This window comes from Streptomyces scopuliridis RB72 (genome assembly GCF_000718095.1).
Lineage (GTDB): Bacteria > Actinomycetota > Actinomycetes > Streptomycetales > Streptomycetaceae > Streptomyces > Streptomyces scopuliridis.
Genome location: NZ_JOEI01000008.1, coordinates 1 through 113281 on the forward strand (window position 1 = coordinate 1; position 113281 = coordinate 113281).

A 113281-nucleotide genomic window follows, 5' to 3' on the forward strand; every position below is an offset into this window, starting at 1 on the left:
CCCGGTCGCCTCGTCGGCGGGCACGCTCAGACCGACGATCGCCGCCACGACCAGCGAGACGACGCCGACCATCGCGGCGTACTCGGCCCCGCTCTGCCCCCGGTCGCGATGCCTTCGGTCGACCAGCCCATGGCTATGCGTATGCCATCTGCGCAACCTGTCGGCGCCCGTCATCAGTTCTCCTCGCCCACGCCGTCCCCGATCCCCCGAGCGAGAGCAGCGTAAGGATGGGGCCGGGCCCAAACGCAGGGTCCCCGGGCCCAGTTGAGGGGCCCACTCTCAGACCGGCGCACCCCCTCCTACCTGCGGAAAGTGGCGCCTGACGCATGGTTGGATGAACTCTGCGGGGCCGTCCTCCGTCTTCCATCCCGTAACCGTCAACGCGCTCCCGGCCGTTAGGGTCGGGAGCATGACCACAGCGAAGCGCGTTGTTGTTGTCGGGGCGCGGGTGAGCCGGTGAGCGAGCTGCCGAAGAAGCCGTTCCTGTACGTCATCGTGTGCGCGTCCGGCATCGCGGGCGACGTCGGCAAGCTGATCACCGCGGCGCGGGAGCGGCGCTGGGACGTGGGCGTCATCGCCACCCCGCTGGGCCTCGGCTTCATCGACGCCGAAGCGGTGCAGGCACAGACCGGCTACCCGATCCTTCCCCAAGCTCTCAACTCCGTTCGAGCAGGGGAGACCCCATCGCCTGGCGCAGCCCCGGCGACCCACGTCCGCTACCGCCCCCGGACGCCATCGCGGTCGCGCCGGCCACTTTCAACACGATCAACAAGTGGGCCGCCGGGATCTCCGACACCCTCGCCCTGGGGATCCTGTGCGAGGCGTACGGACTGGGCGTCCCGACGGCGGCCCTCCCGTACGTGAACGCGGCCATGGCCGCCCACCCCGCGTACTCCCGGAGCCTGGAGCAGCTGCGCGAGATGGGCGTCCTGATCGGTTCGTACCGGCCCCACCCCCCGAAGGCAGAGGGAGGCGCGGACCAATTCCTTTGGGAGGAGGCCCTGGACCTACTCGCTCCGGCGATCTCGCCCCAGCACTGATCACCTCCGCCGCGGCGCTCGCAGCACTCGGCCGCGCTCAGAAGGCCGACCGACCAGCTCGGCGATCAGCTCGGCGGCCAGCAGGCTTTCCGACCCATGTCAGCGGCCGGCCGACAGTCAGTGCGGTCGGCGTAGTCCCGCGATGAGGAGCTCGACGAGTCGACGCGCGTCGTAGCGAGGATCGCTGTCCGCGCCGATGCAGAGGTTCCCGACGCCGCGCATGAGTTCGTAGGCCTCCAGGCCGGGTCCGATCTCGCCGGAGGCGGTCGCGGCGTCGAGCAGTTGGGTGCACACGGGCACGAGGCGGTCGAGGAAGTAGGCGTGCAGCGTCTCGAAGCCGGCGTTGTCGGACTGCAGCACGGCGGCGAGTCCGTGCTTGGTGACCAGGAAATCAACGAAGAGGTCGATCCATTGCCCCAGCGCGGCGTGCGGGGTCGGGCTGGTCGCCAGGAGGGCCGGACCGGCCTCGGCGCAGGCGTCGACCTGGTGCCGGTAGACGGCGATGATGAGATCCGCTCGCGTCGGGAAGTGGCGGTAGATCGTGCCCAGTCCGACGCCGGCCTTGGCCGCGATGTCGCGTACCGGCGCCTCCACGCCTGACGTCACGAAGACCGCGGCGGCCGCGTCGAGCAGAGTCTCCTTGTTACGCCGGGCGTCAGCCCGCTTGGACTGGGCGGCGTGCCCCGCGCCCTCGTCGCTGTCGTTCACCACGCTGCTCCCTCCGCTGTCGAGCTTGCCAAACGGAACAGTGTTCCGTATCTTTCCGGAACAAGGTTCCGTTTGCTCATGATGTCAGAGCAGGGGCCCGACAACCAATCGCCACCACGCTTCACCCGCAATGGAGGAACACGGTCATGCAGTACCGCACCTTGGGCCGCACCGGCGTGCAGGTCAGCTCCCTCGCGCTCGGCGCGATGAACTTCGGCAAGATCGGGCGCACCACCCAGGACGAGGCCACCGCCATCGTCGATGCCGCTCTTGAGGGCGGGATCAACATCATCGACACCGCCGACATGTACAGCGGCGGCGAGTCGGAAGAGATGGTCGGCAAGGCCATCGCCGGCCGCCGCGACGACATCGTGCTGGCCACGAAGGCGAGCATGCCCATGGGCGACGAGCGCAACCATCGGGGCAGCTCGCGCCGGTGGCTGGTAACCGAGCTGGACAACAGCCTGCGCCGGCTCGGTGTCGACCACGTCGATCTCTACCAGATCCACCGGTGGGACCCGAGCACCAGCGACGAGGAGACCCTGTCAGCGCTGACCGACCTGCAACGCGCAGGGAAGATCCGTTACTTCGGCTCCTCGACCTTCCCCGCATACCGCCTCGTACAGGCCCAGTGGGCCGCCCGCGAGTATCACCTGAGCCGGTACGTCACCGAACAGCCCAGCTACTCGATCCTCCAGCGCGGGATCGAGACCCACGTGCTGCCTGTAACCGAGCAGTACGGGCTCGGTGTGCTGGTGTGGAGCCCGCTGGCTTCGGGCTGGCTGTCGGGCGCGATCCGCGAGGGCCAGGAAATCACCACCAGCCGCTCGGCGTTCATGCCGGAACGCTTCGACACCGCCATCCCCTCCAACCGGGCCAGGCTCGACGCCGTCGAGCGGCTGGCCAAGGTCGCCGACGAGGCCGGCCTGACCATGATCCAGCTCGCGCTCGGATTCGTGACCGCGCATCCCGCCGTGACCAGCGCGCTCATCGGCCCCCGCACGCCGGACCACCTGCACGCGCAACTCGCCGCCGCTGACACCGTGCTCTCCGCCGACGTACTCGACGCGATCGACACGATCGTCGCCCCTGGCACCGACCTGGCCGCGCACGAGAAGCACGACACTCCGCCGGCGCTGCTCGACCCGTCACTGCGGCGCCGCTGATCGTCCGAGGGCGGTCTCCAGTCGGAGAACAACTGAGCTCGACAGCCCGCACCCCGGCCGACGTCCTCGCTGCCTCCCGGAGAGCCGACAGCCTCCGCAAGCGGCAGCGAACCCTGGATGTCGTCCAGAGCATGCTCGCCGACGGCGAGCACATCATAGGCCGTCGCCCGGTCACTCAGAGGAGGGCGCCGCCGGAGACCTCGATGCGCTGGGCGGTGACCCAGCGCAGGCCCTCGGAGGCCAGCGTGGCGATGGCGTCGCCGATCTCCTCAGGTTCGCCGACGCGGCCGAGCGCGGTCTGTCCGGCCAGAACCTGGCGCATCTCGGCGTCGTCCCGCATCGCTCCACCGTTGAAATCGGTGGCGGTCGGTCCCGGGGCGATGGAGTTGACCCGGATTCCGCGCGGGCCGAGTTCTGCGGCGAGGGTACGGCTCAAGGCTTCGACGGCGGCCTTCGAGGCGGAGTAGACCGAGGTGGCGGGGCTGGTGTGGCGGGTCAGTGACGTCGAGACGTTGATGACGCGGCCGCCTCGGGTCAGCAGCGGCACAAGTGACTGGATGAGGAAGAACGTGCCCCGGACGTTGGTGCCCATCACCGTGTCGAAGTCGTCGATCGTGACGTCCTCCAGCGGTCCGAAGATCCCCACTCCCGCGTTGTTGACCAAGATGTCGAGCCGCGAAGTACCCCAGCGCTCCAGCTGCTCGCTCAGTTCGGAGGTGAAGGACGCGAAAGAGGAGACGTCGCTGATGTCGAGCCGGAGAACAGCGGCAGTCCCACCCACCGCCTGAACCTGTTCCACCGTCTTCTCAGCCCCCGCCGCATCACCGCGGTGGGTGACCAAGACCCGCACCCCGCGTGTGGCCAGAGCGATGGCCGCGCCACGTCCGAGGCCGCGATTCGCACCGGTCACCAAAGCGATCTTATCGATCGTCATGAACTGTTCCTCCACCGCGCGGCTACCGGAATTCACCCGGCGCCACAGATAGGATGCGAGTCACTCGACTCGCCTTGCTCTCGTACCGTAAGCAGGACTACCGAGGCGAGTCAAGTGACTCGCCTCGGGTCTGCGGCATACTGTCCGCATGGCAGCAGAACTCTCCGCACACCACCGCAGACTCGCTCAGCAGAAACGCGAGGCGATCACCACCGCAGCCACAGAACTGTTTTTGGATCGCGGCTACGACGGCACCTCACTGGCCCGGATCGCCGAAGCGGCCGGGGTCTCGAAGTCCACCCTGTTCAAGCGGTTCCCCACCAAGGCGGCCCTCTTCGAGGCCATCGTCACCGAGTCCTGGCAGCGTGACGCCGGCGACGCTGCCGCGCGGCCACAGACCGGAGATCTGCGCTCCGGACTGACAACCGTCGGCCACCGCTATGCCGACCTGGTCGGCCGGCCCGGCATGACAGCCCTGTTCCGGATCGTCATCGCCGAACTGCCTCGTTTCCCCGAACTGGGGCGGATGCAGTTCCAGCTCGGCAAACTGCCCTACTTCGCCTCCGTCCAGCACTACTTGGAATCCGAGCACGAGGCGGGCAACGCTGATGTCCCGGACGCGGCGAGCGCCGCGAACCAGTTCCTCGGCATGATCGCCAACTACGTCCTGTGGCCCCGCATGCTGCTGACCGACTGGAACCCCGCAGCCTCCGACATCCACGACGCCGTCGAAGAGGCCGTCCAGACCATGCTCGCCAGATACACCCCGACCCGCCAGGCTGACCCGAAGCCGGAACGTTGACACTGGCGGACACTGGCGCGCAATGCTCAACATCCGCGACGCCTCCACTCAGCGGCGCATGTCGGTAAACGATCGTTTGACGACAGGCGAGCGACGTGTCCAATGAACCCGTGCAATCCCGGGGTTCGCGGCGGCGCGATTCCCATCAGATCCGATGGTGATTGCTGACAGGGTTTGACGACAGATGGGGTCCGATCCTCCGTACGGAAGGGGCCCTCGATGGCGAACCTGGTCTACAAGCGGGTCTCGACCGACCAGCAGTCCACCGCCCGGCAGAACCTCGTCCTGGACGAGGCCGGGATCGAGGACCTGGTCGCCTTCGAGGAGGCCCCGGGCACCTCCAGCCGCCTCCACCCGCTCCAGCGGCCGAAGTTCCGCGAGCTGCTGAACTACGCGCGGCCGGGCGACACCGTGCACATCTCCGAGATGTTCCGCCTCGTACGCGGCACTGGAGTGCAGACCCTCGCGGCCGCCGGCGAACTCCAGCGTGACCTCCAGCGCGAGCTGACCTACGACGGACTGCGCGCCGCCGAGGCCAAGGGCAGCAAGGGCGGGCGCCGCCCCGCCGTATCGGCCGCAAAGACCGCCGACGTGCGCGCCGCGTACCTGGAAGGCCGGACCATCGCCGCCCTCGCCCGCGACCATGGCGTCAGCCGCGGCGCGATCCGTACTGCCGTCGCCGACCTCCTGCCCGACCACGCCGCCATCAACGAGGACTCCCCAGCGCCGGAGCTGCCGGTCACCCTCGACATGCCGGGCAAGGTCGCCGACTTCCTCCGCGCCCGCGAACTGGACCCCGCCGAGCAGGAGGCGCTCGACCAGGGGGTGACCGTACGGCGTGGCCAGGGCTACACCCTGCGCGTCAGCGCCGTCCCCGCCGTGCACCTCGGACTCCTCGCCCGCTGCCAGCCGCTCGACGGCGGCCACGGCTGATCGTGCCGTCCAGGACGTTGCGCAGCGTGCGTGTCCGGAAGTCCGACGACACCGATGTGTAGAGGGCCGTGGTGGACGCGTAGGAGTGCCCGACCTGCTGCTGACGAACAGAGCAGGCTCGACGAGCTACACGTAGCCGCACACCGGGGGCCCGGGCTTCTCCACCACGTCAACCCGCGAGTCGGCCTGTGCGAGGACGACTTCCACAGGCTTGCCGAGTTCGCCCGGTCACTGGACGCCTCACAAGCCGCCAGTTGAGCTCGTCACGTATCCACCGGACTCCGCACACGTCCCCATGATCATTGCGGGACAGCCGTGAGGAACGCAAAGCTGAGCTTGTCGTTCGACGGCACCGCCGCACGCACGCCGGACCTTGGCGACGGTGAGGGCGCGGGTCCCTTTGCGCGAGGGTGGTCATTCTTCTGCATCGCGGACCAGGAGTGCGATCTGCACCCGGTTCTCGACCGCCAGCTTGGCGAACAGGCTGCCTGTGTGTGCTTTGACGGTCGCGACGCGGATGTGCAGCCGCTGGGCGATCTCCGGGTTGCCCAGGCCGTCCGCGATGGCCCGAGCGGTTTCGAGTTCTCGTTCGGTCAGTACGGAAAGCCGTTGCCGGGCGGCTGCGCGGGTGGAGTCGCGAGTGTGAGAGGACTGCGGGCCGGTGGCCGCGGCGATCACCCGTTCCATGGCCGTTGGCGACAGCGCGGGGCTGCCGTTCGCGACGTTTCGCACAGCGGCGAGAATCTGCGCCGGATGGGTGTCTTTGAGGACGAACCCGAGCGCTCCGACGCGCAGTGCGCTGAGCACCAGATCGTCGGAGTCGAATGTTGTCAGCATGAGCACCCGCGGCGGCACCGGTCGGGCGAGAAGTTCCCGGGTCGCGCTGAGACCGTCACGACCGGGCATCCGCACGTCCATCAGCACGACGTCCGGCCGCTGCTCGTCCACCACGGTGATCGCGGCGTCCCCGTCGGCCGCCTCCCCGACGACGGTCAGGTCCGGTTCGCTGCCGATGACGAGCCGCAGCGCCATGCGCACCAGCTGTTCGTCGTCGACGATGACGACACGTACCGGCTCCCGATCGCTGCCCACTTATGTTCTCTTTTCGTAGGTTCGGTCAGGGTAGTTGTGCGGTGAGGAGGTATCCGTTGTCGGGTGTGGGGTGATGGTTGATCTTCCCGCCGGCGAGGTCAACTCGTTCGGTGAGGCCAAGGAGGCCGAATCCTGATGCCGGTGGTGGTGCGGTTCTTGTGGTGGCCGCGGAGTTGCGGACGCTGACGTTGATTCTGTCGCCCGCTGTTCCCTCAAGGGTGATGTGTATGTGTGCGCCTGGGGCGTGTTTGGCGGCGTTGGTCAGTCCTTCTTGGACGACTCGGTAGCAGGTTCGTCCGACGATGTCGGACGGTGTTCCCGTCACAGTGGTGTCGAGCGTGACGTCCAGTCCGGAGGTGCGGGCGTCGGCCACCAGGTCGGGGATTCGCTCAAGAGAGGGTGGTGGCGCTTCCGGTTGGCCCGGGTCGGACCGGAGCACACCGAGGACATCCCGTAGTTCCTCCAGGGCCTGGTGGGAACCCTCGGCGATGCCGCGTACCAGCACGCGGCTCTCCTCGGCTCTGAGGTCGCTGCGGTGATCCAGCACTCCGGCCTGCATGGCGACCAGGGAGATCCGGTGCGCGAGCACGTCGTGCATCTCGCGGGCGATCCGGTTGCGTTCCAGGGCCCGTGCCTGCGCCGCTCGTGCGGTCTGTTCCTGTTCCGCGCTCTCCGCCCGCTCCCGCAAGGACCGCACTTCGACACGCCGCGCGCCGATGGCGATGCCGACGGCCACCGCGATGCCCGCGGTCAGCGCCGGCGCCGTGATCTGGAACCACAACGTGCCAGGCGAACTCTGGACCGGGTAGAGCCCGACAGTGAACTGTGACGCGGTCACGTACGTCAGCACGACGACCCCGATCTCCACCGGACGACGACGCGTGGAGATCGAGCACAGCGCTACAAGCACGGCGCCGGTGGCGAGTGCCGACGCGGTCGCGGCGATCGCGAGCGTCATGGCGACGGCGAGCGGGAACCGCCGCCGCCACAGAAGCGCCGTCAGGCAGCCGAGAGCCACCAGCGGATCACCGAAGAGGAACCAGGAGCCCGTTTCGTGCGCCTGCCAATGCAGCAGGACACCGGTGGACAGCCAGGCCGGTATGCCCACTGCCACGGCTGCGGCAAGCCGCCAGGTCTGCTGCCACCACCCGAGCCGTCGCGCGACGTCCATGTTCACCTGGTCATTATCGCGAAACCGTGAGGCCGGTGAGTCAGACCGAGGGCTGATGCCTCCTAGACCAGAGTCGAATCACCGCCTCGACTGCGGTCGAAGCCGTTTCGAGCCGCCGGGCTGATGTGGCCGGCCGCGGCGCGCGGACAGACTCGGTCGCGTGCCGAGACCACCGGATACGAGACGGAGAGACGCGATGGGCAAGGGTGGCTTCGCAGCCCTTGAGGCGGTCGGGATGGTGATCACGGCCCTGGCCGTCCAAACGGTGATCCGCGGTCCGCTCGACCAAGACTCCGAGCTGCTGTGGGGGATCTTCAACTGGGTCCCCGGCGGACTCGGGGGCCAGGTGATCCTCCTCGGATTCATCGCGCTCGTCGCGATGATGTCCGGTGGCTGGGCAGACATCCGCCGGGAAACCGGACAGCGAACGAGCCAGTGGTTCAGGGGGATTCCGCAGCCAAGAGACGGCCTGACGCCGTCCGGGACGACGCACTCGCTCCTACGACACCACCTGAAGAATACCGAGACACAGTCACGGGCGGAACGGATGGGCCCTGTCGCACGGTCTGGGACTGGTCCCCATGGTGGGACGCGGCCAGGCGATGGTGATGCCCTGTTCAACCACGGCACACAGCCGGGCCGTGTCTGACAGATCCCTCCTGGCGCGTGACGCCCGGCACGCACGCTCGCCGCGTTGTCGGAGTCGCCCGAGTACGCCCGGTACGAGGGCGGTCCTCCGCCGTGCCATCGCACGCACCGGGGCCGCGAGCCCCGCCCTGCGGGTGGGTGGACGGCGCTATGTGTCAGACACGGCCTGGCGACGGGCGTTCCGAGCCCACGTTCCGGCGCTCCCGTGCGCCCCTACAGAAGGACATCAGATGCGCAGAACCCTGTCCCTCGCCCTCGCCGCCACCGCGGTGGTGACGGCCGCCGCGATTCCTGGAGTGTCGGTGGCGGAGACGCCGGACACCGTGCGGTGGGGCCCGTGCCCTGAGGAGGCTGCCTCGCCCCGCCTTGAGTGCTCGACGCTCGAAGTCCCGCTGGACTACCGGGATCCGGACGGCCGGCAGATCGAGATCGCGATCTCCCGGCTGGCGAGCGAGAAACCGTCGCAGCGCCGCGGCGTGCTGCTGACCAACCCGGGCGGCCCCGGCGCCGGGGGGCTCACATACCCGGCCCTTCTCGCCGCCTACGGGCTGCCGCAGGAGGTGCTGGACTCCTACGACGTGATCGGCTTCGACCCGCGCGGCGTCGGCCGCAGCACCCAGGTGACCTGCGATCTGACACCGGAGCAGCAGGCACGCCGTAACTTCCCGCCGTACGCGCACACCGCGGCCGATGTCGCCCGGGAGGCGGGGAACGCGCGGACAATCGCCAAGCAGTGCGCCACCTCGCGGACGGCGTCGATGCTGCCGCACACCACCACCGCGAACACCGCACGCGACATGGACCGGATCCGGGCGGCGCTGGGCGAGCGGAAGCTCTCGTACCTCGGTTCCTCCTACGGCACCTACCTCGGTGCGGTGTACACGACGAAGTTCCCCAAGCGCAGCGACCGGATCGTGCTCGACAGCAACCTGGGCCCCGGCGGCTATGACGTCACGGCCATGCGGATGTTCGCCCGCGGACTGGAGGAAGTGTTCCCGCAATTCGCGGCGTTCGCCGCCGCGCACCCCGAGTACGGTTTGGGCACCACACCGCAGCAGGTGACCGCGAAGTTCTTCGAGCTCGCGAAACGGCTGGAGGCGAAACCCGTACAGGGCATCGACGGGACATTGTTCCGCGGCATCACGTTCGACAGTCTCTACAGCGATGCGCTCATGCCCACGCTGGCCAAGACCTGGCAAGCACTCGATACGGACCGGCCACTGCCGCCCAACCCGCCGCCGGCGAACGTAGAGAACTTGATGTCCTCACGCTTCGCGGTTATATGCGGTGATACGCGCTGGCCGGGGAAGGTCCGGGACTATCAGCGCAATGCTGCGGTCGACCGGCTGAAATACCCCATGCTGGGCGGATCCACGGCAAGCATCGGACCGTGCGCGTTCTGGCCGGACAAGCGGGTCGAGCCGCCGGTGCACATCGGTGACCGGGGCCCGTCGAACGTACTTATGGCGCAGAACGAGCGTGACCCGGGGACACCGCTGGCCGGCGCCCAGGAGCTGCGGCGGGCCTTTGGGAAACGGGCCACGATGGTGACGGCCGACCAGAGCGGGCACGGTGTCTATCCGTTCGGCCGCAACACGTGCGCGAACGACGCGGTGACGGCATTCCTGACCACCGGGCAGCGCCCGGCGGAAGACCTCGCCTGCGCGGCCGAGCCGAACGAGTAACGACAGTGGAGGGGCCTTGACCTCGGAGCACTCTGCGGAACGGGGCCCCGGCGGCGGGAGCGAGCCAGGGCGTGTCCGCGAAGTGCCGCCCGGCCGGGCGGCACTTCGCGGACACTGCCTGGAGCTGGTCGAGATCCACGGCGCAGACTTGGACGCCGCGGCGCTGTGGGCGGCGATCGAGGAGGTCGCGCCGCGGGAGGCGGTGATGGGCGCGGCCCGTCCGGGCCTGACCGGATAGAAGACAGGGCCTCGTTCAGCGCGGAGCGATACCCGTGTCCGTGGAACGGAACGCCTTGTCGAGGAGGCCCGCACCAGCGGCCCGCCAGCCGGCGGTCGAAGCGCAGCAGGAAGGGGGACTCGGCGCGCAACGCGTCGAGGTTCGCGTTTCCCGCCAGGCCGCCGTCGTCGGCGAGCGCTGACAACTTTCCAAGGACCTCGTCGTGTGCCGGCAGCGTCGTCGGCAGACGGCTGTAGCCGATCGGTCGGCCGGCGGCCCGGGTCAGATGCTCGGCCAGGGCCTTGCCGGTGAGAGCGTCACCGGCGATCTCCACGGTGCGGCTGGCGTAGCGATCGGGTGAGCCGAAGACCGTGGCGACGATCCGGCCGATATCGCGTACCGCGATGAACTGCATGGCCTGGTCGGGGCCTATCAGCATTGCCGTGTACCGGTCGACGAGGTGCGGGTTTCTCAGGGCGGTGGTGACTTCCATGCGTAGTCGTTCCAGGTAGGCCGTCTGGTGGGTGGTTGGTGCGTGGACGGGCAGGTCCTCTCGCAGGACGTCGTGGCGGCGCAGGTCGTCGGCGAGCCAGGACAGCAGCTGGGCGCCGGTGGTGGTCTGGATGCCGAAGGTGAGGTGGAGGGAGTGCTCGCCTTGGGAGGCGGCCACCGAGTGCCACCAGCCGCGGGGGAGGTAGAGCAGGTCACCTGGGCGCAGGACCAGCTCCGTGATCGGCTGTTCCGGCGGTGGCTCGGGCTCGTCGGTGTCCTTGTACATCGGGGCGGTGCGGGTGGGGCCGTACAGCTTCCAGCGTTTGGCTCCGTCGATCTGGAAGACGATCACATCGTGGTCGTCCCAGTGCACGCCGAAGCCCTCGCGGGCGGTCAATGAGGCGTACAGGTTGGTCTGCACTCCGGTGCGCAGCCAGTGCTCCAGCTCCATCGCGGCGCGGCCGACGGGCGGGTGGATCCACGTCAACCGGCAGGTGCGCCCGGTGGGGACGAAAGCTGTCTTCGCCCTGGCCGCTGTCGGCGTGATCCCTCCGCGCGAGCGCGGGGCCAAGTACCTCCAGGCGGCGCCCGAGGACGGCATGCACGCGCTGCGGCACGCGTACGCGTCGGTCCTGTCGGACGCGGGGGAGAGCATCAAGGCCCTTTCGGAGTACCTCGGGCACTCCGATCCCGGCTTCACCCTGCGTACGTATACGCATCTGCTGCCGTCGAGCAAGACCCGGGCCCGCTCCGCGATCGACGCCGCGTTCGCCGACGAGCCGGAAGCGCAGGGCACAACCGGCCGCGAGTCCCTGCCCACGCGCCCTCAATGTGCCCTGGCCGCCTGACGGCCCCTCCACGGGCATGAAGAAGGCGGAGCCCGAGAGCCCCGCCCAGCCCCAAGAACCCTCAGGTCAGGGCCACACCAGGCAGTACGGCTGATGCCCCGCCTCATGCAGCCGATGGCTGAAGTCCTGCCATTCGTGCAGCAGTTGGTAGACGTTGTACGCGTCCCTCGGGCCGCCCCTGTCCGGGACCGTCGACCAGATGAAGGCCGCCGCGCCCACGGATTCCTCGCCGATGCCGCGCAGCGGGTCCACCACCGTCATCGGGAGTTTGACCACCGCGTAATCGGGATGCAGCACGACCAGTTCGAGCGGCGGCACTTTGTACAGGGGCATGCCCTGAATGCCCGTGAGGACCATCGCCGCTATCGTCTCGGGCTTGATCTTCGTGAACATGCCGTTCATGCCGAGCTCATCGCCGCCCAGCTCCTCCGGGCGCATGGAAATGGGCACACGAGCGGCCGTGGCTCCGTCGGGCGCGCCGAAGTATTTGTAGGTCACCCCCACCCGGCCACCACTCCTGCTTTCCGGCGTTCCTGGAGGTTGCTCCCGCGCCTCACGTTCGCGCCGTCGATGCTTTCCACGCCGGGCAGGCTCGGGACCGAGGTCGTCGGTTCCCTCGCCCAGTCCGCCACCGCGATGCATATCTCCACCCGACCACTCGCAGCCATGGCCGCGCAACCCGATCATCGTGACAGTGACCTCCCCCACGAACGTCCGGTGAAACACCTGTCCGCAAGAACGTCCGAGCCTCTGACACCATGGATTCCGTGAGCTTCCCCTATGACGCCCCAGTTTCGCAGACGCTTTTCGACCGCGCGGCCCTCGTGACGCCCGGCGGCGTGAACTCTCCCGTCCGTGCCTTCCGCGCGGTGGGCGGTACGCCCCGGTTCATGGTGTCCGGTAACGGTCCATACCTCATCGATGCGGACGGCCGTGAATATGTCGACCTCGTATGTTCTTGGGGGCCGATGATTCTCGGACATTCCCATCCGGAGGTCATCGAAGCGGTCCAGGCCGCCGTCGCCCGCGGTACGTCCTTCGGTACGCCCGGTGAGGGCGAGGTGGCGCTCGCCGAGGAGATCGTGGCCCGGGTCGGGCCCGTCGAGCAGGTACGGCTCGTGTCGTCCGGGACCGAGGCGACCATGTCCGCCATCCGGCTCGCCCGCGGATTCACCGGGCGCGCCAAGGTCGTGAAATTCGCCGGGTGCTACCACGGGCATGTCGACGCGCTGCTCGCCGCGGCGGGCTCCGGGGTCGCGACCCTCGGGCTGCCCGACACCCCCGGGGTGACCGGCGCGCAGGCCGGGGACACCATCGTCCTGCCGTACAACGATCTTGACGCCGTGCGCCGGGCGTTCGCCGCGCACCCCGGCGAGATCGCCTGTGTGATCACCGAGGCGTCGCCCGGCAACATGGGCGTCGTACCGCCCCGGGACGGGTTCAACGCCGGGCTCAAGGAGCTCTGCGCCGCCGATGGCGCGCTGTACATCTCGGACGAGGTGATGACCGGGTTCCGTACGTCGAAGGCCGGCTGGTACGGCGTCGACGGTGTCGCGCCCGACCTGATGACCTTCGGCAAGGTCATGGGCGGCGGCTTCCCGGCCGCCGCGTTCGGCGGGCGCGCCGATGTCATGGGACGGCTCGCCCCGGCGGGCCCCGTCTACCAGGCGGGCACGCTCTCCGGGAACCCGGTCGCCACCGCCGCGGGCCTCGCGCAGCTGCGGCTGCTCGACGACGCGGCGTACGCGAAGATCGACGCCGTCTCGCGGCAGATCCAGGGGCTGGTGACGGAGGCGCTCGGCAAGGAGGGCGTCGCCCACCGCGTGCAGACGGCGAGCAATATGTTCTCCGTCTTCTTCACGGCCGACGAGGTCCACGACTACGAGGGCGCCAAGAAGCAGGAGTCGTTCCGCTTCACCCCCTTCTTCCACTCGCTGCTGGCCGACGGTGTCTATCTGCCGCCGTCCTCCTTCGAGTCCTGGTTCGTCTCCACCGCCCACGACGATCGAGCGATCGAGCGGATCGCCGCCGCACTGCCGGCCGCCGCCCGCGCCGCCGCAGAAGCGACCGCCCCCGAGCCCGACCGGCTCAAGCCCACCGCCCCCGAACCCACCGACCCGGAGAGCGCCGCATGAGCACGAGCGAAGAGATCACCGTCGTCCATCTCATGCGCCACGGCGAAGTGCACAACCCGGACGGTGTCCTGTACGGCCGACGCCCCGGCTACCACCTCTCCGAGCTGGGCAGGCAGATGGCCGACCGGGTCGCCGAGCACCTCGCGGACCGTGACATCACTCACGTCGTCGCCTCCCCCCTGGAGCGCGCCCAGGAGACCGCGGCCCCCGTCGCCAAGAGCCACGGCCTGACCCTCGACACCGACGACCGGCTGATCGAGGCCGCGAACGTCTTCGAGGGCAAGACCTTCGGGGTCGGTGACGGCGCGCTGCGCAAGCCCGCCAACTGGAGACACCTCACCAACCCGTTCCGGCCCTCCTGGGGCGAGCCGTATATCGACCAGGTCGTACGGATGATGGGCGCCCTGAACGCCGCGCGCGACGCGGCCCGCGGGCACGAGGCGGTCTGCGTCAGCCATCAGCTGCCGATCTGGATCGTGCGGAGCTTCGTCGAGCGGCGCCGGCTGTGGCACGACCCGCGTCGGCGGCAGTGCACGCTCGCGTCCCTGACCAGCTTCACCTATCAGGGCGACAAGATCGTCTCTGTCGGCTACTCCGAGCCGGCCCGTGATCTCGTACCGGCCCATCTGCTCCCCGGCGCCCGGCCGGTCAAGGGCGGCGCCAAGGCCTTCGGGGCCTGAACGCCGCAGACCCGCTGATCACTTCTGTCATATCTGCCGCTACATCAGCAAAGATCAGTAAAGATATGACAAGTACGGGAACCTCCGCGTTCGTCACCTCATCTCTCGTGTTGCCGCTTGTAAGACTTTTATAGGCGGCATACGTACAGACGAGCGCGGATGGGAACTGTATGCGCGACATCAGCCGAAGGAGTCTGCTCGGAGCGGGTATTGGAGCCGCCGCCGCGATCGGGATCGCGGGCTGCTCCACCGGCGGGAGCGGCACGGTCCGGCACACGGAGGTGGGCAAGGGCGGTGGTGAGAGCGGAGGCGCGACGGGCAGTGCCAGCCCCCTCGGTAAGGAGGTCCGGCTCATAGGGGACGGTTCCACTTCCGACACGGGAAAGCAGCCGCGCCAGCCGCCCGCCCCGGTCCCCCTGGAGCCCGGCCAGACCCCGCCGCAGTTCGTGATCTTCTCCTGGGACGGGGCCGGCGAGGTCGGCAACGGGCTCTTCCCGCGCTTTCTGGAACTCGCCAGGAACCACGACGCGGCGATGACCTTCTTCCTCTCCGGTCTCTATCTGCTCCCGGAGTCGAAGAAGACGCTCTACCGCCCGCCGAACAACCCCGTCGGCGCCTCCGACATCGGCTATCTCACCGACGCCCATATCAAGGACACGCTCAAGAACGTCCGCCAGGCGTGGCTGGACGGTCATGAGATCGGTACGCACTTCAACGGGCACTTCTGCGCCGGCTCCGGCACCGTCGGCGACTGGACCCCGCAGCAGTGGCGCAGCGAGATCGACCAGGCTGTGTCCTTCGTCACCGAGTGGCGTACGAACAGCGGCTGGACGGATCTCGATCCGCTGCCCTTCGACTACCGCAAGGAACTGATCGGCGGCCGTACGCCCTGTCTGCTCGGCCAGGAGAATCTGCTGCCGACGGCGAAGAAGCTGGGCTGGCGTTACGACGCGAGTTCGCCCGGCGGTACGCAGCGATGGCCGGACAAGAAGCTCGGTATCTGGGATTTCCCGCTCCAGCAAGTGCCGTTCCCAGGGCACGGCTTTGAGGTCCTTTCCATGGACTACAACATCCTCGCCAATCAGTCGAAGAATTCGACGAACGGCATGACCTCGCGTTACGCGGAGTGGCGCACGCAGGCCACCGACGCGTATCTCGGCGGTTTCCGGCGGGCGTACGAGTCGAATCGCGCGCCGTTCTTCATCGGCAACCACTTCGAGCAGTGGAACGGCGGGATCTATATGGACGCCGTCGAGGAGGCGCTGAAGGGGATGGCGGGCAAGAAGGACGTACGGCTCGTCTCGTTCCGGCAGTTCACCGACTGGCTCGACGTGCAGGACCCCGCCGTACTCGACAAGCTCCGCACCCTGGAGGTCGGCCAGACCCCCGCCGGCGGCTGGAACACATTCTTCAAAGCCTGAGAAGGTCTGAGAAGGCATGGGAAGGGTTTGAGAAGGCATGGCAAGGGTTTGAGGAGGCCCCCGGCTGCCGCCCGGCCCGTGCACGGCTCTTTACAACGGGCTTTACGGGCAGCCAGGGGGGTGCGCAAGATCCCTGAAACGCCCATGCGAAACTTTTCACATGAACTCAGGCCGCGCTCCCCGACGCCGCTCCGAGCGACGATTCCGCGCCCTCCCACCGGTTGTCGTCGGCGTGGCGGCACTGACGCTCTCGGCCTGCGGGGGCGGCGGCAAGTCCGGCGGCGGCGGTGACACCAACTTCGTCACGAACACCGGTGGCATCTCCTCCGTCGCGCCGGCCGACCGCAAGCCCGCCAACCAGCTCTCCGGCGAGACCCTGGACGGCGAGCAGCTCGACGTCGCCGATCTCAAGGGCAAGATCGTCGTGATGAACGTCTGGGGATCGTGGTGCCCGCCCTGCCGCGCCGAGGCCCCGCACTTCGCGAAGGTCGCCAAGGAGACCGAGTCGAAGGGCGTGGCGTTCGTCGGGATCAACACCCGGGACCCCAACAAGGGCCCGGCGCTCGCGTTCGAGAAGGACTACGGCGTCCCGTACCCGAGTCTCTACGACCCGGCGGGCAAGCTCATCGTCAACGGCTTCCCCAAGGGAAGTCTCAACCCGCAGTCCATCCCCTCCACGATCGTGCTCGACCGGGACGGGAAGATCGCGGCCCGCGCGCTGCTGGCGCTCGACGCGGAGAAGCTGCGCAAGATGATCGACCCGCTGATCGCGGAGAAGTGATCCCGTGCAGGTTCTCGCCGCGACCCCCGGCATGAATGAGACGGTCTACAGCGGAGCGCTGCTGCTCGCGCTGCCGATCGCCCTGCTGGGCGGGCTCGTCTCCTTCTTCTCGCCGTGCGTGCTGCCGCTCGTACCGGGCTATCTCTCGTATGTCACCGGAGTCAGCGGCACGGATCTGGCGGACGCCAGACGGGGCCGGATGGTCGTCGGCGCCTCGCTCTTCGTCGTCGGCTTCACCGCGGTCTTCGTCTCGGGCGGGGCGCTCTTCGGCTTCGTCGGCGGGACGCTCCAGGACCACCGCGCCGTGCTCTCCAAGGTGCTCGGCGTCCTGATGGTCCTCATGGGCGTGTTCTTCATGGGGATGATGCCCTGGCTCACCCAGCGCGAATTCCGCTTCCACAAGCGCCCGGTGACCGGCCTCGCGGGCGCGCCGGTGCTCGGCGCGCTCTTCGGGATCGGCTGGACGCCCTGTCTCGGGCCGACCATCTCCGCGGTGAACACCCTCGCCTTCGAGCAGGCGAGCGCGGGCCGGGGGGCCATACTGACCGTCGCGTACTGCCTCGGTCTCGGTCTGCCGTTCGTGCTCGCGGCGGTGGCGTTCCGCAAGGCGCTCGGGGCGTTCGGCTGGATCAAGCGCCATTACGTATGGGTGATGCGCATCGGCGGCGCGATGATGATCCTGACCGGTCTGGCGCTGCTGACCGGCGCGTGGGACAGCATCGTGCAGGACATGCAGACCTGGTCCGACGGTTTCACGGTGGGGATCTAGTTCCATGAGCAAGGCGTCCATGAACGACACCGGGACCGGGAAAGTCTCCGCGACCGAGAACGACACCGGCACCGCGACCGAGAACGACACCGCCGAGCGGGCCCGCGACGCGCGCGAACTCGGCGACGCCGGGTCCACCCTCTCCACCGCCCCCCGCGAGGAGCGCGAGGACACCACCATCGGCGGCCCCACGCTCGGGATCGTCGGCTGGTTCCGCTGGATCTGGCGCCAGCTCACCTCCATGCGCGTCGCGCTGATCCTCCTCTTCCTGCTCTCCCTCGGCTCCATCCCCGGCTCGCTGATCCCGCAGGCCAGCGTGGACGAGCTGAAGGTGCAGGACTTCAAGGAGCGGCACGAGACCCTCGCGCCGATCTACGACAGCCTTCAGCTCTTCCACGTCTACAGCTCGGTGTGGTTCTCCGCGATCTACATCCTGCTGTTCATCTCCCTCATCGGCTGTATCGTCCCGCGCACCTGGCAGTTCGTCGGCCAGCTGCGCAGCCGGCCGCCGGGCGCGCCCAAGCGACTCGACCGGATGCCGGCGTACGCGACCTGGCGCACCACCGCCGAGCCCGGGGCCGCCCGTGAGGCCGCGCTCGCGATCCTCAAGAAGCGCCGCTTCCGGGCCCACACGGTTGGTGACGCGGTCGCCGCCGAGAAGGGCTATCTGCGCGAGGCCGGCAATCTCGCCTTCCACATCGCGCTGATCGTGATGCTGGTGGCCTTCGCGAGCGGACAGCTCTTCAAGTCCGAGGGCGGCAAGCTGATCGTCGAGGGCGACGGCTTCTCCAACACCCTCACCCAGTACGACGACTTCAAGTCCGGCTCCCTCTTCAACACGGACGAGCTCGCGCCGTTCAGCTTCACCCTGGACGAATTCACGGGTACGTACGAGCGCAGCGGGCCGCAACTGGGCACCCCCCGGACCTACAAGGCCGACGTCCGCTACACCACCGACGCGACCGGTCCGGAGAAGAAGGCGGTCATCGAGGTCAACAAGCCCCTCGATGTCGACGGCTCGAAGGTCTATCTCATCGCCCACGGATACGCCCCCGTCGTCTCCGTCAAGGACGGCCGCGGCAAGGAGGTCTTCCGGGGCGCGGTCCCGCTGCTGCCGATCGACAACAACGTCTCGTCCACGGGCGCCATCAAGGTCATGGACGGCTACCGCGACAAGAACGGCAAGAAGGACCAGCTGGGCTTCGCCGCGTTCTTCGTACCGACGTACGGCGGAAAGGGCTCCGGGCAGATGTTCTCCCGGTTCCCCGCGCTCGACTTCCCGGTGCTCAACGTCGGCGCGTACCACGGCAGTCTCGGGGTCGACTCCGGGCTCCCGCAGAACGTGTACCAGCTGAACACCGACAAGATGAAGGCCTTCAAGGACGCCAAGGGCAATGTCCTGAAGAAGACCCTGCTGCCGGGCGACTCGCTCACCCTGCCCGACGGCGCCGGCTCCATCACCTTCGAGAAGGAGGTCAAGGAGTGGGCGAGCTTCCAGATCACGCACCAGCCCGGTGACGCCTGGGCCCTCGCCGGTGCGATCGCCGCCATCGCGGGGCTGGCCGGCTCGCTCTTCATCCAGCGGCGCCGGGTCTGGGTCCGGGCCGTACGGGGCGCCGACGGCGTCACCGTCGTCGAGATGGCGGGACTCGGCCGCAGCGAGTCCGCCAAGCTCCCCGAGGAACTGGCCGAGCTGGCCGGCACCCTCCATTCAGAGGCGCCCAGCGCGCCTGATCCCGCAGAAAAGACTGTTGAAGGGGCTGAGAAGTGAATCTCGCCGCCACAGCAACCAATGAGAGCCTGGCACAGACCAGCAATGTGCTGATCTATTCGGCCATGGCCGTCTACCTGCTGGCCTTCTTCGCCTACATGGCCGAGTGGCTGTTCGGCAGCCGCAGCAAGGTCGCCAGGACTGCTGCCGCGCTGACCGGCGGCGACCGGAAGTCCGCGGCGGCGCCGGTGAAGGTACGGTCCGCGCGGGAGGGCGGTTCCACGGCCGTCCTGGAGCGGCCGGAGGTCATCACCCGCTCCGCGAGCGGCACCCGCGATCTGCCCGACGGCCCCGGCGCGGCCGGCGGTGACGCGCAGGGCGATCTGTACGGCCGGATCGCCATCTCCCTCACGGTCCTCGCCTGGGGCATCGAGGCAGCCGGGGTGGTCACCCGCGCGCTGTCCGTGCAGCGGGCGCCGTGGGGCAACATGTACGAGTTCAACATCACCTTCACCACCGTGGCCGTCGGGGTCTATCTCGCGCTGCTGGCGCTGAAGAAGAACGTCCGCTGGATCGGACTGCCGCTCGTCACCACGGTCCTGCTCGATCTCGGGCTGGCCGTTACGGTCCTGTACACCGCCAGCGACCAGTTGGTCCCGGCGCTGCACTCGTACTGGCTCTGGATCCATGTCTCCACCGCGATCTTCTGCGGCGCGGTCTTCTATGTCGGCGCGGTGGCCACGCTGCTCTATCTCTTCCGTGAGCGCTACGAGTCGAAGCTCGCCGCCGGTCTCAAGCCCGGCTCCTTCGCCACCTCCGTGATGGAGCGGCTGCCGGCCTCGGCGACGCTCGACAAGTTCGCGTACCGCGTCAACGCGGCGGTCTTCCCGCTCTGGACGTTCACGATCATCGCGGGCGCGATCTGGGCCGGCGACGCCTGGGGCCGCTACTGGGGCTGGGACCCCAAGGAGGTCTGGTCCTTCATCACCTGGGTCGCGTACGCCTGTTATCTGCACGCCCGCGCCACCGCCGGCTGGAAGGGCCGCAAGGCCGCCTATCTGGCGCTGATCGCGTTCGGCTGCTGGCTCTTCAACTACTACGGCGTGAACATCTTCGTCACGGGCAAGCACTCGTACGCGGGCGTGTAACTCGCGGGCACCGGCGCACCCCCAGGCACCGGACGCAACTCCCGTACGCCGGGATGCATCCCGCGTACACCGGATACATCAAGAGGCGCCCTCCGCGGTATTGACTCCGCGCGGGGCGCCCCTGTATATGCGTATGTCCGTCCGAAATGAACGGCCTTCAGGGCTTCGGCGGGGTGTCGTCCGCGCCGCCGCCCTTCTCACGCCGCTCGATCTCCTCCTCGCGGCGCCTCAGATCCGCTTCCCACTGCGCGAGATGAGAAGAGTCCTCATCGCTCGGCTTACCGCCTGAGCTCCCCTTGCCGCTCCCCGTGTCGTCCTTGAGGGAGTTGAGGAACTCCGGGTTGTCGTCGGGCGCGACCCAGCCGCCACGGCGCGCCGTCGTCGTCCGCTCCCGGCCCACGATCAGCCACGAGATGGAGCCGACCAGCGGGAAGAGCAGCACCAGAATCGCCCAGATGGGCTTGGGGAGGTACCGGATCTCCTTCTCATCGGTGGTAATGCAGTCGATGAAGGCATAGATGCTGAGAGCCAACGGCACCAGAATCATCAGCACCCGAAGCATGGAGTCCCCTTTTTGGTGGAGATCGAGACCGGGTGAGCGGCCCCCTGACAGAACCAGGGTAGCGAGTAACCGATCAGACCCGGTCCCGGTCGGTCAACGCGCACGCGGGCGGTAAGCCCCCGGCGGACCGCGCCCGGAGGGATGACACACTGGAGCGCATGGCTTACGACGATCTCCGCTCGCTGCTCCGGGCGCTGGAGCGCGAGGGCGACCTCAAGCGCATCAAGGCCGAAGTCGACCCGTACCTGGAGGTCGGGGAGATCGTCGACCGGGTGAACAAGGCGGGCGGGCCCGCGCTGCTCTTCGAGAACGTGCGCGGCTCGGCGATGCCTCTCGCCATGAACGTGTACGGCACGGACCGTCGGCTGCTGAAGGCGCTGGGGCTCACGTCGTACAGCGAAATCAGCGACAAGATCGGCGGACTGCTCAAGCCTGAGCTGCCGCAGGGCTTCATCGGGGTGCGCGAGGCGTTCGGAAAGCTCAGTTCCGTGGCGCACGTACCGCCGAAGAAGATCAAGGACGCGCCCGTCCAGGAATCCGTCCTGACCGGCGACGACGTCGATCTCGACCAGCTGCCCGCGCTGTTCACCTGGCCCGAGGACGGCGGCTCCTTCTTCAACCTCGGTCTCACCCACACCAAGCACCCCGAGACCGGCGTCCGCAATCTCGGGCTCTACCGGCTCCAGCGCCATGACCGGCGCACCATCGGGATGCACTGGCAGATCCACAAGGACAGCCGCAACCACTACCAGGTGGCCGCCAAGCGCGGTGAACGGCTGCCCGTCGCGATCGCGTTCGGCTGTCCGCCCGCCGTGACGTACGCCTCGACCGCCCCGCTGCCCGGTGACATCGACGAGTACCTCTTCGCGGGCTTCGTCCAGGGCCGGCGCATCGAGATGGTCGACTGCAAGACCGTGCCGCTCCAGGTGCCCGCCAACGCCGAGGTCGTCATCGAGGGTTGGCTCGAACCGGGCAAGATGCTGCCCGAGGGCCCGTTCGGCGACCACACCGGCTTCTACACCCCGCAGGAGCCGTTCCCGGCGCTCACCATCGACTGTGTGACGATGCGGAAGCGCCCGCTGCTCCAGTCGATCGTGGTCGGCCGGCCGCCGACGGAGGACGGGCCGCTGGGGCGTGCGACGGAACGGTTCTTCCTGCCGCTGCTGAAGATCATCGTGCCGGACATCGTGGACTACCACCTGCCCGAGTCGGGCGGCTTCCACAACTGCGCGATCGTCTCGATCGACAAGAAGTACCCCAAGCACGCGCAGAAGGTGATGCACGCGATCTGGGGCGCGCACATGATGTCGCTGACCAAACTGATCGTGGTCGTCGACGCGGACTGCGATGTGCACGATCTGCACGAGGTGTCCTGGCGGGCGCTGGGCAACACCGATTACGCGCGCGACCTCACCGTCGTCGAGGGCCCGGTCGACCATCTCGACCACTCCTCCTACCAGCAGTTCTGGGGCGGCAAGGCGGGGATCGACGCGACGAGGAAGCTCCCCGAGGAGGGGTACACCCGGGACGACGGCTGGCCGGAGATGGTCGAGTCCGACCCGGAGACGGCGGCGAAAGTCGACCGCCGGTGGAGGGAGTACGGGCTGTGACGAGCGCAGCGGCGGCGGTACCGCAGCCGGGCAGGACCAGGGCGTTTCTGCGGCTGGTGATGATCGAGCACTCGGTCTTCGCGCTGCCGTTCGCCTATATCGCCGCCCTGACCGCGATGTTCCGGCTGGACGGGAACGTCCACTGGGGCCGGCTGCTGCTGGTCACCATCGCGATGGTCGGGCTCCGTACGTTCGCGATGGCCTGCAACCGGATCATCGACCGCGAGATCGACGCCCGCAATCCGCGCACGGCGGGGCGTGAACTGGTGACGGGCGCGGTCTCGGTGCGCTCCGCGTGGACGGGCGCGGCCGTGGCCGTCGTCATCTTCCTCGGGGCCGCGGCGGCGCTCAATCCGCTCTGTCTCGCCCTCGCGCCCATCGCCGTGATCCCGATGGTGGTCTATCCGTACGGGAAGAGGTTCACCAACTTCCCGCACGCCATCCTCGGTGTCGCCCAGGCCATGGGCCCGGTCGGCGCCTGGCTCGCGGTCACCGGCAGCTGGTCGTGGGACGCGGTGATCCTCGGGCTGGCGGTCGGCATCTGGATCGGCGGTTTCGACCTGATCTTCGCCTGCCAGGACGTCCAGGCGGACCGCGCGCACGGCGTGCTGTCCGTACCGGCCCGGTTCGGTATCCCGGCGGCGCTGTACGGGGCGCGCGCCTGCCATGTCGTGACCGTGGCGCTGCTGGTCTGGTACGCGCTGGCCACGGACGCCGGGGTGTTCTTCTGGACCGGACTGGCCGTCGTCACCGGCGCGTTCCTGTACGAGCACACGATCGTGAAGCCGGGCGATCTCTCGCGGCTGAACCGCGCGTTCTTCAGCGTCAACGGCTTCATCGGGATAATCCTCTTCGTCGCCGCGCTGCTGGATCTCCTCGTGCGGGGCCTGACGCTGTAGAGCCTGTCCGGACCCGGCCCGGACTCAGCTCGAACTCAGCCCCGGGCCGTTATATTCGCTCGTTCAGCGGGGGCGGCCTGCGGAACATGAACGCGGCCATCACCCCGCCGATCAGCCCGAAGAGGTGGCCCTGCCAGCTGACGGCCGAGTTGGTCGGCAGGACGCCCCACAGGGCCGAGCCGTAGAACACGAGGACCAGCAGACCGGTCACGATGTCCACCGCGTTGCGGTCGACGAAGCCGCGCACCAGCAGATAGCCGAGCAGCCCGAAGACGACACCCGAGGCGCCCGCCGTGACCGTGTGGTCGGCGGCGGTGAGCCAGACGCCCAGGCCGCCGACGACCATGATCGTGAACACGACGGCGGCGAACCGCCGCAGGCCGGTCAGCGCGGCGAGGAAGCCGAGCACCAGCAGCGGCAGGGAGTTGGACACGAGATGGTCGTAGCCGTGGTGCAGGAAGGCCATCGGGATGACATCGCGCAGCTCGCCGACCTCACGCGGGCTCAGTCCGTACGTACTGAGCGAGCCGGTCGCGCCGTTCACCGCTTCGAGCACCCAGAGCAGCGCGACCCAGCCGATCATGACGGCCGCGGCCGGCTTCATCCGTGAGGTCCGGCTCCGTGCGGTCGTGCCGGCGGACATGCCTGTGGTCGGATACGGCATCAGGACCCCCCTCTGGTCAGTGCTCGTCTGTCCGTCTGTCCGGATGTCTTCCTGTCCGCGTTCCCAGTGTTCCCACGGTCCGTGTTCCCGTGGTTCTGTCCCTGTGAACGTCCGGGGTACGGTCATCGGTTCCTGCCCAGGGCCGCCGGATAGGCTCGGATCCGTGAAGCCCGGATCGTACGAAGACCAGCGCACCCCGCGACAGCCCCGGCGGCCCTGGGTCGTCGGCGTCTCGGGAGCGTCGGGGACGCCGTACGCCGCGGCCGTGCTGCGGGGGCTGCTGGACGCGGGCGAGAGCGTCGATCTCGTGGTCAGCCGGGCCTCACGGCTGACACTGCTCGACGAGACGGGCATCGCCTTCCGGGACGCGCGCTGGCGGGACGATCTGCGCACCTGGCTGGCGCGCGGCGCGGACGGCAAGCCGGACACCTTCGACGTGAAGCTGAGCCGGGACGCGGACGCGGATGACGTACGGCACTGGCCGGCCGGAGATCTGGCGGCCGGCCCGTCGTCGGGCTCGTACCCCGTGAAGGGGATGATGATCGTCCCCGCGTCGACGGCGAGCGTGGCCGGGGTGGCGCTCGGTCTCTCGAAGGATCTGCTCCAGCGCGCGGCGAGCGTGACCCTGAAGGAGCGGCGGACGCTGGTGGTCGCCGTACGGGAGACGCCGCTCAACGGGCAGACGCTGAAACATCTGGTGACGCTGGACGAGGCGGGCGCCGTGGTGCTGCCCGCCTCTCCGGCGTTCTACGCGGGGGCGACGCACATCCAGGATCTGGTGGATTTCGTCGCCGGGCGGGTCCTGGACGCGGCAGGGGTGCCGCACCGGCTGTACCGCCGTTGGGAGGGGAAGCTCGGCGGCTCTCGGGGTGACGGCGCCTAAGAAAGATCCCGGATCCAAGGATTCATAGGATTTCACCCCTGCATGCCTTAGATTTTATATGTAATCTTGCGAGATCGCTGAATAATGGAAGGCTTCAGGCATATGGACGCCGTGGATAGGCAGCTCATCCAGGCCCTCAGAGAGAACGGCAGAGCTTCGTACGCCGAGCTCGGCAGGCTCGTCGGGCTCTCCGGGCCCAGCGTCACCGACCGTATCAACCGTCTCGAAGCGGCGGGCGTCATCACCGGCTACCGCGCCACGGTCGACTCGGCCTCGCTCGGCCTCGGCGTCACCGCGCTGATCGGGATCTCGCTCTCCGACGCCGCCGACCACGAGGACGTGGCCCGCCGGATGCGCGACCTCGGGGAGATCGAGGACTGCTGGTTCATCGCGGGCGACGACTCGTACATGCTGAAGGTCCGCGCGAGCGATGTGGACGGCCTGGAGAAGACGATCCGCCGGCTGAGCGGCACGAAGGGCGTCTCCCGGACCCGTACCACCATCGTGCTCTCCACCAAGTGGGAGAACCGGGTGGGGGAACTGCCCGAGGAGGTCTGACACCGAGTCGGCCCGACTGTGCCATCCGTCCGATGCCGTCCCGGGGCCCGGGACGGCATCCGGCGGTGCGAGCCTCAGGGCGCGAGGGTTGAGAGAAGGGGAAGCGACTGTGCGCATCGTCCGTCACCACGAGTACGGCCCGTCCCGGGTGCTGCGGACCGAGAAGGCCGCGCCGCCCGCCCACGGCCCCGAGGACGTGCTCGTCCGCGCGGAGGCCATCGGCGTCGACCACGCCGACGTACAGCGCCGCCTCGGTATCTTCCCGCTCGGCGCCCCGCCGCTCCCGTACTGCCCCTCCACGGATGTCGCCGGCACGGTCGTGGAGGTGGGCGGCCACGTGACCGGGATCGAGCCGGGACAGCGGGTCGTCGTATGGAAGGCCCCCGACGCGTATGCGGAGTTCGTCGCCGCCCCGGCCGCGCGCGTGCTGCCGCTGCCGGACGGGCTCGGCTTCGCGGAGGCCACGCTGCTCGGCTCCACCGGCCGGGTCGCGGTGCATCTGCTCCAGACCGCGCGGGTGGCCGCCGGGGAGACAGTGCTCGTGCACGCGGGCGCCGGCGCGATCGGTCATATCGCCGTACAGGCGGCCCGTGCCATGGGTGCGCGGCGGGTCATCGCCACCGCCGGCTCACCGCGTAAGCGGGACTTCGTACGCGCGCTCGGCGCGGACGCGGCCGTCGACTACACCGACCCCGACTGGCCCGCGCGGGTCCGTGACGCCGCCGGACCGGAGGGCGTGGACGTGATCCTCGACGGCGTCGGCGGCCCCCGGCTCCTCGACGACGTCCGGCTGCTCGCGCCGTACGGACGGCTCGTCTTCTACGGCGCGTCCGGGGGCGACAGCGAACAGCCGGCCATCCCGGTCATGGATCTGATGGGCATGCGGCAGGTGACGGGCTTCAGCATGGCCACCATGCTGCGCGACAGCCCGGCGCTCGCGGAGGAGGGCGTACGGCTGCTGGTCCGGCTGGTCGCGGACGGCTCCGTACGGCCGGTGATCCATGAGCGCGTGCCGCTCGACGAGGCCGCCCGCGCGCATGACCTGCTCGAACAGCGCGTCAGCATGGGCCGCGTCGTTCTCGTACCGTGAGGGGCGTAGTCTCGACTGGCACGATTTGGCAGACATAGTGGGAGGCGGCCTGATGACTGCATCTGTTCAGGATGTGGGTCTCAAGCGCGAGCTGGAGGCGAAGATCCGGGCCGGCGAGCGGCTGACCCGTGAGGACGGCATCGCGCTGTACGAGACGGACGATCTGGCCTGGCTCGGCGGTCTCGCCCACGAGGTGCGCACGCGCAAGAACGGTGACGTCGTCCACTTCAACGTCAACCGTCACCTCAACATGACGAACGTGTGCACCGCCTCCTGCGCCTACTGCTCGTTCCAGCGCAAGCCGGGCGAGAAGGACGCGTACACGATGCGCATCGAGGAGGCCGTCCGCCTCGCCAAGGCGATGGAGAACGAGAACCTCACCGAGCTGCACATCGTCAACGGCCTCCACCCGACGCTGCCGTGGCGCTACTACCCGCGCTCGCTCAGCGCGCTGAAGGAAGCCCTCCCGCAGGTCTCCCTCAAGGCGTTCACCGCCACCGAGATCCACCACTTCGAGACGATCTCCGGCCTGTCGGCCTCCGAGATCCTCGACGAGCTGATCGAGGCCGGTCTGGAGTCGCTGACCGGCGGCGGCGCCGAGATCTTCGACTGGGAGGTCCGGCAGCACATCGTCGACCACAACACCCACTGGGAGGACTGGTCGCGCATCCACCGGCTCGCGCACGAGAAGGGGCTCAAGACCCCGGCGACGATGCTGTACGGGCACATCGAGGAGCCCCGGCACCGCGTCGATCATGTGCTGCGGCTGCGTGAACTCCAGGACGAGACCGGCGGTTTCCAGGTCTTCATCCCGCTGCGCTACCAGCACGACTTCGTGGACATGAAGGACGGCAAGATCCGCAACCGCCTCCAGGCCCGTACGACCATGGCCACCGGCGCGGAGGCGCTGAAGACCTTCGCGGTCTCCCGGCTGCTCTTCGACAACGTCCCGCACGTCAAGGTCTTCTGGGTGATGCACGGCGTGCAGACCGCCCAACTCGCCCTCCAGCACGGCGCGGACGACATGGACGGCTCGGTCGTCGAGTACAAGATCACGCACGACGCCGACAACTACGGCACGCCCAACAAGCTCGGCCGCGAGGATCTGCTCGACCTCATCCGCGACGCGGGCTTCCGGCCCGTCGAGCGGAACACCCGGTACGAGATCATCCGCGAGTACCCGGGCCCCGACGCCAGCCGCCGCGAGTCCCCGCAGCCCATGCGGGTCTGAGCGGGCGCACGGAGCTGAGAGGGCACACGCGATGGCGCTCATATTCGAGCTGGATCCGGCGGTGGACCCCGCCCTGCGCGACGGAGTCCTCGCGCTCTGGGCGGACGTCTCCAACGCGGGCGGTGCCGTCGGATTCGTACCGCCGGTCACGGTGGACGACATACGGCCCGAGCTGGTCAAGCACTTCGCGGCGATGGCCGAGGGCCGGGGCCGGCTGCTGGTCGGGTACGACGAGGAGGGCGCCGTCGCCGCGACGGCGTTCCTCACGCTCAACACCCACCGGCTGATGCGGCACTGGCTCTGGCTCTACACCGTGATGGTCCACCCCCGGCACCAGGGCAAGGGGTACGGCCGCGACCTGATGGCCGCCGCCGCGGACGCCGCCCGCGGGATCGAGTCCGTCGAGGCGATCCGGCTCACGTGCCGCGGAGGCATGGGCATCGACAGGTTCTATGCCTCCTGCGGCTACAAGGAGGTCGGGCGGGTGCCGGACGCGATCAGGGTCGCCCCAGGTGACGACCGTGACGACATCACGATGCTGCTCCCGCTGAACCGGTGCTGAACAGGCCGTGCTTGACTGGTAGGACTCGGACATACCGCGACGTCGGACCCACGGCGACGCCAGTACGCGACGCCAGTACGCCAGGAAGAGATAGAGAGGGCCCGCTGTGACCGTTTCGAAGACAAGCGCCACGATCCGGTACACCGCGATGCGTCTGGGCATCTTCGCCGGCTGTTTCGTGGTCGTCGCCGGCCTGGTCCAGTTCGGTGTGCTGCCCAAGGGGCTCGGCGACTCCAACTTCATCTGGGTGCTGCTGCTCGCGATCGTGATCTCGGCGCCGCTCAGCTTCGTCCTGCTGCGCAAGCAGCGCGACGAGATGTCCGCGCAGATCGTCGGCAAGGTCGACGGCGCGAAGTCGCGGCTGGAGGCGAACCGCGCGCAGGAGGACGGCGTCACGCAGTAGGTCACTCAGGGGGCGCTATGTAAGCGCCACGTAAGCTTTCTCACATCGCGACACCCCAGCCCCGGAGCCGTCCCTCCAGGGCTGGGGTGCCGTGTTTCCGGCGGTCTTCTCCGGCTTTGCGGGCGGGCTTTCCGGCGCTTCGTACCCCAAAGAAGTGCTTTGAGCTTCTCAAAGTTCAAGTGTTAACGTGTTCGACATGAAGACAGCAGTGCGTCACCGCCGCCACCTGGGCATCCCGCTCGTGGCACGCCTGCATGTCGATCTCTGCCGCTGTATGTCCGCGGTCTGTTGCCGCGCGGTCTGACCCGGCATCATGCAGCGGCGCCCCTTCTGAGTCCTCCCGAGCCCTTACTCTCCCGAGCCCTTCGAAGCACGAGCGCCGCACCCCTGTCCCGTGTGCCCCCGAAACGTCACGTCTGGAGTGTGTTCGTGTCCGCGAACTCCCCGTCCACCACGTCCGAGAAGCCGGCTGATCCCAGATCCGGCCTCCGTATACCCAAGGTCCCGTTCTGGGCGCAGATCGTCGCCGGTCTCGTCCTCGGTGTGCTGCTCGGCTGGCTCGCCCGCAGCCAGGACATCAGCTGGCTCTACACCACCCTCGACAAGATCGGCAGCATCTTCGTCCAGCTGCTGAAGCTGGCCGTGGCGCCGCTGGTCTTCTTCGCGATACTGGTGTCGATCACCAACCTGCGCAAGGTCAACAACGCTGCCAGGCTGGCCTCCCGTACTCTGCTCTGGTTCATGATCACCTCGCTGATCGCGGTCGCCATCGGCCTGGCGATCGGCCTGCTCACCAACCCGGGCTCGGGCACCGGCCTCACCCCGAAGGACGGCAAGGCACCCGAGGGCTCCGGGTCCTGGATCGACTTCCTGACCGGCATCGTGCCGACCGACGTGATCACGCCGTTCACCGAGCTGAACGTCCTCCAGATCGTCTTCATGGCCGCCGTCGCGGGGATCGCGGCCCTCAAGCTGGGCCCGAAGGCCCAGCCGATCCTCACCCTCAGTGAAGCCGTCCTCGAACTGCTCCAGAAGGCCCTGTGGTGGGTCATCCGGCTCGCCCCGATCGGTACGGTCGGCCTCATCGGCTTCGCCATCGCCGACTACGGCTGGGACCTCATCGGCAAGTACGCGACCTTCACCGCCGACGTCTACATCGGCTGCGCGCTGGTCCTCTTCGGCGTCTACCCGCTGCTGCTGGCCACGGTCGCCAAGGTCAACCCGCTCCAGTTCTACAAGGGCGCCTGGCCCGCGATCCAGCTGGCCTTCGTCTCCCGCTCCTCCGTCGGCACGATGCCGGTCACCCAGAAGGTCACCGAGCGGCTCGGCGTCCCGAAGGAGTACACCTCCTTCGCCGTACCGTTCGGCGCGACGACCAAGATGGACGGCTGCGCCGCGATCTACCCGGCGCTCGCCGCGATCTTCATCGCGCAGATCTTCGACGTACAGCTGGGCATCCAGGACTATCTGCTGATCGCCTTCGTCTCGGTCGTCGGCTCGGCGGCCACGGCGGGCCTCACCGGCGCGACGGTCATGCTGACGCTGACCCTCTCCACGCTGGGGCTCCCGCTGGAGGGCGTGGGCCTGCTGATGGCGATCGACCCGATCCTGGACATGATGCGCACGGCCACGAACGTGGCGGGCCAGGCGCTGGTCCCGGTCGTCGTCGCGGCACGCGAGAAGATCCTCGACCACGACGCGTACAACTCGGCCTCGGCCTCGCCGGTGGACGACTACGACAGCGCCGACGAGACGCGCGGGGCGAAGGTCCCGGTCGCCGCGTAACGCACACGCGCGAAGCGCACCCCGGATCGCCCCCGTCCTCTGCTGAGGCCGGGGGCGACGTGCTGTGGCGGCCGGGTCTCAGCCGGTGGCCGCTCGGCGTCCGCGAGATAGGCGCGCAGCACCTGGACGAAGATGGGTCAGCGGCGGCAGGGCCGGCGGCGTACGCGCCTTCTCCCTCCACCCGGGCAACGGGGGCTGCCGGTCGTATACGTTCCGGTACGGTCCGGCGTCACCAGCGCAGTGAACAAAAGATCGATATCGAATCGCCGGCTGAAGCTCGAAACCGAAGCGGAGACCAAAAGGCAGGAGCCCCGCTGTCCCCCACCCGAGTGGGGAAAAGCAGGGCTCCTTGGTTACTGCGTAAGTCGTGCGCGATCGCCGAGCCGGGCAACTAGGCCGGGGTGACGTTCTCCGCCTGCGGGCCCTTCGGGCCCTGAGTGACGTCGAAGTTCACGACCTGGTTCTCCTCAAGGGAGCGGAAGCCGGTCGCGTTGATCGCGGAGTAGTGGACGAAGACATCCGGGCCGCCGCCGTCCTGGGCGATGAAGCCGAAGCCCTTTTCAGCGTTGAACCACTTGACGGTTCCGGTAGCCATAAGCCCTCCTTGGGCCAAAGGGTTGCCCTGCTCCAGAACCTGCAAAGAAGTCTGAAAACTACAAAAGCCTGCGGGTCACATGCTCCGCAGGCTCTGTACTGCAAGGGAAACCAAACTGCAACTTGCGGCGAGCCTAGCACGCAGCACATGTCCAGCGGTAGAGGGAAAGATCACTTCACCCGGACGTTTGTATAGGGCCCTGACGTGCTGACGAGCCACGCCGCAACCGAGCCCCGGAGCGCTCCCGCGCCCATCACGGGTCTAGCCTCGCGCTGTGGACAGTCCAGCGGAAAACACAGCGGCAGAAACATCACGGGCATCAGGGGCATCCGGCGCGGCAGCACCTCCCGCCGAGGTACCAGATGCCCCAGTGGCCCCTGGGGCCCCCGCGACGGCCGGGGGAGACGACGACCGTCGTAGTCGGCCGCGTGTCGGCCATATTCAGTTCCTGAACTGCCTGCCCCTCTATTGGGGCCTCGCCAGGACCGGCGCCCTTCTCGATCTGGAGCTGACGAAGGACACTCCCGAGAAGCTCAGTGAACAGCTGGTGCGCGGCGAGCTGGATATCGCCCCCGTCACCCTCGTCGAATTCCTCCGCAATGCCGACGATCTTGTCGCCTTCACCGATCTCGCGGTCGGCTGCGACGGACCTGTCATGTCCTGCGTCATCGTCTCGCAGGTACCGCTGGACCAGCTGGACGGTGCCCGGGTGGCCCTCGGCTCCACGTCCCGTACGTCGGTACGCCTGGCCCAGCTGCTGCTGAGCGAGCAGTACAAGGTCAGCCCCGACTACTACACGTGTCCGCCGGATCTCGGTCTGATGATGCAGGAGGCCGAGGCGGCCGTCCTGATCGGTGACGCCGCGCTGCGCGCCTCGCTGTACGAAGCCCCCCGGCTCGGCCTCCAGGTCCATGACCTCGGGCAGATGTGGAAGGACTGGACGGGCCTGCCGTTCGTCTTCGCGGTGTGGGCGGCGCGCAAGGACTATCTGGCGCGGGAGCCGAAGGTCGTACGGAAGGTCCACGAGGCGTTCCTCGCGTCCCGGGATCTCTCCCTGGAGGAGGTCGCGAAGGTCGCCAAGCAGGCGGCACGCTGGGAGACCTTCGACGCGGAGCTGCTGGAGCGGTACTTCACGACGCTCGACTTCCGTTTCGGCCCTGACCAGCTCGCGGGCGTACGGGAGTTCGCGCGCCGGACCGGCCCGACGACCGGGTTCCCGGCCGATGTGCATGTCGAGCTGCTCAGGGCCTGACCGCCGCCGTACCCCCACCGCCGTACCCCCACCCCCTAGTCTGCTGCGTAGAGGTCCGTCGGGACGTAGGGGACGTAGGACAGGACTCACGAGGGGGACGGGGAATGCAGCCGCTGGAGGCCGGCGATCCGGCGACCATCGGTCCGTACCGGCTGCTCGGGCGGCTGGGGTCGGGCGGAATGGGCAGGGTCTACGTCGCCCGCTCACAGGGCGGCCGTACGGTCGCGGTCAAGGTCGTCCATCCGCACTTCGCGATGGACGAGGAGTTCCGGGCCCGCTTCCGTCGCGAGGTGGACGCGGTGCGGCGCGTCGGTACGGGGCCTGATGGCCCCCGCTGGTCGGCGCCGGTGCTGGACGCCGATCCGGAGGCGGCCGTTCCGTGGGTGGTCACGGCGTACGTGGCGGGCCCCTCGCTGACCCAGGCGGTCGGGGCGCACGGGCCGCTGCCCGAACACTCCGTACGCGCGCTGGGCGCCGGTCTCGCGGAGGCGCTGGTGGCCGTGCACGGCCTCGGGCTCGTGCACCGGGACGTCAAGCCGTCGAACGTGCTGCTCGCCCCGGACGGGCCTCGGCTTATCGACTTCGGTATCGCGCGCGCCACGGACGGCACCGCCTCGCTCACCTCGACCGGCGTCTCGGTCGGATCGCCCGGCTACATGTCGCCCGAACAGATCCTCGGCATGGTGGTCACGGGCGCGGCGGACGTCTTCTCGCTGGGTGCGGTGCTGGCGTACGCGGTGACGGGTACGAGCCCCTTCCCGGGCGACTCCTCGGCCGCGCTCCTCTACAAGGTGGTGCACGAAGAGCCCGAACTGGGCTCCCTGCGCGGCGAACTGCGGGAACTGGTCGCGGACTGCCTCGCCAAGGACCCGTCCGCGCGGCCTGCGCCGGCCGAGATCGTGCGTCGCCTCGTCCCTGAAGGGGGTGGTGGCGCGGCGGGGCTGGTGGCGGCGGGCTGGCTGCCGGCTCCGCTGCTGGAGGAGGCCAGCCGGGCGGTGGTCCGGCTGCTGCACCTGGAGGCGGCGGCTCCGCCCGTACAGGCCGCTCCGCCCGTACAGGCGGCTCCGCCCGTACAGACGGGTCCCGTGCCTTTCAGCAGCCCGTCGCTGGGGGTTTTCGGCCCGCCGACGGACCCGCCGATGGACGTACAGGTGGGCGTACAGGCGGTCCCGCCGAGCGATCCGCCCAAGGACGCCTCGGTCCCGGGGGCGCGGCTCTCCGTATCGGTCTCCGCCGACACCAGTACGGGAACGGGAACGGGCCCCGGCACAGGTCCCGGTAACGGCAACGGCACTGGACGTCGCACGCGCAAGGTCAGCTGCACGGTGGCCCTGGCCGTCGCGGGTGCGATGGCCGCCGTGATGGTGGGCAGCGCGTTCCTCTTCGATCTCATGCCCGGCGGCGGCAGCGACAACTCCGCCTCCAGGGATACGGCCGACCCGTCATCGAGCGTCTCCGCCTCGAAGCCCCCGTCCGGCGACGGCTCCTATCCCGGCTCCGGCGACGGCTCCGGCGACGGCTCCGTACCCGCCGAACTCGTCGGTGTCTGGAACGGCGAGGTCACCGCCGCCGGCCTCCCCGCCGGCACGATGAAGGTGACCATACAAACGGGCTCCACCGGCGAGCGCGTCGGGAAGGCCGAACAGACCGACATCCTCGGCAACTTCATCTGCGAGGACGTCCTCACTCTCACCGGGGTCGAGGGCAGCACCCTCGTCGTCGACGCCCGGCGCGGCCCGCGCAGCAAGGACATGTGCACCGAGAGCACGACCGGCCTGCGGCTCGGCCTCGAAAGGGACGGTCTCCGTTACCTCTCCCGGGACGCTCGGGCGGGCAGCCCGACCGGCATCCTGACGAAGCAGAGATGAGCCGCTCCCCTGCACACCCCCGGGCGCCCCCCATGGCGCTCGCGGTCCGCCACCACCCCTGGCGTACGCTGGATCGGTCGTCACAGACCCCTTGGGAAGGACCCGCACCGGTGACCGAGAAGGCCGACCTCACGTCCGTAAAAGTCACTGGCAGCCTCACTGATGTCCTGGACCGCGCCGCCGCCGGCGGCCGCATCACCCCCGAGGAAGCGCTCGACCTCTACCGCTCCGCACCCCTGCACGCGCTCGGCGCCGCGGCCGACGCCGTACGCCGTCGCCGGTACGCGGGGACCGAGCACATCGCGACGTACATCATCGAGCGGAACATCAACTACACCAACGTCTGTGTGACGGCGTGCAAGTTCTGCGCCTTCTACGCCGCGCCCAAGGACACCGCCAAGGGCTGGAGCCGCGACCTCGACGACATCCTGCGCCGCTGCGCGGAGACCGTGGAGCTGGGCGGTACGCAGATCATGTTCCAGGGCGGCCACCACCCGGACTACGGCGTCGAGTACTACGAGAAGCACTTCGCCGCGATCAAGAAGGACTTCCCGCAGCTGGTCATCCACTCCCTCGGCGCCTCCGAGGTCGAGCACATGGCCCGGATCTCCGGTGTCTCCGTCGAGGAGGCGATCCAGCGCATTCACGCCGCCGGTCTCGACTCCTTCGCGGGCGCCGGCGCCGAGCTGCTGCCCGCGCGCCCGCGCAAGGCGATCGCGCCGCTCAAGGAGTCCGGCGAACGCTGGCTGGAGATCATGGAGACCGCGCACGGTCTCGGGGTCGAGTCGACGTCCACGATGCTCATGGGTACGGGCGAGACCAACGCCGAGCGCATCGAGCATCTCCGGATGATCCGCGACGTACAGGACCGGACGGGCGGCTTCCGCGCCTTCATCCCGTACACCTACCAGCCCGAGAACAACCACCTGAAGGGCCAGACGCAGGCCACGCTCTTCGAGTACCTGCGCATGATCGCGATCGCGCGCATCTTCCTCGACAACGTCGCGCACATCCAGGGCTCCTGGCTGACCACGGGCAAGGAGGTCGGCCAGCTGTCGCTGCACTACGGCGCCGACGACCTCGGCTCGATCATGCTGGAGGAGAACGTCGTGTCCTCGGCCGGTGCCAAGCACCGCTCCAACCGGCTGGAGATCATCGACCTGATCCGCAAGGCGGGCCGCGTCCCGGCGCAGCGCGCGACGACGTACGAGCACCTGGTCGTGCACGACGACCCGGCGAACGACCCCGTCGACGACCGGGTCCAGTCGCATATCTCGTCGACCGCGATCGAGGGCGGTACGGCCCACCCCGAGCTGAAGCTCATCGCCACCAACTGAGCTGACAGACCCCTGGAGGCCGCGCGGTGGAGACCCTGCATGTGGCCGACGAGGTCCGCTACACCTGGGACATCGCCGAGCCGATCAAGGGCGGCGGCGTCGTGGTGACAGGCGACCGGATCGGCGCGGTCGGCACGTTCGAGGAGCTGCGGGAGCGGTTCCCGGGCGCGCGGGTGCGCAAGTGGGCCGGGGTGCTCGGCCCCGCCCGGGTCCACGAAGGACCGCTGCCCGACGCCCCGACCCCGCGCGAGCGGATCCACGCCGTACTGAAGCTGGGCGCGGTGGCGGTCCTCGGCGAGTACGCGACGGCCCCGGGGCTGCGCGAGGCCGCCGCGCGGGTGGGCGTCCTCGTACTGCCCGCCGCCCCGCGTACGGCGCTCGCCGAGACGGGACGCGCCGATCTCGCCGTCTTCGACGCGGACGGGCGCTGCGTCGCCACGGTGTGCGCGGGCCGTCTGGTGCACCGCCGCGCATAGCCGCGCGCAGCCGCGTACAGGGAGTCTTACGGGGGAGTGGCCCCGCCCGGCCGATGTCCGCCCTGCCACAATGGAGTGCGTGACCCGAGCCTCCCTGGACAAGCAGCCGCACGAAGTCATCTCGATGTTCGACGACGTGGCGGAGAAGTACGACCTCACGAACGATGTGCTCTCGCTCGGCCAGGCCAGACTGTGGCGCAAGGAGGTCGCCAAGGCCGTGAAGGCCCGCCCGGCGGAGAAGGTCCTCGACCTGGCCGCCGGCACCGCCACCTCCTCGATGTCGCTCGCCGCGACCGGTGCGTACGTCGTGCCCTGCGACTTCTCCCAGGGCATGCTGCGGCAGGGCAAGAAGCGGCACCCGTGGATGCCGTTCACGGCCGGGGACGCGACGAAACTGCCGTTCGCCGACGGGGTGTTCGACGCGGTGACGATCTCCTTCGGCCTGCGCAACGTCCAGGACACGGACCTCGCGCTGCGCGAGCTGTACCGGGTGACGAAGCCCGGCGGGCGGATCGTGATCTGTGAGTTCTCGCACCCGACGTGGGCGCCGTTCCGTACGGTCTACGAGGAGTACCTGATGCGCGCGCTGCCGCCGACCGCGCGCGCCGTGTCCTCCAACCCCGACGCGTACGTCTATCTCGCCGAGTCGATCAGGGCCTGGCCGGACCAGCCCGCCCTCGCGGCGCGGCTGAAGGGGGCGGGCTGGTCCAAGGTGGCGTGGCGGAATCTGACGGGCGGGATCGTGGCGCTGCACCGGGGCGTACGCGCCTGAGCCTCTCCGGTTCAGACGCTCACGGGCTCACCGGCTGACGGGCTCACCGGCTCACGGGCTCACCGGCTCACAACTCCAGCCGGAAGCAGTACGCGGTGTCCCCCGACGAGAGCGGGTACGTCTCCGCCAGCTCCATCCCGAGCCGCCGCGTCACCGCGACCGAGCGCTCGTTACGGGAGTTGACCATCGCCACGACCCGGCCGACCCCCGCCGCGCGTACCCGCTCCAGCGTGGCGCGCGCGGCGGCCGTCGCGTAACCGCGCCCCCAGTGCGCCCGCCCCAGCCGCCAGCCGATCTCGATCTCGCCGACCGGACCGAACGTCTCGTGCGGCCAGGGCTGCGCGCCGGTGAAGCCGATCACCTCATCGTCGTCGTCCGTCATCGTCCAGAAGCAGAAGCCGCGCTCGGCGTCGTGCCTGCGCTGCCGGGCGGTCAACTCCTCGTACACCGACTTCTCCGCCGAGACGCCGCCGTGGAACTCCATCACCTCGGGATCGTCGAAAACCCGGTGCCAGTGGAACGCGTCCTCCTCCGTGGGCACGCGGAGCTGCACCACGGGGAGCGGTTGGGTCATGTTGTTCACGAGGGCAACCCTTCAGTGGAGGTAACGGTGCACCCCCATAGACTGCACATGCCCCGTGCCGCCAGGTACCCAAATTCGAGTCTTCGGGAGAACCCGCTGTGACCGAGCCCCTCTCCGAAAACAGCGCAGATGTGATCGTCGTGGGCGCCGGCCCGGCCGGTTCCACCACCGCGTACTACCTCGCCAAGGCGGGCCTGGACGTCCTGTTGCTGGAGAAGACGGCGTTCCCGCGCGAGAAGGTCTGCGGCGACGGCCTCACCCCGCGCGCCACGAAGCAGCTCGTCTCGATGGGCATCGATATCTCCGAAGAGGCCGGCTGGCTGCGCAACAAGGGGCTCCGGATCATCGGCGGCGGTGTACGGCTCCAGCTGGACTGGCCGGATCTGGCCGCGTATCCGGACTACGGCCTGGTCCGCAAGCGTGACGACTTCGACGAACAGCTCGCCCGGCAGGCGCAGAAGGCCGGCGCGCGGCTGTACGAGCGGTGCAACGTCGGCGCGCCGATCACCGACGACCGCACCGGACGCATCATCGGCGTCAACGCCAAGCTGGGCGAGGAGAAGACCCCGGTCACCTTCCACGCGCCGCTCGTCGTCGCCGCCGACGGCAACTCGACCCGGCTGTCCCTGGGCATGGGCCTGCACCGCCGCGAGGACCGGCCGATGGGCGTCGCGGTCCGTACGTACTTCACCTCCCCCCGCCACGACGACGACTACCTGGAGTCCTGGCTCGAACTGTGGGACCGCCGCGGTCCCGGCGAGGACCGGCTGCTGCCCGGCTACGGCTGGATCTTCGGCATGGGCGACGGTACGTCCAATGTCGGGCTCGGCATCCTCAACTCCTCCTCCGCCTACAAGGAGCTGGACTGGCGCGAGGTGCTCAAGGCGTGGTGCGCCTCGATGCCGGAGGACTGGGGCTACACCCCGGACAACATGACGATGCCGATCCGCGGCGCCGCCCTGCCCATGGCGTTCAACCGCCAGCCGCACTACACCAAGGGCCTGTTGCTGGTCGGTGACGCGGGCGGCATGGTCAACCCGTTCAACGGCGAGGGCATCGCGTACGCCATGGAGTCCGGCCAGATCGCCGCCGACGTCATCGTCCAGGCCCATGCCCGCGCGACCCCCGCCCAGCGCGAGATGGCCCTGCTCCACTACCCGAAGGTCCTCAAGGAGACCTACGGCGGCTACTACACGCTCGGCCGCGCCTTCGTGAAGCTCATCGGCAACCCGAAGATCATGAAGATCGCGACGCAGCGCGGGCTGACGCATCCGCTGCTGATGAAGTTCACCCTGAAGATGCTGGCGAACCTGACGGACCCGACGGGCGGCGACGCGATGGACCGCATCATCAACGGACTGTCGAAGGTGGCCCCCAAGGCGTAGGGCCGCGTAGACGACCGGTCCTGGCTGACGTCCGTCTCATCCCCGGGGCCTCATCCCCGGAGCCTCATCCCCGGGTCCACTTCTTCAGGTCGGCCCGGTCGGCGAAATTCCCCACGTTCGTGTCGACCGGGGTGTCCGTGTACTGGTGGAACTTCCACGCGGCCTTGATCCGGGGCTTCCCGGCGGTCACATAGTCGGCGATCCACAGCGCGTCGCCCGCGTTGCTGGTGGTGTCGCGGTGCAGCCAGTAGTACTGCCCGCAGTACAGCCCCACTCGGTGATTGGACCCGCGCAACCGCTTCACCTCGGCGATGAAGGCGTCCTTCTCGGCGCAGGAAACCCCATCGTCCTCCCAGTCGGCGAACAGCGGGTCGTACTCGATGCTGGCGCACTCCTCGACGAAGTACCGCGCCTGCGCCTTCATGTCACCGGGCCGCAGGAAGTGATAGAAGCCGACCACCAGCCCGGCGGCCCGGCCACGCGCGGCCTGCGCGGTCATCTTGGGGTTGACGTACGACGTGCCCTCGGTGGCCTTGACGAAGACGAAGTCGAGGCCGGCGGTGCTGTAGCTGGAACTCTGATGTGACGAGACGTCGATGCCTTTGGTGGTCATGGGGGGAGGCCTCCTGCGCGGTGGTTCAGGCGTGACAACTCTCCCTTACCCAAGCGTGGTTCGTACGGATCGCGCTGGCGTATCGGCGACAGCCACGACATCTTTACGAGTGAAATCCCCCAGCTGAGGGAACTTGCGCCCGTCGCTGAGACGCGGTGTGGGCCTGGCGTGGGCCCGCGGTGGGTCCGTGGGCCCTTCGAAATGGGTCTTGGTCGTACGTACTGTCCGATATACGTGCCGCGGCTGGACGCCCGGGCCGGAGATCAAAGCAGTTTGCTGGAAGGGTTACCCGTGTCGGACTCACAGGGCCTGGTTTACCAGGTCGGCATACCCACGCATCGCTGGGAGTTGCCGAGATCTCTCGTCGTGACCCGGGTGCTGCTCTATCTGATGTTCGCTCTGACGCTGCTGGGCGGCGTCGGCGTGCTGAACTCGCTGCTGGAGCTGGGCACCCACATCACGCCGATGCTCACGCTGGCTGCGCTGTACGCGCTGGTGCCGGGGATCGCCGCGGTGATTCTGGCGCGGCGTTTGTGGACCGGTGGGAAGGTCGTCTGGTTCGCGTTGGTCGTGCTTCAGGCGTGGCTGCTGGTCGGCAGCGTCGTCAATCTGTATGGGGGTTCGGCGCGGGGGGTCAGTCAACTGCTGCTGCCGGGTGCAGTGCTGGCGCTGGTCAGTGCGGGTGTCAGTCGAGCGTGGTTCGAACTGCCCGCGGATCAGCGGGCTGTGAGGCCGCGTTGGACGCTTGAGCGGCTGCGGCGGGATGCGATCCCTTCGATTTCGCACATGATCGGGTGGCGCCGGAATCGTGGTCAGACGACGGTCGAGTACGTCGGCATGATCGGTCTGGTCGCCCTGATCATCGGCGCGCTTGTTCTCGGTGGTGTGGGTACTCAGATCGCGAACGGTCTCCAGACAGCGGTCTGCAACATCCTCGGCGGCTCGTGCGACAGCGACGCGGTCGCCGGCGGCGGCGAGTCGGGCGGTGGAGACAACGGGGGTACGGTCTCCGGCGGCTCGACCAGTGGGAACAGCGGCGGGAACAGCGGCGGCGCTACGGGCGGCAACTCCGGTGGCAACAGCTCCGGTGGCAACAGCTCCGGTGGTTCCAGTTCGGGCGGCTCCAGTTCCGGCGGCTCGACCGGTGGAAACAGCGGTGGAAGCAGCGGCGGCGCCTCTGGCGGCGACAGTTCTGGTGGGTCCAGTTCGGGCGGTTCAAGCTCCGGCGGTTCAACTGGTGGAGACAGCGGCGGGAGCAGCAGCGGCGGCGACGACAGCGGAGGCATCGACGGGGGAGCGAGCTCCGGTGGATCCGACTCCGGTGGATCGAGCGGCGGCAGCAGTGGCGGGTCATCGGGCGGGTCAAGTTCCGGCGGTTCCAGCGGCGGCAGCAGTGGCGGGCAGTGGCGGGTCATCCGGCGGATCAAGCAGCGGTGGTTCATCGGGCGGATCCAGCTCCGGCGGCAGCAGCGGCGGCGCATCTGGCGGTAACAGTTCCGGCGGCAGCAGCGGTGGTTCGAGCGGTGGCAACTCGAACGGCGGCGGTTCGGATGGTGGTTCGGACAGCGGTGGTTCCGACGGCGGTGGCTCGGACGGTGGTTCGGACAGCGGTGGGTCGAGTGGCGGTGTCGAGTGCAATCCCGTCATGGCCCCCTGGGGCATCATGCAGAGCTGCACGGAAACGGGCACCGGCGGGTCTGACGCCGGCGGAGGTACCAGTGGTGGCTCGGGCGGGAGTAGCGGCGGCAGGAACGACGACAAGGACAAGGACAAGGACGACGACGAGGACAAGGACAAGGACGAGGACAAGGACAAGGACAAGGACAAGGACGACGAGGACAAGAAGAATGACTGCCTGAACGGTTCCAAGATCGCCTTCTCTGGCCGGGTGAGCACCGGCGCAGCCGGCAATGGGCGCTATACGCTCGCCTCGGCTGCGGTTCGTACGCGTGTTGTCGTCAGCGGGGCCACGCTCGCAGCCGACCCGGGAAGCGCTTCCGCGATGGACATGCTGCAGTCGATATCCGGAGCCTCTATCGCTGGTGTCGATACGTACCAAGACGTGGAGAACAGGCTCAGCAACGCTCTTGGACTCACCGATGAGCCGAGGCCGGAGCCCGAGCCCGACGACCCGGAGCCCGAGCCCGAGCCCGAGCCCGAGCCCGAGCCCGAGCCGGGTCCGGATGGGGGAAATTGCCCCGAGCGCCCAGACTCGATGACCGTGCTGGACGATGTCCCGGATTTCCGCCCCGGCGACAAGAAGAACTGGGCGCAGGAGGTCGAGGAGATCGCTCGCAAGAACCCGCTGACAAAGGATTTCACCGCCCAGGACGCGCTCATCATCGCCGACTACACCGGCTCGTGGGCCGAGGACGCGAACAAGTACCTACGTGGTCATCCGATTCCCGGCCGCCGTGGAGAACAGGTCCCGAAGTTCATCGAGCGTATGGACAGTGCTCTGGAGCACCTGCCGCCGGTCGGGGGGACGTTCTACCGGGGTACGTTCATGCCGGACGAGCTGATAGAGAAGTTCGCCAACGGTGAAGAGGTCGAGATGCCCGAGTACCTCAGCACGTCCAGCGACCCGGCAAAGGCCGACCGCGCCGCCGAAAACGCGAAGAGCAACGGTCGGAAGGGCGAGAAGGTCGTACTCGAAGTCACTACGGACGACGGCCGCAACATCGACCCCCTGTCCCGCTACCGGGGCAAGGAGTCGGAAGTCCTCATCCCGCGTGGCGGCAAGTTCGTGAAGACGGGCGAGACGACGAAAATCATCGGTGGCAAGGAGTACAAGGTCATCCAGGTGAAACAGGTGGGTTGAGCCATGCGTACGTACGGCCCTGTGCGGTGACCGCCCGGTCACCGCACAGGGCCGTCGTCATGCCCGGTCCTGAGGGGGAGCGGTACGGGGCGTACGGTCCACTCCGTCCACAGGCCACGATGGCTGAGCGAGAACCCGCACGGCTCGCCCCGGTGCAGCGCCCCGACCGCCGCCGATGCAGCCACCGCCGTCCACCCAACTCAGCGCGCGCCTGCGCTCTCGCGCATGAGGATCTCGCCGTCCTGCTCGGCGAGTTCGAGGCAGTTGCCGCCATCGGCATTCGAGGACCTGGAGGATTTACGCCACTGAATATCCATACCTCCATGCTTGCCGTGGTGTCCCGGCAGCGAAACGGGCTCTTCGCAGTTGAGGGTGTAGTCGGGGGTGTTGGCAGGTAGCCGTCGGGCAACGCCTTGAGCCGGATCAGGCGGTGATCGAGTGCCGGCACCCAGCCGCGTTCACCGATTAGCGGCCAGCACTGCCGCGAGGCCCTCTTGTAGATCTTTGACGAAATACTCGGGAACCTCCAGCGACGGGAAATGTCCCCCGATTTCGGGCGACATCCATTGGACGATCTGTCGGTACCGCTCCTGTGCCCAGGGGCGCGGACACTTCTCGATGTCGCGGGGATACATACTGATTGCTGACGGGACGTCGACCCGAAGTTCGGGGTCCAGCGAGTTGTGGCTTTCGTAGTAAATGCGGGCCGACGATGCGCCGGTCCGTGTCAGCCAATACAGGGTGACGTTGTCAAGAACCCTGTCTCTGGAAATCGTCTCGAACGGGCTGTCTTCGGTGTCTGTCCACTCGGCGAACTTGTCAAGGATCCAGGCAAGAAGCCCGACCGGTGAGTCGACGAGCGAGTAGCCGATGGTCTGCGGTCGGGTCGCCTGCTGCTTCGCGTACGCCGCGTGGTGGCGCCAGAAATCGCGGGTTTCCTCGGTCCATTTGCGCTCGACCGCCGTCAGCCCGTCCGTTGTCAACCCGGGCGGCGCCTCCGCGAACGTTGTGTGGATGCCGAGAACGTGCGCCGGGAACCTGCCGCCGAGAACCGTGGTGATATTACCTCCCCAGTCGCCGCCGTGGGCTGCGAACTTGCTGTAGCCGAGCCTTCCCATCAGTTCCACCCATGCGGCCGCGATCTTTTCGGTTCCCCACCCGGTGGTGGCCGGCTTGTCGCTGTAACCAAAGCCTGGTAGCGACGGGACCACGACGTGGAACGCTGGCGCGTCTGCATCTTTCGGATCTGCCAGCTCGTCTACTACATCGATGAACTCGGCAATGCTGCCTGGCCAGCCGTGCGTCAAGATCAGAGGAGTGGCATCTGCGCGCGCGGATCGGCGGTGCAGGAAGTGGATTCCCAGATCATCAATGGTCGTGCGGAACTGGCCGATACGGTTAAGGCGCTCTTCGAAAGACCGCCAGTTGTACCCGGTGCGCCAGTAGTTCACGACATCGACGAGGTCGGCGAGAGGTACGCCCTGTTCCCATCGGCGAGGGTCGGGCGCGGCGCGATAGACCGTCTCAGCCTCCGGTAGTCGCGCCGCGGCTAGTCGCGCGCGCAGATCGTCGAGGTCAGCGTCAGTTGCGTGGGCTTCAAATGCTGTCACGTCGCTGGTTAGACGGGGCATGAGACCTCCTGGCCGTCGCGGAACCGGCTACGATCCATCGCGAACCGGCTAAGGAGGTTCTAGCAGTTCTCCGAGCCACGCTGCAACCTGCTAAGGTGGTTCCATGCGTGCTGGGTTCCCTGACTTCCGCCTCGGTAACGTGCTGGCGACCAGCTTCACGGGGACTCTGTCGGAGCGTCATGGCAACGCTGTGGAGCGCATTCCCACGCCGCACCGACTCGTCGACTGGCTGGCAGTGAACGGCCTCGCCGTGGCGTCCTGCACCACTGCCCAGCTCGACCTCGCTCGGGAACTGAGGGAGTCGATTCACGCCGCCGCGACAGCGGCCGCGATCCAGGACGCTCTCCCTGCGTCTGCTGTCCAAGTCATCAATGACTGCAGCGCTCAGGGTCGGGCCGCGGCTATCCTGACGCCCGAGGGTAAGCGGCGATGGCTACTTGGCTCGGCTTCCTGTGTGGAAGATGCCCTCAGCGTGATCGCCGCCGACGCGATCAGCATCATCGCAGGCGAACGAGACGGAAAATTGGCCTTGTGTGCATCACCAACATGCCAAGCCGCCTTCTTCGACACCAGCCAAAGTCGCACCCGCAAATGGTGTGACATGAACACGTGCGGGAATCGTCAGAAGAAAGCGCGCTTCAATGCCAACCAGCGCAAAAACCTCAGATCAGCGGAGTGATCGTTACCTCGGTACATCCAAGTGGGCGGCCCCACGTCCGCGACACCTCTGTCGCGTTGGGTGCCCCCCAACGGCACCACTAAGAGCCATCCGTCGCCTTCGATCAACGTCCTCAATCAGTACGTCTACGTTTACTGATCGGCGACGTTCATCGGCTCTTCGCAGTCGAGGGTGTTGGCGGGTAGGCGTGGATCTCGCCGCCGTGCTCGGCGAGTTCCAGACAATCACTGCGTCTCGCCCTGCCCAACACCGCGAGCGCGGACCCTGCTCTGTGGGGTGTTGTGTCGATCGCGTTGAGCGCGATCGTGCTGGCGGTGGGGGTGCTGTACGCGGTGATGCCGACGGCGGACGGTGCCGTGCCACCTGTCCCGCTCGACGCGGAGGAGGGGTACACGTACACCTGCTACTGCTGCCCGGACCCGGTGCGGGTCACGATCCGTGCGCCGCAGGCGCACTTGGTGGGGCGTGCTCCTGCTGGGGCGGCGTGAGGTGAGGACCGAGGGGTGGCCGGGGTGGGCCCCGCCCGCCATCGAACCCACCGGTAACCGCCATCGAACCCACCGGTAACAAGGTGCGGACATCACTGGCGGGACATGCCCCGGCCGTCGGCGACCCTCGGATTCACGTGATCATTCCCGGCCGATCGCGAGATTGCCGTAGCCCTGCCGTGCACCCCACCGCGGACCGGGGCGTGCGACTCGGGCGCAACCTCGTCAGAGTGATACCGGGCCGTCATTGGAAACCGCACCTCGGAGTCTCGCCGGCCCGACCGGAAGACCAGAGGCGAACCTTTGGCGTCCTTCGGCCAGGGGTACTGCATTTTCTCCGCATCGGAGTGGTCTCTCTTCCCGCTCGGTTATCGGCGGCGCTCCACCGTGAACCTGTGAAGTGTCCGAACCGAATGTTTCTTCACAAGGAGAAAACTCATGCGTATTCGTACAGCAGTCGCCGCCGCCGCTCTCGCCGCCGTGGCCGTCCTGGGCAGCGCGGGTGCCGCCTCGGCCACGAGCTGGGAGCACGACGGACGGGGTGAGTTCATCGACATCGACTCCCGGATCAAGAACAGCTTCAACACGGTCGTGATCTTCGGCGACAAGTGACGCCGTTTTCTTACCGGCCCCCCGCGGTTTCACCGCGGGGGGCCGGGGTGCGGTTCGGGCGGGAAAACAGCGCGGTGCGCGGGTCAGCAGCGCAGTGCGCGGGTCAGCAGGCCCGTGATCAGTACCTCCAGCAGCTCGCGGAGCGTCGTGGTGAAGTCCAGCCGCATGGCCGCCAGCGCGGGATCGGCCTCGTAGGCGGCCAGCATCGCGGCCGAGGGCCGCGCGTGGGTCCAGACCGCGCCGGCCGACATGAGGGCGGCGGCGGCGCACCCCATCGCGTCGTGTTCGTCCAGCTCGGGTACGTGTGCGCGGATCAGCCGGATCATGACGGTGACGTTGGCCATGGTGGCGTGCTTGCACTCCGCGGCGATCTGCGGCGAGATGTTCCGTTCCAGAACCGCGGCCTGCGCGCTGATCAGGTCGCAGAGCACCGGACGGGCCGACAGTGTGTCCGCGATCGCGCCGGCGAGCTGGTCGCCGCGTTCGTACGGTCCGCCGGCCGTGTCGACCGCCGTGGCGAGGGTGCCGTCGAGCAGGTCCAGCCACTCCCGCAGCGCGGTGTCCAGCAGTTCGAGCAGGACGGCCTCGCGGGACTCGAAGTAGCGCAGCACGTTCGACTTCGCCAGACCGACGCGTCGGCTCAGCTCGTTGAGGCTCACCTGCGCCACGGGCATCTCGGTCAGCATCGCCGCCGCGGTGTCCAGGATCGCTTGCCGGCGGACGGCGCGCTGCTCCTCGCTGCGGGCGCGCTGGAAGGGCGTGGTCATGGCCCCAGGCTACAGACCCCCGGTCTGTTGTTAGTAGACCGACGGTCTGCTAGCGTCCCTGGCAACAGACCGGCGGTCTACTACGAAGGAGTCGCCATGTATGCCGTCCCCGACCAGAGCGGGAAGCTCGCCGTCGTCACCGGCGCCAACAGCGGGACCGGCAAGGAAGCGGTCCGTCGGCTCGCGGGCGCGGGGGCGCGCGTCGTGATGGCCGTCCGTACGGTCGCCAAGGGCGAGCGGGCCCGCGCCGAGATCCTGGCCCAGCACCCGGACGCCCAAATGGAGGTGCGCCGGATCGATCTGGCCGATCTTGCCTCCGTCCAGGAGTTCGCCGACGGGCTCATCGCCGATGGCACCCCGCTCGATCTGCTGGTCAACAACGCCGGGGTGATGGCCCCGCCCACCCGGCTGACCACGGCCGACGGCTTCGAGCTCCAGATGGGCAGCAACTACCTGGGCCCCTTCGCGCTGACGGTCCGGCTGCTACCGCTGCTGCTCTCCGCCCCCGCGCCGAGGGTGGCCACGATGAGCAGCGGTACGGCCAACTACGGCCGTATCCACTTCGAGGATCTTCAGTGGGAGCGCCGCCGCTACAGCCCCAACCTCTCCTACGCGCAGTCCAAGCTCGCCAACCTCATGATGACCCGGCACCTCGCGGCCCTCGCCGCCGAGCGCGGCTGGCAGCTGCTGAGCACCGGCGCGCACCCTGGCTACACCCGCACGAACCTCCAGACGGCGGGGGCCAGTCTCGGCACCGGCAAGCCGTCGCGCCGGGTCTCCGTGCTCACGTCCCTCAACTTCCTGCCCTCGCAGGACGTCCAACAGGGCACGGAACCACTGCTGTACGCGGCGGCCGACCCCGGAGCCGTCGCGGGCGGCTACTACGGTCCGGGCGGACGGTTCGGACTGGTCGGCCCCACCACCACCGCCCGTACGACCCGTCGTGCCCTCGATCCCGCCGCCAACGCCCGTCTGTGGACCGAGTCCGAGCGCCTCACGGGTGTCGCGCTGCCCGCCCCCACCGCCTGACGAGAGCAGGGCGAAAGGGACGGGAAAGACGAAAACCCGCATCCCCCCGAGCGGGGTGCGGGTATTCGTCGTACTACGGGTGGATCTGTGCGTGGATCAGAGAACGCGGACCGCGCCGCTCGGCGGGTCCCAGTCCAGGGACTTCTTCACTACACCCGAGCTGGGGTTCTGCGCGCCGATGAACTCGCCGCCGCCGGCGTAGATCGCGGTGTGGTACGCGCTGCCCGCGCCGCCCCAGTAGAGGATGTCGCCCGGCTGGAGGTTGCTCAGGGAGACCTGGGTGCCGGCCGTCGACTGGTCCTGCGAGACGCGCGGCAGGTCGACGCCGATCTGGCGGTACGCGGCCTGGACGAGAGCGGAGCAGTCCCAGGCGTTCGGGCCCGTCGAGCCCATGATGTACGCGTCGCCGAGCTGGGCCTGGGCGAAGGCGAGCACGGCGGCCGCGGAGCCGGTCGCCTGCGAGGTGGCCTTCGAGGCCGTGGAGGCGGTCGAGCCGGAGTTCGAGGAGGACGACGCCGACAGCGTCGTGCGCTCCGCGGTGCGGGACGCGCGCTCGGCGGCGGCCTTGGCGCGGGCTTCTTCGGCCCTCTTCGCCTCGGCCTTCTTCTTGGCCTCGGCCTTGCGCTCCGCCTCGGCCTTGGCCTTCTTGGCGGTCTGTGCGGCCGTGGACGCCGCGGCGTCCTGCTGGGCGCGCAGGTCCAGGGAGTTCGCGACGCGCTGCGTGGCCTCGGCGGACCGCGCGAAGTCGCCGGCGAGCCCGGAGGTGAGCGTGGGCATTTCGATGGTCTGGGTGGTCACCGGCTCGGCGTTCGCCGGGCCCGCGGCACCGGCGACCGCGATGGTGCTGAGGACGCCACCGGCAACTCCACTACGGAGGACGACTTTCGACGCGCTGCGGCGGGGCTTCCGGTGGCTGGGTATGTGAGCGGTGTGGGACATGAGACCTACGGCTATCAGGTGGGACCTGGTTCCCGTCAAGCAAGGTGTGTTGCGCCACAGTTACGTTCGGAATCTGTGAATCCGCTTAGCCTCGGGTCTTATTGACGCCGTAACGGGCAAACCGGGCATGCGTGATCATGGCTGTGATCACGGTCTTTCCGATAAAGGTCCGAATTGCCCGCCACTTACCACCCCTTCACACTCATGGCCAAGCCCTCTTGTCTTGACGGTTGAGTGGAGTGGTACAGGTCACAGGATGGTCACCACTCGGCAGTCGGAACGATCACGGAGCCCGCTCGGAACGATCACGGAGTCCGCTCGGGGTGATCGCGGGGTCCTCCGGCGCGCTCGCGCGCCTCTCCGTGGACGTCTCTATGGACGTCCGCCGGGCTGTCCCGGTTGCTCGTGAATGCGTGCACGTGTCCACGTCGGTCCGTACTTTCCCCTCGCGCGGGTGACCGCCGAGCCCTGTATCACGGTATAATGTTTCATTGCAAATTTGCTTGTACGGTGCATCGCTTGATAGAGCAACGCACCCCCGACCAGCGGAAACGGATTCGGTTGTCACATCTGGTGACCGCTCGGCCGCTTCACGTATGAAGATCACCGCTCATCCGACTTCATGATCCTTCGTCGGGTGGTGGAGATCACAAAGCCGTTGCTGTACCCCGTGTCGCAGATCACAGACCACCGGGCATAGGATGCGGGGCAGTCGGGCTTGTGAACTGCCTCACATGTACGCGATCTTCAGGGATCGTGGCGAGGCGGTGAGGCGAACCGCCCGGTGCGATCCAACGGTCAAGGACGACTGGAAGGAGCTGAGGGGCGTGAATTCCTACGCACCCATCCTCGTGCTCGGCGCCCTCGGGGCTGGGTTTGCGATCTTCTCCGTGGTCATGGCCACGCTTATCGGCCCAAAGCGCTATAACCGGGCCAAAATTGAAGCGTACGAGTGTGGCATCGAACCCACGCCGACGCCGGCCGGAGGCGGCCGTTTTCCCATCAAGTACTACCTGACGGCGATGCTCTTCATCATCTTCGATATCGAGGTCGTCTTCCTTTACCCCTGGGCCGTCACCTTCGACTCCCTGGGGATTTTCGGGCTCGTGGAGATGCTGCTCTTCGTGCTCACCGTCTTCGTCGCCTACGCGTATGTGTGGCGGCGCGGCGGTCTGGAATGGGACTAAAGGGGCTGAGGGGCCACCAATGGGACTCGAAGAGAAGCTGCCGAGCGGTTTTCTGCTGACCACCGTCGAACAGGCCTCGGGCTGGGTGCGGAAGTCATCCGTCTTCCCCGCGACCTTCGGCCTCGCCTGCTGCGCCATCGAGATGATGACGACCGGCGCCGGTCGGTACGACCTGGCGCGGTTCGGCATGGAGGTCTTCCGCGGTTCGCCGCGCCAGGCCGATCTGATGATCGTGGCCGGGCGGGTGAGCCAGAAGATGGCGCCGGTTCTGCGGCAGGTCTATGACCAGATGCCCAACCCCAAGTGGGTGATCTCCATGGGGGTTTGCGCATCATCGGGCGGAATGTTCAATAATTACGCGATTGTCCAGGGTGTGGATCACATTGTCCCTGTCGACATCTATTTGCCCGGCTGCCCACCACGCCCCGAGATGCTGATGGACGCCATTCTCAAGCTCCACCAGAAGATCCAGAGCTCCAAGCTCGGGGTCAACGCGGAGGAAGCGGCCCGTGAGGCGGAGGAAGCGGCTCTCAAGGCGCTCCCGACGATCGAGATGAAGGGGTTGCTGCAGTGACCGGCGACCAGGGATCCGGAGGGCGGCCCTCCGGAAACAACGTTCCGTCCGCGCGCGAGGACACCGCCGAGCCCATCCGCGTACAGAAGGGCATGTTCGGCGCCAACAACGGCGGCGACACCTCCGGTTACGGCGGGCTCGTCAGGACCGTGATGCTGCCGGGCGCCTCCGCCCGGCCGTACGGCGGCCCCGGCGGGTCCTTCGACGAGATCGCCGACGAGCTCGAAGGCGCGCTGGAGGAGCAGGGACTCGTCCCGGAGAACGCCATCGAGAAGACGGTCGTCGACCGCGACGAACTCACCTTCCACATCGCCCGCGAGCATCTCGTCCAGGTGGCGCGCACCCTGCGCGACGACCCGGCGCTGCGCTTCGAGCTCTGTACGGGGGTGTCGGGCGTCCACTACCCCGGCGACAAGGGCCGAGAGCTGCACGCCGTGTACCACCTGCGTTCGCTCACTCACAGCCGGTTGATCCGGGTCGAGGTGTCCGCGCCGGACGCCGACCCGCATGTGCCGTCCCTGGTCGAGCTCTATCCGACCAACGACTGGCACGAGCGCGAGACGTACGACTTCTTCGGGCTGATCTTCGACGGCCACCCCGCCCTGACCCGGATCATGATGCCGGACGACTGGCAGGGCTTCCCGCAGCGCAAGGACTATCCGCTCGGCGGCATCGCCATCGAATACAAGGGCGCCCAGATCCCGGCTCCGGACCAGCGGAGGTCGTACTCCTGATGTCTGCATCCCACGCACCCCACGCCACGCCCCGCGCGACCACCGAGGGCACCGTCTACACGGTCACCGGCGGCGACTGGGACGAGGTCGTCCAGACCGCGGCCAAGGCCGACGACGAGCGGATCGTCGTCAACATGGGTCCCCAGCACCCCTCCACCCACGGAGTGCTGCGGCTGATCCTGGAGATCGAGGGCGAGACCGTCACCGAGGCCCGCTGCGGCATCGGCTATCTGCACACCGGCATCGAGAAGAACCTCGAATTCCGCAACTGGACGCAGGGCACCACCTTCGTCACGCGCATGGATTACCTGACGTCGTTCTTCAACGAGACGGCGTACTGCCTGGGCGTGGAGAAGCTGCTCGGCATCGAGGACGCCGTCCCGGACCGGGCCACGCTCATCCGCGTCCTGCTGATGGAGCTGAACCGGCTCTCCTCGCACCTCGTCTGTATCGCCACCGGCGGTATGGAGCTGGGCGCGACGACGATCATGATCTACGGATTCCGTGATCGTGAACTGATTCTCGATGCCTACGAGCTGATCACCGGCCTGCGGATGAACCACGCGTTCATCCGCCCCGGCGGACTCGCCCAGGATCTGCCCCCGGGCGCTGTCGACTACCTGCGCGAGCTGCTGAAGAAGCTGCGGAAGAACCTGCCGGAGTACGACAAGCTCGCCACCGGCAACCCGATCTTCAAGGCCCGTATGCAGGACGTCGGCTACCTCGATCTGACCGGCTCCATGGCCCTGGGCGCCACAGGACCGATCCTGCGCTCCGCCGGGCTCCCGCACGATCTGCGCAGGAGCGACCCGTACTGCGGCTACGAGACCTTCGACTTCGAGGTCCCGACCGCCGACACCTGCGACGCGTACGGCCGCTTCCTCATCCGTCTTGAGGAGATGCGCCAGTCGCTGCGGATCGTCGAACAGTGCCTGGACCGGCTGGAGCCGGGCCCGGTGATGGTCGCCGACAAGAAGATCGCCTGGCCCGCGCAGCTCGCGCTCGGCCCCGACGGTCTGGGCAACTCGCTCGACCACATCAAGAACATCATGGGCACGTCCATGGAGGCTCTGATCCATCACTTCAAGCTGGTGACGGAGGGCTTCCGGGTCCCGCCGGGACAGGCGTACGCCGCCGTGGAGTCGCCCAAGGGCGAGCTGGGCGTGCATGTCGTCTCCGACGGCGGCACGCGCCCGTACCGGGTCCACTTCCGCGATCCGTCCTTCACCAATCTCCAGGCCATGGCGGCGATGTGCGAGGGCGGCCAGGTCGCCGACGTCATCGTCGCCGTCGCGTCCATCGACCCCGTGATGGGAGGCGTCGACCGGTGACCACCACACCGCCCAACGCAGAGGTGAGCCTGGGGATGCCACAGCTCCCCGCTCCCGACTACCCGGCCGATGTACGTGCCAGGCTGGAAGCGGACGCCAAGGAGATCATCGGCCGCTACCCCGGCTCCCGGTCCGCGCTGCTTCCGCTGCTGCACCTCGTGCAGGCCGAGGAGGGGTTCGTCTCCCGTACGGGGATGGCCTTCTGCGCGGAGCTGCTCGAACTGACCACCGCCGAGGTCACGGCCGTCGCGACCTTCTACTCGATGTACCGCCGCAAGCCGAGCGGTGACTACCAGGTCGGGGTCTGCACCAACACGCTCTGCGCGGTGATGGGCGGCGACGCCATCTTCGACGCGCTGAAGGAGCACCTCGGCGTCGGCAACAACGAGACGACCGAGGACGGCAAGGTCACCCTCGAACACATCGAGTGCAACGCGGCCTGCGACTTCGCGCCCGTCGTGATGGTGAACTGGGAGTTCTTCGACAACCAGACGCCGGACAGCGCCAAGCGGCTCGTCGACGACCTGCGTGACGGACATACCGTCCAGCCCACCCGCGGCGCCCCCCTGTGCACGTACAAGGAGACCGCGCGCATCCTCGCCGGCTTCCCCGACGCGCGCCCCGGCGCCGTCGAGGCCACCGGCGGCGCCGGGCCCGCGTCGCTGGCCGGCCTGCGGCTGGCCAAGGGCGAGGCACCCCAGCGGGTGGTACGGCCCCGGGACGGCGCGCATCCGCAGGACGATTCGCAGCCCGGCGCAGCCGAGGAGGGGAAGTGATGACGATGGCCGCCGCGCTCAACGAGAACGGGACCAGCCCCGAGAAGATCCTCGCGCCCGTCCTGTCCGCCTTCTGGGACCAGCCGGAGTCCTGGACGCTGGAGACCTACGAGCGGCACGAAGGGTACGAGGGTCTGAAGAAGGCCCTCGCCATGCCGCCCGACGACGTCATCGCGTACGTCAAGGACTCGGGCCTGCGCGGCCGAGGCGGCGCAGGCTTCCCCACCGGCATGAAGTGGCAGTTCATCCCGCAGGGCGACGGCAAGCCGCACTATCTCGTCGTCAACGCGGACGAGTCGGAGCCGGGCACCTGCAAGGACATCCCGCTCCTCTTCGCCAATCCGCACTCCCTCATCGAGGGGATCGTGATCGCCTGCTACGCGATCCGCTCGCAGCACGCGTTCATCTATCTGCGCGGCGAGGTCGTCCCCGTACTGCGCAGGGTGCACGAGGCGGTGCGCGAGGCCTACGCGGCGGGGTATCTCGGCAAGAACATCCTGGGCAGCGGGCTCGATCTCGATGTGATCGTGCACGCGGGCGCGGGCGCGTACATCTGCGGGGAGGAGACCGCGCTGCTCGACTCCCTGGAGGGCCGTCGCGGACAGCCCCGGCTGCGTCCTCCCTTCCCGGCGGTGGCGGGCCTCTACGCCTGCCCCACTGTGGTGAACAACGTCGAGTCCATCGCGTCCGTTCCCGCGATCCTCAACCGCGGCAAGGACTGGTTCAAGTCGATGGGCAGCGAGAAGTCCCCGGGCTTCACGCTCTACTCGCTCAGCGGCCATGTCACCAGCCCCGGCCAGTACGAGGCCCCGCTCGGCGTCACGCTGCGGCAGCTGCTCGACATGAGCGGCGGCATGCGGGCGGGCCACCGGCTCAAGTTCTGGACACCGGGCGGCTCTTCGACCCCGATGTTCACCGACGAGCACCTCGATGTCCCGCTGGACTACGAGGGAGTGGGCGCGGCCGGCTCCATGCTCGGCACGAAAGCGCTCCAGTGCTTCGACGAGACCACCTGCGTCGTACGGGCCGTCACCCGCTGGACCGAGTTCTACGCCCATGAGTCCTGCGGCAAGTGCACGCCATGCCGTGAAGGCACGTACTGGCTCGTTCAGTTGCTGCGCGACATCGAGGACGGCAAGGGACAGCTGTCCGACCTCGACAAGCTCAACGACATCGCCGACAACATCAACGGCAAGTCCTTCTGCGCGCTCGGTGACGGCGCCGCGTCCCCGATCTTCTCCTCGCTCAAGTACTTCCGCGAGGAGTACGAGCAGCACATCACCGGCAAGGGCTGCCCCTTCGACCCCGCGAAGTCCACCGTCTGGGCAGACCGGAACCCGCACCTGGAGGTGAACGCATGACCGTGACGACAAGCGCTCCCTCCGGCGGCGGCGAGGCGGCGGTCCCGCCCGAGGATCTCGTCTCGCTGACGATCGACGGCATCGAGATCTCCGTCCCCAAGGGGACCCTGGTGATCCGCGCCGCCGAACTGCTCGGCATCGAGATCCCGCGCTTCTGCGACCATCCGCTCCTCGACCCGGCCGGCGCCTGCCGCCAGTGCATCGTCGAGGTGGAGGGCCAGCGCAAGCCGATGGCCTCCTGCACGATCACCTGCACCGACGGCATGGTCGTCAAGTCGCAGCTGACCTCGCCGGTCGCCGAGAAGGCCCAGCGCGGGGTGATGGAGCTGCTGCTCATCAACCACCCGCTGGACTGCCCGGTCTGCGACAAGGGCGGAGAGTGCCCGCTCCAGAACCAGGCCATGCAGGTCGGCGACCCGGACACCCGCTTCGAGGGCAAGAAGCGCACGTTCCAGAAGCCCGTCCCGATCTCCACCCAGGTGCTGCTGGACCGTGAGCGGTGTGTGCTGTGCGCGCGCTGCACGCGGTTCTCCAACCAGATCGCGGGCGACCCGATGATCGAGCTGATCGAGCGGGGCGCGCTCCAGCAGGTCGGCACCGGCGAGGGCGACCCCTTCGAGTCGTACTTCTCCGGGAACACCATTCAGATCTGCCCGGTCGGGGCGCTGACCTCGGCCGCGTACCGCTTCCGCTCCCGCCCGTTCGACCTGGTGTCCTCGCCGAGCGTCTGCGAGCACTGCGCGGGCGGCTGCGCCACCAGGACCGACCACCGGCGCGGCAAGGTCATGCGGCGGCTGGCCGCCAATGACCCCGAGGTCAACGAGGAATGGCTGTGCGACAAGGGGCGGTTCGGCTTCCGCTACGCGCAGAAGCCCGACCGGCTCACCACTCCGCTCGTACGCAACGAGGACGGCGTCCTCGAACCGGCGAGCTGGCCCGAGGCGCTGGAGGCCGCCGCCCGCGGTCTGAGCGCCGCGCGCGGCCGGGCGGGAGTGCTCGCCGGTGGCCGGCTCACCGTTGAGGACGCCTACGCCTACGCCAAGTTCGCCCGGGTCGTCCTCGACACCAACGACATCGACTTCCGCGCGCGCGTGCACAGCACCGAGGAAGCCGACTTCCTGGCCGCCCATATCGCGGGCCACGGCCGCGACCTGGACGGTACGGGGCTCACGTACACCACGCTGGAGAAGGCCCCGGCCGTGCTGCTCGCGGGCTTCGAGTCCGAGGAGGAGGCGCCCGGCGTCTTCCTGCGGCTGCGCAAGGCGCACCGCAACCACGGCCAGCGCACGTTCTCGCTCGCCACGTACGCCACCCGCGGTCTGGAGAAGGCCGGCGGCACGCTGCTGCCGGCCGCGCCCGGCACCGAGACCGAGTGGCTGGACGCGCTGGCGGCCAACCCCGTCAGCGCCGGACTCGAAGGGGACGGCGAACGCGCCTCCCAGGCGCTGCGCGAGCCGGGCGCCGTGATCGTCGTCGGCGAGCGGCTCGCGGCCGTCCCCGGCGGGCTCACCGCCGCCGCGCGGGCCGCCACCGCGACCGGCGCGAAGCTGGTGTGGATCCCCCGGCGGGCCGGCGAGCGCGGCGCGGTGGAGGCGGGCGCGCTCCCGTCACTGCTGCCCGGCGGCCGTCCCGCCACCGACCCGCGGGCCCGTGAGGAGACCGCGGCGGCCTGGGGCGTACGCGAACTGCCGCACCACTACGGCCGCGACACCGGCCAGATCATCGAGGCCGCCGCCACCGGCGAGCTGGCCGCCCTGGTCGTCGCGGGTGTCGAGGTCGCGGATCTGCCCGACCCGGCGGGCGCGCGGGCCGCGCTGGACGCAGTCGGCTTCCTCGTCTCGCTGGAGCTGCGGCCGAGCGAGGTCACCGAGCGGGCCGATGTGGTCTTCCCGGTCGCCGCCGTCGCGGAGAAGTCCGGCACGTTCCTCAACTGGGAGGGCAGGGCACGGCTGTTCGAGGCCGCGCTGAAGCCGGAGCAGATGACCCGGCGCCTGGCCCCGGCCGACGCGCGCGTGCTGCACATGCTGGCCGACACGCTCGCCGCCACCGCGGCCGCCGACGGGATCGGCGACTTCGGACTGCCGGACCTGCGGGCCGTACGCACCGAGCTGGACCGGCTCGGCCGCTGGGAGGGACCGCGCGCCACCGAGCCGCTGGAATCGTCCCGTCCGGTGCCCAGGCCCGGCGACGGCGAGGCGGTCCTCGCGGGCCACCGGCTCCTGCTCGACCTCGGCCGTCTCCAGGAGGGCGACGACGCGCTGGCCGGCACCCGGCACGCGGCGGTCGCCCGGCTCTCCGCCACGACGGCCGCCGAGACGGGCGTCAAGAACGGCGACGAGCTGTCCGTCACCGGCCCGTTGGGCACGGTCACGCTCCCGCTCCAGGTCACGGAGATGCCGGACCGGGTGGTCTGGCTGCCGCTCAACTCGACGGGCGGCGGGGTCCTCGCGGACACCGGCTCCCGCCCCGGCACGCTCGTCCGTATCGGCCCGGCCGAGGCAAGGGACGCGGCCACGGAAGCACCGGAGGTGCGCGCATGACCGCCCTCGCCCAACTCGCGGCGGCCCCGGGGACCGTCCTCGCCGTCGAGGACCTGTCGATGTTCGGCCGCGACCCGTGGTGGCTCGTGGTCGTCAAGGCCGTGTTCTGCTTCGCGTTCCTGCTGCTGACCGTGCTCTTCGCCATCGTGTGGGAGCGCAAGGTCGTCGCCTGGATGCAGCTGCGCATCGGCCCGAACCGGCACGGCCCCTGGGGCATGCTCCAGTCGCTCGCCGACGGCGCCAAGCTGATGTTCAAGGAAGACATCATCGTCAAGCGCGCGGACAAGGTGGTCTACGTCCTCGCGCCGATCATCGCCGCGGTGCCCGCGTTCATGGCGATCGCCGTGATCCCGTTCGGACCGGCCGGCAACGAGGTCTCGATCTTCGGCCACCGCACCACGATGCAGCTGACCGACCTGCCGATCGCGATGCTCTACATCCTCGCGGTCGCCTCGGTCGGGATCTACGGCATCGTCCTCGCGGGCTGGTCCTCGGGATCGACGTATCCGCTGCTCGGCGGGCTTCGCTCGTGCGCGCAGATGATCTCGTACGAGATCGCCATGGGCGCCGCGTTCGCGTCGGTGTTCCTCTACTCGGGGTCGATGTCGACCTCGGCGATCGTCGAGGCCCAGGCCGACCGCTGGTTCATCATCCTGCTGCCGGTCTCCTTCATCATCTACATCGTCACGATGGTGGGCGAGACCAACCGCGCCCCCTTCGACATGCCGGAGTCCGAGGGCGACCTCGTCGGCGGCTTCAACACCGAGTACTCATCGATCAAGTTCGCGATGTTCATGCTCGCCGAGTACATCAACATGGTCACCGTCTCGGCCGTCGCGGCCACGCTCTTCCTCGGCGGCTGGCGCGCTCCGTGGCCGATCTCCACCTTCTGGGAGGGCGCGAACCACGGCTGGTGGCCGCTGCTCTGGTTCGTCGTCAAGGTCCAGCTGCTGCTCTTCTTCTTCATCTGGCTGCGCGGCACGCTGCCGCGCGTGCGCTACGACCAGCTGATGAAGCTCGGCTGGAAGGTCCTGATCCCGGTCTCGGTGGTCTGGCTGATGGTCGTCGCGACCGTACGGGCCCTGCGCAACGAGAACTACGGCTTCCAGTCGATCGTGCTGTACGTCCTCGGGGCGGTCATCGCGATCCTGCTGCTCTCCTTCGTCGTGGACATCTTCCGCGACAGGAAGGAGAAGGCCGCGGCGGCGAGCGCGCCGGAACCCCCGGCCTTCGACCCGATGGCGGGCGGATTCCCCGTACCGCCGCTGCCGGGACAGGAGTTGCCGCCCGTACCGCGCAGGCGGCCACGACGTGACCGCGAGCTGATTGTCAGTGGCGGGGGCAATACTGTGAGTGACGGTACCGAGAGTGACGGAAAGGAGGCTGACAGTGTCTGACTCTTCGCCGGGGGACATCCCGCGTCCCCCCCGGAATCCGGTGGCCGGCTTCGGCGTGACCTTCAAGGCCATGTTCAAGAAGCGGCTGACCGAGCAGTACCCGGAACAGCAGAAGGTGACGGCGCCGCGCTTCCACGGCCGGCATCAGCTGAACCGGCATCCGGACGGGCTGGAGAAGTGCATCGGCTGCGAGCTGTGCGCCTGGGCGTGCCCGGCGGACGCGATCTATGTGGAGGGCGCGGACAACACGGACGAGGAGCGCTACTCCCCGGGGGAGCGCTACGGCCGCGTCTACCAGATCAACTACGCGCGCTGCATCCTGTGCGGTCTGTGCATCGAGGCCTGCCCGACCAGGGCGCTCACGATGACCAATGACTTCGAGCTGGCCGACAGCTCCCGCGAGAACCTGATCTATACGAAGGAGCAGCTTCTCGCGGGCCTTCAGGAAGGCATGGTCGAGACGCCGCACTCGATCTTCCCGGGCACCGACGAACAGGACTACTACCGGGGGCTGGTCACCGAGGCCGCGCCGGGTACGGTCCGGCAGGTCGCGGTGAGCAAGGGCGAGAAGCCGACGGACGAGGAGGCCGGTGCATGAGCCTGCTCGCCGCGTCCTCCCTCGCGTCCGTCACGTCTGTTTCCTCCTTCACCTCCGCTCCTTCCTTCACCTCCGCCGCCACGACGACCTCGACCGGTGAGGCCGTCCAGTTCTGGATCCTCGGCACCGTCGCCGTGGTCGGCGCGCTCTGCACGATCCTGATGAAGAAGGCCGTGCACAGCGCGCTGTGCCTGGCCGCCACGATGATCGTCCTGGCGGTCTTCTATCTCGCCAACGGGGCGTATTTCCTGGGCGTGGTGCAGATCGTCGTCTATACCGGCGCGATCATGATGCTGTTCCTCTTCGTGGTGATGCTGGTCGGTGTCACCGCCGCCGACTCACTCAAGGAGACGCTGAAGGGCCAGCGTTGGTGGGCCGCCGCCTGCGGGCTCGGCTTCGGGGTCCTGCTCATCGGCGGGATCGGCAACGCCTCGCTGACCTCCTTCACCGGACTCGGCCAGGCCAACGCCGGCGGCAATGTCGAGGGACTGGCCGCCCTGATCTTCACCCGGTACGTCTTCGCCTTCGAGATCACCGGCGCGCTGCTGATCACCGCGTCGGTCGGCGCGATGCTGCTCACGCACCGCGAGCGCACCGAACGGGCCAAGACCCAGCGGGAGATGGCCGAGGAGCGCGTACGCAAGGGCACGCAACTGCCCCCGCTGCCCGCCCCCGGTGTCTACGCCCGGCACAACGCGGTGGACATCGCCGGTCTGCTGCCGGACGGCACCCCGTCCGAGCTGACGGTCAACAAGACGCTCAAGGACCGCGGGCAGATCCGCGATGTGTCGAACGAGGCCATCGCGGACCTCAAGGCGCTGGAGCAGCGGTCGTCGGAGCGGCTCGGCCGCGAGGATGAGGAGGCCAAGCGATGAATCCGGTCAACTACCTCTATCTCGCCTCGCTGCTGTTCACCATCGGCGCGGCCGGGGTGCTGATCCGGCGGAACGCGATCGTGGTGTTCATGTGCATCGAGCTGATGCTGAACGCCTGCAATCTCGCGTTCGTCGCCTTCTCCCGGATGCACGGCAATCTCGACGGCCAGATCATCGCCTTCTTCACGATGGTCGTCGCCGCCGCGGAGGTCGTGGTCGGGCTCGCGATCATCGTGTCGCTGTTCCGTTCCCGCCACTCGGCCTCGGTCGACGACGCCAGCCTGATGAAGCTCTGAGGGGTCGCTGAATCGTGGAGAACTTGATTGCGCTGCTCATCGCGGCGCCTCTGCTCGGAGCGGCGGTCCTGCTGTGCGGCGGGCGTCGGCTCGACCGCGTGGGCCACTGGCTCGGCACACTGCTGGCCGCCGCGTCCTTCGTGATCGGTGTCGTGCTCTTCGGCGACATGCTCGGCAAGAGCGGCGAAGGACGCTCGCTGCACCAGCATCTGTTCAGCTGGATCCCCGTGGAGGGGTTCCAGGCGGACGTCGCCTTCCAGCTCGACCAGCTGTCGATGACCTTCGTCCTGCTGATCACCGGCGTGGGCACGCTCATCCATATCTACTCGATCGGGTACATGGAGCACGACGAGCGGCGCCGCCGCTTCTTCGGCTACTTGAACCTGTTCCTGGCGGCGATGCTGCTGCTGGTCCTCGCCGACAACTACCTGCTGCTGTACATGGGCTGGGAGGGCGTCGGTCTCGCCTCGTACCTGCTCATCGGGTTCTGGCAGCACAAGCCCAGCGCGGCCACGGCCGCCAAGAAGGCGTTCCTGGTCAACCGCGTCGGCGACATGGGTCTGTCGATCGCGATCATGCTGATGTTCACCACCTTCGGGACGTTCGCCTTCGGCCCCGTGCTGTCGTCCACGGGCGACGCGACGGAGGGCAAGCTGACGGCGATCGGCCTGATGCTGCTGCTGGCCGCGTGCGGCAAGTCGGCCCAGGTACCGCTGCAGTCCTGGCTCGGTGACGCGATGGAGGGCCCGACCCCGGTCTCGGCCCTGATCCACGCGGCGACGATGGTGACGGCGGGCGTGTATCTGATCACTCGCTCCGGCGCGATCTTCAACGCGGCGCCGGACGCACAGCTGGTGGTCGTGGTGGTCGGCGCGGTGACGCTCCTCTTCGGTGCGATCGTCGGTTGCGCGAAGGACGACATCAAGAAGGCCCTCGCGGGCTCGACGATGTCGCAGATCGGCTACATGATCCTGGCGGCGGGCCTCGGCCCGATCGGCTATGTCTTCGCGATCATGCACCTGGTGACGCACGGCTTCTTCAAGGCCGGGCTCTTCCTCGGCGCCGGTTCGGTCATGCACGGCATGAACGACGAGGTCGACATGCGGAAGTACGGCGGCCTGCGGAAGTACATGCCGGTCACGTTCGTCACGTTCGGCCTCGGCTATCTGGCGATCATCGGCTTCCCCGGGCTGTCCGGCTTCTTCTCCAAGGACAAGATCATCGAGGCCGCCTTCGCCAAGGGCGGTACGGAGGGCTGGATCCTCGGCGCCGTCACGCTGCTGGGCGCCGCGATCACCGCGTTCTACATGACGCGCGTGATGCTGCTGACCTTCTTCGGCGAGAAGCGCTGGCAGCCGGACGACAACGGACACGAGCCGCATCCGCACGAGTCCCCGAAGTCCATGACCATCCCCATGGTCATCCTGGCCTTCGGCTCGGTCTTCGCCGGTGGGTTCTTCTCCATCGGTGACCGCTTCCTACACTGGCTGGAGCCCGTCACCGGACACTCGCACGGGAACCCGCCGGTCAGCGCGACCACCGTCACCACCGCCACCGTGGTCGTGCTGGTCATCGGAGTCGCCATCGCCTGGTTCATGTACGGACGCAAGCCCGTGCCGGTGGCCGCCCCGCGCGGCTCGCTGCTCACCCGCGCCGCCCGCCGTGATCTCCTCCAGGACGACTTCAACCATGTGGTCCTGGTCCGCGGCGGCGAGCACCTCACCCGCTCCCTGGTCTATGTCGACCACACCCTGGTCGACGGAGTGGTCAACGGCACCGCGGCGTCGTTCGGCGGGCTTTCCGGCCGGCTGCGCAAGCTGCAGAACGGCTACGCCCGCACCTATGCGGTCTCGATGTTCGGAGGTACGGCAGTGCTCATCGCCGCGACCCTGCTGATGAGGGCGGTGTAACGGACATGTCGTTCCCGCTCCTGACGGCGACGGCCGTGCTGCCCGCGGTCGGCGCGATCGTCACGGCGGCCGTCCCGGCCGCCCGGCGCACCGCCGCCAAGTGGCTGGCGCTGGTCTTCTCGCTCGCCACGCTCGTACTGGCCGCCCTCGTGGTGGTCCGCTTCGAGCCCGGCGGCGACCGCTATCAGCTCACCGAATCGCACGCCTGGATCCCGGACTTCGGGGTCCGCTACGAACTGGGCGTGGACGGCATCGGGGTGGCGCTGCTCGCGCTGACCGCGCTGCTGATCCCCTTCGTGATCCTGGCCGGCTGGCATGACGCCGACCCGCTGGAAGAGGTGAACCCGAACCGCCGCTGGCGGCCGACCCAGGGCTTCTTCGCGCTGATCCTGATGGTCGAGGCGATGGTGATCCTCTCCTTCGAGGCCACCGACGTCTTCCTCTTCTACATCCTCTTCGAAGCCATGCTCATCCCGATGTACTTCCTCATCGGCGGCTTCGGGGACCGCGCCGCACCTGCTCAATTTGCCGCTACCGCGGCGGGGGGCGGGGACGAGGCGGCGGCCACCCAACGCTCGTACGCGGCCGTCAAGTTCCTCCTCTACAACCTGGTCGGCGGCCTGATCATGCTGGCCGCCGTGATCGGGCTCTATGTCGTCGCGGGCAGCTTCTCGCTCTCCGAGATCGCCGCGGCGCGGGCCAACGGCTCGCTGTCCATCGCGACCGACACCGAGCGGTGGCTCTTCCTCGGCTTCTTCTTCGCCTTCGCGGTGAAGGCGCCGCTGTGGCCGCTGCACACCTGGCTGCCCAACGCCATGGGCGAGGCCACCGCGCCCGTCGCCGTACTGATCACCGCCGTGGTCGACAAGGTCGGCACGTTCGCGATGCTGCGCTTCTGCCTCCAGCTCTTCCCGGAGGCGTCCAAGTGGGCCACCCCGGTGATCCTGGTGCTCGCGCTGATCAGCATCGTCTACGGGGCGCTGCTCGCCGTCGGCCAGCGGGACATGAAGCGGCTGATCGCGTACGCGTCGATCTCCCACTTCGGCTTCATCATCATGGGCATCTTCGCGATGACCAGCCAGGGCCAGTCGGGCGCCACGCTCTACATGGTCAACCACGGGATCTCGACGGCCGCGCTGATGCTGGTGGCCGGCTTCCTGATCACCCGGCGCGGCTCGCGGCTCATCGCGGACTACGGCGGGGTGCAGAAGGTCGCGCCGGTTCTCGCGGGGACGTTCCTGATCGGCGGGCTCGCGACGCTCTCGCTGCCGGGGCTCTCCCCGTTCGTGAGTGAATTCCTGGTCCTGGTCGGCACGTTCAGCCGGTATCCGGTGATCGGCATCATCGCCACCATCGGCATCGTGCTCGCCGCGCTCTATGTCCTCGTGCTCTATCAGCGCACGATGACCGGGCCGGTGAAGGCCGAGGTCAGGACGATGCCGGATCTGCGCGTCCGGGAGCTGGTGGTCGTCACTCCGCTGATCGCGCTGCTCCTCTTCCTGGGCGTCTATCCGAAGCCGCTGACCGAGATCGTCAACCCGGCGGTGGAGCACACCCTCTCCGACGTACAGCAGACCGATCCCAAGCCCGAGGTGGAGGCCGCTCCATGAGTGCGACTGTCGTCCACAGCCTGTGGACAACGACGGCGGCCGACGGGATCACCAAGATCCCGGCCCCGAACATCGAGTACGCGCAGCTGTCACCCGTACTGATCGTGCTGGGCGCGGCGGTCCTGGGCATCCTGGCCGAGGCGTTCGTCCCGCGCCGGGGCAGGTACCACACACAGCTGTTCCTCTCCGTGGTCGCGCTGGCCGCCGGCTTCGCGGCGGTGGTCGGGCTCGCGGCCGGCGGATACGGCACGACCAAGAAGCACATCGCGGCCATGGGCGCCATCGCCGTCGACGGCCCGGCGCTCTTCCTCCAGGGCACGATCCTGCTGGCCTCGATCGTCGCCGTGTTCACCTTCGCCGAGCGCAAGCTCGACCCGGAGGCCCATGGCAACCGCGTCGACTCGTTCGTGGCGCAGGCCGCGGCCGTACCGGGCAGCGACACCGAGAAAGCGGCGGTCAAGGCCGGGTTCACCACCACCGAGGTGTTCCCGCTGGCCCTGTTCGCCGTCGCGGGCATGCTGGTCTTCCCGGCGGCCAACGATCTGCTGACGCTCTTCATCGCGCTGGAAGTCTTCTCGCTCCCGCTCTACCTCCTGTGCGCCCTCGCCCGCCGCAAGCGGCTGATGTCGCAGGAGGCGGCGGTCAAGTACTTCCTGCTGGGCGCCTTCTCGTCGGCGTTCCTGCTCTTCGGGATCGCGCTGCTGTACGGATACGCGGGCTCCGTCTCGTACGCGCAGATCGCGGAGGTCGTCAACGGCACCGTCCAGAACGTCGACCCGGCCCTCGCCGAGACCATGGGCAATGACGCGCTGCTGCTGATCGGCGGCGCGATGGTCCTGATGGGGCTGCTCTTCAAGGTCGGCGCGGTGCCGTTCCACATGTGGACCCCGGACGTCTACCAGGGCGCGCCCACACCCGTCACCGGCTTCATGGCCGCGGCGACCAAGGTGGCCGCCTTCGGCGCGCTGCTGCGGCTGCTGTACGTCGTGCTGCCGGGGCTGCGCTGGGACTGGCGGCCGGTGATGTGGGGCGTCGTCATCGTCACGATGCTGGGCGGTGCGATCGTCGCCATCACCCAGACCGACATCAAGCGCCTCCTGGCGTACTCCTCGATCGCGCACGCGGGCTTCATCCTGGCCGGTGTGATCGCGGGGACGAGCGACGGCATCTCGTCCGTCCTCTTCTATCTGGCGGCGTACTCCTTCGTCACGATCGGCGCGTTCGCGGTCGTCACGCTGGTGCGCGACGCGGGCGGCGAGGCGACGCATCTGTCCAAGTGGGCCGGGCTCGGGCGGCGTTCACCCCTGGTGGCCGCGGTCTTCGCGGTCTTCCTGCTCGCCTTCGCCGGTATCCCGCTGACCTCGGGCTTCTCGGGGAAGTTCGCGGTCTTCAAGGCGGCGGCGGACGGCGGCGCGGGGGTGCTGGTCGTGATCGGTGTGATCGCCTCGGCGATCGCCGCGTTCTTCTATATCCGGGTCATCGTGCTGATGTTCTTCAGCGAGCCGAAGCCGGAGGGCCCGACGGTCGCGGTGCCGTCGGCGCTGACGACGACGGCGATCGCGGTCGGCATCGCGGTCACGCTGGTCCTGGGCGTGGCCCCGCAGTACTTCCTGGACCTGGCGGGCCAGGCGGGCGGGTTCGTGCGGTAGCTGTATTGATCATGAGCGCCGCCTGCTGTTGCGTATCGAGCCGGCTGCCCGGCACCCGTCGCGGGTGCCGGGCAGTCCGGTTCAGGCGGGCACGACGCGGCCCGTGACCTCGCCGAGGCCGACGCGGGTGCCGTCCGGGCCCGGGGCCCAGGCGGTCAGGGTGACCTCGTCGCCGTCCTCCAGGAATGTCCGCTTGCCGGCGGGGAGTTCGAGGGGTTCGGTGCCGTTCCAGGTGAGTTCGAGCAGGGAGCCGCGCTGCTCGCGCTCCGCGCCGCTGACCGTGCCGGACGCGAAGAGGTCGCCCGTACGGAGCGAGGCGCCGTTGACCGTCATATGGGTCAGCTGCTGGGCCGCCGTCCAGTACATGGTGGAGAACGGCGGCTCCGAGATGACCTGGCCATTGAGCGAGACGGAGATCCGCAGGTCGAAGCCGCCCGGCTCCTCGGCGTCCGCGTCGTCCAGATAGGGGAGCAGCTCGGCGGTACGGGCCGGGGGCGCCACCCGGGCCGCGTCCAGGGCCTCCAGCGGGGTCACCCATGCCGAGACGGACGTGGCGAAGGACTTCCCGAGGAACGGGCCGAGCGGTACGTACTCCCACGCCTGGATGTCGCGCGCCGACCAGTCGTTGAGGAGCGACAGCCCGAAGACATGGTCACGGAAAGACGCCTGCTCCACCGGACTGCCCTGCCGCGAGGGCGTCCCGACGACGAAGCCGACCTCCGCCTCGATGTCGAGCTTCACGGAGGGGCCGAAGACCGGCACCGGGTCGGCGGGCGCCTTGCGCTGGCCCGACGGGCGCGTCACGTCCGTACCGGATACGACGATCGTGCCGGCCCTGCCGTGGTAACCGATCGGCAGATGCTTCCAGTTGGCGGGCAGCGCGTCGCCGTCGGGGCGGAAGATCCGGCCCACATTGGTGGCGTGGTGCTCGCTCGCGTAGAAGTCGACATAGTCCGCGATCTCGTACGGCAGATGCAGGGTGACCGAGCCGAGCGGATGGAGCAGGGGCTCTATGTCCGCGCGGTGCGCGGGCACCGTGACCCATGCGGTGAGGGCCCGGCGGACATCGCGCCAGGCCGTACGCCCCGCCGCCATCAGGGGGTTGAGGCTCGGCCTGGCCAGCAGCGCGGCGTACGGGGAGCCCAGGGCGTGCGCCGCCGCTCCCGCGTCGAGCACGTGGTCGCCGATACGGACCCCGAGCCGGCGGCGGTCGGGCTCGTCGGCGGTGGAGAAGACCCCGTACGGGAGGTTGTGCGGGCCGAAGGGGTCTCCCTCGGCCGGTTCGAGCGGGCTCTGCTCGGGCATTGGTGCTGCCTCGCTTTCCGGATCGATGCAGGACACGTTACGTCGCTGTTGCCCAGCCGCGGCAGTGGTGAAAAGTCTGCCTTGGGCCGAAAGGGCGGCCTGTGCCGGGTAGTTCGCGGACCGTACCCGGGGTAGCCCCGCGGGCGCGTCACTCCGGACCCGTGCCGCCCGTCCGCGCCCACCCCGTCCGCGCCCACCCCGTCCGCGCTCATCCCGCCGTGCGCGGAATCCGCTTCTCCCAGGTCCGGTGGAAGACCACCTCGGCGCCGTCGTGGCAGATCACCTCGTTGGACGTGATGAAGTCGTCCACGTCGCAGCTGATCTCGGACCGGGTCTCGACCCGGGCGTCCCAGGCCAGCTCCGGCCGGTGCAGCCGGATCCGCCAGTCCGAGCGGGCGGTGGCCGACAGCGGGTCGCTCTCCTGGATCGTGTACGTCTCCAGCGCGTCCTCGGTGAATTCGAGACCGTCCGGATAGACGCGGGTACCGCCGTAGCGCGGATCGACCTCCAGCCGCCACAGCCCACGCGCCACATCCCGGATCACCAGCCGCTCGGGCCGCTCCTCGTCCAGCGTCACCGGCGAGACCACGCCCATCGGTTCCGCCTGCTCGGCCGGTTCGAACGAGATCGCCCGGTCCACGGCGTCGGTGGCGTCGGTGGCCGTACGGACCGGGAGTTCGAGCGAGCTGCCCACCGGCTCCAGGGTGAAGCCCGCCGACTCCGCGCGCGGCCAGATCCACGGCCAGTACGCGGACGAGACCGCGAGCCGGATGCGGTGTCCCGGCGGGAAGGTGTGCCCGATGCCGTTCAGTTCGAAGGTGACGTCCTCGGTCGCGCCCTCCGGCCAGGGCACGGCCCGGTCCCGGCCCTTCCTGGCCGACAGATTGAGGACACCGCGCGTGACGAGCGTGGACGAGCCGTCGGGCGCGACATCGCAGAGCCGGGCGATCGCCTGTCCCGCCGGGACCTCCAGCCGTAGCCGCAGCCGGACGCGAGGGCGGCCCAGGATCTCGATCAGCCCGCCGGTGACGGGGAATTCGAAGCAGGCCGACTTCGCGTCCTCGTCGCGCTGGTCGGGCGGCAGATCCGCGTCGTTGCCGAACGGGAAGAAGCGGCCCGCGTCCAGACCCGTCTGATGGGGGGAGTCGACGACCACCGGCTCGCCCTGGAAGGCGTACGGGACGACGGTGACGTTCGGCGAGGGCCAGGCCGGTTCGCCCGCCCAGCGGCCCGGCAGCTCGGGATAGACGGTCGCGGGCGGGTGCGAGGCGCTGATCCACGAGCGCAGCAGCGGCTCGGCCATGATCCCCGTGTCCTCGCCCTTCAGCCACTGGTCCCACCAGCGCAGGGTCTCCTGGAGGAAGCCGATCGCCGGTCCCGGCGGCAGGCCACGGTCCGGGTACTGGTGCGACCAGGGCCCGATCAGCCCCCGTACCCGCGCCGGGTCCAGATGCTCGACCAGCCGCAGCACGGTGTCGCGGTACGGGTCGTGCCAGCCGCCGACGGCCAGGACGGCCGCCTTGATCGCGCTGTAGTCCTCGCGGACGCTGCCGTGCCGCCAGTACGCGTCGCGGGTCTGGTGGGCCAGCCAGGTGTGGAGGAAGGGCTCGACGGCTTCGAGACGGTTCAGCCACATCTCGCGCCAGCCCTCCCCGGCGGACACCGGGTCCGGCGGCCGGGCGACGAAGGCCAGCATCGTGGCCGCCCAGGCGTGCATGTCCACGGCGAGCACCGACCCGCCCATGTAGTGGACGTCGTTGTCGTAGCGGTCGTCGGACGAGCAGACGGTGACGATCGCCTTCAGCGGCTCGGGCGCGAGGGCGGCGAGCTGGAGGGAGTTGAAGCCGCCCCAGGAGATCCCGAACATGCCCACGCGGCCGGTGCACCAGGGCTGCGCGGCGAGCCAGTCGATCACCTCGACCCCGTCGGCCAGCTCGGTCGCGTCGTACTCGTCGCCCGGCAGCCCCTCGCTGTTGCCGTGCCCGCGTACATCGACCCGTACGGACGCGTAGCCGTGGCCCGCGTACCAGGGGTGGCGCTGCCAGTCGCGCGGCGCCGTCCAGTCGCTCAGCCGGTACGGCAGATATTCGAGCAGCGCGGGGACGGGCTCGTCGGTGAGCGGGCGCCAGACGCGCGCGTACAGCCGGGTGCCGTCGGGGAGGGGGATGCGTACGTCCGTGTGGGTCGTCTCGTACGGGAAGTCGGTGCGGATGGCGGGGGGCATACCGGTCACCTCACGATCACCTCGGCGGACGGTGCGGGGGAAGGGGCGGGGCTCAATGGACGGGATACATGGTCCGGCGCAGCCAGGGCGCCGCCGCGACCACCGCCAGACCGGCCACGACCGCGATGGCGCCGTTCACGCCGAAGTACGCGGAGTGCGAGACCTGCCCGTACAGCTTCACGGTCTGCGTCTGGATGCCGTTGGCGAGGGCCAGCGACAGGAACCAGAGCGCCAGGGTCTGGCTGGCGAACGCCCTGGGCGCGAGCTTGGTGGAGGCGGAGAGCCCGGAGGTCTCCACCAGGATGTCGCCGAGGCCGAGCAGCAGATACGAGCCGACGATCCACCAGGCGGCCATCCGGTAGTCCGCGCCGCTGTGCCCGGAGGTGGGCAGCACCATCAGCAGGAAGGACAGACCGCCGAGGATCACCCCGATCGCGATCTTGTTGGAGGCGTGCGGCTGGCGGTGGCCCATCCGGATCCAAACGGCGGCGACGACGGGCGCGAGCGCGACCTCGAAGGCGCCGAGGGCGGAGGCGTACCACCCGGTGGGGAAGGTGAAGCCGAGGATCGACGTGTCGGCGTTGGTCGAGGCGAGCAGGATCATCGTCGAGTACGCCTGGAAGAGGATGAAGTTGAAGAAGACGGATGCCAGGAACAGCACCAGATACGGGCGCAGCCGGCCGCGCTCCTCGGCGGTCACCCGCAGGCTGCGGAACATCACCACGAAGTAGACGACGGGCGCGATCACCGAGAGGACGGTGAGGACGTCGGCGAAGCGGCCGATGGTGAGCCGGCCCGCCAGCGACAGGGCCACCGCCAGGACGGCCACCACGAGCGCGCCCACGATCATCAGCCGTACGGCCCGGCGCATCGGCTCCGGCGCGAGCGCGAACTCCGCGGCGTGCTTGCGTCCGGCCAGGTGACGGCGGCCCGCCACGTACTGGACGAGACCGAGGGTCATCCCGACGGCGGCGGCCGAGAACGCGGCGTGCCAGCTCGCGTGCTCGCCGAGCCAGCCGGTGACGAGCGGGCCGAGGAAGGCGCCGATGTTGATCGCCATGTAGTAGAGGGCGAAGCCGGCGTCCCTGCGCTCGTCCTCGGTGCGGTAGAGCTTGCCGACCATGGCGGAGACATTCGGCTTGAGCAGGCCCGTACCGGCGCTGATCAGGCCGAGGCCCGCCCAGGTCATGCCCGCCGTGGGGACGGCCATGGCGTAGTGCCCGATGGCGATGAGGATGCCGCCCCAGAGCACCGCGCGGTACGAGCCGAGGATCCGGTCCGCGAGCCAGCCGCCGGCCACCGAGAGCAGATAGACGAGCGTCCCGTAGGCCGCCGCGATGGAGGCGGCCGTTCCGTCCGCCATGCCCAGGCCGCCGTCCTGGACGGTGGCGACGAAGAAGAGGACGAGGATGGCCTGCATCCCGAGGAATGAGAAGCGTTCCCAGACTTCGAGACCGGACAGGGTCAGCAGGCCGCGGGGGTGGCCGAGGAAGGCGTGATCATCGCCGGATGGTGGCTGCTCCGCGTTCGCTCGGGGTTCGATCGTTGTTCCGGACAAAAGCACTACTCCTGGTCGTATGGCTGATCCCGAACATACCGGCGGGTCCGGGAAGGCGCCCATGGTGATCGAAAGGGGACCGGATACGCTGACTTGAGCGGAGACAGCGACACATCGACAATCCGTGTGATCGTCAGCAGACAGGAGTACCTCTCGTGACCGTCGTCGGGCCGTTCGGGCTGAGCGTGCGGGACCAGGCTCTTGAGGCCGATGTCCAGACCGGGTTGGCGGCTGTCGAGGCGGGGCTGCTCGATGCCACCAAGAGCGACGTGCCGTTCATCACGGAGGCGGCCCAGCACCTGGTACGGGCGGGCGGCAAACGCTTCCGGCCGTTGTTGGTCATGCTCGCGTCACAGTTCGGTGATCCGTACGCGCCCGGTGTCGTTCCCGCCGCGGTGGTCGTCGAGCTGACGCATCTCGCGACGCTGTACCACGACGACGTGATGGACGAGGGGAAGGTCCGCCGGGGCGTGGACAGCGCCAACGCCCGCTGGGGCAACTCGGTCGCCGTCCTCACGGGTGACTTCCTCTTCGCGCGCGCCTCGCACATCCTGGCCGACCTGGGACCCGAGGCGGTACGGATCCAAGCCGAGGCGTTCGAACGGCTGGTGACGGGCCAGATCCTGGAGACCGCGGGACCGCGCGACGGACGCGACCCGGTCGAGCACTACCTCGACGTCCTGGGCGGCAAGACCGGATCGCTGGTCGCCGTCTCCTGCCGCTTCGGCGCGATGACCTCCGGCGCGGACGAGTCGGTCGTCGACATCCTCACCCAGTACGGGGAGCGGCTCGGTGTCGCCTTCCAGCTCGCGGACGATGTCCTCGACATCGCCAGCGACTCGCACGAGTCGGGCAAGATGCCCGGCACGGATCTGCGCGAGGGCATCCCCACACTGCCGGTACTGCTGCTGCGCGCCCAGGCCGAGGCGTACGGCAGACCCGGCGACCTCGCGCTGGTCGAGCTGCTGGACGGCGATCTCGCGGACGACGCGCGGCTCTCGGAGGCGCTGCGGCTGCTGCGCGCGCATCCGGCCCTGGAGCAGGCGCGCAGGGACACGGTGCGGTACGCGCAGGAGGCGCGGGCGACGCTCACACCGCTGGCCGAGGGGTACGCGAAGTCCGCGCTGATCGAGCTGTGCGACGCGGTGGTCCACCGGGCGGGCTGACGCACGACCTGGCCTGACGTGGCGTGAGGACAGTGCGTGAGCTGGCGGAATCCTGTCTTCCCCTAGTGGATACGGGAAGCATCTCATCGGTATGTCATCCCAGAGCAGTACGGGAAGTTGCGCCCCGGGTCTGACGCTTATGGCGGGGCCGTTTGGTCAGATGGTTAACACCACTCCTGACCAATTCGGGTGAGACCGGCGGCGCGGAGTGGACGAGTGCACCAGACCGAAGGCCGCCGACCACGGAGGTAGGGCACACATGGCACCGAACGACAGCGCACGGATCACCGCGGAGGACAGGGAGCCCGGCGAGGGCCGCCGCAAGGCGGCTCGCTACGCGCTCCCCGTCGCGGTGGCGGGGGTGGCTGCGGCGACCATCGGGCTTGTCCCGGCACTCGCCGCGACCGGCGACCCCAAACTGCCGGAGATCAGCGCGCAGCAACTCATCGAGAAGATCGCCGCGTCGGAGACCGAGCAGCTCTCGGGCTCCGTGAAGATCACCACCGATCTGGGGCTGCCGTCACTGGCCGGCCTCGGCGACCTGGCGGGCGGCGCGCTCGCCGGGGGCAAGGGCGGGCCGAGCGGTTCCTCCGACGGCTCCACCGCGGACCCCAACGCCAAGCTGATGGAGCTCAGCTCCGGCACGCACACGCTGCGGGTCGCGGTGGACGGCCCCGACAAGCAGCGGCTGTCGATCCGCGACACCGCCGCCGAGTACAGCCTGATCCACAACGGCGGCGAGGTCTGGGCGTACGACAGCGCCTCCAACGAGGCGTACCACGCCACCGCCCCGAAGGACGCGGCCGAGCGCGGCGCGGCCAAGGGCGGCGAGAAGAACGCCCCGAAGGACGCCCTGAAGGACGTCCCGGCGACGCCCAAGGAGTTCGCCGAGGAGGCTCTGAAGGCCGCCGGCGACACGACGTCCGTGAGCGTCGACGGTACGGCGAAGGTCGCCGGGCGCGATGCGTACCAGCTGCTCATCAAGCCCAAGCAGAGCGGTTCGACGGTCGGCTCGATCAAGGTCGCGGTCGACGCGAAGACCGGTACCCCGCTGAAGTTCACGCTCTCGCCGAGCAGCGGTGGCAAGGCCGTGGTCGATGTCGGCTTCACCGAGGTCGACTTCGCCAAGCCCGCCGCCTCCACGTTCGACTTCACGCCCCCCAAGGGCGCGAAGGTGACGGAAGAGGGCGACAAGAGCGGCGACAAGACCGGGGCCCGGGAGCTGCCCAAGGGCGCCGACGGCGCCGAGGGGCCCAAGGAGCAGGGCGACGTGAAGGTCATCGGCGAGGGCTGGAACGCCGTCTACGAGCTGAAGACCGGCGCAGGTGAGGGCATCGCGGGCGCGGCGGGCGCGGACGCGGCGAAGTCGGGCGATGTCCCGGCCGAGGCGCAGCAGTTCCTGGACGCGCTGGGCGACAAGGTCACCGGGAAGTTCGGCTCGGGCACGGTCTTCAAGACCCGTCTGGTCAACGCCCTGATGACGGATGACGGCACGGTGTACGTCGGCGCGGTGACGCAGGACGCGCTGGTCAAGGCCGCCAACGAGGCGAAGTAACGATCCGGCCGGTCCGGCCTGTTCCGCCCCGTCGTACGCTCCGTACGGCGGGGCGGAACGCTGACCGGGGCCGGTCCGTTCTCGTACTGCCGATATGTCACCGCTGTCAGGAAAAGGGAACGGGGGAGCGAGATGACTGCCGTGCTCGATGTGCTGGGCGTGCGCGATGTGATCGAGACGCGTGGCCTCACCAAGCGGTACCGCGGCGGGCAGCTCGCCGTGGACCGGCTCGACCTCTCCGTCCCCGCCGGCAGCGTCTTCGGCTTCCTCGGACCCAACGGCTCGGGCAAGACGACCACGATCCGGATGCTGATGGGGCTGATCGAGCCGACCGCGGGCTCGGCCTCGCTCCTCGGCCGGCCGATGCCCCGCGCGGCCCGTGCCGTGCTTCCCCAGGTCGGCGCCCTGATCGAGGGACCCGCGCTGTACGGGTACCTGTCGGGCCGCGAGAACCTCGTACGGTACGACTCCGCCGACCCGACGGCCGATCCCCGTACCCGCCGCGCCCGGGTGACCGAGGCCCTGGACCGGGTCGGGCTGACCGCCGCCGCGGGCAAGAAGGCGAAGGCGTACTCACTCGGGATGAAGCAGCGGCTCGGGCTCGCGTCGGCGCTGCTGCGACCGCGCAGGCTGCTGGTGCTCGACGAGCCCACGAACGGTCTGGACCCGCAGGGCATGCGGGAGATCAGGACGCTGATACGGGAGCTGGCGGCTGACGGCACGACCGTCTTCCTCTCCTCGCATCTCCTCGACGAGATCGAGCAGGTGTGTACGCACGCCGCCGTGATGGCCCAGGGGAGGTTGATCACCCAAGGACCGGTCGCCGAGCTGGCGGCCGGGACCCGGGGCCGGCTGGCCGTCACCACCCCCGACCCGGGTGAGGCCGCCCGGGTGCTGAAGGAGCTGGGGGTCACCGATGTGGTCGTGGCGGAGGACCGGGTGAGCGGGGAGCTGCCGACGGGCGGGGCGGAGCCGGTGGACCCCGCCGACCTCAACGCGGCGCTCGTACGGGCGGGGGTACGCGTACGGGCCTTCGGCCAGGAGCGCGCCTCGCTGGAGGACGCCTTTGTCGCGCTGACGGGGGAGGGCTTCGATGTCGCGGGCTGAGGTAGGGGCGGGGGCGACGGCGGCGGGACCCGTTGAGCCCGTCGCGCGGGACCGGGAGCGCCGGCTGTGGTGGACGTTCGGGCTGCTGCGCTCCGAGGTGACCACCACCTTCCGGCGCTGGCGGACGCTCGCGCTGCTCGGCGTGCTCGCCGCCGTACCCGTCCTCATCGGGATCGCCGTGAAGATCGAGACGAGCGACGGCGGGGGAATGGGCCGGGGCGGCGGGGCGAACGGACCCGCGTTCCTGACGCAGATCACCAACAACGGACTCTTCCTGGTCTTCGCAGCGCTCGCCGCGACGCTGCCCGTCTTCCTGCCGATGGCGGTAGGGGTCATCGCGGGCGACGCGATCGCTGGTGAGGCCAACGGCGGGACGCTGCGCTATCTGCTGGTCGCGCCGGCCGGGCGTACGAGACTGCTGCTCGCCAAGTACGCGTCCACGCTTGCCTTCTGTCTGGTCGCGACGCTCGTCGTGGCGGCCTCCGCGCTCGTCGTCGGCGCGCTGCTCTTCCCGCTCGGTGACGTCACTACGATCTCGGGCACCCGCATCTCGTTCGGCGACGGGCTGCTGCGGGCCCTGCTGATCGCGGTGGTCGTCGCCGCCTCGCTCGTGGGGCTGGCGGCGGTCGGGCTGCTCATCTCCACCCTGACCAACAGCGGGATCGCGGCGATGGCGGCGACCGTCGGACTGCTGATCACGGTGCAGATCCTGGACACGATCCCGCAGTTGCACGCGATACAGCCGTATCTCTTCTCGCACTACTGGCTGTCCTTCGCGGACCTGCTGCGCGAGCCGTTCTACTGGGACGACATCGGCAGGAACCTGGGGCTCCAGGCGCTGTACGCCGCGGTGTTCGGCTCGGCGGCCTGGGCGCGCTTCACGACGAAGGACATCAACGCCTGAGCCGCGACGGGACCTGAGCCGCGACAGACCGCTTGCTCCTGTTTGGCACGTACGTGCGGCTGCCCGCGTGCGCACCGATTGCAGCACGCGGGCAGTCGCGGTCATGGAAGGTGCCGCGGGCGGTCCCTGAAGGTTCAGAAGGTGAGGCGCCAGCTGTCGATGTAGCCGGTGTCCTGGGCGGCCACGTCCTGGACCCGGAGCCTCCAGACGCCGTTCGCGGTCTCGCTCGACGCGTTCACCGTGTACGTGGCGATCACGTTGTCCGCCGAATCACTGCCGCTGGAACTCTTCAGCGGGTAGACCGTCCCGCTCGGGCCGATCAGGTCGATGACCACGTCACCCCGCCAGGTGTGCTTGATGTCCACACCCACCTTGAGCGCGGCGGGGGCGTTGCCCGTACGGCCGGAGACGGTCACCGCCGAGGTGACGGCGGGTCCGTTGTCCGGGATGGTGAGATCGTCGACGGTCTCGAAGACCTCGCCCGACGGGCCGGAGGAGTTCGCCGACAGCGTCCAGACCGCGTGGGCGACGGCATCGCTGTTGCGGTCGAGCGCCGTGTCGTTGATGTTCGCCGTGGTGTCGCAGGAGGAGTGGTAGCAGCGGTCGAAGGCCTGCCCCGAGGTGCCGCCCCACTTCTGCGCCTGCGCGGCGGTCTTGATGTAGTCGGCGCCGCTGAAGAGCCCGCCGACCGGGACGCCCACGTTCTTGAACGGGGCGTGGTCCGAGCGGCCGTCGCCCTCGGTCTCGATCTCCGTCGCGACGCCGAGACCCGCGTAGTAGTCCTTGAAGGTCTGCTCGATGGCCGGGTCGTCGTCATAGACGAAGTAACCGGCGTTCGGGCTGCCGATCATGTCGAAGTTGAGATAGCCGCTGATCTTCGCGCGCTCGGCGGTCGGCAGATTGTTCACGTAGTACCGCGAACCGACGAGACCCAGCTCCTCCGCGCCCCACCAGGCGAACCGCAGATGCTTCGCCGGCTGGAGCTGCGCCCGGGAGACGGCGAGCGCGGTCTCCAGGATGGCGGCGGAGCCTGATCCGTTGTCGTTGATCCCGGCGCCCGAGGTGACCGAGTCGAGATGCGAACCGGACATCACGATCTGGTTCGGATCGCCGCCCGGCCAGTCGGCTATCAGGTTGTAGCCGGTGGCACCGCTGGAGGTGAACTGCTGTACGGAGGTGGTGAACCCGGCCGCGTCCAGCTTGCCCTTGACGTAGTTGACGGAGGCCAGATATCCGGCGCGGCCATGGGCGCGGTTGCCGCCGTTGGCGGCGGCGATGGACGAGAACTGGGTGAGATGCGCCTTGACATTGGCGAGCGGTATGTCGGGGGCCGCGAGCGCGGCGGGCGCGGACTGCGCCGGTCTCGTGGAGACCGGAGGCGCGGCGGGCGCCGCCGACACGGCGGGCGCGGCGGCGGCGAGCAGCCCGGCGGCCGCGAGTCCGGCGACCACGGCCGTGGCGCCACGGGGGGATATTCGGTGCGCTCCGGGAACGGAGAGTTTCATGTGGGGGCTCCGGATTCCGTACGGGGACAGGACGGAACGTGCGAGACGCCCCACGGCGACGGTGACGTGGGGCGTTGGAGCTGTGCTGGTGCTGATCGTGGTGCTGGAAGCTGTTGGTGCGCTGTGCGTGCTGAATGCTCGGGGAGAGCTTGACTCGCCGTCAAGAGCGGAAACAGGTCAGTGGTGTTCGCTGACCGGACATCTCCGGTTTCCCTTGACGGTGGTCTTGAGCAGGTTCTTTTGCCTCATATGCCATATTGCGGACATGCTCCCGACGAAAGGCATGGCATGAAGTTCGCAGTCATCGGCGGTACCGGGCTGATCGGGTCGCGGGTCGTCAAGAATCTGAACGCCGCCGGGCATGAGGCGGTACCGCACTCGAAGTCCACCGGAGCCGACGTCATCAGCGGTCAGGGACTGGACGAGGCGGTGGCGGGAGCCGACGTCGTCGTCAACCTGACGAACTCCCCGACCTTCGACGAAGCCTCCCCGGCCTTCTTCCAGACCTCGATGGACAACCTTCTGGCCGCGGCCCGGAAGGGCGGCGTCGGCCACTTCGTCATCCTGTCGATCATCGGCGCGGAACAGGTGCCGGAGCTGGACTACTACCGGGCCAAGGTGCTCCAGGAGAACATCCTCGCGGCCGGGCCGATCCCCTACTCGATCGTCCGGGCGACGCAGTTCATGGATTTCATGGACGCCGTCCTGTCCTGGACCGCCGACGGCGACACCGTCCGGCTGCCCGCCACGCCCATCCAGCCGATCGCCGCCAAGGACGTGGCCGACGCGGTGGCGGAGGTCGCCGCCGGTGCCCCGCTGAATGGCATTCGCAATATCGCCGGCCCCGAGATCTTCTCCCTGGACGAGCTGGGCCGGATCACCCTGTCCCGCAAGGGCGACGGCCGTACGGTCGTCACCGACCCCACCGCCGGCATGTTCGCCGTCGTCAAGGGTGATGTCCTCACCGACAAGGACGCCCACCTCGCACCCACCCACTACACCGACTGGCTCTCCTGACTCGCACCGCGGTACTGGGTCCTGTCCGGTCGGACAGGACCTGGGCCACGCGGAACTCGTCCTCCTCGTACGGCTCGTCCGGATGGCGGACGGCGGCCGGATTCCGCCAGGCCGGTTACCGGGGGTCCGGCTCGCGAGGACGGGAGGGCGCCGGTTCCGTAACCGGGAGCGGCGCTTCCGCCTGTGCCAAGCCCGAGCCCGAGCCCGAGGCCGTCGTCGTCGCTGCCGCCTCCGCCGCCTCCGCCGTCAGGCGTAGCGCCTCCGACCGCGTGCGGCGCGCGTTCCGCAGCGCGTCCCACGTCAGGATCACGAGGGCCAGCCAGACCAGAGAGAAGCCCGCCCACCGCTCCGGCGGCATCGCCTCGTGGAAGTACGTGATCCCCAGCACGAACTGGAAGACCGGGGCCAGATACTGGAGCAGGCCCAGCGTCGACAGCGGCACCCGGATCGCCGCCGCGCCGAAGCAGATCAGCGGCAGCGCGGTGACCACACCCGTCGCGGCGAGCAGAGCCATCTGGCCCGTACCCTCCGAGCCGAAGGTGGCCGAGCCGGACGCGCCCAGCCACACCAGATAGCCGAGCGCGGGCAGGAACAGGACCGCGGTCTCGGCGGCCAGCGACTCCAGACCACCGATGTTGATCTTCTTCTTGACCAGGCCGTAGGTCGCGAACGAGAAGGCCAGTACGAGCGAGATCCAGGGCGGCTGCCCGTACCCGATGGCGAGGACGAGCACGGCGGCCAGGGCGATGAAGACCGCCGTCCACTGGGCGGGCCGCAGCCGTTCCTTGAGCAGCAGCACGCCCATGGCGATCGTCACCAGCGGGTTGATGAAGTAGCCCAGCGAGGCCTCGACGACATGGCCGGTGTTGACCGCCCAGATGTAGAAACCCCAGTTGAGGGAGATCGTGACGGCGGCCACCGCGATGAGACCCAGCTTGCGGGGCTGCCGTATCAGCTCCGGTATCCAGCGCCGGCGGCGCAGCACCAGCAGCCCGATGGCGACGAACGCCAGCGACCAGACCATCCGGTGGGCCAGGATCTCCATCGCCCCGGCCGGTTCGAGCAGGGGCCAGTAGAGCGGGACCAGCCCCCACATCCCGTAGGCACCGATCCCGTACAGCAGTCCTGCCCGCTGATCCAGCAGTCCTGCCCGCTGGTCGCCGTCCGCCTTCACTGGCCCTCCCCGCCGCGCTCGCGCGCCGTCCCGACACGGCGCCCCCATGAAGGTAGCGCCGCGCGGGCCGCGATGTCATGTCCGTATCGTCATACGGTCATGACGCGTCAGCGCGTGCGTGTCAGCCCTTGAGCGCCTCGGCGATCGTGTCGGCGAGCGGCGTGGTGGGGCGGCCGGCCAGCCGGGCCAGATCGCCCGACGTACCGGCCAGCCGCCCGCGCTCGATCGCGTGGTCCACGTCCACCAGGATCGCGGCCATCGGCTCGGGCACCCCCGCGCCGGTGAGGATCCCGAGAAGCGTCTCGGCCGGCACGTTGTTGTACGCGATGGTCCTGCCGGTCTGCCGCGACAGCTCCGCCGCGTACTCGCTCAGCGACCACGCCGTGTCGCCGCTCAGCTCGTACGCCTTGTTCAGATGTCCCTCGCCGGTCAGTACGGCCGCCGCGGCGGCGGCGTAGTCCGCGCGGGTGGCGGAGGCGACCCGGCCCTCGCCCGCGGCGGCGACGACGGCGTCGTGCTCCAGTACGGGCGCGAGGTTGCCGGTGTAGTTCTCGGTGTACCAGCCGTTGCGCAGGAACGTGTACGGCAGCCCGGAATCGAGGATCAGCTGCTCGGTCGCCTTGTGCTCGGCGGCCAGCTGGAAGTCGGCGTCGGGTCCGCCCAGGACGCCGGTGTACGCGAGCTGGGCCACGCCGGCCGCCCGCGCGGCGTCGATGACGGCGCTGTGCTGCGCCACCCGCTGCCCGACCTCGCTGCCGGAGATCAGCAGTACGCGGTCACCGGCCCGGAACGCGTCCGTCAGCGTCTCGGGGCGGCTGTAGTCGGCGACCCGCGGCTCGACACCGCGCGCCACCAGCCCCGCGGCCTTCTCCTTGTTCCGTACGACGACGGCGATCCCGTCGGCCGGGACGCCGTCGGCCAGCAGGGACTCGACGACCAGCCGGCCGAGGTGTCCGGTGGCTCCGGTGACAACGATGCTCATGGGGGGCTCCAGTTCGGGTGGATATGCGCGGATCGGTGCTCTCTGTCACTCACCCTAGAGGGAGCACTAACCAAGCGAAAGTACCCACCTTGAAGTAAGGTACTGGCATGGCCGTAAGCGAGAAGGCGCAAATGCCGGCGAAGACAGCGAAGCCGGACGTCAACCGGTCCATGTGCCCCTCCCGGCTGGTCCTTGAGCACGTCACCAGCCGCTGGGGCGTACTGGTGCTCGCCGCCCTGCTGGAGCGCTCCTACCGCTTCAGCGAACTGCGGCGCGAGGTCGGCGGGGTCAGCGAGAAGATGCTCGCCCAGACACTCCAGACCCTGGAACGCGACGGCTTCGTCCACCGCGACGCCAAGCCCGTGATCCCGCCGAGGGTGGACTACACCCTGACCGAACTGGGACGGGAGGCCGCCGAGCAGGTGTGGGGGCTGGCGCGCTGGACGGAACGGCGGCTGGACGAGGTGTTCAAGGCCCGCCAGGCATACGACGAGGCCCGTGCCTTCGCACACGACGAGGCCCGGACCTCGTAAGAGATCCGGGCCCCGGAGAACCGAGACGTTCCAGGACGGGACAGGCCCTAGCCCACGACGGTCCAGGTGTCGCCACCGGCGAGCATCGCGGCCAGATCGCCCTTGCCCTGCCGCTCGACGGCCGCGTCCAGCTGGTCCGCCATCAGGGTGTCGTAGACGGGCCGCTCGACGCTGCGCAGCACCCCGATGGGGGTGTGGTGCAGCGTGTCCGGGTCCGCGAGCCGGGACAGCGCGAACGCGGTGGTCGGGCTGGTCGCGTGCGCGTCATGGACGAGGATCCGCGACTCGTTCTCGGGCGTGACGGCCACGACCTCCAGGTCGCCGGTGGCCGGGTCGCGGACCACGCCCTTCTTGCCCTCCACGCCGAAGCGGATCGGCTGCCCGTGCTCCAGCCGGATCACGGCTTCCTCGGCCTTCTCCTTGTCCTTGAGGACCTCGAAGGCGCCGTCGTTGAAGATATTGCAGTTCTGGTAGATCTCCACCAGCGCGGTGCCGGGGTGGTCGGCGGCCTGGCGCAGCACTTCGGTGAGGTGCTTGCGGTCGGAGTCGACCGTACGGGCCACGAACGACGCCTCCGCGCCGATCGCCAGCGACACCGGGTTGAAGGGCGCGTCCAGCGAACCCATCGGGGTCGACTTGGTGATCTTCCCGAGCTCGGAGGTGGGGGAGTACTGGCCTTTCGTCAGCCCGTAGATCCGGTTGTTGAACAGCAGGATCTTGAGGTTGACGTTCCGCCGCAGCGCGTGGATCAGATGGTTGCCGCCGATGGAGAGCGCGTCGCCGTCGCCGGTGACCACCCAGACCGACAGATCGCGGCGCGAGGTCGCGAGACCGGTGGCGATGGCGGGGGCGCGGCCATGGATGGAGTGCATCCCGTACGTGTTCATGTAGTACGGGAAGCGCGAGGAGCAGCCGATGCCGGAGACGAAGACGATGTTCTCCTTGGCGAGGCCCAGCTCGGGCATGAAGCCCTGGACCGCGGCCAGCACCGCGTAGTCACCGCAGCCGGGGCACCAGCGGACCTCCTGGTCCGACTTGAAGTCCTTCATGGACTGCTTGGCCTCGGCCTTGGGGACCAGCGTCAGCAACTCGTTCGCATCAGACATCGATGGCCTCCTTGAGGGCCGTGGCCAGCTGCTCGGCCTTGAACGGCATGCCGTTGACCTGGTTGTACGAATGGGCGTCGACGAGATACTTCGCCCGCAGCAGCGTGGCGAGCTGGCCGAGGTTCATCTCCGGCACGACGACCTTGTCATAACGGCCAAGGACCTCCCCGAGGTTGCGCGGGAAGGGGTTGATATGACGCAGATGCGCCTGGGCGATGGGCGTGCCCGCCTTGCGCAGCCGGCGGACCGCGGCGGTGATCGGCCCGTATGTGGAGCCCCAGCCCAGGACCAGCGTGCGGGCGCCGTCCGGGTCGTCGACGGTCAGATCGGGGACCTGGATTCCGTCGATCTTGGCCTGGCGGGTGCGCACCATGAAGTCGTGGTTGGCCGGGTCGTACGAGATATTGCCCGTGCCGTCCTGCTTCTCGATGCCGCCGATACGGTGCTCCAGACCCGGCGTGCCGGGCACCGCCCACGGGCGGGCCAGGGTCCGCGGGTCGCGCTTGTACGGCCAGAACACCTCGGTGCCGTCGGCCAGCTCGTGGTTGGGCCCGGTCGCGAACCGCACCCGCAGATCGGGCAGTTCGTCCGTCTCCGGGATCCGCCAGGGCTCGGAGCCATTGGCGAGATAGCCGTCGGAGAGCAGGAAGACCGGGGTGCGGTAGGTCAGCGCGATCCGCGCGGCCTCCAGAGCGGCGTCGAAGCAGTCCGCCGGGGTCCGCGGCGCGACCACCGGCACGGGGGCCTCGCCGTTGCGCCCGTACATCGCCTGGAGCAGATCGGCCTGCTCGGTCTTGGTCGGCAGCCCGGTGGAGGGACCGCCGCGCTGGATGGCGACGACCAGCAGCGGCAGCTCCAGCGAGACCGCCAGACCGATGGTCTCCGACTTGAGCGCCACACCCGGGCCCGAGGTGGTGGTGACGGCGAGGGACCCGCCGAACGCCGCGCCCAGCGCCGCGCCGATGGCCGCGATCTCGTCCTCGGCCTGGAAGGTCCGTACGCCGAAGTTCTTGTGCCGGGACAGCTCGTGCAGGATGTCCGAGGCCGGGGTGATCGGGTACGAGCCGAGGTAGAGCGGCAGGTCCGCCTGGTGTCCGGCGGCGATCAGGCCGTACGACAGCGCCAGGTTCCCGGAGATATTGCGGTACGTGCCGGCCGGGAACGCGGCACCGGCCGGGGCGACCTCGTAGGAGACCGCGAAGTCCTCGGTGGTCTCCCCGAAGTTCCACCCCGCCCGGAACGCGGCGACATTGGCCTCCGCGATCTGGGGCTTCTTGGCGAACTTGGCCCGCAGGAACTTCTCGGTGCCCTCCGTCGGACGGTGGTACATCCAGGAGAGCAGCCCGAGCGCGAACATGTTCTTGGAGCGCTCGGCCTCCTTGCGGGAGAGTCCGAACTCCTTGAGCGCCTCGATCGTCAGCGTCGTCAGCGGCACCGGGTGCACCTGGTAGCCGTCGAGCGAGCCGTCCTCCAGCGGTGAGGTCAGATAACCGACCTTGGCCATCGGGCGCTTGGTGAACTCATCGGTGTTCACGATGATTTCGGCGCCGCGCGGCACATCGCCGATATTCGCCTTCAGCGCGGCCGGGTTCATCGCCACGAGCACATTGGGTGCGTCGCCCGGGGTGAGGATGTCGTGGTCGGCGAAGTGCAGCTGGAACGAGGAGACGCCCGGCAGCGTTCCGGCGGGAGCCCGGATCTCGGCCGGGAAGTTCGGCAGCGTCGACAGGTCGTTCCCGAAGGACGCCGTCTCCGAGGTGAACCGGTCACCCGTCAGCTGCATCCCGTCACCCGAGTCACCCGCGAATCGGATGATGACCCGGTCCAGACGACGGACTTCCTTCTCGCCTGCGCCCTCCTGTCCGGACGCGGGGGCACGCTGGTCACCGACGGCGCGATCGCTCTCACTCGCGTCGTCGGCCCCATCGGCCTGCTCGGCTGGGCTACTGACCTGGCTGGTCACTGAACTGGACCTCCCTCGGGCGGCGGCTCGGGACCGGCCGGCCGCCCGGCAGTCCCGATGGCCACCCTACGTCGGTAAGGGTCGCCTTCCCTTGACCGATCGAATGGTGGACGCCAGTTTGAGACGCCTTCGCGTGCCAATTTGTCATATTTTGCCCACCCCCGATGGGATCCGTGAAGGTCGTTCCGCTCTCATCCTTTGGTTCTAGGGCTTTCGTCCCACCCCGCACCCCGCATGTGCGGCTGACGGGGCGACAGCCAGGGTGTACCCCGGTCAGGACCTTAGATAGGTCAGCACGGCCAGCACCCGGCGGTGATCCCCATCACTAGGGGAAAGCCCAAGCTTCAGAAAGATATTGCTGACGTGTTTCTCGACCGCGCCGTCGCTCACGACCAGCTGCCTGGCGACCGCCGAGTTCGTCCGCCCCTCGGCCATCAGCCCGAGGACCTCACGCTCGCGGGGCGTCAGCCCCGCCAGCACGTCCTGCTTCCGGCTCCGGCCCAGCAACTGGGCGACCACCTCGGGGTCCAGCGCGGTCCCGCCCCTGGCCACCCGTACCACGGCGTCCACGAACTCCCGGACCTCGGCCACCCGGTCCTTGAGCAGATACCCCACGCCCCGGCTGCTGCCGGCCAGCAGCTCGGTGGCGTACTGCTCCTCGACGTACTGCGAGAGCACCAGCACCCCGATCCCCGGATGGTCCCGGCGCAGCCGCACGGCGGCCCGTACCCCCTCGTCGGTGTGGGTCGGCGGCATCCGTACGTCCGCGACCACCACGTCCGGCAGCGCGCCCTGGTCCGCCAGATCGCCCACGGTCTTGATGAGCGCTTCCCCGTCACCGACACCGGCGACGACATCGTGCCCGCGGTCGGTCAGCAGCCGGGTCAGGCCCTCCCGAAGCAGCACTGAGTCCTCGGCGATGACGACCCGCACTCTGTCCTCCACGATGCCGTAGCCCCCATTGGTGAGATCTGTCGCCTGTGCCCTCCAGCATCCCAGTATTCGGATCGCTCCGCGCCCACCCGCCAGGAAATGGGCCCACCGCCCGGCGACAGCCTTCCGGGTGGGGGCACCCGGGAGACATCCCCACGACGTCACCCCATGACGTCACTCCAGGAGCGTCAGCCCCGCCAGGGCAGCTCCGCGGTCACCGTCGTCGGACCGCCGGCCGGGGAGTCGATGACCAGGATCCCGTCCACCGCGTCCAGCCGCTCCGCCAGCCCGGCCAGACCGCTGCCCGCCGTCGCGTCCGCCCCGCCCCTGCCGTCATCCGTGACCTGGAGCAGCAGCCGGTCCTGCGTCTGCCACACCTCCACCATCGCCCGGCTCGCCCTGGCGTGCTTGCTCACGTTCTGGAGCAGCTCGGAGACCGTGAAGTAGGCGATCCCCTCGATCGCGGCGGCCGGCCGGCAGGGAAGATCGACCTCCACCGTCACCGGGACCGTGCAGCGGGAGGCGATGGCGGAGAGCGCCGCGTCCAGCCCGCGGTCGGTGAGGACGGCCGGGTGGATGCCGCGCGCCAGATCGCGCACGTCGTGCAGATCGCGTTCGATCCGGCGCAGATCGGCGGCGGCCGTGTCGACCACCACCCCCCGGTCCGACTCCAGCTCCGAGACCCGCGTGGCCAGCCGGGACGGGCCGAGCAGCCCCATCACCAGCAGCCGGTCCACGGTCGCCAGGCCGCGTATCAGCCAGGGGCAGAAGAGCACCAGCACCAGCCCCACCACGGCGGTGGCGGCTATCTCGAACGGGGTGTCCAGGAAGAAGCCGTCCCCCGTGCCGTCGCTGTAGATCGCGATACCCGACTGGTCGAGATGGCTGGGGAACACCCAATGCCACAGCGGATACGAGAACAGCGCCCAGCCCACGGCCGAGAACGACAGGGACACCACGAACGCGAACACCGCCCACGGGAAATGCAGGATCGCGTAGAGCAGATGGCGCCAGGACACCCCGCTCTTCAGCACCGCGCCGACCCAGGACATCAGCCCGCTCTTCGCGCCACGGGCCGGCGCCGGATCCGGCACATCGAGCCCCAGCAGCCCCCGCGCCCGTGCCCGCTCCAGCATCCCGAAGCCGCGGCAGCCGGCCAGCCCCACCGCCAGCACGGGCACCCCGAGGAAGGTGACGAGCAGCCCCGCCCCGAGCGCGATGGTCGCCATCGCGTAGCCGAACAGCACCGCGCTGATCGGCAGGCTGAGCAGCAGATAGCCGAACTCCCGCCAGGTGCGCCCCTCGAACGGGGCGCGCAGGGCCGGCGGAAGGAAGTGGGGCCGCGGCTGCGATCCGTCATCCAAGGCCATGGGTGTGGTCCGTTCTGCGAGCGGGCTGAGGGAGAGCGGGGTGCGTGCTTCCATGTCCTCCATGCTCCCGGGGCCGGAGCGTCCGCACCATGAGGCCGGTCTCCGTCTTCACCCTGGGGTTTTCCCCACCCCCGAGGTGTGGTCGCGCCCGCGCGGGGCCGCGCCCAGCCCTTCCCGCGCCGCCGGGCCCAGCCCTTGCCGCGCCGCCGGGCTCAGCCCTTGCCGCGCCGCCGGGCTCAGCCCTTGCCGCGCCGCCGGGCTCAGCCCTTGCCGCGCCGCCGGGCTCAGCCCTTGCCGCGCCGCCGCCACGGCAGCTCCGCCGTGACGATCGTCGGCCCGCCGGCCGGGGATTCGAGGACGAACAGGCCGTCGACCGCGCCGAGCCGCTCGGACAGCCCGGCCATGCCCGTACCGCCGTCCAGCCGCGCGCCGCCGCGCCCGTCGTCCTGCACCTGGATCAGCAGCCGGTCGTCCCGCCGCCACACATCCACCGACGCCATCCGCGCCGCGCTGTGCTTGCTGACGTTCTGGAGCAGCTCGGAGACCGTGAAATACGCGATGCCCTCGATCGCCTCGGCGGGCCGCTCGTCCAGATCCACGGTCACCTTCACCGGGACCGTGCAGCGGGAGGCGATGGCGGAGAGCGCCGCGTCCAGCCCGCGGTCGGTGAGGACGGCCGGGTGGATGCCGCGCGCCAGATCGCGCAATGGCCAGGGCCACCAGCCGGGCCTGTGCGCCGTCGTGCAGATCGCGTTCGATCCGGCGCAGATCGGCGGCGGCCGTGTCGACCACCACCCCCCGGTCCGACTCCAGCTCCGCGATCCGCCGCTCCAGCTCGTCGGAGGGCGAGAGCAGCCCCCGCACCATCGCCCGGTCGACATTGGTGAGCCCGCGCGCCACATAGGGGAGGACCGGCCAGAACACGAAGAGACCGGTCAGCGTGACGGCGAACGTCAGCACACCCCAGGGCAGCCGGATGAACTCGTACAGCACGGTCCGCCACGCCACCGGATCCTTCAGCCCGGCCCATATCCGGCCGAGCAGTCCGTCGGGGCGCCGGCCCGGGCCGTGCAGCGGGCTCGGCTCGTCGATCCGTACCCCGAGCAGCGCGCGCGCCCGCGCCCGCTCCGCCCGGCCGAGCAGCCGCGCCCCCGCGAGACCGCACACCAGCCACGGCAGCCCGATCACCGTCACCGAAAGCCCCGCGCCGGTGGAGACCGTGACCACCACATAGACAAAGCCGACCAGGGCAGCCGGAAGGTTCACCAGGAGATGCGCGATCTCCTTCCAGGTGTGCCGGTCGAACGCGAACCGCGCGGGTGGCGGTCGGTCATCGTCGGGGAGGCTGCTGCTCACGGTCATAAGGACCAAGCCTGCACGTCGCGGATGGCGGGCGCCATGGGGTAGCTGGGCCAGGTGAAGTAGGGATAACCCCACTATGCGGGACGCGGCTGCTTACCGAGTCTTTAACAGGGCCTAGACTCCCGTCCGTACAGATCGTCGAAGAAACCGCTACGAGGTCAGGGAGCGAGGGGCGGACGTGTCGCAACCGACCGTTCTCGCGTCGGACTACTTCCAGAGCTATTCGGTGGTCGGACTGCTCGCGGTCGTCGGCGTGCTGTTCGTCGCCGTCGCCTTCGGTGCGGGCCGGCTGCTGCGGCCGGTGGTGCCGACGCCGGAGAAACTGCTCACCTACGAATGCGGTGTGGACCCCGTGGGCGAGGGCTGGGCGCACACCCAGGTCCGCTACTACGTCTACGCGTTCCTCTATGTGGTCTTCGCCGTCGACTCGATCTTCCTGTTCCCCTGGGCGACCGTCTTCGCGGCCCCCGGATACGGCGCCACGACGCTCGTCGAGATGTTCATCTTCCTCGGCTTCCTGGCCGTAGGACTGCTCTACGCATGGAAGAAGGGCGTCCTGGAATGGACGTGACCCCCACTCCCGCCCCGGAACTCCTGCCGACCGTGGCCGCCGACGGCCCCGCCGGAACCGGAACCGGCGACGCGACCGGCGCCGACAGCGGAACCGCAGCCGGAGACGCGGCCGGAGGCGGAAAGCGGCTCGGTGTGCTCTCCCGGCTGGCCCCGCAGCCCATGAAGGTGGTCCTCAACTGGGGCCGCCGCTACAGCCTCTGGGTCTTCAACTTCGGACTCGCCTGCTGCGCGATCGAGTTCATCGCCGCCTCCATGGCCCGGCATGACTTCATCCGGCTCGGAGTGATCCCCTTCGCCCCGGGACCGCGCCAGGCCGACCTGATGATCGTCTCCGGCACCGTCACGGACAAGATGGCGCCCGCCGTGAAGCGGCTGTACGAGCAGATGCCCGAGCCCAAGTACGTGATCTCCTTCGGCGCCTGCTCCAACTGCGGCGGCCCGTACTGGGACTCCTACTCCGTGACGAAGGGCGTCGACCAGATCATCCCGGTCGATGTCTACGTACCGGGCTGCCCGCCCCGCCCCGAGGCGCTGCTCCAGGGCATCCTGAAGCTCCAGGAGAAGATCGCCCGCGAATCGCTCGGCGAGCGGTACGCCTCGGCCGGCCGGCCCTCGGCCGCCGCGCTGCGCAGCGGACTGGTCACCCCGCCACCGCCGCCGGCACCGACGCCGGGGGAGAGCGCTTCGTGAACGCATACGACCGGCTGCCGGACGCCGCCGCCGAGATCTTCGGCGAGGGGGCCACGGCCGAGCGGGCGTACGACCTGCTGACGGTCGACGTCCCCGCCGAGTCCTGGATCCCCGCCCTCGAAACCGCCCGCGACCAGCTGGGCTGCACCTACTTCGACTGGCTGAGCGCGGTCGACGAGCCGGGCACCGGCGGTTTCCGCGTCTGCGCCCATGTCGTCGCCCTGGAGGGCGGTACGGTCCGCCGGCTGCTGGTCCGTACGACCGTCCCGCACGACGCGGCCGTCCTGCCCACGGCCGTCGGCGTCTACGCGGGCGCGGGCTGGCACGAGCGCGAGACGCACGAGATGTTCGGCGTCTCCTTCTCCGGCCATCCTCACCTCGTTCCCCTCCTTCTGCCCGAGGAGTTCGAGGGGTATCCGCTGCGCAAGGACTTCGTCCTGGCGGCCCGGGTCGTCAAGGCGTGGCCGGGTGCGAAGGAGCCGGGGGAGTCCGAGCACGGTGGCCCCAAGCGGCGCCAGATGCTTCCGCCCGGCGTTCCCGACCCGAACGAATGGGGTCCCCTCAAGGGCCAGTTGCCCCCGGCCCCGGCCCGACCCGCTCGCGGAGCACGTGCCACGGGCGCGGGTGCCGGCGGCGCGGGGGCCGGCGGTGCGGCGGGAGACCGCCCGGTCCGCCGCGCGCGCAGCGTCACGCAGGGCTCGGCGAGCCAGCAGCCGGAGGGCACGACTCCTGACGCGCCGTGGCGCAAACCCCCTCCGGCGACGGAGGACAACACAAGCGCCACCGAAAGCCCCGAGAGCAAACGCCCCAAGAGCGAGGGCCCCCCGAGCGAGGGCCCCGAGAGCGAGGGCCCCGCGAGCGACCGCCGCCCCGAAGGAGACGCGTGAACGACGTACTCGACGTCGCCCTGCGGCTGGCCGTCGTCTTCGCCGTGTTCCTGGTCGTCCCGCTCGTCGTTGGTCAGACCGAGCACAAGGTGATGGCCCATATGCAGGGCCGTCTCGGCCCCATGCACGCGGGCGGCTTCCACGGCTGGGCCCAGCTCGTCGCGGACGGGGTGAAGTTCGCGCAGAAGGAGGATGTGGTCCCGGCCAACGCCGACCGCCGTATCTTCCAACTCGCCCCCGCCGTCGCCCTTCTCCCGTACCTCCTCGTGCTGGTCGCGATCCCCATCGGTCCGAGCGAGGGCGCGGTCGGCCAGGTCGTCGACGCGGGCATCTTCTTCGTGCTCGCCGTGATGGGCATCGGGGTGCTCGGCTCGCTCATGGCGGGCTGGGCCTCGGCCAACAAGTTCTCCCTCCTCGGCGGCCTGCGTACCGCCGCACAACTGCTCGCGTACGAACTGCCGATGCTGCTCGCCGCCGCCTCTGTCGCGATGGCGGCCGGCACCGTCTCCCTGCCCGGCATCCTCAACGCCTTCGAGTGGTGGTGGCTGCCCTGGCAGATCGTCGGCGCCCTGGTCTTCTTCGTCGCCGGTCTCGCGGAACTCCAGCGCCCGCCCTTCGACATGCCGGTCGCCGACTCCGAGATCATCTTCGGCGCCTACACCGAATACACGGGCCTGCGCTTCGCGCTCTTCCTGCTCGCCGAGTACGCGGGCATCGTCGTCCTCTGCGGACTGACCACCGTCCTCTTCCTCGGCGGCTGGCACGGCCCGCTCGGGGACGACGGACTCGGCTGGGTCTGGACGCTCCTCAAGACGGCCGTCCTCGCGTTCGTCATCATCTGGCTGCGGGTGAGCTACCCGCGGCTGCGCGAGGACCAGTTGCAGAAGCTCGCCTGGACCGTTCTCATCCCCCTCGCTCTCGCGCAGATCGCGCTCACCGGCATCGTGAAGGTGGCGATCAACTAGTGGCCCCCTCGTTTCCCGGCTCCGGTCTGGCCAAGGGCCTGGCCGTCACCCTGCGGACGATGACCAGGAAGACCGTCACCCAGCAGTACCCGGAAGCGCAGCCCGAACTCCCGCCCCGCACCCGCGGGGTGATCGGACTGTTCGAGGAGAACTGCACGGTCTGCATGCTCTGCGCCCGTGAGTGCCCCGACTGGTGCATCTATATCGACTCCCACAAGGAGACGGTCCCCGCCGCCGTCCCCGGGGGGCGCGAGCGCAGCCGTAATGTCCTCGACCGGTTCGCCATCGACTTCGCGCTCTGTATGTACTGCGGTATCTGCGTCGAGGTCTGCCCTTTCGACGCTCTCTTCTGGTCACCGGAGTTCGAGTACTCGGAGACGGACATCCGTGATCTCACCCACGAGCGGGACAGGCTCCGCGAGTGGATGTGGACGGTGCCCGCGCCGCCCGCTCTCGACCCGGCCGCCGAGGAGCCGAAGGAGCTGGGCGCTGCCCGCAAGACCGTCGAGAAGCTCGCGACGGCGGCGCAGCGTGAGCGGGAACAGGGGGCGGGCGAGTGAGCCTCGCAGCGCACGGCTTCCTGTCGCCCAGCGGTGTCGAGATCGCCTTCCTCCTCGTCGGTCTGGTCACCTTCGGCGCGGCCCTCGTCACCGTCACGACCAAACAGCTGGTGCACGCCGCCCTCTGGCTGGTCGTCACGCTCGGCGGACTGGCCGTCGAATATCTGCTGCTCACGGCGGAGTTCATCGCCTGGGTGCAGGTCCTGATCTATCTCGGTTCCGTGGTGGTCCTCCTTCTCTTCGGGCTGATGCTCACCAAGGCGCCCGTCGGCCGCTCCCCGGACGCCGATTCGGGCAACCGCCCGGTCGCCCTCGCGGTCGCCGTCGCCGCGGCCGTGTCCCTGGTCTGGGTGGTCGTCGACGCGTTCCGTACGACCTGGATCGACCTGGACGGGCCGGCCCAGGGCTCCACCGAAGTGACCGGCCACTTCCTGTTCCGCAACTGGGTGCTGCCCTTCGAGGCGCTCTCCGTGCTCCTGCTGGCCGCACTCGTCGGCGCGATCGTGCTCTCCCGTAAACGCGCGACCGCCACCAGGAACAGCCGCAGCGGTAAGGAGCAGCGCTGATGCATCTCGCCTATCCCGCCGTGCTCGCGGCCCTCCTGTTCTGCACCGGGCTGTACGGAGTGCTCGCGCGGCGCAACGCGATCCTCGTCCTGATGTCCGTCGAGCTGATGCTCAACGCCGTCAATCTCAATCTGGTCGCCTTCGACGTCTGGCTCCGCGACACCCTGCACGCCGGCCAGGCACTCACCCTCTTCGTCATCGCCATCGCCGCCGCGGAGATCGGCATCGGCCTGGCGATCGTCCTGATGGTCTACCGCAACCGCGGCACCTCGGACATCGACCGACTCCGCGACACCGCCGAAGGCGCCGACACCCCCGGGGGCGCCGGGCCGGACGCGACCGGCGCCGCCCCGGCGCAGAAGGCTGAGGCCACCGCGTGACCACCACGACCCTCGCCGTTCTCGTTCCCCTCCTGCCCTTCCTGGGCGCCGTCGCCGGACTGTTGCTCGGCCGTGTCGCACCCGGGTTCGTACGCCCGCTGGCCGTCCTGCCGACCCTGGCCGCGGCGGCGTTCGCCATCGCCGTGGCCGTACGCCAGGGCGGCGGCGACGGCAACGGGAAGGCACCGCTGGAGGCCGCGACCCAGCTCACTCCCACCGGCTCGGTCCCCATCGACCTCGCCCTGTACATCGACGGCTTCGCGGCTCTGGTCGCCGTCCTCGTCGGCGTCGTCGCGTCGTGCGTGCAGATCTACTCGACGGGCTATCTGCGCGGCGACGCGCGCTACCCCTCGTACGCGGCTCTGGTCTCGCTCTTCACCTCCGCCATGCTGCTCGTCGTCTACTCCGGCGATCTGATGGTGCTGCTGGTCGGCTGGGAGATCATGGGCATCTGCTCGTACTTCCTCGTCGGCCACTACTGGGAGACGTCCGAGGCCCGCGCGGCCTCCCTCAAGGCCTTCCTCGTCACCAAGCTCGGTGATGTCCCCTTCCTGATCGGGCTGTTCGCGCTCGCCTCCGACGCCGGGACGTTCCGTATCACCGGCGTGCTGAAGACCGTCGCCGACGGCGGCCTCGACCACCCCACCCTGATCGCGCTGCTGCTGCTCGCGGGGGTGGCCGGCAAGTCCGCGCAGTTCCCGCTGCACACCTGGCTGCCCGACGCGATGGCGGGCCCCACACCCGTCTCCGCGCTGATCCACGCCGCGACGATGGTCGCCGCCGGTATCTATTTCGTGGCCCGGCTCCTCCCCGTCTTCGCCGCCTCGGCCGCCGCCCTGGTGGTGCTCGCCGTGATGGCCGCGATCACGATGGTCGGCTCGGCGCTCGCCGCTCTCGCACAGGACGACATCAAGCGCGTCCTCGCCTACTCGACCATCGGCCAACTCGGCTATATGTCGGGCGCCCTGGCCGTGGGCGACCGTGGCGCCGCCGTCTTCCATCTCATCGCGCACGGTGCGTTCAAGGCACTCCTCTTCCTCGGCGCCGGCGTGATCATCCACGCCGCTGGCACCAACTCACTGGCCGCCATGTCCCGGATGCGCGGCCTCTCCCAGCGCATCCCGGACGCCTATTGGACGGTGACCGTCGCCCTGCTCGCGCTCGCCGCGATCCCTCCCTTCGCCGGCTTCTTCTCCAAGGAGTCCGTCCTCGTCGCCGCCGAGCACACGGCCCTCGGCGAATCCGGCGGCGCCGCCCCGGGAGCGGCGGGCTGGACCGTACTGATCGCCGGACTGCTCACCGCCCTTCTCACCGCCGCCTACGCGGCCCGTCTCTGGCTGCTGACCTTCCGCGGCCGGGGCTCCGAGGTCCCCGACTACGGCAAGCAGCCCCTCTCCATGAACGCCGTCCTGTGGGTGCTCGCCATCCCCTCCATCGGCCTCGGCCTGGCCATCGGCTATCTCCCCGGCTGGTTTGACGGCCACAGCCTCGCCCCGAACCTCACCACCTCCGTCCTGGGCACGGGCATCGCACTCGTCGGCGGTCTGATCACCTACGGCTGCTGGCGGCACACCTCGGCGCTGGCCGCCCGCAACCCGATCGGGGCCGTCGTCCCCCACCCCGACACCGAGCCCGCCCTCGCGGAGAGGGAGGCCATCGAGATCCACACCCAGGTCTACGGGTCCATCGCGGGCGCCCCCGACCCCGCGGACCCCGCCCGTCTCCTGCTGGGGCCGCTCCACCGCCACGCGGCTGCCGGCTTCCATCTCGACGCCGTCTACCACCGGCTGTTCGTACGCCCCGTCCTGGCGGCCGCCCAGCTGGTCCGCTTCCTCGACCGCGAGGTCGTCGACACCTACGTACGCGGCGCGGGCACGGGCACCGGCTGGCTCGGCGCCGCCGTACGCCGCGCCCAGACCGGAAACGTGCAGACCTACCTCAGCGCCCTGCTGGCCGGCTCCGTCGTCCTGGCTATCGCCGCCGTACTCGTCGCCGCCGGAGCGTGAGCCGTGATCGATATCAGTGAGTCCGTGATGCAGTTCCTTCTCGCGTTGATCGTCGTCGGGCCGCTCATCGGCGCCGTGGCGGCGCTCCTCCCGGCCCCGCCCGGACTGCGGGGCACGAGCCCCGACCAGGCCGTGCTGCGCCACGGCGTGACCGTGACCGGCGCGATCCTCATCGCCACGATCGTCCTGGCACTCGGCTTCGACCATGACCAGCCGTCAAAGATGCAGGCCACGACGGACATCAGCTGGATCGCGGCGCTGGACGTCCGGATCCACCTCGGCATCGACGGCATTTCCCTCCCCCTTCTGGTCCTGACCGCGCTTCTGACCTTCCTCTGCGCGCTCTACAGCTACTTCAAGATGCCCCAAGGCCCCTCGCCCAAGGGATTCGTCGCGCTGCTGCTCGTGCTGGAGTCCGGCACGCTCGCGACCTTCGCCGTCCTCGACCTCGTGCTCTTCTTCCTGGCCTTCGAGATGGTGCTGATCCCGATGTACTTCCTCATCGCCCGCTGGGGCGGCTCGGAAGGCGTCACCGGCGGCAGGCAGGCCGCCGCCTGGAAGTTCATCCTCTATACGCTGCTCGGTTCCGTGGTCATGCTGCTCGGCCTGCTGCTGATCGGGCTCAACGCGGGCACATTCGACATGGTGGCACTCGCCACTGACAACGGCCGTGGGCTCAGCACATCCGTGCAGCTCATCGCCGTTCTGGCGATCGGCCTCGGCCTCGCGGTCAAGACCCCGATGTGGCCGCTGCACAGCTGGCTGCCCGATGCCCACACCGCCGCCCCGACCGTCGGCTCGGTGCTCCTCGCCGGCGTGCTGCTCAAGATGGGTACGTACGGCTTCGTCCGGATCATCCTGCCCATCGCCCCAGACGGTATGCGGACCTTCGCGCCGTATCTCGCGGCCTTCGCCGTCGTCGGCATCATCTACGGCTCCCTGGCCTGTCTCGCCCTGGCCAAGCGGGGCGCGGGCGGCGACCTCAAGCGGCTGATCGCGTACTCCTCCGTCGGCCACATGGGCTTCGTCCTGCTCGGTATCGCGACCATGACCCCCACGGGCGTCAACGGCGCGCTCTTCGCGAACATCGCCCACGGCCTCATCACCGGCCTGCTGTTCTTCCTGGTCGGAGCGGTCAAGGAGCGGTACGGCAGCGCCGACCTCGACACCCTCGCCGGTGCGACCGGCGCCGCGCTCTACGGCCGCGCCCCCCGCCTCGGGGGCCTGCTCGCCTTCGCGGCCGTCGCCTCCCTCGGCCTGCCCGGCCTCGCCGGATTCTGGGGCGAGATGCTCGCGATGTTCGGGGCCTTCAACCCCGCGGAGGGGCTGAGCCGCCCCGCCTTCCTCACCTTCATGGTGATCGCCGGCTTCGGCACGCTGCTCACCGCCGCGTATCTGCTGATCGTCGTACGCCGCGTCTGCATGGGCGCGCAACCGCAGGAAGCGCCGCAGGGAGCCCCGCAGGGAGCGTCCCGGGCAGGAGCGCCGGAGCCGGCGCGCTTCACCGACGTCCAGACCTATGAGTTCGCCGCCTGGACCCCGCTCGTCGCCCTCACCGTCCTCGCCGGACTCTGGCCCGCGGTCCTGCTCGGCCTCACCGACCCCGCCGTGCAGAAGCTTCTCGCAGGAGGCAAGTCGTGACCGTGGCCGCCGAGAGCGCCGCCGGCGCCGCCAGCCTCGTCCAGTCCATCGACTGGCTCGCGGTCGCGCCCCCGACCATCACGGCGGTGGTCGCCCTGATCGTGCTGGTCGCCGATCTCTTCGTACCGGAGCACCGCAAGCCGCTCCTCGGCGGTATCGCGATCGCGGGTCTCGTCGCCGCGCTCCTCACCCTCATCCCGCTGCGCGCCGGCGACCGCTCGACGTTCTGCCTCACCACCGACGCCGCCGTCTGCAGCTACACCGCCGACCACTTCGCGCTGGTCATCCAGCTGCTGGTGCTCGGCGGGGCGCTGCTGACCGCGCTGATCTCGCTCCACGACAGCAGGAAACTCCCCGTAGGGGAGTACTGGTTCCTGCTGCTCGCCTCGGCGGCCGGCGCCGCGCTGCTGCCCGCCTCGCGCGATCTCGCCACCCTGGTCGTCGCCCTCGAAGTGGCCTCGCTGCCCGCGTTCGCGCTCGTCGGACTGCGGCGCGGCGACCGGCTCTCCTCCGAGGCCGCGCTGAAGTTCTTCCTCTCGTCGGTGACCGCGACCGCCGTGATGCTGCTGGGCGTCAGCTTCGTGTACGCCGCGACGGGCACCCTCCATCTCACCCGGATCGCCGCCGAACTGGGGCATGTCCCCGGCCAGCTGGACACCCTCGCCAAGGCGGGCGTCGCCCTCACCCTCGTCGGCTTCGCCTTCAAGACGGCCGCGGCCCCGTTCCACTTCTGGGTCCCCGACACCTATGTGGGCGCGCCCCTGCCCATCGCCGCGTACCTCTCCGTCGTCGGCAAGGCGGTCGGCTTCTCCGGCCTCATCCTGGTGACCGTCATCGCGTTCCCCTCGTACCGCGAGGTGTGGGGCCCGGTCCTCGCGGTCATCGCCGCGCTCACCATGACCCTCGGCAACGCCGCGGCGCTGCGTCAGTCGGCCACCCGCGCGTGGAGCGCGGTACGGCTGCTGGCCTGGTCGTCCGTGGGGCAGGCGGGCTATCTCCTGGTGCCGATCGCCGCCGCGGCGTACGCGGGCGGCGACCGGATCGGATCGACCGTCGCGTACGCCCTGATGTACGCCGTCGTGAACCTGGGCGCCTTCGCGGTCGTCGCGCTGGTGGCCCGTACGAAGCCGCTGAACCGTCTCGCCGACTACCAGGGCCTGTACGCACGACAGCCCCTCGTCGCCCTCGCGATGGGCTTCTTCCTGCTCTGTCTGGCCGGGCTGCCGCCGGGCATCATCGGTCTGTTCGCCAAGGTCACGGTCTTCTCGGCGGCGGTCGACGCGGGCCTCGGCTGGCTGGCCGTCGTCATGGCCGCCAATGTGGTGATCGCGCTGTACTACTACCTCCAGTGGACGGCGGCCCTCTTCCGCGCCCCGGAGCCGGAGGCCGGTGACGTGGCTCCCGAAGCCGGCAGCGCGGCTCCCGAGGCCGGAGGCGAAGAGGTGGCCATCGGCCGGCCCCCCGCGGCCGTCACCGTCGCCATCGCGCTCACGGCCGCCGCCGGTGTCGCTCTCTCCGGGGCGCCCCAGCTCGTACTGCGCTTCGCCGGTACCGGCCTCTTCTGAGCCCGGTACCGGCCCCACACCACCACGCCCGCATCACCTCCCCGCACCACCGCCACCCGGACGGCGTACGCGCCTGTCCGGCGGCACAAGGGAACCCGCACCGCCCGCCTGGCGTTGACCAGTACGGAAGGGTCCACTGAAGAGTGGAGCAGCACCAGCAAAGGGTTCCCCTGCCGCACCACTTGGAGGGCGTACCGTGCACCGCCGGCACAACGGGCTCAGGACCGCCGTACTCCTCGGGGGACTGTCCGCACTCATCATCGCGATCGGCAGTTTCTTCGGCAGTACGGGCCTGATCGTCGCGCTTGTCGTGGCGATCGGCACGAACGCGTACGCCTACTGGAACAGCGACAAGCTGTCCCTGCGCGCCATGCGCGCGCGCCCCGTCAGCGAATTCGAGGCGCCTCAGCTCTACCGCATCGTCCGTGAGCTCTCGACCGCTGCCCGCCAGCCCATGCCACGGCTCTACATTTCGCCCACGCAGGCCCCCAACGCCTTCGCCACCGGCCGTAACCCGCGCAATGCCGCCGTCTGCTGTACGGAGGGCATCCTGCAGATCCTGGACGAGCGCGAGCTGCGCGGAGTCCTCGGCCATGAGCTGAGCCATGTCTACAACCGGGACATCCTGATCTCGTCCGTCGCCGGAGCCCTCGCCTCAGTGGTGATGTTCCTGGTGAACTTCGCCTGGCTGATCCCCTTCGGCCGGTCCGACGACGACGACGGCCCCGGCATCTTCGGAATGCTGCTGATCATGATTCTGGGCCCGCTCGCGGCCTCGGTCATCCAGCTCGCGGTGAGCCGCTCCCGGGAGTACGAAGCCGATGCCTCGGGCGCCCAGATCACCGGCGACCCCCTCGCTCTGGCCAGTGCGCTGCGTAAACTGGACGCGGGGACGAAACAGCTCCCGCTGCCCCCCGAGCCACGGATCGAGACCGCGAGCCACATGATGATCGCGAACCCCTTCCGTCCCGGGGACGGGGTCTCGAAGCTCTTCTCCACGCACCCGCCGATGGCGGAGCGCATCGCCCGACTGGAACAGATGGCAGGTCGCCGACCATGAAGACAATCCTGAACGTCATATGGCTCGTTCTGTGCGGCTTCTGGATGTGCCTCGGCTATCTGCTGGCGGGCCTGCTGCTCTGCATCACGATCATCGGCATCCCCTTCGGGGTGGCCGCGTTCCGTATCGGGATCTACGCCCTGTGGCCCTTCGGCTATATGGCGGTCGAGCGCCGCGACGCGGGCGCGCCCTCGTGCGTCGGCAATGTGCTGTGGCTGGTTCTCGCGGGCTGGTGGCTCGCCCTCGGCCATGTCCTCACCGGCATCGCCCTCTGTGTCACGATCATCGGAATCCCGCTGGGCCTGGCCAACTTCAAGCTGATTCCCATCTCGCTGATGCCGCTCGGCAAGGAAATCGTCCCCACCGACCAGCCGTTCGCGGCCCGCTGACCGTCCACCGGCCGCCCGCTGACCGTCCGCTGTGCGTTTGCCGTGAACTGGGTCATGAACTGTCTCCGGCTGCAACCACCACCCGCCCGTACGGCGTCTTCCGGGGCAACACCGTACGAAAGGCAGGTTCATGGCATGGGTGTCATCAGCTGGATCATTCTGGGACTTCTCGCCGGGGCCGCCGCCAAGATTCTGCTCCCCGGCCGGGACCCGGGCGGACTGATCGGTACGACCCTCATCGGTATCGCGGGAGCCTTCATCGGCGGCTGGATCTCGGCCCGCTGGCTCGACCATCCCATCAGCAACGAGTTCTACGACGGCGCGACGTGGATCTCGGCCATCGGCGGCGCTCTTGTGCTGCTCGTTCTCTACCGGCTTATTTTCGGCCACTCCCGCGCCCGCTGACAGGCCGACTCGTACCCGCTGACAGGCCGCCCCGCGCCGGCCGGCACCGATCCCGCCGACTCCGATCCCGCCGACTCCGCTACGCGAGCCCCGTCTCGCGCAGGGTGATGTTCAGCCGCCCGCCGCGCAGGCCCGTGGCAGGGTCGGCGGTGTCCGGATAGACCTTGGGCACCCCGTGGAACGCGAACCGCGACGGTCCCCCGAAGACGAAGAGATCCCCCGAGGAGAGCTCGACATCCGTGTACGGCCGCCCCCGGCTCTCCGTATTGCCGAAGCGGAACACACACCGGTCACCGATGCTCAGGGACACCACCGGCGCCCCGGACTTCTCGTCCTTGTCCTGATGCATCCCCATCTTCGCGCCGCCCTCGTAGAAGTTGATCAGCGCCGTGTCCGGGGTGTACGCCGCACCGGCCGCCGGATCGCCGTACGCCTCGGCCAGCGCCTCGCGCCCCAACTCGACGAGCCAGTCCGGGAACTCCGCGACCCGCGCGCCGTTCACATCGCCCGCGGTACGGGTGTACGCGTACGGCTGCCAGTGCCAGCCCACGCAGACGGTCTGTACGGACATCACGCCGCCGCTCGGCAGCACCGTGTGCCGGATCGGCACCGGCCCCCGCGCCCAGCCCCGGCAGGCGGCCACCAGCTCCCGCTGCCGCTCCTCGGACAGCCAGGAGGGCACGTGCACGGCGCCGGGAGCGATGACGGCTCGCGGCCTCGGGAACAATTCGCCGCTCATCACACCAGAGCGCCCTCCAGGCCGAGCAGCCGCTCCTTGCGGTCCACCCCGCCCGCGTACCCCCGCAGCGCCCCGTCCGCGCCGATCACCCGATGACACGGCCGTACGACAAGCAGCGGATTGCGCCCGATCGCGGTCCCCACGGCCCGCACCCCGGCCCCGGACGAGCCGACCTGCCCGGCGATCTGCCCGTAGGTCACGGTCACGCCGTACGGAATGGCGTCCACCGCCTGCCAGACCCGCCGCTGGAAGTCCGTACCGCTGTCCGCGTACTCGATCCGGAAGCGCGTCAGCGTGCCCTCGAAGTACGACCTGAGCTGCCCGGCGATCTCCTCGAACGCCTCGTCCGCCCGGACCCATCCGTCCTGGACGACGGCCGCGCCCTTCTGCCCCGGCAGGGAGAGCGAGGCGAGCGCGACGCCGCCGTTCGCGGTGGCGGACTCCTCGCCGACCAGCAGCAGTTCGCCCAGGGGGCTGTCGACCGTCGTGTACATGGTCCCGGCCATCACTCGTTCCTCTCCTCGCGGCGTGCCCAGCTGTCCACGAGTCGTGTTCAGCTGTCTACGAGTCACGAGTCTCCGCCTCCCGAGCCGCCGAAGCTGGCGGAATTCGGACAGCACGACCGGCCGGTGGCGGCCGAGGCGGGAGCGGGGCGCCGGCCTCGCGCCCGTGCCGCCTACATCACCTCTGCCGCCTACCTCACCCGTTGTTCCGCGTCACCGGTAGTTCACGAACTGGAGCGCGAAGTCGAAGTCGTGCCCCTTCAGCAGGGTGATCACGGTCTGCAGGTCGTCGCGGCTCTTCGAGCTGACCCGCAGCTCGTCGCCCTGCACCTGCGCCTTGACGCCCTTGGGGCCCTCATCGCGGATGATCTTCGCGACCTTCTTGGCGTTGTCCTGGGAGATGCCTTCCTCGATCGAAGCGAAGATCTTGTACTCCTTGCCGGACAGCTGGGGCTCGCCCGCGTCCAGCGCCTTGAGCGAGATCCCGCGCTTGATCAGCTTGGACTGGAAGACGTCGAGGATCGCGTTGACCCGCTCCTCCGAGTTCGCCTGCATGAGGATCTTCTCGCCGGACCAGCCGATCGAGGCGCCGACGTTCTTGAAGTCGTAACGCTGCGCGATCTCCTTCGAGGCCTGGTTGAGAGCGTTGTCGATCTCCTGCCGCTCGACCTTCGAGACGATGTCGAAACTGGAGTCGGCCATGTCCTGTGGCTCCTTGTATCGGTGCTGTTCGGGTGCTCATCGCATGCTCGCTGCGCGACCGGACAGCGCCGGCCGCTGCCGTAAAGCCTAGTCACCCACGCCCGCCCCGAGTGCTGATCAATCCGGTGGCGGAGCACCCCCGGGCATCGGGTATCGTTTACGTCGTTGCCACGGAGCACCGCCCACAGCGGCCTCTCCAGCAGGCAACGACATCCCATGGCGGTGTGCCCGAGTGGCCAATGGGAGCGGACTGTAAATCCGTCGGCTTAGCCTACCCAGGTTCGAATCCTGGCGCCGCCACGCGATAGAGATGGCTCTTGATCCACGGAGACGTGGATCAAGGGCCATTTTTCTGTCCGGCATGTCTGGCATGCCCGGCCGCCCGGCCAAGGCCGCACCACACCGCCGGGCCGAAGCCGCGCTACGTGCCCGGAGCCAGATCGGCGAGCCGGAACGCCAACTCCGTTTCCCAGTGGGCCGGGTCCGGTTCCACCTGCGGGTTGGTCTTGTACGACTCCAGCCGGCAGCCCCAGTGCTCCACGCCGTCGACGACGGTCATGTCCCACTCCAGCCCCTCGTGCTCCGCCCACTCCCGGAGCCCCCTGGCCACCTCCAACAGCCCTTCGGGATGGCCGAGGTGAGTGACCGTCGCGTAGTGGCCGGCGGGCAGCACACCGACGCGGATCTCGCCCTCCGGTTCCGGCGCCGACACCAGCGGGACGCCGGCCTCAACCTCCGACTCGCCGTCCATGTCGACGGTGCGGTAGCGGAAGAACGGCGCCCCCGCCAGTTCCAGACCCTGGCCGAGCACCCAGCCGATGAGCTCGGGCAGCCGGTCGGCGATCGTCGGGAATTCGTCCATCCGGACGGATTTTCCGATGGCCACATACGGCTGCTCGCCCCGTCGGACGATCTTCGGCAGGCTCACGTGCTCGCTCCGGTCCATGTCGTCACGCACGCCCTCATCGCTCATCTCCTCGGTCATGAGAGCAAGGACCGCCCCGGGGCCCGGAACTCATCGTCCGCCCGCCGCGGCCTTCGCCGCCTCCGCCACCGGCACCGTCCCGCTGATCAGCTCCAGCGTCAGGCCCGCGGTCGCCGGGGTCTCCGCCAGCTCGGCCAGCACCGCCGCCACATCGTCGCGCGGCACCGACCCCCGTCCCGTCGACTCCGCGAGCCGCACGAGCCCCGTCCCGGCGTCGTTCGTCAGCATCCCCGGCCGCAGGATCGTCCAGTCGAGCCCGGCCTTGGACCGTACGTACGCGTCGGCCGCGCCCTTGGCCCGCAGATACGCGTCGAAGACCTCGTCGCCCCGGTGATCCGGGTTCGCGCCCATGGACGAGACGACGAGGTGACGGCGTACGCCCGCGCGCTCGGCGGCGTCCGCGAAGAGGACCGCCGCGCCCCGGTCCACCGTCTCCTTGCGGGCCGCTCCGCTCCCGCCGCCCGCGCCCGCGGCGAACACCGCCGCGTCCGCGCCCTTCAGCACCGCGGCCACCTCCTCGACCGAGGCCGACTCCAGGTCCAGCACGACCGGTTCGGCACCGGCGCCGCGCAGATCCTCCGCCTGCGCCGGGTCGCGGATGATGCCCGCGGCCTCGTGTCCGTGCGCGGCGAGCAGTCGCTCCAGCCGCAGCGCGATCTGACCATGTCCTCCGGCAATCACGATTCGCATGCTCACGACCGTACGTCCGGGGCCCGTTCGCCGCAGACCCGCCATCCCGCTGGACGGGTAAGTCCGAAGCCCCGTCCGCCCCCAGGCAGACGGGGCTTCGGACGTACTCGTCTAGGGGCCGGGGTTGCCCAGGACGGACCGTCCCTGCCGGGGCAGTTCCAGCGCGACCGCCGCCGCCGAGTCGCAGTACTCCCGTACGGCGCTCGTCCGCGCCACCACCCGCCCGCGGTGGATGACGATCCTGCTGTACGCGAGGGACAGCACGCCCTCGATCCGCTCCCCGCGTACGGCCAGCAGCTCCGCCGGAAAGCCCGCCTCGACCCGTACCTCCGGCAGCCCCATCGCCGCCCGCGCCGCCTCGCTCACCGCGTCGTACGCGTCCGCCGCCCGCATCCCGCCCTGCGACGCCAGCAGATACGCGGCCTCCAGCGGATCCCCGCGCCCCACCGGATTCGACACGTCCCGCAGCGCCCCGCTGCCCGCCGCGATCCGCACCCCGGCCGCCCGCAGCAGCTGTACGGGGGCGACGCCGCGCTCGGCGCCCGGCAGCCCGGAGCCCCATGACTCCGCGCCGGGCGGCTCCGTACCGCGCCGGTCCGCACCGCCGCGCCGGTCCGCGCCCACCCGCTCCACATCCGCGCGCTCCACGCCCCCGCAGCCGCCCTGCGGCAGACACACCACCGTCACGCCGGCCGCCGCCAGCTGGTCCGCGGCCCGCGCGGCCGTGTCGGCGGGCAGCCTGGCCAGCCCCGCGCACGGCCCGAGCGCCACCCCGGGCCGCAGGCCGCCGGCCATCGCGGCGAGCCGGGCGAGCCGGACCGGATCGTCACCGTCCGTATGCAGATCGACAGGGCAGCCGTGCTCGGCCGCGATCCCCAGCACCGCTTCGGCGTACCCGGCGGGATCCGGGTCCAGGTCGGGGCAGCCGCCCACCACGCCCGCGCCCATCTTCACCGCGTCCCGCAGCATCGCGAGCCCGTCGGCGCCCGCGAGGCCCGTCAGCAGCCGCGGTACGGCGACGGCGGTCAGATCGGCGAGACCGCGCAGCGAACGCCTGGCCTGGAGCACGGCCTGCATCCGGCCCAGCTCCTGCGCGTCCCCGATCCGTACGTGGGAACGCAGCGCGGTCGCGCCGTGACCGAGTTGGAGCAGGGCGGCCTCGGTGGCGCGGCGCTGCACATCCTCGGGGGAGTAGGAGCCAGGTCCGTCGGGGGTGAGCGCGGTGAGGGCGGTGTCGCTGTGGGCGTGCGGCTCGGCCGGGGCGGGGAGCAGCAGATAGCCGGCCAGATCCACGCGCGTGCCGTGCGCGGCGAGACTGCCCGCCGTGCCCACGGCCTCGATCCGGCCGGAGCCGAGCCGTACATCCACGGTGCGGCCGTCGGTGAGACGGGCGCCGCACAGGACGAGCGCGGTGGTGTCGGCCGGGACTCCTTCGGACGGCTGCGGCTGCGGCTGGCTGTCGGGCATCGGGCTCCTGGTGAGGGCTTTCTGGTCGGACTCCGGCGTGCAAGATCACGCAGCGTGAGTCGAGCCTAGGGGCGCCTCAGCCGGCCTTCGAGGAGGAGCGCAATAGTCGTACCGGCGAGCCCACCAGTGGCGTACGGGACACCGCGGGACGCGTGGCGTGTGGGGCGGGAAAACGGATTTGGGCGATCGGCAACCGACCGTGTAATGTCTTCATCGCTCGCCCCAATAGCTCAGTCGGTAGAGCGTCTCCATGGTAAGGAGAAGGTCTACGGTTCGATTCCGTATTGGGGCTCAGATGTTCGGTGATCCTCGCCTTCGGGCGAGGAGATCCAACATCGAAGCGGTGTAGCTCAGTCGGTAGAGCAAGCGGCTCATAATCGCTGTGTCACCGGTTCAAGTCCGGTCACCGCTACACAAAGTAGCCGATTGTGGGGTCGGTCCTTCGATCGGCTACTCTTTTCTGCGTTCATCCGTTCATCCGTTGTCCGTCCAAGGAGCACTCACGTGGCTGCCACCGACGTCCGCCCGAAGATCACGCTGGCCTGCGTGGAGTGCAAGGAGCGGAACTACATCACCAAGAAGAACCGGCGCAACAACCCGGACCGTCTTGAGATGAAGAAGCACTGCCCGCGCTGCAACTCGCACACCGCGCACCGCGAAACGCGCTGAATCAGGCTCGTATACGAGGCCGTCCCCGGTTGGGGACGGCCTCGTGTCGTTTCCTTGTCTACATCAGGGTCTTCATCAGGCCTGTCTACATCAGGAGGGAGCGAGTCAGTGGCGCTCGATCAGTCCTTCGTGGGGCGGAGCTATCCGCCCACCGCGCCGTACGAGGTCGGCCGGGAGAAGATCCGCGAGTTCGCCGAGGCGGTGGGCGACCCCAACCCGGCGTACACCGATCTGGAGGCCGCCAAGGCCCTCGGACACTGCGATGTGATCGCGCCGCCGACCTTTGTGTTCGCGATCACCTTCAAGGCCGCGGGTGAGGTCATCGCCGATCCGCAGCTGGGTCTGGACTACAGCCGTGTGGTGCACGGCGACCAGAAGTTCGCGTACAGCCGTCCCGTGCGGGCGGGCGACCGGCTCACGGTCACTTCGACCATCGAGACGATCAAGTCCCTGGCCGGGAACGACATCATCGATGTCCGCGGTGAAGTGCGCGACGAGGCCGGCGAGCATGTCGTGACCGCGTGGACCAAGCTGGTGGCGCGCGCCGCCGAGGGGGCGTGAGGCCGGTGACCGCGAAGATCGGTTACGACGAGGTCGAGATCGGTACGGAGCTGCCGGCCCGCAGCTTCCCCCTCACGCGCGCGACGCTGGTGCGGTACGCGGGCGCCTCCGGGGACTTCAACCCGATCCACTGGAACGAGAAGTTCGCCAAGGAGGTCGGGCTCCCTGACGTCATCGCGCACGGCATGTTCACCATGGCCGAGGCGATCCAGGTGGTGACCGACTGGGTGGGCGACCCGGGAGCCGTCGTCGAGTACGGCGTCCGCTTCACCAAGCCGGTCGTGGTGCCCAATGACGACCAGGGCGCTCTGATCGAGGTCAGCGCGAAGGTCGCGGCCAAGCTGGAGGACAACCGGGTCCGGGTGGATCTGACGGCGATGAGCGCGGGACAGAAGGTGCTGGGCATGTCCCGCGCCGTTGTCCGGCTCGCCTGACCGATCGGCGAGTAAGGGGTGCCCGCAATGGGCGGGCGCCCCTTACGCTTGACGTGGTTAGTGAGTGGCCAATAACCTCTCTGCATGGTCAGGATGAGCGCAGAAGAGCGACGCGAGAGCGTGGTCCGCGCGGCGGTCGCGGAGTTCGCCCGGGGTGGCTATCTCGGCACCTCCACGGAGACGATCGCCCACCGGGTCGGCGTCTCGCAGCCGTATCTCTTCCGGCTCTTCCCGAACAAGCAGGCCATGTTCCTCGCCGCCGCGGAACGGTGTCTGGCGGACACCACGCGCGTCTTCGTGGAGGCGGCGGAAGGGCTGGAGGGCGAAGAGGCCCTGCACGCCATGGCCGAGGCTTATCAGCGGCTCATCGCCGATGATCCGGAAAAACTGCTGATGCAGATGCAGATGTATGTCGCGGTGGCGACCGCCGAGGCCGCGGGCGACCACGAGTTCGGCGACAGCGTGCGGGCCGGCTGGCAGACGCTCTGGGACACGGTCCATCTCGCGCTCGGCGCGGACGTGGACGAGACCACGACGTTCCTGGCGTACGGGATGCTGATCAACACCCTTGTCTCGCTGGGCTTTCCGTCGGGTCATCGCATCTGGTCCGGCTTCTACGACTCGGCGCAGCCGTCCGAAGGCTGAAAGCCCGTACGGGGAGCACGTGCGTCTCCGTACGGGCAGGAAAGTTAGTCATGGATAACTAATAAGTGCACGCCCATGAGGGGGAGAACAATGAGTCAGCCATCGGCCGGCGGGTCCCGAGCCATCTGGACCCTGGTCATCACCGGTGTCGCCAGCTTCATGGCGGCCCTGGACAACCTCGTCGTCACCACCGCACTGCCCTCCATCCGGGAAGAACTCGGCGGCGCGCTGGAGGACCTGGAATGGACCGTCAACGCCTACACGCTCACGTTCGCGGTCCTCCTCATGTTCGGCGCCGCCCTGGGGGACCGGTACGGCCGTCGCAGGCTCTTCCTGGCCGGCCTCGCGATCTTCACCGGCGCCTCGGCCGCCGCCGCGCTCTCACCCGGCATCGACGCGCTGATCGCCGCGCGCGCCGTCCAGGGCATAGGCGCGGCGATCATGATGCCGCTCACGCTCACCCTGCTCACCGCCGCCGTCCCCGCCGACCGGCGAGGAGCCGCCCTCGGCATCTTCGGCGCCGTCACCGGCCTCGCCGTCGCCAGCGGTCCCCTCGTCGGCGGCACCCTCACCGAACACCTCTCCTGGCAGTGGATCTTCTGGCTGAACGTCCCGATCGGCCTCGCCCTGCTGCCCCTCGCCCGGCTCCGCCTCCAGGAGTCGCACGCGCCCAACGCCCGTCTCGACATCCCCGGCACGCTCCTCGTCAGTACGGGCCTCTTCGGCATCGTCTACGCCCTGGTCACGGCCAACGCCGACGGCTGGACCAGCTTCCCCGTCCTGCTGGGCCTGACAGCCGGCACCGCGCTGCTCATCGCCTTTGTCGTGCACGGACTGCGCCACCCGCACGCGATGCTGCCCATGCGGCTGTTCAAGAACCGCGGCTTCGCCGGCATCAACGGCGCCAGCCTCCTGATGTTCCTCGGCATGTTCGGCTCGATCTTCCTGCTCAGCCAGTTCCTGCAAGGGGTCCTCGGCTACACGCCCACCCAGGCCGGGCTGAGGATGCTCCCGTGGACCGCGATGCCCCTGCTCGTCGCGCCGATCGCCGGGGTGCTCACGGACCGCATCGGCGGCCGGCCCGTCGTGGTCGTGGGCCTGGCCCTCCAGGCGCTCGGGCTGGGGCTGTTCGCGCTGGTCATCGCGCCGGACGTGTCATACGCGGCGCAGCTGCCCGCGCTGGTCATCAGCGGCGTCGGGATGGGGCTCTACTTCGCCCCGGCCGCCAGCCTGGTCATGTCCAGCGTCCGCCCAGCCGAGCAGGGCATCGCCTCCGGTACGAACAACGCCCTGCGCGAGGTCGGCGGAGCGCTCGGGGTGGCCGTCCTCGGCGCTGTCTTCGCCGCGCAGGGCGGCTACCGTACGCCCGACACCTTCACGGACGGCACCGTGCCGGCCCTCTGGATCGGCGCGGGGCTGGTGGCGCTCGGCGCGCTGACGGCCCTGCTCATCCCGGGGCGCGGCGCGCAGCGGATGCCGGTGGTCAAGGGAGAGGTGGAAGAGCGCGAGCCCGTCACCGTCTGATCCCGTTCCGCCGGACCAGGACCCCCGTCCCGCCGGACAGGACCTACGGGCCGCCGGGATCCGATCTCCGGATCCCGGCGGCCCGTACTCTTGTCCCGTGCAGGAACTCCACGACGCCCCCCTCGCCCCACTGACCACCTTCCGCCTCGGCGGCCCGGCGACCCGCCTGGTCACGGCGGTCACCGACGACGAAGTGATCGCCACCGTGCGCGAGGCGGACGACGCCGGTACGCCGCTGCTGATCATCGGCGGCGGCAGCAATCTGATCATCGGGGACAAGGGCTTCGACGGTACGGCCCTGCGCATCGCGACCAAGGGCTTCTCGCTCGACGGCACCACGCTGGAGCTGGCCGCCGGCGAGATCTGGACCGACGCCGTCGCCCGTACCGTCGAAGCGGGCCTGGCCGGCATCGAATGCCTCGCCGGGATCCCCGGCTCGGCCGGCGCCACGCCGATCCAGAACGTCGGCGCGTACGGCCAGGAGGTGTCGAGCACCCTCACCGAAGTCGTCGCCTACGACCGCTCCACCGGGCGGACGGTCACGCTCACCAACGCCGACTGCGGCTTCTCGTACCGCCACAGCCGGTTCAAGCGGCACCCCGAACGCTGGGTCGTCCTGCGGGTCCGCTTCGCCCTGGAGGACGCGCACGGGCTCTCCGCCCCGCTCAAGTACGCCGAGACGGCCCGCGTCCTCGGTGTCGAGCCCGGCGACCGCGTCCCCGCGGAGACCGCGCGGGACACCGTCCTCAAGCTGCGGGCGGGCAAGGGCATGGTGCTCGACCCCGAGGACCACGACACCTGGTCGGCCGGCTCCTTCTTCACCAACCCGATCCTGACCGACCGGGCGTACGCGGAGTTCGTCGCGCGTGTACGGGCCCGCCTCGGCGACGAGGTGACGCCGCCCGGATTCCCGGACGGGGAGGGGCGTACGAAGACCTCCGCGGCCTGGCTGATCGACCGGGCCGGTTTCACCAAGGGGTACGGCACGGGCCCGGCCCGTATCTCCACCAAGCACACCCTCGCCCTCACCAACCGGGGCGCGGCGACCACCGAGGATCTGCTCGCGCTCGCCCGCGAGGTGGTGGCGGGGGTCCAGGAAGCGTTCGGGATCACGCTGGTCAACGAGCCGGTGACGGTCGGCGTCAGCCTCTAGGGCCTGTCTCCGCGCGTCAGCCGGCCAGCCAGCCGTCGATGCCGGTCAGCAGCTTCTCCCGCACCTCAGGCGGCGCCGCCGACCCCCGTACCGACTGCCGCGCCAGCTCTGCCAGTTCGGTGTCGCTGAACCCCTGGTGCCGGCGGGCCAGCTCGTACTGCGCCGCCAGCCGCGAGCCGAACAGCAGCGGATCGTCCGCGCCCAGCGCCATCGGGACCCCCGCGTCGAACAGCGTCCGCAGCGGGACGTCCTCCGGCTTCTCGTAGACGCCCAGCGCGACATTCGAGGCCGGGCACACCTCGCAGGTCACCCCGCGCTCCGCGAGCTTGCGCAGCAGCTTCGGGTCCTCCGCCGCGCGGACGCCGTGCCCGATGCGGGCCGCCCGCAGATCGTCCAGACAGTCCCGTACGGACGCGGGCCCGGTCAGCTCACCGCCGTGCGGCGCGGCCAGCAGCCCGCCGTCCCTGGCGATCGCGAAGGCCCGGTCGAAGTCCCTGGCCATCCCGCGCCGCTCGTCGTTGGAGAGCCCGAAGCCGACGACACCCCGGTCCGCGTACCGCACGGCGAGCCGGGCCAGCGTCCTGGCCTCCAGCGGATGCTTCATACGGTTCGCCGCCACCAGCACCCGCATCCCCAGACCGGTCTCCCTGGACGCGCTGTCCACGGCGTCCAGGATGACTTCCAGAGCCGGGATCAGTCCGCCGAGATGGGGGGCGTACGAGGTGGGGTCGACCTGAATCTCCAGCCAGCCCGAGCCGTCCTGTACGTCCTCCTCGGCCGCCTCGCGCACCAGCCGCTGGATGTCCTCGGGCGTCCGCAGACAGGACCGGGCGATGTCGTAGAGCCGCTGGAAACGGAACCAGCCGCGTTCGTCGGTGGCGCGCAGCTTGGGCGGTTCGCCGCTGGTCAGCGCGTCGGGGAGATGAACGCCGTACTTGTCGGCGAGTTCGAGCAGCGTCGTGGGCCGCATCGAACCGGTGAAGTGCAGATGCAGATGAGCCTTGGGCAGCAGGCTGAGATCGCGGGGGCGGGTGGTGCTCTCCATTCGTAGATCCTGCCGCATGCTCGCGCCGACCGGCAGCCACTTTCCCCGATCGAGATCTTGTCCGAACGCAAAAACGGGCCCCCGGCGATCGCCGGGGGCCCGTCGCGGACCGCGTCAGTCCTTCGCCTCGCTCAGCAGCTTCTGGATCCTGCCGATGCCCTCCGCCAGGTCCTCGTCACCGAGCGCGTACGACAGCCGCAGATAACCGGGCGTACCGAACGCCTCTCCGGGGACGACCGCGACCTCCGCCTCGTCCAGGATCAGCGCGGCCAGCTCGACCGACGTCCGCGGGCGCTTGCCCCGGATCTCCTTGCCCAGCAGGGCCTTCACCGACGGGTACGCGTAGAAGGCGCCCTCCGGCACCGGGCAGACGACGCCGTCGATCTCGTTCAGCAGCCGCACGATGGTCTGGCGGCGCCGGTCGAAGGCGGCGCGCATCTCGGCGACCGCGGTCAGGTCACCGGAGACGGCGGCGATCGCCGCGGCCTGCGAGACATTGGCGACATTGGACGTGGCGTGCGACTGGAGGTTGGTCGCGGCCTTGACGACGTCCTTGGGGCCGACGATCCACCCCACACGCCAGCCGGTCATCGCATAGGTCTTCGCCACACCGTTGACCACGACGCACTTGTCACGCAGCTCCGGCACGGCGGCCGGCAGCGAGGTGAAGGTGGCGTCGCCGTACACGAGGTGCTCGTAGATCTCGTCCGTCATCACCCACAGCCCGTGCTCGACGGCCCAGCGGCCGATGGCCTCGGTGTCGGCGGGGCTGTAGACGGCGCCCGTCGGGTTGGACGGCGAGACGAAGAGGACGACCTTCGTACGGTCGGTACGCGCGGCCTCCAACTGCTCGACGGAGACCCGGTAGCCGGTGGTCTCATCCGCCACGACCTCTACCGGGACACCGCCGGCCAGCCGGATCGACTCGGGGTACGTCGTCCAGTACGGAGCCGGGACGATGACCTCGTCACCCGGGTCCAGGATGGCCGCGAACGCCTCGTAGATCGCCTGCTTGCCGCCGTTGGTCACCAGGACCTGCGAGGGCTCGATCTCGTAGCCGGAGTCGCGCAGCGTCTTCGCGACGATCGCGGCCTTGAGCTCGGGGAGCCCCCCGGCCGGCGTGTAGCGGTGGTACTTGGGGTTGCGGCACGCCTCGACAGCGGCCTCGACGATATAGCCGGGCGTCGGGAAGTCGGGCTCGCCGGCGCCGAAGCCGATCACCGGACGCCCGGCTGCCTTCAGGGCCTTGGCCTTGGCGTCCACGGCGAGGGTCGCGGACTCGGAGATCGCGCCGATACGGGCGGAGACCCGGCGCTCGGTCGGAGGGATTGCAGCGCTCATGGGCCCATGGTCCCAGACCCGAAACCTCGTCGGCACACAGGTTTCGCAGGGTGGACACATAGAAGGAAGACGGGCGCGCGGGACGGCGGCCGCGACTGTCGCGGGGGAAGCTGTTCGACGCGGGGGCCGCGACCACGTACACTCACTCGTCGTTGGCCCTCAGCCACCAGGTCCGTACCGCGCACTCCGTGCGTCCGGTCGGATGCGGTAGGTTGGGGAAAACGCAAAGGGTCGTAGCTCAATTGGTAGAGCACTGGTCTCCAAAACCAGCGGTTGGGGGTTCAAGTCCCTCCGGCCCTGCTACACACATCTTCGCCAGGATGTGTGCGCATGTACGTACATTGAATGCATCGCCGTGCGGCTCCCCCGGGCGCGGCACGGCCACGACCCGGAATCAGGTGAGAGAGCGTGACGGACGCCGTGGGCTCCATCGACAAGCCTGATGCTGACGACGAGTCCGCCGAGTCGAAGAAGCCCCGCAAGGGCGGCAAGCGCGGCAAGAAGGGCCCTCTGGGCCGTCTCGCGCTCTTCTACCGTCAGATCGTCGCCGAGCTGCGCAAGGTCGTCTGGCCGACTCGCAACCAGCTGACTACGTACACCACCGTGGTGATTGTCTTCGTCGTCGTCATGATCGGTTTGGTGACCGTGATTGACTATGGCTTCCAGCAAGCAATCAAGTACGTCTTCGGCTGATCCCGCGAGGGCGCCCGGCGCGGCGCCCCTTTCGCGTGTTCCACCCATTGAGCCAGGAAGAAGCAGCCACCGTGTCTGACCCGAAACTGAACGACGCCAGCGAGTCGGTGGAGTCCCGCGAGGACGAAACCGGCATCGTCGAGGCGGCGGACGCTGTCGAGCCAGACCAGGCCGAAGCCGCTGACGTCGCCGCGGGCGAGCCGGCCGAGGAAGCCGCACTCCACATCGAGGACGGCGAGGACGACCCCGCGGAGGACGACGCCGACGAGTCGGCCGCTGACAAGGCGGACGACGACGCCGACGAGATCGACGCCGACGAAGAGCCCGAGGCTCCCGTCGACCCGGTCGCCGCTCTCCGTGAGGAACTCCGCGGGCTGCCCGGCGAGTGGTATGTGATCCACACCTACGCGGGCTACGAGAAGCGCGTGAAGGCCAACCTGGAGCAGCGCGCCGTCTCGCTGAACGTCGAGGAGTTCGTCTACCAGGCCGAGGTCCCCGAGGAAGAGATCGTCCAGATCAAGAACGGCGAGCGCAAGAACGTTCGCCAGAACAAGCTCCCGGGCTACGTCCTGGTGCGCATGGATCTGACGAACGAGTCCTGGGGCGTCGTCCGCAACACCCCCGGTGTCACCGGCTTCGTGGGCAACGCCTACGACCCGTACCCGCTGACCCTGGACGAGATCGTCAAGATGCTCGCGCCGGAGGCCGAGGAGAAGGCCGCCCGTGAGGCCGCGGAGGCCGAGGGCAAGCCCGTTCCGTCCCGCAAGGTCGAGGTCCAGGTGCTGGACTTCGAGGTCGGCGACTCGGTCACCGTCACCGACGGTCCGTTCGCCACGCTCCAGGCGACCATCAACGAGATCAACGCGGACTCGAAGAAGGTCAAGGGTCTGGTCGAGATCTTCGGCCGCGAGACCCCGGTCGAGCTGAGCTTCGACCAGATCCAGAAGAACTGAACCCAGCGGGCGGCGTGCGCTTCGGCGCCCGCCCGCGACAGCAGCTTCCGACAGGTCAGACAGGCTCATCCAGCTGTCTGACCTGTCGGTTTTTGGCCGTGCAGCTATACCCGTTATCGTTGTGCGGTATGCCTCCATCCGGATGACCGGACGGCTGGCTGAAAACTCTCACTAGGACCCGGAGAGAGCAATGCCTCCCAAGAAGAAGAAGGTCACGGGGCTTATCAAGCTCCAGATCAGCGCCGGCGCGGCCAACCCGGCTCCGCCGGTCGGCCCCGCGCTGGGCCAGCACGGCGTCAACATCATGGAGTTCTGCAAGGCCTACAACGCCGCGACCGAGTCGCAGCGTGGCATGGTCGTGCCGGTGGAGATCACGGTCTACGAGGACCGCTCCTTCACCTTCATCACCAAGA

106 protein-coding genes, 4 tRNA genes and 5 pseudogenes (1 of these 115 cut by a window edge) are annotated in these 113281 nt (G+C 69.2%); 81 read left to right on the top strand and 34 right to left on the bottom strand.

Going from position 1 to position 113281, the window contains the following annotated elements; all coding sequences use genetic code 11:
- The first annotated feature begins 465 nt into the window (after positions 1 to 465).
- Positions 466 to 1040, top strand: a pseudogene (locus tag IF11_RS36535) (flavoprotein).
- A 117-nt stretch (positions 1041 to 1157) separates the two neighbouring features.
- Here IF11_RS36535 and IF11_RS0110920 read toward each other — a convergent pair.
- On the bottom strand, positions 1158 to 1748 hold the full coding sequence (locus tag IF11_RS0110920; protein ID WP_030351317.1) for a TetR/AcrR family transcriptional regulator: 591 nt from the start codon (positions 1746 to 1748) through the stop codon (positions 1158 to 1160).
- A gap of 146 nt (positions 1749 to 1894) precedes the next feature.
- Between IF11_RS0110920 and IF11_RS0110925 the strand changes: the two genes are divergently transcribed.
- Positions 1895 to 2914, top strand: a complete 1020-nt coding sequence (locus IF11_RS0110925) for an aldo/keto reductase (protein ID WP_030351318.1) — start codon at positions 1895 to 1897, stop codon at positions 2912 to 2914.
- A gap of 175 nt (positions 2915 to 3089) precedes the next feature.
- On the opposite strand, the gene IF11_RS0110930 is transcribed toward IF11_RS0110925, so the two are convergent.
- The gene (locus tag IF11_RS0110930) at positions 3090 to 3848 is read right to left on the bottom strand and encodes an SDR family NAD(P)-dependent oxidoreductase (RefSeq protein ID WP_030351319.1); all 759 of its coding nucleotides are present in this window, start codon (positions 3846 to 3848) and stop codon (positions 3090 to 3092) included.
- Positions 3849 to 3996: 148 nt separating this feature from the next.
- Here IF11_RS0110930 and IF11_RS0110935 point away from each other — a divergent pair, with 148 nt between their 5' ends.
- From IF11_RS0110935 to IF11_RS43165, 3 genes and pseudogenes are all read left to right on the top strand, one after another.
- A complete protein-coding gene (locus IF11_RS0110935; RefSeq protein WP_030351320.1) occupies positions 3997 to 4650 on the top strand; it encodes a TetR/AcrR family transcriptional regulator in 654 nt (217 codons plus the stop codon).
- A 219-nt stretch (positions 4651 to 4869) separates the two neighbouring features.
- A complete protein-coding gene (locus tag IF11_RS0110940; protein WP_030351321.1) occupies positions 4870 to 5583 on the top strand; it encodes a recombinase family protein in 714 nt (237 codons plus the stop codon).
- Between the two features lie 63 nt (positions 5584 to 5646).
- Positions 5647 to 5841, top strand: a pseudogene (locus tag IF11_RS43165) (hypothetical protein); the annotation flags it as partial.
- Between the two features lie 156 nt (positions 5842 to 5997).
- Here the strand turns inward: IF11_RS43165 and IF11_RS0110945 are convergent.
- Both IF11_RS0110945 and IF11_RS0110950 read right to left on the bottom strand, forming a co-directional pair.
- The gene (locus IF11_RS0110945) at positions 5998 to 6675 is read right to left on the bottom strand and encodes a response regulator (protein ID WP_030351322.1); all 678 of its coding nucleotides are present in this window, start codon (positions 6673 to 6675) and stop codon (positions 5998 to 6000) included.
- 25 nt (positions 6676 to 6700) lie between these two features.
- Positions 6701 to 7846: a sensor histidine kinase gene (locus tag IF11_RS0110950; RefSeq protein ID WP_030351323.1), complete on the bottom strand. Its 1146-nt coding sequence runs from the start codon at positions 7844 to 7846 to the stop codon at positions 6701 to 6703.
- 878 nt (positions 7847 to 8724) lie between these two features.
- Here IF11_RS0110950 and IF11_RS0110960 point away from each other — a divergent pair.
- The gene (locus IF11_RS0110960; protein ID WP_030351325.1) at positions 8725 to 10179 is read left to right on the top strand and encodes an alpha/beta hydrolase; all 1455 of its coding nucleotides are present in this window, start codon (positions 8725 to 8727) and stop codon (positions 10177 to 10179) included.
- Here the strand turns inward: IF11_RS0110960 and IF11_RS41565 are convergent.
- Positions 10071 to 11339, bottom strand: coding sequence for a JmjC domain-containing protein (locus IF11_RS41565; protein ID WP_078490617.1), 1269 nt, complete (start codon positions 11337 to 11339; stop codon positions 10071 to 10073). The two genes, IF11_RS0110960 and IF11_RS41565, sit on opposite strands and share 109 nt — an antisense overlap.
- 16 nt (positions 11340 to 11355) lie before the next feature.
- Here IF11_RS41565 and IF11_RS38220 point away from each other — a divergent pair.
- Positions 11356 to 11736, top strand: a pseudogene (locus IF11_RS38220) (tyrosine-type recombinase/integrase); the annotation flags it as partial.
- Between the two features lie 66 nt (positions 11737 to 11802).
- Here the strand turns inward: IF11_RS38220 and IF11_RS0110980 are convergent.
- Positions 11803 to 12378, bottom strand: a complete 576-nt coding sequence (locus IF11_RS0110980; RefSeq protein WP_078490618.1) for a hypothetical protein — start codon at positions 12376 to 12378, stop codon at positions 11803 to 11805.
- A gap of 116 nt (positions 12379 to 12494) precedes the next feature.
- Here IF11_RS0110980 and hemL point away from each other — a divergent pair, with 116 nt between their 5' ends.
- The 7 genes from hemL to ccsB all read left to right on the top strand — a co-directional run bounded on the left by hemL (position 12495) and on the right by ccsB (position 20381).
- Positions 12495 to 13871 carry a glutamate-1-semialdehyde 2,1-aminomutase gene (gene hemL / locus IF11_RS0110985; RefSeq protein ID WP_078490619.1) on the top strand — a complete coding sequence of 459 codons (1377 nt, stop codon included), beginning with the start codon at positions 12495 to 12497 and terminating at the stop codon, positions 13869 to 13871.
- Positions 13868 to 14551: a histidine phosphatase family protein gene (locus tag IF11_RS0110990; RefSeq protein WP_030351330.1), complete on the top strand. Its 684-nt coding sequence runs from the start codon at positions 13868 to 13870 to the stop codon at positions 14549 to 14551. Before hemL ends, IF11_RS0110990 begins: the two co-directional genes overlap by 4 nt.
- A gap of 170 nt (positions 14552 to 14721) precedes the next feature.
- Positions 14722 to 15972: a polysaccharide deacetylase family protein gene (locus IF11_RS0110995; protein ID WP_030351331.1), complete on the top strand. Its 1251-nt coding sequence runs from the start codon at positions 14722 to 14724 to the stop codon at positions 15970 to 15972.
- 160 nt (positions 15973 to 16132) lie between these two features.
- The gene (locus IF11_RS0111000; RefSeq protein WP_030351332.1) at positions 16133 to 16753 is read left to right on the top strand and encodes a TlpA family protein disulfide reductase; all 621 of its coding nucleotides are present in this window, start codon (positions 16133 to 16135) and stop codon (positions 16751 to 16753) included.
- A 31-nt stretch (positions 16754 to 16784) separates the two neighbouring features.
- Complete coding sequence (locus IF11_RS0111005; RefSeq protein WP_030351333.1) at positions 16785 to 17522, top strand: cytochrome c biogenesis CcdA family protein; 738 nt, start codon at positions 16785 to 16787, stop codon at positions 17520 to 17522.
- A 4-nt stretch (positions 17523 to 17526) separates the two neighbouring features.
- Positions 17527 to 19293, top strand: coding sequence for a cytochrome c biogenesis protein ResB (gene resB / locus IF11_RS0111010; protein ID WP_037727539.1), 1767 nt, complete (start codon positions 17527 to 17529; stop codon positions 19291 to 19293).
- Entirely contained in the window at positions 19290 to 20381 is a 1092-nt protein-coding gene (ccsB, locus tag IF11_RS0111015; RefSeq protein WP_030351335.1) for a c-type cytochrome biogenesis protein CcsB, read from the top strand. The genes resB and ccsB overlap by 4 nt, the downstream gene beginning before the upstream one ends.
- A gap of 157 nt (positions 20382 to 20538) precedes the next feature.
- On the opposite strand, the gene IF11_RS0111020 is transcribed toward ccsB, so the two are convergent.
- Positions 20539 to 20943 (bottom strand): PLD nuclease N-terminal domain-containing protein, encoded by a 405-nt coding sequence (locus IF11_RS0111020; protein WP_030351336.1) that lies wholly within the window; start codon positions 20941 to 20943, stop codon positions 20539 to 20541.
- A gap of 158 nt (positions 20944 to 21101) precedes the next feature.
- Here IF11_RS0111020 and IF11_RS0111025 point away from each other — a divergent pair, with 158 nt between their 5' ends.
- A complete protein-coding gene (locus IF11_RS0111025; protein WP_030351337.1) occupies positions 21102 to 22553 on the top strand; it encodes a menaquinone biosynthesis decarboxylase in 1452 nt (483 codons plus the stop codon).
- Positions 22550 to 23452: a menaquinone biosynthesis prenyltransferase MqnP gene (mqnP, locus tag IF11_RS0111030; protein WP_030351338.1), complete on the top strand. Its 903-nt coding sequence runs from the start codon at positions 22550 to 22552 to the stop codon at positions 23450 to 23452. Before IF11_RS0111025 ends, mqnP begins: the two co-directional genes overlap by 4 nt.
- Before the next feature lie 49 nt (positions 23453 to 23501).
- On the opposite strand, the gene IF11_RS0111035 is transcribed toward mqnP, so the two are convergent.
- Positions 23502 to 24095, bottom strand: a complete 594-nt coding sequence (locus IF11_RS0111035) for a rhomboid family intramembrane serine protease (RefSeq protein ID WP_030351339.1) — start codon at positions 24093 to 24095, stop codon at positions 23502 to 23504.
- 184 nt (positions 24096 to 24279) lie between these two features.
- Between IF11_RS0111035 and IF11_RS0111040 the strand changes: the two genes are divergently transcribed.
- From IF11_RS0111040 to IF11_RS0111070, 7 genes are all read left to right on the top strand, one after another.
- A complete protein-coding gene (locus tag IF11_RS0111040; RefSeq protein ID WP_051745800.1) occupies positions 24280 to 24999 on the top strand; it encodes a UbiX family flavin prenyltransferase in 720 nt (239 codons plus the stop codon).
- A 102-nt stretch (positions 25000 to 25101) separates the two neighbouring features.
- Positions 25102 to 25557, top strand: a complete 456-nt coding sequence (locus IF11_RS0111045) for an Lrp/AsnC family transcriptional regulator (protein ID WP_030351341.1) — start codon at positions 25102 to 25104, stop codon at positions 25555 to 25557.
- 109 nt (positions 25558 to 25666) lie between these two features.
- Complete coding sequence (locus IF11_RS0111050) at positions 25667 to 26647, top strand: quinone oxidoreductase family protein (protein WP_030351342.1); 981 nt, start codon at positions 25667 to 25669, stop codon at positions 26645 to 26647.
- A 52-nt stretch (positions 26648 to 26699) separates the two neighbouring features.
- The gene (mqnE, locus tag IF11_RS0111055) at positions 26700 to 27878 is read left to right on the top strand and encodes an aminofutalosine synthase MqnE (RefSeq protein ID WP_030351343.1); all 1179 of its coding nucleotides are present in this window, start codon (positions 26700 to 26702) and stop codon (positions 27876 to 27878) included.
- A gap of 31 nt (positions 27879 to 27909) precedes the next feature.
- Positions 27910 to 28440 (top strand): GNAT family N-acetyltransferase, encoded by a 531-nt coding sequence (locus tag IF11_RS0111060; RefSeq protein WP_030351344.1) that lies wholly within the window; start codon positions 27910 to 27912, stop codon positions 28438 to 28440.
- A 148-nt stretch (positions 28441 to 28588) separates the two neighbouring features.
- Complete coding sequence (locus tag IF11_RS0111065; protein WP_078490643.1) at positions 28589 to 28843, top strand: DUF4229 domain-containing protein; 255 nt, start codon at positions 28589 to 28591, stop codon at positions 28841 to 28843.
- A gap of 429 nt (positions 28844 to 29272) precedes the next feature.
- The gene (locus IF11_RS0111070) at positions 29273 to 30628 is read left to right on the top strand and encodes a dicarboxylate/amino acid:cation symporter (protein WP_030351346.1); all 1356 of its coding nucleotides are present in this window, start codon (positions 29273 to 29275) and stop codon (positions 30626 to 30628) included.
- 391 nt (positions 30629 to 31019) lie between these two features.
- On the opposite strand, the gene IF11_RS0111075 is transcribed toward IF11_RS0111070, so the two are convergent.
- The gene (locus IF11_RS0111075) at positions 31020 to 31223 is read right to left on the bottom strand and encodes a cold-shock protein (protein WP_017948713.1); all 204 of its coding nucleotides are present in this window, start codon (positions 31221 to 31223) and stop codon (positions 31020 to 31022) included.
- A 370-nt stretch (positions 31224 to 31593) separates the two neighbouring features.
- Between IF11_RS0111075 and IF11_RS0111080 the strand changes: the two genes are divergently transcribed.
- The 5 genes from IF11_RS0111080 (at position 31594) to IF11_RS0111100 (ending at position 36928) form a co-directional block, all read left to right on the top strand.
- Positions 31594 to 32475: a menaquinone biosynthetic enzyme MqnA/MqnD family protein gene (locus tag IF11_RS0111080; protein WP_030351347.1), complete on the top strand. Its 882-nt coding sequence runs from the start codon at positions 31594 to 31596 to the stop codon at positions 32473 to 32475.
- A 104-nt stretch (positions 32476 to 32579) separates the two neighbouring features.
- Positions 32580 to 34343, top strand: a complete 1764-nt coding sequence (locus tag IF11_RS0111085; protein ID WP_030351348.1) for a serine/threonine-protein kinase — start codon at positions 32580 to 32582, stop codon at positions 34341 to 34343.
- 110 nt (positions 34344 to 34453) lie between these two features.
- Positions 34454 to 35680, top strand: coding sequence for a cyclic dehypoxanthinyl futalosine synthase (gene mqnC / locus IF11_RS0111090; protein ID WP_030351349.1), 1227 nt, complete (start codon positions 34454 to 34456; stop codon positions 35678 to 35680).
- Between the two features lie 26 nt (positions 35681 to 35706).
- The gene (locus IF11_RS0111095; protein ID WP_030351350.1) at positions 35707 to 36156 is read left to right on the top strand and encodes an imidazolonepropionase-like domain-containing protein; all 450 of its coding nucleotides are present in this window, start codon (positions 35707 to 35709) and stop codon (positions 36154 to 36156) included.
- Between the two features lie 79 nt (positions 36157 to 36235).
- Positions 36236 to 36928, top strand: coding sequence for a demethylmenaquinone methyltransferase (locus tag IF11_RS0111100; RefSeq protein WP_030351351.1), 693 nt, complete (start codon positions 36236 to 36238; stop codon positions 36926 to 36928).
- Between the two features lie 67 nt (positions 36929 to 36995).
- On the opposite strand, the gene IF11_RS0111105 is transcribed toward IF11_RS0111100, so the two are convergent.
- Positions 36996 to 37502 (bottom strand): GNAT family N-acetyltransferase, encoded by a 507-nt coding sequence (locus IF11_RS0111105; protein WP_030351352.1) that lies wholly within the window; start codon positions 37500 to 37502, stop codon positions 36996 to 36998.
- 107 nt (positions 37503 to 37609) lie between these two features.
- Between IF11_RS0111105 and IF11_RS0111110 the strand changes: the two genes are divergently transcribed.
- Positions 37610 to 38896 (top strand): geranylgeranyl reductase family protein, encoded by a 1287-nt coding sequence (locus IF11_RS0111110; RefSeq protein WP_030351353.1) that lies wholly within the window; start codon positions 37610 to 37612, stop codon positions 38894 to 38896.
- Between the two features lie 64 nt (positions 38897 to 38960).
- On the opposite strand, the gene IF11_RS0111115 is transcribed toward IF11_RS0111110, so the two are convergent.
- Complete coding sequence (locus IF11_RS0111115) at positions 38961 to 39509, bottom strand: glycoside hydrolase family 25 protein (protein ID WP_030351354.1); 549 nt, start codon at positions 39507 to 39509, stop codon at positions 38961 to 38963.
- A gap of 234 nt (positions 39510 to 39743) precedes the next feature.
- On the opposite strand from IF11_RS0111115, the gene IF11_RS36540 reads away from it, so the two are divergent.
- Both IF11_RS36540 and IF11_RS41570 read left to right on the top strand, forming a co-directional pair.
- Positions 39744 to 41000 (top strand): hypothetical protein, encoded by a 1257-nt coding sequence (locus IF11_RS36540; RefSeq protein ID WP_157848429.1) that lies wholly within the window; start codon positions 39744 to 39746, stop codon positions 40998 to 41000.
- A 154-nt stretch (positions 41001 to 41154) separates the two neighbouring features.
- A complete protein-coding gene (locus IF11_RS41570; RefSeq protein WP_037727543.1) occupies positions 41155 to 42330 on the top strand; it encodes an ADP-ribosyltransferase in 1176 nt (391 codons plus the stop codon).
- Between the two features lie 215 nt (positions 42331 to 42545).
- On the opposite strand, the pseudogene IF11_RS38745 reads toward IF11_RS41570, so the two are convergent.
- Positions 42546 to 42647 (bottom strand): annotated as a pseudogene (locus IF11_RS38745) (DUF397 domain-containing protein); the annotation flags it as partial.
- Between the two features lie 141 nt (positions 42648 to 42788).
- Positions 42789 to 43961, bottom strand: a complete 1173-nt coding sequence (locus tag IF11_RS0111130) for an epoxide hydrolase family protein (RefSeq protein WP_030351356.1) — start codon at positions 43959 to 43961, stop codon at positions 42789 to 42791.
- Between the two features lie 103 nt (positions 43962 to 44064).
- Between IF11_RS0111130 and IF11_RS38750 the strand changes: the two genes are divergently transcribed.
- The 3 genes from IF11_RS38750 (at position 44065) to IF11_RS41575 (ending at position 45740) form a co-directional block, all read left to right on the top strand.
- Positions 44065 to 44640, top strand: coding sequence for a CGNR zinc finger domain-containing protein (locus tag IF11_RS38750; protein ID WP_078490623.1), 576 nt, complete (start codon positions 44065 to 44067; stop codon positions 44638 to 44640).
- Positions 44641 to 44921: 281 nt separating this feature from the next.
- On the top strand, positions 44922 to 45128 hold the full coding sequence (locus IF11_RS0111135; protein ID WP_030351357.1) for a hypothetical protein: 207 nt from the start codon (positions 44922 to 44924) through the stop codon (positions 45126 to 45128).
- Positions 45129 to 45566: 438 nt separating this feature from the next.
- Entirely contained in the window at positions 45567 to 45740 is a 174-nt protein-coding gene (locus IF11_RS41575) for a hypothetical protein (protein ID WP_206300733.1), read from the top strand.
- 83 nt (positions 45741 to 45823) lie between these two features.
- On the opposite strand, the gene IF11_RS0111145 is transcribed toward IF11_RS41575, so the two are convergent.
- Complete coding sequence (locus tag IF11_RS0111145; protein WP_030351358.1) at positions 45824 to 46507, bottom strand: TetR/AcrR family transcriptional regulator; 684 nt, start codon at positions 46505 to 46507, stop codon at positions 45824 to 45826.
- A gap of 96 nt (positions 46508 to 46603) precedes the next feature.
- Between IF11_RS0111145 and IF11_RS0111150 the strand changes: the two genes are divergently transcribed.
- Positions 46604 to 47536, top strand: coding sequence for an SDR family oxidoreductase (locus IF11_RS0111150; RefSeq protein WP_030351359.1), 933 nt, complete (start codon positions 46604 to 46606; stop codon positions 47534 to 47536).
- Positions 47537 to 47632: 96 nt separating this feature from the next.
- Here the strand turns inward: IF11_RS0111150 and IF11_RS0111155 are convergent, their stop codons facing one another.
- Positions 47633 to 48475: a C40 family peptidase gene (locus tag IF11_RS0111155; protein ID WP_030351360.1), complete on the bottom strand. Its 843-nt coding sequence runs from the start codon at positions 48473 to 48475 to the stop codon at positions 47633 to 47635.
- An 827-nt stretch (positions 48476 to 49302) separates the two neighbouring features.
- Here IF11_RS0111155 and IF11_RS0111160 point away from each other — a divergent pair.
- The 14 genes from IF11_RS0111160 to nuoN are packed head-to-tail and all read left to right on the top strand — an operon-like array spanning position 49303 to position 65313.
- Entirely contained in the window at positions 49303 to 49662 is a 360-nt protein-coding gene (locus tag IF11_RS0111160; protein ID WP_030351361.1) for an NADH-quinone oxidoreductase subunit A, read from the top strand.
- Between the two features lie 19 nt (positions 49663 to 49681).
- Entirely contained in the window at positions 49682 to 50236 is a 555-nt protein-coding gene (locus IF11_RS0111165) for a NuoB/complex I 20 kDa subunit family protein (RefSeq protein WP_030351362.1), read from the top strand.
- Entirely contained in the window at positions 50233 to 50970 is a 738-nt protein-coding gene (locus tag IF11_RS0111170) for an NADH-quinone oxidoreductase subunit C (RefSeq protein ID WP_030351363.1), read from the top strand. Before IF11_RS0111165 ends, IF11_RS0111170 begins: the two co-directional genes overlap by 4 nt.
- Positions 50970 to 52301 carry an NADH-quinone oxidoreductase subunit D gene (locus tag IF11_RS0111175; protein WP_030351364.1) on the top strand — a complete coding sequence of 444 codons (1332 nt, stop codon included), beginning with the start codon at positions 50970 to 50972 and terminating at the stop codon, positions 52299 to 52301. The genes IF11_RS0111170 and IF11_RS0111175 overlap by 1 nt, the downstream gene beginning before the upstream one ends.
- A 35-nt stretch (positions 52302 to 52336) precedes the next feature.
- Positions 52337 to 53077, top strand: coding sequence for an NADH-quinone oxidoreductase subunit NuoE (gene nuoE / locus IF11_RS0111180; RefSeq protein ID WP_037727545.1), 741 nt, complete (start codon positions 52337 to 52339; stop codon positions 53075 to 53077).
- Positions 53077 to 54438, top strand: coding sequence for an NADH-quinone oxidoreductase subunit NuoF (gene nuoF / locus IF11_RS0111185; protein WP_030351366.1), 1362 nt, complete (start codon positions 53077 to 53079; stop codon positions 54436 to 54438). The genes nuoE and nuoF overlap by 1 nt, the downstream gene beginning before the upstream one ends.
- On the top strand, positions 54435 to 56978 hold the full coding sequence (locus IF11_RS0111190; protein ID WP_030351367.1) for an NADH-quinone oxidoreductase subunit G: 2544 nt from the start codon (positions 54435 to 54437) through the stop codon (positions 56976 to 56978). Before nuoF ends, IF11_RS0111190 begins: the two co-directional genes overlap by 4 nt.
- Positions 56975 to 58375: an NADH-quinone oxidoreductase subunit NuoH gene (nuoH, locus tag IF11_RS0111195; RefSeq protein ID WP_030351368.1), complete on the top strand. Its 1401-nt coding sequence runs from the start codon at positions 56975 to 56977 to the stop codon at positions 58373 to 58375. Before IF11_RS0111190 ends, nuoH begins: the two co-directional genes overlap by 4 nt.
- Entirely contained in the window at positions 58368 to 58973 is a 606-nt protein-coding gene (gene nuoI / locus IF11_RS0111200; protein WP_240627661.1) for an NADH-quinone oxidoreductase subunit NuoI, read from the top strand. The genes nuoH and nuoI overlap by 8 nt, the downstream gene beginning before the upstream one ends.
- Positions 58970 to 59848: an NADH-quinone oxidoreductase subunit J gene (locus IF11_RS0111205; protein WP_078490624.1), complete on the top strand. Its 879-nt coding sequence runs from the start codon at positions 58970 to 58972 to the stop codon at positions 59846 to 59848. Before nuoI ends, IF11_RS0111205 begins: the two co-directional genes overlap by 4 nt.
- Positions 59845 to 60144: an NADH-quinone oxidoreductase subunit NuoK gene (gene nuoK, locus IF11_RS0111210; protein ID WP_030351371.1), complete on the top strand. Its 300-nt coding sequence runs from the start codon at positions 59845 to 59847 to the stop codon at positions 60142 to 60144. The genes IF11_RS0111205 and nuoK (IF11_RS0111210) overlap by 4 nt, the downstream gene beginning before the upstream one ends.
- Positions 60145 to 60158: 14 nt before the next feature.
- The gene (gene nuoL / locus IF11_RS0111215; RefSeq protein ID WP_030351372.1) at positions 60159 to 62054 is read left to right on the top strand and encodes an NADH-quinone oxidoreductase subunit L; all 1896 of its coding nucleotides are present in this window, start codon (positions 60159 to 60161) and stop codon (positions 62052 to 62054) included.
- Between the two features lie 5 nt (positions 62055 to 62059).
- Positions 62060 to 63664: an NADH-quinone oxidoreductase subunit M gene (locus IF11_RS0111220; RefSeq protein WP_030351373.1), complete on the top strand. Its 1605-nt coding sequence runs from the start codon at positions 62060 to 62062 to the stop codon at positions 63662 to 63664.
- Positions 63661 to 65313 (top strand): NADH-quinone oxidoreductase subunit NuoN, encoded by a 1653-nt coding sequence (nuoN, locus tag IF11_RS0111225; RefSeq protein ID WP_030351374.1) that lies wholly within the window; start codon positions 63661 to 63663, stop codon positions 65311 to 65313. Before IF11_RS0111220 ends, nuoN begins: the two co-directional genes overlap by 4 nt.
- Before the next feature lie 81 nt (positions 65314 to 65394).
- Here the strand turns inward: nuoN and fahA are convergent, their stop codons facing one another.
- The 3 genes from fahA to IF11_RS0111240 all read right to left on the bottom strand — a co-directional run bounded on the left by fahA (position 65395) and on the right by IF11_RS0111240 (position 70400).
- On the bottom strand, positions 65395 to 66618 hold the full coding sequence (gene fahA, locus IF11_RS0111230; RefSeq protein ID WP_030351375.1) for a fumarylacetoacetase: 1224 nt from the start codon (positions 66616 to 66618) through the stop codon (positions 65395 to 65397).
- Between the two features lie 208 nt (positions 66619 to 66826).
- Positions 66827 to 68842 carry a CocE/NonD family hydrolase gene (locus IF11_RS0111235; RefSeq protein WP_030351376.1) on the bottom strand — a complete coding sequence of 672 codons (2016 nt, stop codon included), beginning with the start codon at positions 68840 to 68842 and terminating at the stop codon, positions 66827 to 66829.
- A gap of 52 nt (positions 68843 to 68894) precedes the next feature.
- On the bottom strand, positions 68895 to 70400 hold the full coding sequence (locus tag IF11_RS0111240; RefSeq protein ID WP_030351377.1) for a peptide MFS transporter: 1506 nt from the start codon (positions 70398 to 70400) through the stop codon (positions 68895 to 68897).
- Positions 70401 to 70555: 155 nt separating this feature from the next.
- On the opposite strand from IF11_RS0111240, the gene IF11_RS0111245 reads away from it, so the two are divergent.
- The 4 genes from IF11_RS0111245 (at position 70556) to IF11_RS0111260 (ending at position 75132) form a co-directional block, all read left to right on the top strand.
- On the top strand, positions 70556 to 71566 hold the full coding sequence (locus tag IF11_RS0111245; protein ID WP_030351378.1) for a polyprenyl synthetase family protein: 1011 nt from the start codon (positions 70556 to 70558) through the stop codon (positions 71564 to 71566).
- Positions 71567 to 71825: 259 nt separating this feature from the next.
- Positions 71826 to 73121: a LolA family protein gene (locus IF11_RS0111250; RefSeq protein ID WP_030351379.1), complete on the top strand. Its 1296-nt coding sequence runs from the start codon at positions 71826 to 71828 to the stop codon at positions 73119 to 73121.
- A gap of 132 nt (positions 73122 to 73253) precedes the next feature.
- Positions 73254 to 74228: an ABC transporter ATP-binding protein gene (locus tag IF11_RS0111255; protein WP_051745802.1), complete on the top strand. Its 975-nt coding sequence runs from the start codon at positions 73254 to 73256 to the stop codon at positions 74226 to 74228.
- Complete coding sequence (locus IF11_RS0111260) at positions 74215 to 75132, top strand: ABC transporter permease (RefSeq protein ID WP_030351381.1); 918 nt, start codon at positions 74215 to 74217, stop codon at positions 75130 to 75132. The genes IF11_RS0111255 and IF11_RS0111260 overlap by 14 nt, the downstream gene beginning before the upstream one ends.
- A 134-nt stretch (positions 75133 to 75266) precedes the next feature.
- Here IF11_RS0111260 and IF11_RS0111265 read toward each other — a convergent pair whose 3' ends face one another.
- Positions 75267 to 76637: a M28 family metallopeptidase gene (locus IF11_RS0111265; protein ID WP_030351382.1), complete on the bottom strand. Its 1371-nt coding sequence runs from the start codon at positions 76635 to 76637 to the stop codon at positions 75267 to 75269.
- Between the two features lie 288 nt (positions 76638 to 76925).
- Here IF11_RS0111265 and IF11_RS0111270 point away from each other — a divergent pair, with 288 nt between their 5' ends.
- Entirely contained in the window at positions 76926 to 77654 is a 729-nt protein-coding gene (locus tag IF11_RS0111270; protein WP_030351383.1) for an SDR family oxidoreductase, read from the top strand.
- Between the two features lie 115 nt (positions 77655 to 77769).
- On the opposite strand, the gene rarD is transcribed toward IF11_RS0111270, so the two are convergent.
- Both rarD and IF11_RS0111280 read right to left on the bottom strand, forming a co-directional pair.
- Complete coding sequence (rarD, locus tag IF11_RS0111275; protein WP_051745843.1) at positions 77770 to 78750, bottom strand: EamA family transporter RarD; 981 nt, start codon at positions 78748 to 78750, stop codon at positions 77770 to 77772.
- A gap of 199 nt (positions 78751 to 78949) precedes the next feature.
- Entirely contained in the window at positions 78950 to 79810 is an 861-nt protein-coding gene (locus IF11_RS0111280; RefSeq protein WP_030351385.1) for an SDR family oxidoreductase, read from the bottom strand.
- A 131-nt stretch (positions 79811 to 79941) separates the two neighbouring features.
- On the opposite strand from IF11_RS0111280, the gene IF11_RS0111285 reads away from it, so the two are divergent.
- The gene (locus IF11_RS0111285; protein ID WP_106979152.1) at positions 79942 to 80343 is read left to right on the top strand and encodes a winged helix-turn-helix transcriptional regulator; all 402 of its coding nucleotides are present in this window, start codon (positions 79942 to 79944) and stop codon (positions 80341 to 80343) included.
- Between the two features lie 47 nt (positions 80344 to 80390).
- On the opposite strand, the gene IF11_RS0111290 is transcribed toward IF11_RS0111285, so the two are convergent.
- The 5 genes and pseudogenes from IF11_RS0111290 to IF11_RS36550 form a co-directional block, all read right to left on the bottom strand.
- Positions 80391 to 81449, bottom strand: coding sequence for a 2-oxoacid:ferredoxin oxidoreductase subunit beta (locus IF11_RS0111290; RefSeq protein ID WP_030351387.1), 1059 nt, complete (start codon positions 81447 to 81449; stop codon positions 80391 to 80393).
- Positions 81442 to 83412, bottom strand: a complete 1971-nt coding sequence (locus tag IF11_RS0111295; RefSeq protein ID WP_030351388.1) for a 2-oxoacid:acceptor oxidoreductase subunit alpha — start codon at positions 83410 to 83412, stop codon at positions 81442 to 81444. The genes IF11_RS0111290 and IF11_RS0111295 overlap by 8 nt, the downstream gene beginning before the upstream one ends.
- Positions 83413 to 83685: 273 nt before the next feature.
- The gene (locus tag IF11_RS0111300) at positions 83686 to 84345 is read right to left on the bottom strand and encodes a response regulator transcription factor (protein WP_030351389.1); all 660 of its coding nucleotides are present in this window, start codon (positions 84343 to 84345) and stop codon (positions 83686 to 83688) included.
- Between the two features lie 188 nt (positions 84346 to 84533).
- Positions 84534 to 85715 carry a sensor histidine kinase gene (locus IF11_RS0111305; RefSeq protein ID WP_051745845.1) on the bottom strand — a complete coding sequence of 394 codons (1182 nt, stop codon included), beginning with the start codon at positions 85713 to 85715 and terminating at the stop codon, positions 84534 to 84536.
- 284 nt (positions 85716 to 85999) lie between these two features.
- Positions 86000 to 87077, bottom strand: a pseudogene (locus IF11_RS36550) (sensor histidine kinase).
- A 178-nt stretch (positions 87078 to 87255) separates the two neighbouring features.
- Between IF11_RS36550 and IF11_RS0111315 the strand changes: the two are divergent.
- From IF11_RS0111315 to IF11_RS0111375, 13 genes are all read left to right on the top strand, one after another.
- Positions 87256 to 87648, top strand: coding sequence for an NADH-quinone oxidoreductase subunit A (locus tag IF11_RS0111315; RefSeq protein WP_030351391.1), 393 nt, complete (start codon positions 87256 to 87258; stop codon positions 87646 to 87648).
- Entirely contained in the window at positions 87639 to 88340 is a 702-nt protein-coding gene (locus IF11_RS0111320) for an NADH-quinone oxidoreductase subunit B (RefSeq protein ID WP_030351392.1), read from the top strand. Before IF11_RS0111315 ends, IF11_RS0111320 begins: the two co-directional genes overlap by 10 nt.
- Positions 88337 to 89227, top strand: coding sequence for an NADH-quinone oxidoreductase subunit C (locus IF11_RS0111325; protein ID WP_030351393.1), 891 nt, complete (start codon positions 88337 to 88339; stop codon positions 89225 to 89227). The genes IF11_RS0111320 and IF11_RS0111325 overlap by 4 nt, the downstream gene beginning before the upstream one ends.
- The gene (locus tag IF11_RS0111330) at positions 89224 to 90192 is read left to right on the top strand and encodes a complex I subunit 1/NuoH family protein (protein ID WP_030351394.1); all 969 of its coding nucleotides are present in this window, start codon (positions 89224 to 89226) and stop codon (positions 90190 to 90192) included. The genes IF11_RS0111325 and IF11_RS0111330 overlap by 4 nt, the downstream gene beginning before the upstream one ends.
- Entirely contained in the window at positions 90192 to 90752 is a 561-nt protein-coding gene (locus IF11_RS0111335) for a NuoI/complex I 23 kDa subunit family protein (protein WP_030351395.1), read from the top strand. Before IF11_RS0111330 ends, IF11_RS0111335 begins: the two co-directional genes overlap by 1 nt.
- Positions 90749 to 91318 carry an NADH-quinone oxidoreductase subunit J family protein gene (locus IF11_RS0111340; RefSeq protein WP_037727550.1) on the top strand — a complete coding sequence of 190 codons (570 nt, stop codon included), beginning with the start codon at positions 90749 to 90751 and terminating at the stop codon, positions 91316 to 91318. Before IF11_RS0111335 ends, IF11_RS0111340 begins: the two co-directional genes overlap by 4 nt.
- A complete protein-coding gene (gene nuoK, locus IF11_RS0111345; protein WP_030351397.1) occupies positions 91318 to 91698 on the top strand; it encodes an NADH-quinone oxidoreductase subunit NuoK in 381 nt (126 codons plus the stop codon). The genes IF11_RS0111340 and nuoK (IF11_RS0111345) overlap by 1 nt, the downstream gene beginning before the upstream one ends.
- A complete protein-coding gene (locus tag IF11_RS0111350; RefSeq protein ID WP_030351398.1) occupies positions 91695 to 93704 on the top strand; it encodes an NADH-quinone oxidoreductase subunit 5 family protein in 2010 nt (669 codons plus the stop codon). The genes nuoK (IF11_RS0111345) and IF11_RS0111350 overlap by 4 nt, the downstream gene beginning before the upstream one ends.
- Before the next feature lie 27 nt (positions 93705 to 93731).
- On the top strand, positions 93732 to 95345 hold the full coding sequence (locus IF11_RS0111355) for a complex I subunit 4 family protein (RefSeq protein ID WP_030351399.1): 1614 nt from the start codon (positions 93732 to 93734) through the stop codon (positions 95343 to 95345).
- Entirely contained in the window at positions 95342 to 96910 is a 1569-nt protein-coding gene (locus IF11_RS0111360; RefSeq protein WP_030351400.1) for an NADH-quinone oxidoreductase subunit N, read from the top strand. Before IF11_RS0111355 ends, IF11_RS0111360 begins: the two co-directional genes overlap by 4 nt.
- A 196-nt stretch (positions 96911 to 97106) precedes the next feature.
- Complete coding sequence (gene htpX / locus IF11_RS0111365) at positions 97107 to 97970, top strand: zinc metalloprotease HtpX (RefSeq protein WP_030351401.1); 864 nt, start codon at positions 97107 to 97109, stop codon at positions 97968 to 97970.
- Positions 97967 to 98359, top strand: a complete 393-nt coding sequence (locus IF11_RS0111370) for a YccF domain-containing protein (RefSeq protein ID WP_030351402.1) — start codon at positions 97967 to 97969, stop codon at positions 98357 to 98359. Before htpX ends, IF11_RS0111370 begins: the two co-directional genes overlap by 4 nt.
- Before the next feature lie 135 nt (positions 98360 to 98494).
- Entirely contained in the window at positions 98495 to 98764 is a 270-nt protein-coding gene (locus IF11_RS0111375; RefSeq protein WP_030351403.1) for a GlsB/YeaQ/YmgE family stress response membrane protein, read from the top strand.
- A gap of 79 nt (positions 98765 to 98843) precedes the next feature.
- Here the strand turns inward: IF11_RS0111375 and IF11_RS0111380 are convergent, their stop codons facing one another.
- The 3 genes from IF11_RS0111380 to IF11_RS0111390 all read right to left on the bottom strand — a co-directional run bounded on the left by IF11_RS0111380 (position 98844) and on the right by IF11_RS0111390 (position 100708).
- Positions 98844 to 99503 (bottom strand): alpha-ketoglutarate-dependent dioxygenase AlkB family protein, encoded by a 660-nt coding sequence (locus IF11_RS0111380; RefSeq protein WP_030351404.1) that lies wholly within the window; start codon positions 99501 to 99503, stop codon positions 98844 to 98846.
- Positions 99503 to 100009: a methylated-DNA--[protein]-cysteine S-methyltransferase gene (locus IF11_RS0111385; protein ID WP_030351405.1), complete on the bottom strand. Its 507-nt coding sequence runs from the start codon at positions 100007 to 100009 to the stop codon at positions 99503 to 99505. The genes IF11_RS0111380 and IF11_RS0111385 overlap by 1 nt, the downstream gene beginning before the upstream one ends.
- Positions 100010 to 100219: 210 nt before the next feature.
- Entirely contained in the window at positions 100220 to 100708 is a 489-nt protein-coding gene (locus tag IF11_RS0111390) for a YajQ family cyclic di-GMP-binding protein (protein WP_030351406.1), read from the bottom strand.
- 218 nt (positions 100709 to 100926) lie between these two features.
- Here IF11_RS0111390 and IF11_RS0111395 point away from each other — a divergent pair.
- Positions 100927 to 101008 (top strand) — tRNA-Tyr (locus tag IF11_RS0111395).
- A gap of 121 nt (positions 101009 to 101129) precedes the next feature.
- Here the strand turns inward: IF11_RS0111395 and IF11_RS0111400 are convergent.
- The 3 genes from IF11_RS0111400 to IF11_RS0111410 all read right to left on the bottom strand — a co-directional run bounded on the left by IF11_RS0111400 (position 101130) and on the right by IF11_RS0111410 (position 103850).
- Positions 101130 to 101693: a GyrI-like domain-containing protein gene (locus IF11_RS0111400; RefSeq protein ID WP_240627595.1), complete on the bottom strand. Its 564-nt coding sequence runs from the start codon at positions 101691 to 101693 to the stop codon at positions 101130 to 101132.
- Between the two features lie 30 nt (positions 101694 to 101723).
- A complete protein-coding gene (locus IF11_RS0111405; RefSeq protein WP_030351408.1) occupies positions 101724 to 102383 on the bottom strand; it encodes an SDR family oxidoreductase in 660 nt (219 codons plus the stop codon).
- Between the two features lie 111 nt (positions 102384 to 102494).
- The gene (locus IF11_RS0111410) at positions 102495 to 103850 is read right to left on the bottom strand and encodes an amidohydrolase family protein (protein ID WP_030351409.1); all 1356 of its coding nucleotides are present in this window, start codon (positions 103848 to 103850) and stop codon (positions 102495 to 102497) included.
- A gap of 219 nt (positions 103851 to 104069) precedes the next feature.
- Here IF11_RS0111410 and IF11_RS0111415 point away from each other — a divergent pair.
- The 8 genes from IF11_RS0111415 to IF11_RS0111450 all read left to right on the top strand — a co-directional run bounded on the left by IF11_RS0111415 (position 104070) and on the right by IF11_RS0111450 (position 108836).
- Positions 104070 to 104142: transfer RNA gene (locus IF11_RS0111415), tRNA-Thr, on the top strand.
- A 47-nt stretch (positions 104143 to 104189) separates the two neighbouring features.
- Positions 104190 to 104262, top strand: a tRNA-Met gene (locus tag IF11_RS0111420).
- Positions 104263 to 104354: 92 nt separating this feature from the next.
- The gene (rpmG, locus tag IF11_RS0111425; protein ID WP_003956487.1) at positions 104355 to 104519 is read left to right on the top strand and encodes a 50S ribosomal protein L33; all 165 of its coding nucleotides are present in this window, start codon (positions 104355 to 104357) and stop codon (positions 104517 to 104519) included.
- 108 nt (positions 104520 to 104627) lie between these two features.
- A complete protein-coding gene (locus IF11_RS0111430; RefSeq protein ID WP_030351410.1) occupies positions 104628 to 105080 on the top strand; it encodes a MaoC family dehydratase N-terminal domain-containing protein in 453 nt (150 codons plus the stop codon).
- Between the two features lie 5 nt (positions 105081 to 105085).
- Entirely contained in the window at positions 105086 to 105514 is a 429-nt protein-coding gene (locus tag IF11_RS0111435; RefSeq protein ID WP_030351411.1) for a MaoC family dehydratase, read from the top strand.
- Positions 105515 to 105607: 93 nt separating this feature from the next.
- On the top strand, positions 105608 to 106159 hold the full coding sequence (locus tag IF11_RS0111440; protein WP_030351412.1) for a TetR/AcrR family transcriptional regulator: 552 nt from the start codon (positions 105608 to 105610) through the stop codon (positions 106157 to 106159).
- A 90-nt stretch (positions 106160 to 106249) separates the two neighbouring features.
- Positions 106250 to 107683, top strand: a complete 1434-nt coding sequence (locus IF11_RS0111445) for an MFS transporter (protein ID WP_030351413.1) — start codon at positions 106250 to 106252, stop codon at positions 107681 to 107683.
- Positions 107684 to 107780: 97 nt separating this feature from the next.
- Complete coding sequence (locus IF11_RS0111450; protein WP_030351414.1) at positions 107781 to 108836, top strand: UDP-N-acetylmuramate dehydrogenase; 1056 nt, start codon at positions 107781 to 107783, stop codon at positions 108834 to 108836.
- A 16-nt stretch (positions 108837 to 108852) separates the two neighbouring features.
- Here the strand turns inward: IF11_RS0111450 and IF11_RS0111455 are convergent, their stop codons facing one another.
- Positions 108853 to 109899, bottom strand: coding sequence for an adenosine deaminase (locus IF11_RS0111455; protein ID WP_078490627.1), 1047 nt, complete (start codon positions 109897 to 109899; stop codon positions 108853 to 108855).
- Positions 109900 to 109995: 96 nt separating this feature from the next.
- Positions 109996 to 111222: a pyridoxal phosphate-dependent aminotransferase gene (locus IF11_RS0111460; protein WP_030351416.1), complete on the bottom strand. Its 1227-nt coding sequence runs from the start codon at positions 111220 to 111222 to the stop codon at positions 109996 to 109998.
- Between the two features lie 227 nt (positions 111223 to 111449).
- Between IF11_RS0111460 and IF11_RS0111465 the strand changes: the two genes are divergently transcribed.
- The 4 genes from IF11_RS0111465 to rplK all read left to right on the top strand — a co-directional run.
- Positions 111450 to 111522, top strand: a tRNA-Trp gene (locus tag IF11_RS0111465).
- A 108-nt stretch (positions 111523 to 111630) separates the two neighbouring features.
- Positions 111631 to 111915 carry a preprotein translocase subunit SecE gene (secE, locus tag IF11_RS0111470; RefSeq protein WP_030351417.1) on the top strand — a complete coding sequence of 95 codons (285 nt, stop codon included), beginning with the start codon at positions 111631 to 111633 and terminating at the stop codon, positions 111913 to 111915.
- 71 nt (positions 111916 to 111986) lie between these two features.
- Entirely contained in the window at positions 111987 to 112868 is an 882-nt protein-coding gene (gene nusG / locus IF11_RS0111475) for a transcription termination/antitermination protein NusG (protein ID WP_030351418.1), read from the top strand.
- A gap of 190 nt (positions 112869 to 113058) precedes the next feature.
- On the top strand, positions 113059 to 113281 hold the 5' portion of the coding sequence (gene rplK, locus IF11_RS0111480) for a 50S ribosomal protein L11 (protein ID WP_030351419.1). 212 nt of this gene lie beyond the right edge of the window; the window shows 223 of its 435 coding nt (coding positions 1-223); it begins with the start codon at positions 113059 to 113061; its stop codon lies off the right edge, out of view.

Coding starts and splice junctions, on each gene's coding strand:
- IF11_RS0110925 (WP_030351318.1), top strand. CDS start 1,895: ATGCAGTACCGCACCTTGGGCCGCACCGGCGTGCAGGTCAGCTCCCTC.
- IF11_RS0110930 (WP_030351319.1), bottom strand. CDS start 3,848: ATGACGATCGATAAGATCGCTTTGGTGACCGGTGCGAATCGCGGCCTC.
- IF11_RS0110935 (WP_030351320.1), top strand. CDS start 3,997: ATGGCAGCAGAACTCTCCGCACACCACCGCAGACTCGCTCAGCAGAAA.
- IF11_RS0110940 (WP_030351321.1), top strand. CDS start 4,870: ATGGCGAACCTGGTCTACAAGCGGGTCTCGACCGACCAGCAGTCCACC.
- IF11_RS0110950 (WP_030351323.1), bottom strand. CDS start 7,846: ATGGACGTCGCGCGACGGCTCGGGTGGTGGCAGCAGACCTGGCGGCTT.
- IF11_RS0110960 (WP_030351325.1), top strand. CDS start 8,725: ATGCGCAGAACCCTGTCCCTCGCCCTCGCCGCCACCGCGGTGGTGACG.
- IF11_RS41565 (WP_078490617.1), bottom strand. CDS start 11,339: ATGGAGCTGGAGCACTGGCTGCGCACCGGAGTGCAGACCAACCTGTAC.
- IF11_RS0110980 (WP_078490618.1), bottom strand. CDS start 12,378: ATGCATCGCGGTGGCGGACTGGGCGAGGGAACCGACGACCTCGGTCCC.
- hemL (WP_078490619.1), top strand. CDS start 12,495: ATGGATTCCGTGAGCTTCCCCTATGACGCCCCAGTTTCGCAGACGCTT.
- IF11_RS0110990 (WP_030351330.1), top strand. CDS start 13,868: ATGAGCACGAGCGAAGAGATCACCGTCGTCCATCTCATGCGCCACGGC.
- IF11_RS0110995 (WP_030351331.1), top strand. CDS start 14,722: ATGCGCGACATCAGCCGAAGGAGTCTGCTCGGAGCGGGTATTGGAGCC.
- IF11_RS0111000 (WP_030351332.1), top strand. CDS start 16,133: ATGAACTCAGGCCGCGCTCCCCGACGCCGCTCCGAGCGACGATTCCGC.
- IF11_RS0111005 (WP_030351333.1), top strand. CDS start 16,785: ATGAATGAGACGGTCTACAGCGGAGCGCTGCTGCTCGCGCTGCCGATC.
- resB (WP_037727539.1), top strand. CDS start 17,527: ATGAGCAAGGCGTCCATGAACGACACCGGGACCGGGAAAGTCTCCGCG.
- IF11_RS0111020 (WP_030351336.1), bottom strand. CDS start 20,943: ATGCTTCGGGTGCTGATGATTCTGGTGCCGTTGGCTCTCAGCATCTAT.
- IF11_RS0111025 (WP_030351337.1), top strand. CDS start 21,102: ATGGCTTACGACGATCTCCGCTCGCTGCTCCGGGCGCTGGAGCGCGAG.
- IF11_RS0111035 (WP_030351339.1), bottom strand. CDS start 24,095: ATGTCCGCCGGCACGACCGCACGGAGCCGGACCTCACGGATGAAGCCG.
- IF11_RS0111045 (WP_030351341.1), top strand. CDS start 25,102: ATGGACGCCGTGGATAGGCAGCTCATCCAGGCCCTCAGAGAGAACGGC.
- mqnE (WP_030351343.1), top strand. CDS start 26,700: ATGACTGCATCTGTTCAGGATGTGGGTCTCAAGCGCGAGCTGGAGGCG.
- IF11_RS0111060 (WP_030351344.1), top strand. CDS start 27,910: ATGGCGCTCATATTCGAGCTGGATCCGGCGGTGGACCCCGCCCTGCGC.
- IF11_RS0111065 (WP_078490643.1), top strand. CDS start 28,589: ATGCGTCTGGGCATCTTCGCCGGCTGTTTCGTGGTCGTCGCCGGCCTG.
- IF11_RS0111075 (WP_017948713.1), bottom strand. CDS start 31,223: ATGGCTACCGGAACCGTCAAGTGGTTCAACGCTGAAAAGGGCTTCGGC.
- IF11_RS0111085 (WP_030351348.1), top strand. CDS start 32,580: ATGCAGCCGCTGGAGGCCGGCGATCCGGCGACCATCGGTCCGTACCGG.
- IF11_RS0111105 (WP_030351352.1), bottom strand. CDS start 37,502: ATGACCCAACCGCTCCCCGTGGTGCAGCTCCGCGTGCCCACGGAGGAG.
- IF11_RS0111115 (WP_030351354.1), bottom strand. CDS start 39,509: ATGACCACCAAAGGCATCGACGTCTCGTCACATCAGAGTTCCAGCTAC.
- IF11_RS41570 (WP_037727543.1), top strand. CDS start 41,155: ATGGCCCCCTGGGGCATCATGCAGAGCTGCACGGAAACGGGCACCGGC.
- IF11_RS0111130 (WP_030351356.1), bottom strand. CDS start 43,961: ATGCCCCGTCTAACCAGCGACGTGACAGCATTTGAAGCCCACGCAACT.
- IF11_RS38750 (WP_078490623.1), top strand. CDS start 44,065: ATGCGTGCTGGGTTCCCTGACTTCCGCCTCGGTAACGTGCTGGCGACC.
- IF11_RS41575 (WP_206300733.1), top strand. CDS start 45,567: ATGCGTATTCGTACAGCAGTCGCCGCCGCCGCTCTCGCCGCCGTGGCC.
- IF11_RS0111145 (WP_030351358.1), bottom strand. CDS start 46,507: ATGACCACGCCCTTCCAGCGCGCCCGCAGCGAGGAGCAGCGCGCCGTC.
- IF11_RS0111150 (WP_030351359.1), top strand. CDS start 46,604: ATGTATGCCGTCCCCGACCAGAGCGGGAAGCTCGCCGTCGTCACCGGC.
- IF11_RS0111155 (WP_030351360.1), bottom strand. CDS start 48,475: ATGTCCCACACCGCTCACATACCCAGCCACCGGAAGCCCCGCCGCAGC.
- IF11_RS0111165 (WP_030351362.1), top strand. CDS start 49,682: ATGGGACTCGAAGAGAAGCTGCCGAGCGGTTTTCTGCTGACCACCGTC.
- IF11_RS0111175 (WP_030351364.1), top strand. CDS start 50,970: ATGTCTGCATCCCACGCACCCCACGCCACGCCCCGCGCGACCACCGAG.
- nuoE (WP_037727545.1), top strand. CDS start 52,337: ATGCCACAGCTCCCCGCTCCCGACTACCCGGCCGATGTACGTGCCAGG.
- nuoF (WP_030351366.1), top strand. CDS start 53,077: ATGACGATGGCCGCCGCGCTCAACGAGAACGGGACCAGCCCCGAGAAG.
- IF11_RS0111190 (WP_030351367.1), top strand. CDS start 54,435: ATGACCGTGACGACAAGCGCTCCCTCCGGCGGCGGCGAGGCGGCGGTC.
- nuoH (WP_030351368.1), top strand. CDS start 56,975: ATGACCGCCCTCGCCCAACTCGCGGCGGCCCCGGGGACCGTCCTCGCC.
- IF11_RS0111205 (WP_078490624.1), top strand. CDS start 58,970: ATGAGCCTGCTCGCCGCGTCCTCCCTCGCGTCCGTCACGTCTGTTTCC.
- nuoK (WP_030351371.1), top strand. CDS start 59,845: ATGAATCCGGTCAACTACCTCTATCTCGCCTCGCTGCTGTTCACCATC.
- IF11_RS0111220 (WP_030351373.1), top strand. CDS start 62,060: ATGTCGTTCCCGCTCCTGACGGCGACGGCCGTGCTGCCCGCGGTCGGC.
- nuoN (WP_030351374.1), top strand. CDS start 63,661: ATGAGTGCGACTGTCGTCCACAGCCTGTGGACAACGACGGCGGCCGAC.
- fahA (WP_030351375.1), bottom strand. CDS start 66,618: ATGCCCGAGCAGAGCCCGCTCGAACCGGCCGAGGGAGACCCCTTCGGC.
- IF11_RS0111235 (WP_030351376.1), bottom strand. CDS start 68,842: ATGCCCCCCGCCATCCGCACCGACTTCCCGTACGAGACGACCCACACG.
- IF11_RS0111250 (WP_030351379.1), top strand. CDS start 71,826: ATGGCACCGAACGACAGCGCACGGATCACCGCGGAGGACAGGGAGCCC.
- IF11_RS0111255 (WP_051745802.1), top strand. CDS start 73,254: ATGACTGCCGTGCTCGATGTGCTGGGCGTGCGCGATGTGATCGAGACG.
- IF11_RS0111260 (WP_030351381.1), top strand. CDS start 74,215: ATGTCGCGGGCTGAGGTAGGGGCGGGGGCGACGGCGGCGGGACCCGTT.
- IF11_RS0111265 (WP_030351382.1), bottom strand. CDS start 76,637: ATGAAACTCTCCGTTCCCGGAGCGCACCGAATATCCCCCCGTGGCGCC.
- IF11_RS0111270 (WP_030351383.1), top strand. CDS start 76,926: ATGAAGTTCGCAGTCATCGGCGGTACCGGGCTGATCGGGTCGCGGGTC.
- rarD (WP_051745843.1), bottom strand. CDS start 78,750: ATGTGGGGGCTGGTCCCGCTCTACTGGCCCCTGCTCGAACCGGCCGGG.
- IF11_RS0111280 (WP_030351385.1), bottom strand. CDS start 79,810: ATGAGCATCGTTGTCACCGGAGCCACCGGACACCTCGGCCGGCTGGTC.
- IF11_RS0111285 (WP_106979152.1), top strand. CDS start 79,942: ATGCCGGCGAAGACAGCGAAGCCGGACGTCAACCGGTCCATGTGCCCC.
- IF11_RS0111290 (WP_030351387.1), bottom strand. CDS start 81,449: ATGTCTGATGCGAACGAGTTGCTGACGCTGGTCCCCAAGGCCGAGGCC.
- IF11_RS0111305 (WP_051745845.1), bottom strand. CDS start 85,715: ATGGCCTTGGATGACGGATCGCAGCCGCGGCCCCACTTCCTTCCGCCG.
- IF11_RS0111320 (WP_030351392.1), top strand. CDS start 87,639: ATGGACGTGACCCCCACTCCCGCCCCGGAACTCCTGCCGACCGTGGCC.
- nuoK (WP_030351397.1), top strand. CDS start 91,318: ATGCATCTCGCCTATCCCGCCGTGCTCGCGGCCCTCCTGTTCTGCACC.
- IF11_RS0111355 (WP_030351399.1), top strand. CDS start 93,732: ATGCAGTTCCTTCTCGCGTTGATCGTCGTCGGGCCGCTCATCGGCGCC.
- IF11_RS0111370 (WP_030351402.1), top strand. CDS start 97,967: ATGAAGACAATCCTGAACGTCATATGGCTCGTTCTGTGCGGCTTCTGG.
- IF11_RS0111375 (WP_030351403.1), top strand. CDS start 98,495: ATGGGTGTCATCAGCTGGATCATTCTGGGACTTCTCGCCGGGGCCGCC.
- IF11_RS0111380 (WP_030351404.1), bottom strand. CDS start 99,503: ATGAGCGGCGAATTGTTCCCGAGGCCGCGAGCCGTCATCGCTCCCGGC.
- IF11_RS0111385 (WP_030351405.1), bottom strand. CDS start 100,009: ATGGCCGGGACCATGTACACGACGGTCGACAGCCCCCTGGGCGAACTG.
- IF11_RS0111390 (WP_030351406.1), bottom strand. CDS start 100,708: ATGGCCGACTCCAGTTTCGACATCGTCTCGAAGGTCGAGCGGCAGGAG.
- IF11_RS0111400 (WP_240627595.1), bottom strand. CDS start 101,693: ATGACCGAGGAGATGAGCGATGAGGGCGTGCGTGACGACATGGACCGG.
- IF11_RS0111405 (WP_030351408.1), bottom strand. CDS start 102,383: ATGCGAATCGTGATTGCCGGAGGACATGGTCAGATCGCGCTGCGGCTG.
- IF11_RS0111410 (WP_030351409.1), bottom strand. CDS start 103,850: ATGCCCGACAGCCAGCCGCAGCCGCAGCCGTCCGAAGGAGTCCCGGCC.
- IF11_RS0111440 (WP_030351412.1), top strand. CDS start 105,608: ATGAGCGCAGAAGAGCGACGCGAGAGCGTGGTCCGCGCGGCGGTCGCG.
- IF11_RS0111445 (WP_030351413.1), top strand. CDS start 106,250: ATGAGTCAGCCATCGGCCGGCGGGTCCCGAGCCATCTGGACCCTGGTC.
- IF11_RS0111455 (WP_078490627.1), bottom strand. CDS start 109,899: ATGCGGCAGGATCTACGAATGGAGAGCACCACCCGCCCCCGCGATCTC.
- IF11_RS0111460 (WP_030351416.1), bottom strand. CDS start 111,222: ATGAGCGCTGCAATCCCTCCGACCGAGCGCCGGGTCTCCGCCCGTATC.